Raw genomic sequence first — 114,522 nt, forward strand, 5'->3', positions numbered from 1 at the left:
CGGGTGAAGGTGGGGCTGGTGATCGTGGTCTGGCCGCCGGACATGCCGACCTCGCAGCCGATCTCCGGGTTGACCTCCGGGGCGGAGATGATCTGGTTGTCCAGCACGATCGCCACCCGGCGGCGCGGGTCGCCCTGCGGGTAGCAGGCGGCGTCGGCGGTCAGCTGCTGCCACTGGTCGCGGCCCTCGCCGCGGAAGCCGACGTTGACCGTCCACTGGGCGCGGTTGACGCTGTCGAGCGCGGCCTCGGCGCTGGACACCCGGTCGCCCTTGATGACCGTCTCGCCGAGCTGGAGGTTGGTGCCGTCGGAGTCCGGGAGCGTCATGACGACGTCCTCGGGGTTCTCGGCGCTGGGGCCGGCCTGGCCGGGCTGCTGGCCCTGGCCGCCGCCCATGCCGTTGAGCAGCTCCTGGAGCTCCTCGTCGCTCATCTCCCCGGCGCCGCCGGCGCCCTCGCCGCCCTCTTCCGCGGGGGCCTCCTCGGCGGGGGCCTCCTCGGTGTCCTGCGGGGCGCGGGCCTCGTCGGCCTCGCCCTCGGGGGCGTTGGCGAAGTCGCCGGGCGCCTGGACGCCCTGGCCGCCGGCCTGGCCCACACCCAGCACCGGGTGGAAGGACAGCTGCGCGGTCTGGCCGACGATCTGGGCCGCCTCGGCGGGGTCCTGAACGCCGGGGAGCTCCACGATGATGCGGTTCTCACCGGAGCGGGACATGGTCGCCTCGGCCACACCGAGGCGGTCGATGCGCTGGCGCAGCACCTCGACGACCTGGTCGGTGTTCTCGGCGCTGGCCGGGGTGCCGTCGGGGCCGTCCTGGGTCTCCAGGACGATCTGTGTGCCGCCGCTCAGGTCGAGGCCCAGGCGGGGCGGGATGAACCAAGCCGCGCCGAAGGCGACGGCGATCACGAGCAGGGACACGAGGGCGCGCAACCAGCGCCCCCCCGTTCCCGTCGATGTCGATGTGGACGTGGCCAAGGGGTCGTTACCTCTCACTGCGAAAAAGCCGATGGAGATCCGGACGCGCTGCGGGCGCGGAGGCCGGGGGATGCGGCGTCCGGGGATGGGATCAGGACGGGAGCGCGGTGAGAGGCGGGGCCCGGGTGGGCGGCAGGTCCCGCGGGACGCCCTGTTCGGGCACCGGTTCGGCGCCCGGCGGGTCGGCGGGCCACCAGGGCTGATCCCAGGAGGCCAGGCTCAGGACGGGCACGGGCAGGACGTCGGGCAGGTCGCGCACCCCGGACCTGGTGTCACAGGTCGAGGGCGGAGGGCCGACGGTGACCCGGTGGTCGTCGTGCCCGGCCTGTTCCACCCGGTCGTGCCCGGGGTCGGCGTCCGCGGGGCGGGGGGCGCTGGCCACCCCGTAGGAGGGCAGCGCCGGCGGCACGGGCTCGCCCGCGCCGATCCCCGGCACCGAGAACACGACGAGCAGGGCCACCCCCGCGACCAGCGGGGCGGCCAGGGCCCGGCGGGCCCGGGCACGGGCACGGGTCAGGGCACGGGGAGCCGTGATGACCACCGCCTCAGGTCCGGGAGCGCCGCTGGGCGCCGAGTCGCATGCGTCACATTGCGCGCGTGTTCGTCCAGCAGAGCATACGGGTACCCGGGGTCCCCGGGGAATCTCCCGTCCCGGAGCGCGTACCCTCGGGGCCCGCTAATGGAGTGCGTGTCAGGGCGCCGTCGGCTTTAGGCTTAGGTCATGTCGTCGAATCGCCACATCCTGACCGCGGTCGCTTGGCCCTACACCAACGGACCGCGCCACATCGGCCACGTGTCCGGCTTCGGAGTCCCCTCCGACGTCTTCTCCCGCTTCCAGCGAATGTCGGGCAACAACGTGCTGATGGTCAGCGGCACCGACGAGCACGGCACCCCGATCCAGGTGCTGGCCGACCAGGAGGGCGTCACCGCCCGCGAGCTGGCCGACCACTACAACCGGGTGATCGCCGAGGACCTGGTGGCCCTGGGCCTGTCCTACGACCTGTTCACCCGGACCACCACCGGCAACCACTACTCCGTGGTGCAGAAGCTCTTCACCACGCTGTACGACAACGGCTACGTCTTCGCGCGCACCACCAAGGGCGCCATCTCCCCGTCCACGGGGCGCACCCTGCCGGACCGCTACATCGAGGGCACCTGCCCGATCTGCGGCTACGACGGCGCGCGCGGCGACCAGTGCGACAACTGCGGCAACCAGCTGGACCCGATCGACCTCATCTCGCCGCGCTCCAAGATCAACGGCGAGACCCCGGAGTTCGTGGACAGCGAGCACTTCATGCTCGACCTGCCCGCCTTCGCCGGCGTGCTCTCGGAGTGGCTCAAGGGCAAGGAGGGCCAGTGGCGCCCCAACGTCCTGAAGTTCTCCATGAACCTGCTGGACGACCTCCAGCCGCGCGCGGTCACCCGCGACCTGGACTGGGGCGTGCCGATCCCGCTGGACGGGTGGAGCGACAACGCCAACAAGCGGCTGTACGTGTGGTTCGACGCGGTCATCGGCTACCTGTCCGCGTCCATCGAGTGGGCCGAGCGCACCGGTGACCCCGAGGCGTGGCGCCGCTGGTGGCAGGGGGAGGACCCGGAGTCCTTCTACTTCATGGGCAAGGACAACATCGTCTTCCACTCGGTGATCTGGCCCGCCATCCTGCTGGGGGCGAGCGGCCGGGGCGACCGGGGCGGCGAGCCCGGCCCGCTGGGCGCGCTGAACGTGCCCACCGAGGTGGTCTCCAGCGAGTTCCTCACCATGGAGGGGCGCAAGTTCTCCTCCTCGCGCCGCGTGGTCATCTACGTGCGCGACTTCCTGGAGCGCTACTCCGCCGACGCGCTGCGGTACTACATCATGGCCGCCGGGCCCGAGACCCAGGACACCGACTTCACCTGGGCCGAGTTCGTGCGCCGCAACAACGACGAGCTGGTGGCGGCCTGGGGCAACCTGGTCAACCGCTCCATCTCCATGGCGGCCAAGAACCTCGGCGAGATCCCCGCGGCGGGCGATCTCACCGACGAGGACCGCCGCGTACTGGAGGCGTCCGCGGCCGCGTTCGGCACCGTCGGCGCCCGCCTGGAGCGCTCGCAGTTCAAGGCGGCGCTCCAGGAGGCGATGCGGACCGTCGCCGAGGCCAACAAGTACATCTCCGACCAGGCCCCGTGGGCGCTGAAGAAGACCGACCCGGAGCGGATGGCCACCGTGCTGCACGTGGCGCTCCAGCTGGTCCAGGACGCCAACACCCTGCTCACGCCGTTCCTGCCGCAGTCCGCCAACAAGGTGTACGCGATGCTGGGCGGCGAGGGCACCTGGACGGGCATGCCCCGCCTGGAGACCGGCCACGACACCATCGGCGGCTCGGCGGAGAAGGTCGACTACCCGGTCATCACCGGCGACTACGCCGACAACGCCGCCCGCTGGGAGTCGATCCCGATCGTGCCGGGCACCCCGCTGAGCCGCCCCGAGCCGCTGTTCGCCAAGCTCGACCCGTCCGTCGTGGACGAGGAGCTGGCCCGCCTGGAGGGCGGCGCCGCGTAGGACGCGCGGCCCGGGCCGGGCCCGGGGCACGACGCACAAGAGAACGAACAGGACACACCGCCGCGCCGACGGGTCACCCGTCGGCGCGGCTCGTCGCGGAGGGAAGAACATGGGCAAGCGGTCGGGGAAGGCCGTCGAGGCGCGCAACGCGCAGACGCCGCCTCCGGCGCCGGATCCGCTGCGGGTCCCGGTGGCCGACAGCCACACCCACATGGACATGCAGACCCCGGAGGTCGCCGAGATCATCGCCGCCGCCGAGGCGGTCGGGGTGACCCCGCTGCTCCAGGTGGGCGTCGACCTGCCGTCGTCGCGCTGGGCGGTGGACGTCGCGGCCGCCAACCCCGGGAAGGTGTGGGCGGCGGTCGCCCTGCACCCCAACGAGGCGCCGCGCGTCGTGCACGGGGACGGCGCGGACGGTGTGGAGGTGGACGACACCGACTGGGCGGGCAAGACCCGCGAGCCCGGCGGTTTCGAGGCCCTCCGCAAGCAGCTGGCCGAGATCGACGCCCTGGCCGCCCGGCCGCAGGTGGTGGCGGTCGGCGAGACCGGCATGGACACCTTCCGCACCGGCCCCGAGGGGGCGCGCGCCCAGGAGGAGTCGTTCCGCGGGCACATCGCCGTCGCCAAGCGGCACGGCAAGGCCCTGATGATCCACGACCGGGAGGCGCACGAGGACGTGTTCCGCGTGCTGGAGGAGGAGGGCGCCCCGCACACGGTGGTGTTCCACTGCTTCTCCGGGGACGCGGCCATGGCCCGCCGCTGCGCGGACCTGGGCTACTTCATGAGCTTCGCGGGCAACGTGACGTTCGCCAGCGCGGAGCCTCTGCGCGAGGCCGCGCAGGCGGCCCCGGCGGAGCTGATGCTGGTGGAGACGGACGCGCCGTTCCTGACCCCCAAGCCGTACCGGGGCCGTCCCAACGCGCCCTACCTCATCCCGCACACGCTGCGGACGCTTGCACAGGTCAAGGACCTGGACGAGGACGAGCTCGCCGCGACCATCGCGGGCAACGCCAAGCGGGCGTTCGGGTTCTGAGCCCCCGGGCCCCGCGTGCGGGCGCCTCCCCCGAGGGGAGGCGCCCGCCGCCGTCAGCGCCCGCCCCGCTTGAGGCGGCCGCGCTCGCGGCCCTCCTTGGTGCGGGCCTTCCACACGCGGGTCTGCTCGGAGCGCAGCCGCGCGTCGCCCCGGGCCCGGTTGCGCTCCGACTCGCGGCGCAGCCGGTTCCACCGCTCCAGGCGGCTCAGGTCCAGTTCGCCCTCGTCGATGGCGGCGCGGACCGCGCACCCGGGCTCGGTCTCGTGGACGCAGTCCCGGAACCGGCACTGCTCGGCCAGCTCGGTGACGTCGGCGAAGGTCCGGTCCACGCCCTCGGCCTCGCCGGGGACGTCGATGCGGCGCACGCCGGGGATGTCCAGGACGACCGCCCCCCGGGGCAGGACCAGCAGCTGCCGGTGGGTGGTGGTGTGCCGCCCCCGCTTGTCGCCGCGGATCGCGCCGGTGTCCATGAGCTCCTGTCCGGCGACGGCGTTGACCAGGCTGGACTTGCCCGCGCCCGAGGTGCCCAGCAGCACCCAGGTGGAGCCGGGGGCCATCCGCTCGGCGAGGGCGTCCAGGCCCTGGCCGGTGTGCGCGCTGACCACGTGGACCTCGATCCCGGGGGAGACCGAGCGTACGAGCTCGACGACCTCGGGCAGCCGGTCCCCGGCCAGCTCGGCCTTGGTGACGGCGACGACCGGCTCGGCGCCGCCGGCCCAGACCAGGCTGAGGAACCGCTCCAGGCGGCCCACGTTGGGCCCCTGGTCGGCCGCCTCGCAGATGAGGACGCGGTCCACGTTGGCGGCGAGGACCTGGTCGTAGGAGTCCTTGGCGATGCCCTGGCGGACGAGTGTGCCGGAGCGCTCCAGCACGGCCTCCACCAGCCAGGCGTCACCCGAGCGGCGCAGGGCGACCCAGTCGCCGGTGCACGGGGCCAGGGTGGGGTCGGTCCGCGTGTCCTTGAGGACGGCGGGGGAGTGGTCGGCGGGGACCTCGTCCCCCGGGACGCGGACCACGGAGCCGCCGCGGCGGGCGGCGCTCACGCGCCCGGGCACCAAGAGGTGCTCCGAGCCGTGGGCAACGGAGTCGAAGGCGGCCGCGACGCGCGGGTTCCAGCCCAGCGCCGTCAGCGGATGCGGAGGTGTGTCGGTGACACGGGTGTTCACGGTACGGCTCTTTCTTTCGGGAAGAAGGCGAGCCGGGCACCCGGGAGTGGTCGGGTGCGCTCAGGGCTCGCGGAACGTCGGGAGGTGGGGCTCACAGGCAAGGACGGTCACAGGCATGGCGCGTCCTCCTCTCCGGGTCGTTCCGCGGCGGGCGCACGCGGACCCGACGAAACTACACTCGGCGGGCCCGCGGGGGCCAATGGTTTTCCGGCGGGGTCAGCGGCGGCGCGTCCACACGTCGTCGGCCGCGCGGCGCGGCTCGCCCGCCGCCGCCTGCGCGATGGGGCGGGCCGAGGCGTGGCGCGGGCTGTACCCGGCGTCGCCGGGGCGGACCACGTCGTCCGGGGGCGCGGCGGCGGCGTGCACGGGGCGCCGGCTGTAGTCGGTGCGCTCCTCCTCGACCCCCAGGAGGAGGAAGAGGCTGCAGACGAGCAGGAACACGAAGAGCACCACGATCATCGGCAGCAGCAGGTCGGGCACGGTGGAGCCCTCGGGGGCGCCGTAGCGGGTGAACTCGGGCGCCTCGTGGTGCACGCCCGCCATCCCGGTGTAGTGCATCGAGGTGACGGCCGCGCCCATCAGCACGGAGGCGCCGGCGTTGGCGCCCAGCCCCGTGACCCGGGTGGCGAACCACAGGGCGGCGGTGGCCGCGACGACGGCGATGGCACAGGACGCGGCCACGTACACGGGGTCCAGGTGCAGGTCGCCGTGGACGTTCATCGAGGCGACGCCGGTGTAGTGCATGGCGATCACGCCGATCCCCAGCAGCAGGCCGCTGAGCAGCAGCCAGGGGGTGCTCCGCCTGCGCAGGCTCAGCGCGAGCGCGCCGCCCATGACCACGATGGCGATGGCGCCGCTGAGGAGGGTGAGCAGCGTGTCGTAGCGGATGGCGGTGCCCGAGAGGCGGAAGCCCATCATCGCGATGAAGTGCATGGACCACACGGCCATGCCGCCCAGGGCCAGGGCGGCCAGGAACGTCCAGTGCCACCGGGCGAGCCCGGTGGCGCGGCGGGCCCGGTAGGCGAAGGAGAGCCCGAGGAAGGAGCCGATCACCGAGACGGTGAACGCGATGGCGGGGGTCAGCCAGTCCTGGCCGAAGACATCGTCGAACACGGAACTCCACTTTCCATGACCTAGGTCACATTGGGCGTGAGCTACGGATCATAAAGATGGAATTCATGAAAAGCCAGGGGATGTGCGGAATACACATCACCCGATGCGGAGTGTCACCGGCGTGGGTGTGTTTTCCCGCGCCCTGTTCCCGATGTCCGAATGCGGGTTATCGGGTGCGGTCCCGGTTCGGGTCGAAAACGTGACGGGGGGAGTACTCTCCGCTCGCGTCCTTCCGTTCCTGCGGGGCCGGGGCGGGCGCGGGGCGCCGGGGCGCGTCCTCCACGCCCAGCATGAGGAAGAGGCTGCACACCAGCAGGAGGACGAACAGGCCCACCACCAGCGGCAGCAGCAGGTCCGAGGAGGTGGCCCCGGCCGGGGTGGACAGGTGGTCCCCGGTGTGCACGGTGGCGCTCATCCCGAACATGCCGGTGTAGTGCATGCAAGAGACGGCGACGCCCATGAGCAGCGAGGCCACGGTGATGGCGGGCAGGCCCTCCACGCGCCGGGCGAACCACAGGGCGGCGGTCGCGGCGGCCAGGGCGATCACCGCGGCGGCGGCGACGAACACCGGGTCGTGGTGCAGGTCGCCGTTCATGTTCATCGAGGCCATGCCGATGTAGTGCATGGCGACGATCCCGGAACCGGCGATGGCGCCGCTGAGCAGCAGCCAGCCGGTGGTCCCGCGGCGGATGGTCAGGTACAGCGCCACGCCCATGACCAGGATGGCGATGGCGCCGCTGGCCAGGGTCAGGGCGGTGTCGTAGCGGATGGCGGTGCCCGTGACCCGGAAGCCCATCATCGCGATGAAGTGCATGGACCACACGGCGGTGCCGCCCAGGCAGACCGCGCTCATGGCCAGCCACTGCAGGCGGGCGAAGCGGCGGGTGGCGGCGCGCGACCGCGCGGCCGCCATCAGGCCGATGAAGGAGCCGACGACCGACACCGCGTAGGCGATCCCCGGAGTCCACGGTCCGTAGGTGAAGTGATCGACCACGCTGTTCCGTCCCGACTGTGCGATTTTCCCGGCTGGAAAAGCATAGAAAACGGATATGAAACAAGAAAGCCGGAAGTATTACGCTTCTCTGCTTTCGGGACCTTGGTCGCATGAGGGAACCGCGAGCCCGGCGGGGGTGTGACCAGCGGTGACCGTGACCTCCGTGACCGGTATCACCGGTTTCGGGTCAGGAGGCGTGCGGCGGACGGCGCAGCCCCTGGAAGGCGATGGTGGCGAGGGTGTCGGCCACCTCCTCCGCCGACAGCCCGCGGTCGGGCTTGTACCACTCCACGATCGAGTTGACCATGCCGAACAGCAGCCGTGCGGCCACCGCCGGGTCCACGTCGTCGCGGATGTCCCCGGCGACGATGCCCTCGCGCACCAGGTCGGCGACCAGGTGGTCGAACTCGCGCCGCCGCTCCAGGGCGTGCTTCTCCACCTCGGTGTTGCCGCGCACCCTCAGGAGGAGCGTGACGTGCGGGAGCAGCTCCACCAGCACGCGGACACTGCCGCGCAGGACGTGGTCGAGCCGGTCCACGGCCGGGCCGGTGACCGAGGCCTCCTCGCGGGTGACCGCGAACAGGGCGTCCATGGCCAGGTCCAGCGACCGGCGCAGCAGCTCGGTCTTGCTGGAGACGTGGTGGTAGATCGCGGACTTGGTGACGCCCAGGGCGCGCGCCAGGTCCTCCATGCTGGTCCCGTCGTAGCCGCGCTCGTTGAAGACGCGGGCCGCCACGTGCAGGACGGAGTCGGCGTCGTGTCCGGGGCGTCCGGAGCGGCGCCTCCCGGAGCGCGGGGGCGCGGACTCGCCAGGGCTGGTTCGGGGCACGGTTGTCGAATCTACCTCGTGTCGCCGGCCGGTCGCGTGCCGGTCGTCCGGTCATGGACCGCGTGTCGTGGCCGTCACACGAGGGGGTCGGTTACTGAACGATCGGTCGGTGGGAGTCTACGGCGGATCGGGGCGCATCGGTAGAGGTGAGGGGGTCGCGGCGGGCGGCGGCCGGTCCCCTTTCCCGGAAGGGGCGGGGCGGTGCGCGTGGGAACGGGGGCGGCGCGGGTGCGGGGTCGGCGTCAAGAATCCGTTAAGTGTCTTGTGTCCCTTTTGGGAGAAGCGTAGTTTTTGTTCGCTTTCTTTGACCGGAGGCGTGATCCGCCTCGAAGCGAAGAAGAACGAGACTCCCCATGGCCATTTCACGTCGTCACGCCCTGCGCGCCTCCCTGGTCGGCGGTGCGGGAGCCGCCCTGGCCGCCGCGGTTCCCTCGTCCGCGTTGGCCGACTCCGGAGCCCCCTTCGAGGGAGGGGCCGCCGACGCCCTGCGTCTGCTCAAGGAGGGCAACCGGCGCTGGCGCCGGTTCGCCTCCGTCCACCCCCACGAGGGGCGCCGCCGCCGGATCGAGGTCGCCCAGGGGCAGAGCCCCTTCGCCCTCGTCCTCGGCTGCGCCGACTCGCGGGTCGCACCGGAACTGGTCTTCGACCGGGGCCTGGGCGACCTGTTCACCGTCCGTTCCGCCGGCGAGGTCCTGGACTCCTCGGTGCTCGGCAGCATCGTCTACGCCGTCGAACACCTGGCGGTCCCGCTCATCGTCGTCCAGGGTCACTCCTCCTGCGGCGCGGTGGGCGCCGCGGTGGAGGCCCACCGCACCGGAGAGCTCCCGCACGGCCACGTCGGCTACCTCGTGGAGCAGATCCTGGAGGTCGTCGACTCCACCCCCGACGACGGGGGCGACTTCGTCGACGCCTGCGTGCGCGCCAACGCCCGGCACGTCGCCGGCCTGCTGCGCGCGGACCCGGAACTGGCGCCGTTCGTCGAGTCCGGGAGGCTGGACATCGTCGCGGCCCGCTACGACCTGGAGGGCTACGGCGTCGACTGGCTCTGACCCGGCCCGTCGATCCGGACGTCGGGTCCTAGGGCCCGAAGAACCCATAAGGCGGTAGAGGCGATCGCCCGTGATATCACGGGCGATCGCCGTTTTATTCATGCCGTTCATGTGTGAAATCGGGCATTCGTTCCCAGGGGTGGCACCGGGTTCCCGGCCTTCTTATCAGGCACGATTCCACGGATTTCTGAAAAGCCAGCGGAATCGACCGCATCACCCTATTGTCGTCCTTGTCCGTACAAGGGCGGCCCGCTGCCCCGTCCGCCGCGGACCGCCCGACCCGTCTCCACGGAGGACCGATGTGCGTGCGATCGACCGACAGATGAGGGACCTGCTCCGGACGCCCGGGGTGCGCAGTGTCCACCTCGTCGACTGGCGGAGCGGGCGGACCCTCGTCCACGTCGGAGACGAGGACCGCCCCGAGGACGTGGTGGCGATCCTGCGGGCCGTGCACGCGGGACCGCTGTGCGCGGGCCAGGACATGGAGGACGTCGTCGTCTCCGACGCCCGCCACCACGTCCTGGCCGCCGTCCTGGCGGCGTCCGCGGACCTGTGCCTGCGGGTGCGGGTGCGGGTGTCCCCGGACGGGGGGAGCCTCGGCTCCGCCCTGCGGGACCTGCGCCGCCTCGCCCGCACCGCCCGGCCGCCCGCGCCCCGCCGCGACCGGCCCCCGCTGCCGGACCCGGGCGGCCTCCCCCGGCCCCGGCAGGCCGTCCCCGTGGACCGCGGGGTCCTGGAGCGCGTCCTCGCCGCGCTGCGCACCCTGTCGGCGGACGGACCCGACCGGGCGGTGACCGCGTGACCGGTGGGGCCTCCCCGCGCCGCGCGGTCCACGGGCTGCGCCGCTGGATCGCCGAACGGGGACGGCAGCGCCGAACCGACCGAACCGACCACAGGAAAGAGAAGGACATGCCGAACATCGAATCCGGCCTCAAAGAGATGATGGAGATCGACGGGGCGGTGGGCGCCGCCGTCGTCGACTACGGCAGCGGGATGGCGCTGGGCACCCTCGCCTCCACCAACACGCTCGACCTCACCGTCGCCGCGGCGGGCAACACCGAGGTGGTCCGCGCCAAGATGCGCACCATGGACCAGCTCGGCCTCAACGACGCCATCGAGGACATCCTCATCACCCTGTCCGGGCAGTACCACGTCATCCGCCCGCTCGCCGGCCGCAAGGGGCAGGGGCTGTTCCTCTACCTGGCGCTGGACCGGACCCGGGGCAACCTCGCCCTGGCCCGGCACCGCCTCAGGAACATCGAGGAGACCCTGGAGGTCTGACGCCGGGCCGGGGCGGCCGTGCCCTCCGGTCCCGCGCGCCGCTCCGGCCCGGGCGATGGGGGACAATCGGGGAAGACCCCGCTCTCCCACAGCCGCCCCCTGCCCGAGGAGAACCGGCCATGTTCCGGATCGCCATCAGCCGCCTCGACGGCGCGCGCATCGTCCTGGAGCACCGGGAGACGGTGCTCTCCGTCGACGAGGCCGTCCGCGCCGTCCTGGCCCGCCTGCCCGCCGCCGACCCGGCGGCGTTCAGCGGCCGCGCGGTGCAGGACTCGGTCAACCGGGTCAACGACTTCCGGCGCGACGTCGTGGCCGACGGCCGCGGATACCGGGTGGTCATCGCCCCGATGATGTGATCCGCGGCCGCCGGCCCGGGGAGCAGGGCGTCAGTCGGAGCCGAACGCCGAGTCGAACGACGCCTGCGGCGGGTCGTAGGCGTGGGAGCGGACGAACTCCACCGCCTCGGCCGCGCCGACCAGCCGGTCCATCCCCGCGTCCTCCCATTCCACCGAGATCGGCCCGGTGTAGCCGATGGAGTTCAGGACGCGGAAGCAGTCCTCCCAGGGCACGTCGCCGTGGCCGGTGGACACGAAGTCCCAGCCGCGCCGCGGGTCGCCCCACGGCAGGTGCGAGCCCAGCCGCCCGTTGCGTCCGTTGCCGGTCCGCCTGCGGGTGTCCTTGCAGTCCACGTGGTAGATCCGGTCCCGGAAGTCCCACAGGAACCCCGCCGGGTCGATATCCTGCCACACCATGTGGCTGGGGTCCCAGTTCAGGCCGAACGCCTCCCGGTTCCCCACCGCCTCCAGCGCCGCCCGCGTCGACCAGTAGTCGTAGGCGATCTCGGAGGGGTGCACCTCGTGTGCGAACCGCACCCCCACCTCGTCGAACACGTCCAGGATCGGGTTCCACCGGTCGGCGAAGTCCCGGTACCCGGCCTCGATGACGTCCTCGCCCACCGGCGGGAACATCGCCACGTACTTCCAGATCGCCGACCCCGTGAAGCCCACCACCGTGGACACCCCGAGCCGGGCGGCGGCCCGCGCGGTCGTCTTCATCTCCTCGGCGGCGCGCCTCCGCACGCCCTCGGGGTCGCCGTCGCCCCACACCCGGGACGGCAGGATGTCCTTGTGCCGCCGGTCGATGGGGTCGTCGCAGACCGCCTGGCCGAGCAGGTGGTTGGAGATCGCCCACAGCCCCAGGCCGTGCCGCTCGAGGGTGTCGAGGCGGTCGCGCACGTAGTCGTCGTCGGCGGCGGCGCGGGTGACGTCGAGGTGGTCGCCCCAACAGGCCAGTTCCAGCCCGTCGTAGCCCCAGGAGGACGCCAGGGAGCAGATCTCCTCGAAGGGCAGGTCGGCCCACTGCCCGGTGAAGAGGGTGACCGGTCGTGTCATGGTCGGGCCTTTCGTCGGTGGGCCCCGGCTCGGGGCCGGGGCCGGTGTTCGTTCGTCAGTGGTGGTTCTCTTGCCCGACCCGGGTCCCGGCGGTGCCGTCGGGCTCCAGCGCCCCCAGGTCGGGGGAGGCGGGCAGGTGGACGTGGACGTGGCCCAGCCCGGCGGCGACCGCGGCCTCGTCCAGGTGCGAGGCCGCGGCCGACCAGCCGACGACGGCCTCGTTGCGCACGTCCATCGCCACGTGCAGCAGGTCCATGCGCAGGTCCTCGTCCTCCACCAGCGCGGCCTTGGAGTAGGTGTCGGCGGCCACGACCAGCAGCGACGCCGACGAGATCAGGCCGGTGCGGACCGGGTCCGCGCCTTCCCGCACGGCCAGGCCGGTGGCGGCCTCGTGGGCGGCGGTCCGCCAGCCGTGCACGGTCGCGGCGTCCACCACGTCGAGCGGCGGGTGGGAGCCGTCGGTGGGCAGCCACTCCTCCATCTCCTCGACGACCGGGGACAGGGTCTCCCCGGCGGCGGTCGCGTCCTCGGCGAGCGCGGCCACGGCGTCGGCGTCGGCGCCGCCGGGTTCCTCGCGTCCGCCGGACAGGACGAGCGCGGCGATCAGCGCCATCACGACGGCCATCGCGCCGATGGTGAGCCACCAGGTCAGCGGAGTGGTGCGGGAGGGTTCGGGCAGGTCCTCCGGGGGCTGCGGTCCGGAGTCCTCCAGGGTCGGGGGGTTGGGGTGGTCGGCGGGCATGGTGACGTCTCCTAGCGGGTGGGAGTCACCCTGCTCCCGGCGGCGCTCTCCGGCCAGCGCGGCACCGAGCGGGGTGGTGGTGTGCCGTGCCGGACGCGTCGCCCGCCCGCCCGCTGTGCGTGCACGGCCGGGTGCGGACCGCGCCCCGGGTCCCACCACTCCTCACCTTCCACTCGGGAGGGACCTCAGGAACGCCAGCCCGTCGACGGCGATCGCGTCCTGTGTCGCCGCCAGCGGCCGCCAGATGGAGGCCGCGGTGGCGATGGTGGCATTCTCCGCGGTGAAGGATTCGATGACCAGGGGGCCTGTGTACCGGATCGTGTCCAGTGAGGCGGCGATCCCGGGCCAGTCCAGGTGGTCGGCCCCGGGGGCGCCCCGGTCGTTCGCGCATACCTGCACGTGGGCGACCCGGTCGCCGGCCCGCAGGATCGCCGCCGGGACGTCCCGCTCCTCGATGTTCATGTGGTACACGTCCAGGGCCAGGCCGCAGTGCTCCGACGGCAGGTCCGCGAGCAGCTCCAGGCCCTGGTCGACGGTGTTGAGGACGCTCGTCTCGTAGCGGTTGAGGGGCTCCACCGCCAGCCGGACGCCCGCCTGCGCGGCGTGCTCCACGACCGGGGCCAGGGCCTCGGTCAGCTCGGCCGCGAGGGACGCCCGCTCCGCGGGGGACATCCGCCAGGTGCGGCCCACCGACGCGTAGGCGGGGCCGGCGGCGACGGGCGACCCGACCGCCGCCGCCGCGTCCACGACCCGGCGCAGGTAGTCCTGTGTCGTCCGCCGGGTGCCCGGGTCGGTCGCGACCAGCTCCCGACCCGGGCCCATGACCAGTACGACGCGGGGCTCCAGACCCAGCCCGCTCACCAGGTCCCGCGCGCGGCCGGGGTCCCAGTCGCCGACGTCCTCCACGGGCAGTTCGATCACGTCGAACCCCCAGTCCGCCACCCGTGGGGCGATCACTTCCAGATCGGCCCCGGTCAGCGGTGACGTCCACACCCAGGTGTTGACCCCCAGCGCGCGCATCCGCCCCTCCTCCTACCGGTCGGTCCAGGCCTCGGGGAACCCGGGCAGGTCCTCCCCGCCGAACTTGGCGTAGTGCAGCGACGGCATGTCGGCGTTGCGGTCCAGGTAGTCCTGGAGCTCGCCCTGGCGGATGGGCTCCTGCGGCAGGATCCACTCGGAGGGCACCTCCTCGCCGCCCAGGATCATGGCGGCGGCCAGCACCGGGGTGCGCCACTGGAAGTTGGAGTACACCGGCGCGATCGCGGTCAGCCCCTCCTCGTCCCACTTGCGCATGAAGCTCAGCTCGTCCTCACCGGAGATCACCGGGTAGGGCTGGCCGGCGTCCTCGAACGCCTCCAGGGCGGCCACGGCGCCGTCGCCGGCGTCCATCCAGATGCCGTCGACCTCGCCGCGCTGCAGGTGCTGGGAGACCAGGTCCTTGATCTTGGCGCCGTCGCCCTCGGTGAACTCGAAGCCGAGCACCTCCAGCTCGCTCTCGCCGAAGATCTGCTGGGCGGCCGCCCAGCGGTGCTCCAGCACGTCCACACCCGGCAGGATGCGCAGTGCCAGCACTCGGGAGCCCGGCTCCAGGTTCTCCACCAGGAACTCGGCGGCGTCGGCGCCGTAGGCGTAGCCGCCGATCGGGTGGATGAAGGTCACCATGCAGTCGGTGTTGACGCCGCGGTCGAACACGATGACCGGGACGCCGCTCTCGCACGCGGTCTCCACCGCCGGAGTCAGCGTGGCCGTGGTGGACGGCGAGATGATGATGGCGTCGCAGTCGCCCGAGTCCACGAAGGCCTGGATGTCGGAGATCTGCTGGTTGTCGTCGTCGGCGGCGTCCGACACCCGGAACTCGCCGATCCGGCCCTCCTCCTGGAGCGCCTCCACCTGCTGCTCCATGGTGATGAAGCCGGTGACGCGCCAGGGGTTGGAGACCGAGGCGTTGGAGAAGCAGACGGTGGCGTCCTCGGGGGAGTCGTGGACGAACTCCGAGGTGTCCGTCCACTCCGGCTCGATCGCCTGGAGCCAGGGCTCGTCGGGCGAGCCCTCCGGCGTGATCTCCCGCTGGGCGAGCTGGGCCTCGTACTCGGCCTCGTCGAACCACTCGGCGTCCGGCGTCATCCCGGCGCCGCCCTCACCTCCCGGCGCGGCCTCGTCGGGCGCGTCGGTGGTACACGCCGAGAGCATCAGTGTCAGGCCGGCGGTGCCGGCGAGCAGCATGCGTGAGATGCGCATGGTTACCTCCTGGGGGTCCCGGGCTCGCGCTCGGGTTCGTGGTCCGGTCGCCGGCGCGGGCGCCCCGGCGGTCGCAGATCGCCCCGGCGGGCGGCGTAGGCCACCGCGGCGATGATGATGAGCCCCTGCACCGAAGGCTGGATGGTCGAGGGCAGGTAGAGCTGGTTGAAGAGGGTGAACAGGGCTTCGACGGTGAGGGCGCCCAGGGCGGCGGCCACGACCGTCCCGCGGCCGCCGCCCAGGACCACTCCGCCCAGCACCACGGCGGTGATGGCGGTGAACTCCAGCCCCTGGCCGACCTGCGCGGTGACCCCGGCGAACCCGCCGATGAGGATCGCCGCGACGGTCGCCATGAGGGTGGAGCCGACGAAGGCCAGGGTGCGCACCCGCTGCACCCGCACCCCGGCGTAGGCGGCGGCGACGTCGTTGTCGCCGGTCGCCATCAGGGAGCGGCCGAACGGGGAGCGCATGAGGAGCACGGCGCAGACGGTCAGCGCCAGGGCGATGAGCACCGCCCAGGGCAGCTGCCCCAGGAACGGCACGCCCTCGATCCCGCCCCGGCCGGGGACGCGGAACGCCTCCGACAGGGAGCCGGTGGGCGCGCCCCCGGTCCAGAACCGGACCGCGCCGAACAGGACGAGCATCATGCCCAGGGTGGCGATGATCGACGGCACCTTGAGGAGCGTCGTGACCAGCCCGTTGACCAGGCCCACCAACAGGCCGAAGGCGAGCATGAGGCCGATGACGGGCAGGGTCATGCCCTCCTCGCCGTCGATGAGCCGGGCCGCGATGACCACCTGGGCGCCGACCAGGGAACCGACCGACAGGTCGAACTCCCCGGACACGATGACCAGGTACTGGCCCACGGCCAGGATGACGAGCGGCGCCGCCTTCTTGGCGAAGGCCATGAGCGGCGGGCCCTCGAAGAAGGACGGGTTCCGGGTGGCGATGACCACGAAGATCAGCACCAGGATCAGGAGCACCGTGGCGGTGCCGCCCCGTCCCAGCGAGGACAGCAGGGCGAGGGGGGCGGAGCGCCGGGCGGGCGTCTCGGTCATCGTCCGCCTCCTTCGGTGCCGGAGGTGACGGGGGCCGGGGCGCCGCCCGGATCGGGCGGGGGAGCGGGTGGCGGCGGACCGCCGGAGGGGAAGCGCACCCGCACCGCGGACCGGGACAGCCGGCCGCGGGCGTAGATGGCGACGGCGGTGATGACGATGACGCCGCGCAGCACGTCCTTGACGAACGGGTCCACCGCCAGCACGTTGAACACGGTGTCGAGGGTGGCCAGGATGAACACCCCGGCGATGGTCCCGGCCACGCCGCCGCGCCCGCCCAGCAGGTAGGTCCCGCCGAGCACCACCGCGGCGATGGCCTCCAGTTCGTAGCCGTTGTTGTAGACCAGGGCGCTGCCGGTGCCGAAGCGCGAGGCCAGCAGCAGCCCGGCCATCCCGGCGGTCACCGAGCACAGGACGTGCGCGGTGATGACGGGGATCCGGTCGCGGACACCGGACAGGCGCGCCACCTCGGCATCGCCGCCCACCGCGTACATGTGGTAGCCGGTGCGGGTGCGGTGCAGGAACACCACCGCCGCCGCGGCCAGGGCCAGCATGACCAGGGTGGACACCGGGAACACCCCGATGCGGGTGTAGCCGAAGGCCTGGAAGGTGGCGGGGATCGCCCCCGCCGGGCCCTGGAAGTTGGTGTCCAGGTACCCCTTGATGATGAGCCCGGTGCCCAGGGTGGCGATGAACGGGTTGACCCGCAGCCACGTCACGATGGTGCCGTTGGCCAGGCCGATCAGCGCCGCCAGGCCCAGGGTGGCGGCGATGCCCAGGGGGACGCGGGCCGGGTCGCCCGCCATGACGGTGGCCGCGACCACGGTGGACAGGGCCGCCACGTACCCGACCGACAGGTCCAGGGAGCGGCACAGGATGACCAGGGTCTGGCCGATGGCGAGGAACCCGAGCAGGCTGCTGCGGGTGAACAGGTCCACGGTGTTGGCCGTGGTGAAGAGGTTCTCGCCCCGGGACGCGACGTAGAGGGTGCTGAGCACCAGCAGCAGGACCAGGGCCAGGTAGACCAGGCCGGTGGTGCCGGTGCGGGCCCACAGGGCGCGGACCGCGGACTGCGGGGAGGCGGGGGGAGCGCTCACGGTGCGGCCTCCTCGTGGCTGTGGTCGTCGGGGTGTCCGGCCGCCGCTGCGGTGATCCGCGGGTCCTCGACCCCGGGGCCGGCGGGTTCGGCGGCGGAGCCGGTGGCCAGCGCCATGACCTCCTCCTCGCCGGAGCCGCCGGGCAGCCCGCCCGCCACCCGGCCGTCGGCCAGGACGACGAGGCGGTCCGACATCCCGATCAGCTCGGGCAGCTCCGAGGAGATGAGGACGATCGCCACGCCCTGCGCCGCCAGCTCCCGCATCAGCCGGTAGACGGCCTGCTTGGCGCCGACGTCGATGCCCCGCGTGGGCTCGTCCAGCACCATCACGCCGGGCTCGGTCGCCAGCCACTTGGCCAGCACGACCTTCTGCTGGTTGCCGCCGGAGAGGTAGCGGACCTCCTGGGTGTTGCCGCCGCGCGCCACCAGCTCCAGGGAGGAGAGCACCCCCGGCAGGCGGGCGGCTCGGGCGCCCGAGCCGAACGGCCACACCGCGTCCAGGACCAGCCGGGCGTTGGCCAGGACCGACTGGTTCAGGGCCAGGCCCTGGGTCTTGCGGTCCTCGCTCACCAGCACCAGGCCCGCCCGGATCGCGGTCCGCGGCGAGCGCGGGTCCACCCGGCGCCCGTCCACGCGGACCTCGCCCCGGGTGAAGCGCTCGATCCCGAACAGGGCGTGCGCGATCTCGGTGCGCCCGCTGCCCTGGAGCCCGGCCAGGCCCACGATCTCGCCGCCGCGCACCTGGAAGGAGATGCCGTCCAGCTGGGTGTTGCCGCCGCCGGACACCTCCAGGCGCACGTCGCCGTGGCGGTCCCCGGACGGTTCCAGGTGCTCGGGGAAGACCGCCGACACCGGACGGCCCACCATCATGCGGACCAGGTCGGCCGGGCGAGTCCCGGCGGCGTCCACGGTGTCGACGAGGCGACCGTCCTTCAGGACGGTGATCCGGGTCGCCAGGTCGAAGATCTCCCGCATGCGGTGGGAGACGTACAGCACCGCCACACCGCGTTCGAGCAGGCGGGCGATGATCCGGTAGAGCACCTCCACCTCGCTCTCGGCCAGCGCGGCGGTCGGCTCGTCCATGGAGATGACGCGGGCGTCGTGCGAGAGCGCCTTGACGATCTCCACCACCTGCTGCTGGGCCACCGACAGGGACCGGACCCGGGCCCAGGGCTCGATGCCCTCCAGGTCCAGGTCGGCGAGCAGGGCGGCGGTGGCGCGTTCCATGGCGCGGGCGTCCACGGCGCCGAACCGGCCCCGGATCTCCCGGCCCAGGAACACGTTCTCGGCGACGGTGCGCTCCGGGAGCAGGTTGAACTCCTGGAACACCGTGGCCACGCCGGCCCGCTGCGCCTGGACCGGGTGCTCGAAGGAGACGGGGCGGCCGTCCAGTTCGACGGTGCCCCCGTCGGCCGGGTGGACCCCGGCCAGGACCTTCATCAGGGTCGACTTCCCGGCGCCGTTCTCGCCCACCAGGGCGTGCACCTGCCCCGGGTACAGCTCCAGGTCGACGCCGTGCAGGACGCGGACGCCCAAGAACGACTTGGTGATGCCGCTCATGCGGACCACCGGCTCTGCGGGGGGTGCGGTGCTCATCCCCGGTCCACCTCGGTGACGTCGACCCAGCGGCGCTCGCGGGCCGAGAGCAGCACGGCCTCGGCGATGACCGCCGCGCGCAGCCCGTCGGCGAAGACCGGCAGGCCCTCGGGGGAGCCCCCGGCGACGGCGTCGGCGGTGTCGGCGACCAGGGCGTTGAAGCAGTCCTGGTAGCCCTGCGGGTGGCCGACGGGGACGGCGGTGAGCCGGGCGGCGTCGGCGCTCAGGTCCGGGTCGTCCCGGGAGATGATCCCGGTGCGCCCGCGCCCGCCCGCCCACAGGGTCTCGGGGCGCTCCTGGTCGAAGCGCAGCGAGCCCTCGGTGCCGGAGACCTCCAGCACCAGGCTGTTCTTGCGGCCGGGGGAGACCTGGCTGATGACCGCGCCGCCCACGGCCCCGCCGGCGGTCGCGAACTGGAGGGTGACCAGGTCCTCGGTGTCCACCGGCCGCCCGTCGCGGACGTCGTTGAGCCGGCCGGTCTGGGCGCTGACGGAGGCGATCCGGTCGCCGGTGACGAACTCGAGCATGTCGCACCAGTGCGAGCCGATGTCCCCGAACGCCCGGGTGGGGCCGCCGAGCCGCGGGTCCACCCGCCAGTTGTCCTCCTGCGGGTACAGCAGCCAGTCCTGGAGGTAGCCGCCGTGGGCCAGGCCGACCCTGCCGACGGCGCCCGCGGCGACCAGCGCCCGGGCCTCGCGGACCATGGGGTGGAAGCGGTAGGCGAAGGGGACGACGGCGACCAGCCCGGCGTCCGCGGCGGCCGCGGTCATCTCCGCGGCGGTCGCGGCGTCGGTGGCCAGGGGCTTCTCGCACACCACGTGTTTGCCGGCGGCCAGGGCCGCCAGGGTCAGGGGTGCGTGGAGGTGGTTGGGGACGCACACGTGCACCACGTCCACGTCGTCGCCGCGGATCAGGTCCAGGGCGTCGGCGTGGGCGCGGCCGACGCCGTTGGCGGAGCGGAAGGCCTCGGCCTTCGCGGGGGAGGAGCCCGCCACTCCGACGACCGCGCCCCCGTTGGCGCGGACGGCGTGGCTGTGGACCCGGCCCATGAACCCGGTGCCGATCACGGCGGCCCGGTAGGCGTTGGGCGGGGCCTCCCCGACACCGGACCCGCTGCCGATGCTTGTGACCTTACTCACTGACATGCTCGCACCGTACGCCGGACTTCTGTCGACGGTCAAGCATAAGTTGAGAAACGTGACCGCAATAGGTCCTTTCGAGGCGGTCAATAGATCCTGTGCTTGACTTGTCCCATGACGGAAGATGCGCTGACCGGCCCGCCGGCCCACGGACTCCGGGCCGCTCCCACCACGACCGCGCCCGGGGCGGGGACCCTGCTCCGGCTGCTGCGCGACGGCCGCCCCCGCACCCGGTCCGAGCTGGCCGGGGCCACCGGCCTGGCCCGGTCCACCGTCACCCAGCGGGTGGACGCGCTCCTCGCCAGCGGCCTCATCGGCCCGGCGGGCGAGGCCGTCTCCACCGGCGGCCGCCCGCCCACCACGTTCTCGTTCCGGCCCCGGGCGCGGGTCGTCCTCGCCGCGGACCTGGGCGCCACCCACGCGCGGCTGGCCCTCACCGACATGGCGGCCGAGGTCATCGCCGAGGCCCGCGCCGACCTGGACATCGCCCTGGGGCCCGAACACGTCCTGGACTGGGTGGTGGAGCACGGCCGCGGGCTGCTCGCCGGCGCCGGCCGCGACGTCTCCGAGCTGCTGGGCCTGGGCATCGGCCTGCCCGGCCCCGTCCAGCACTCCACCGGCCGGGCCGTGAACCCGCCGATCATGCCCGGCTGGGACGGCTTCGACGTGCCCGGCTACGTGGGGGAGCGGCTGGCCGTCCCGGTGCTGGTGGACAACGACGTGAACATCATGGCGATCGGCGAGCACCACACCGCCTGGCCCGACGCCAGCCACCTGATGTTCGTCAAGGTCGCCACCGGCATCGGCTGCGGCATCGTCAGCGAGGGCCGCGTCTACCGGGGCGCCCAGGGCGCGGCCGGGGACATGGGGCACATCCACGTCCCCAGCGGCGCGGACAAGCCCTGCCGCTGCGGCAACACCGGCTGCCTGGAGGCCGTCGCCAGCGGGGCCGCCCTGGCCGAGGCCCTCACCGCCGAGGGCGTGCCCGCCCACAGCGCGCGCGACGTGGTGGAGCTGGCCCGCAACGGGTCCGTTCCGGCGCTGCGCGCCCTGCGCCAGGCGGGCCGCGACATCGGCGAGGTGCTGGCCGCGTCCGTCAACATGTTCAACCCCTCGGTGATCGTCATCGGCGGGGCGCTGGCCCTGGCCGGGGACCACCTGCTGGCCGGGGTGCGCGAGGTCATCTACCAGCGGTCGCTGCCGCTGGCCACCGAGCACCTCAGCATCGTGTCGTCGGCGGCCGCCGAGAGCGCGGGCGAGATCGGCGCCGCCGTGCTGGTCATCGAGCACTGCCTGAGCCCGGAGCACGCCGACCGCATCATCGCCGGGACCGCCTGAGAGCCCGGCCCGGGCCGGGGAGGCGCGGGCGGATCCGCGCCCGCGCGGGGTTCCCGGACTCCGCCGGGCCCGGGCCGGGGAGGCGCGGACACGGGCGGGCACAGGGGAGGGGGCGGAGCCGTTCGGCTCCGCCCCCCGCCTCTTGCGTCATGACCCTGGGTCAGGGAGTCACAGACCTCGCGGTTCCCCCCGGGGCTCGGTCGGTTCCCGACGGGGCTCGCGGACCTCGGGCAGGATGCCCTCCTGGTGCAGGACCGGCTTCTCTCGGGCCGGCCGCCCGCCGCGGACCACGGCGGTCCGCGCCACGCTGTTCACCAGGACGGCGATGGCCACACCCGTGATCAGGTTGATCACGGCGGTGGCGGTGGGGCTGGCGCCCTCCACCCCCTGGGTGAAGGGGGTGACCACCGCTATGGCGGTGATCAGGCCGATGATCCACACGAAGAAGGCGCGGGCGCGCGGCGCCGCCACCAGCAACAGGTGCATCAGGGCCGTGGCCGCCAGGGCCGCGACCCCCGCCATGAAGGCGTAGGCCGCGGTCCCGGCGTCACCGAGGTAGCCGGCCTCCTCCGGGGCCAGCACCGGGATCCCCAGGGCACCCCTGAAGAACAGGGTGCCCACCAGGACGACCAGTGCGGCCACCACCGCCGTCGCCAGGCCGCCGGACCACAGGCGGACCGCGTTGACGGGTCGTTCAGCTGCGAACTCGCTCATGCCGTTACCCCCAGATACGGCCTCGAGTATCGTCGCACTCCGTATACATCCGGATACGTCCGAACTCGGTCACAGCCCACATACCCGAAGCCCCGCGCAGGTAACCCACACGTGGAACACTGGGGGTATGGCTCACTTCGCGCACGCCCGCGTCGACCTGGACGCGATCGCCTACAACGCACGGCTGCTCCGCGAGCGCGCCGGCGGGGCCGCGCTCATGGGCGTGGTCAAGGCCGACGGCTACGGGCACGGCATGCTGCCCGCCGCCCGCGCGCTGCTGGCGGGCGGGGCGACCTGGCTGGGCACCGCGTTCATCCGCGAGGCGCTCGGGCTGCGCGCGGCCGGGATCACCGCGCCCGTGCTTGCCTGGATCATCCCGCCCGGCGAACCCGTGGGCGAGGCCGTCGAGAACGGCGTCGACCTGGGCGTCAGCGACGCCGCGGTGCTGGAGGCCGTCCTCGGGGCGGCCCGCAGCCTGGGCCGCACCGCGCGGGTGCAGCTCAAGATCGACACCGGCCTGAACCGGGGCGGCATCGGCCACTCCGAATGGGGCTCCCTGGTGGAGGCCGCCGCGCGCGCCGAGGAGGCCGGCCACCTCAAGGTGAGCGGGATCTGGTCGCACTTCGCCTGCGCGGACGAGCCCGGGCACCCCTCGATCGCCGCCCAGCTCTCCGTGTTCCACGACGCCCTGGAGACCGCCGACAAGGTCGGCCTGACCCCCGAGGTGCGCCACATCGCCAACTCGGCGGCGCTGCTCACCCTGCCCGAGGCGCACTTCGATCTGGTGCGCGGCGGTATCGCGAGTTACGGGCTGTCCCCGATCCCGGATTTGGATGTGCCCGGATTGCGGCCCGCGATGACCCTGCGTGCCCGCGTCGCCCTCACCAAGCGGGTGCCGCCCGGCAGCGGCGTCTCCTACGGCCACCGCTACGTGACCGACCGCGAGACCACCCTCGCCCTGGTGCCCCTGGGCTACGCCGACGGCGTGCCCCGGGCCGCCACCAACAGGGGCCCGGTGCTCCTGGGCGGACGCGGGCGCGTCATCGCGGGAACGGTCTGCATGGACCAGTTCGTTGTCGACGTGGGCGACGACGAGGTGGCCGCCGGCGAGTACGCGGTGCTGTTCGGCGACCCGGACGCCCACCCGGGCGCGCCGAGCGCCCAGGACTGGGCCGGGGTCCTGGACACCATCCCGTACGAGATCGTCACCCGGGTCGGCGTCCGGGTCCCGCGCGAGTACGTCGGCGGGGCCTGAGCCGCGGCGACCGGGCCTGCGGGCCGCCCGCGGGCGCGCCCCCGGTGGCGGCCGCGGGTGTGGCGGCCGCGACCCCCGCCGATCGTCCACAACCGGCCGCGCGCGCCCGCCGCCCCGCCTAACCTGGGGTGAAGGGGACACACCCGACGGTCGTGCCACGACCCCGGTCGGCCACCGCCCGAACCTTACCGACACACAGCCTTGCGAGTCCGATGACAGACGTGACGACCACAGCGAACGCGTCCACCGCGGTCACCGCCGCCACCGACGGCGCCATGCGCGCCCTGGGCCGCGCCCTGGCCGGCCTCAGCCGGGCGGGGGACCTGCTGATCCTGTCCGGCCCGCTCGGCGCGGGCAAGACCACCCTCACCCAGGGCCTGGGCCGGGGGCTGGGCGTGCGCGGCTCGGTCACCTCCCCGACCTTCGTCATCTCCCGCGTCCACCCCTCGCTGGTGGGCGGCCCCTCCCTGGTCCACGTGGACGCCTACCGCCTGGGCGGCCCCGACGAGATCGACGACATCGACCTCGACATGACCCTCCCCGACTCCGTCACCGTCGTGGAGTGGGGCGAGGGCGTCGCCGAGGGGCTGTCCGACGACCGGCTGGAGATCCGGATCGAGCGCCACGCCGACGACAGCCGCACCGTCCACCTCACCCCGGTCGGCCGGCGCTGGGCGGGCGTCGCCCTGCCCGTCGCCGTCGACGACGAGAACACGGAAGACTAGACCGGTGCTGCTCCTGGCCTTCGACACCGCCACCCCCGCCGTCACCGCCGCCATCGGCGAGTCCGGCGCGGACGGCGCCTTCACCCTGCGCGCGAGCGCGTCCTCGGTGGACGCCCGCCGCCACGGCGAACTGCTCTCCCCGACCATCCGGCGGCTCACCGGGGAGGCCGGGATCGCCCTGGCCGACCTCGACGCCGTCGCCGTCGGCATCGGCCCCGGCCCCTACACCGGCCTGCGCGTGGGGCTGGCCACGGCCCACGCCCTGGCCGACGCGCTCGGCGTCCCCTGCCACGGGGTGGCCACCCTGGACGCGCTGGCCTTCGCCACCGGGCGCACCGGGCCGTTCGTCGCCATGACCGACGCCCGCCGCAAGGAGGTGTTCTGGGCCCGCTACGACGACCGCCTCACCCGGGTGGGCGAGATCGCCGTGGACCGCCCGGCCGACCTCGACACCGGCGGGCTGCCGCTGGTCGGCGACGGCGCCCGGATGTACGCCGACGTGTTCGGGGAGGCCGCGGCCGCACCGGACCCGGCGCACCCCGACGCCGCCGCCCTGGCCGAGCTGGCCCTGCGCCGGCTGCACGCCGGGGAGGCCCTGCCCGCCCCCGAACCCCTCTACCTGCGCCGCCCCGACGCGGTGGTGCCCGGCGCCCCGAAGAAGGTCCGCCAGTGGGTGAAGTGACACCGGTGCGCGACACCGCCCTGGACGCGGTGCGCGCCGCCCCGCCCGCGGGAGTGGCCCTGCGGCCCATGGCCGCCGGGGACGTCGACGCGGTCATGGCGCTGGAGCGCGCCCTGTTCCCGGCCGACGCCTGGAGCGAGGGGATGCTGCGCGAGGAGCTCGCGGAGACCGCCACCCGCCACTACGTTGTGGCCGTCGCCGGCGACGCCCTGGTCGGCTACGCCGGCCTGCGGTTCGTCCCGCCCGAGGGGGACGTGCAGACCATGGCCGTGGCCGAGTCCGCCTGGGGCACCGGGATCGGGGGAGCGCTGCTCACCGAGCTCCTGGACCAGGCGGCCCGGCGCGGGGTGCGCGACATGTTCCTGGAGGTGCGCTCGGACAACCCGCGCGCCCAGAAGCTCTACGCCCGCTTCGGATTCGAGCGGATCGGCATCCGGCGCGGCTACTACAACGGGGCCGACGCCCTGGTCATGCGGCGCGTCGCCGAGGAGGGTACCCATGAGTGACCACGACCTCCCGCTCATCCTGGGCATCGAGACGTCCTGCGACGAGACCGGTGTCGGCCTCGTGCGCGGCTGCGAGCTGCTCGGCGAGTCGGTGGCCTCCAGCGTGGAGCAGCACGTCCGCTTCGGCGGCGTGGTGCCCGAGGTGGCCAGCCGCGCCCACCTGGAGGCCATGACGCCCACCGTGCACCGGGCGCTGGACTCCGCGGGTGTGAAGCTCTCCGACGTCGACGCCATCGCCGTCACCGCGGGGCCCGGCCTGGCCGGGGCGCTGCTGGTGGGGGTCTCCGCCGCCAAGGCGTACGCGATGGCGCTGGACAAGCCGCTGTACGGGGTCAACCACCTGGTCGGGCACGTGGCCGTGGACCAGCTGGAGCACGGGCCGCTGCCCAAGCCCGCCATCGCCCTGCTCGTCTCGGGCGGGCACACCTCGCTGCTGCTGGTCAACGACCTGGCCACCGACGTGGTGTCGCTGGGCGACACCGTGGACGACGCCGCGGGCGAGGCCTACGACAAGGTGGCCCGGCTGCTGGACCTGCCCTATCCGGGCGGGCCGCCCATCGACCGGGCGGCGCAGCGGGGCGACGCCAAGTCGATCCGTTTCCCGCGCGGCAAGTGGGGGGACGGCACCTACGACTTCTCGTTCTCGGGCCTGAAGACCGCTGTCGCCCGCCACGTGGAGGACGCCGACCGCCGCGGCGAGCCGCTGGTGGTCGCCGACATCGCCGCCGCGTTCCAGGACGCGGTGGTGGACGTGCTCACCCGCAAGGCCGTCGACGCCTGCGTGGAGCACGGGGTGAGCACGCTGGTGATCAGCGGCGGCGTGGCCGCCAACTCCGCGCTGCGCGCCCTGGCCGAGCAGCGCTGCCGCGAGGCGGGGATCACCCTGCGGGTGCCCCGGCCCAAGCTGTGCACCGACAACGGCGCCATGATCGCCGCCCTGGGCGCGGAGGTCGTGGCGGCGGGGCTGCCGCCGTCGGAGCTGGACCTGGCCACGGACACCTCGCTGCCGGTGGAGTCCCCGCTGGCCCGCTAGGCGTACTGATCACGGAGGCCGGTGACACCGCCTCCACCCGACACGAACCGGGAGGGCCTCCGGTATCGGTGTGGATCGCGACGTCCCACCGGCCACCGGGAGGCCCTCGGTGCCCCGCACCATCAGGCCGACGCCCTCCTCACACCCGCGGGCCGCCTCGCGTCGGCCCGCTGCCTGGTCGACGGCGGCCGGCCGCTGCGCCGGTCGGTTCGCGGGAGACCACCCGGCGACCGCTCCCGGCACCCGGCGCAAGCGCCGGGCCACACGAAGGCATCCACCGAACACGCCCCGGCACCGTCCGGGCGAGGGCCCCGGAGCACCGCTCCGGGGCCCTTCGCGTGCGCGCGGCGCCGCCCTCGCGGCGCGGGGTTTGTGAAACGTTCGTATCGCCGGGGCTCGCCGCCTCTGGGTGAGACCGGGTGATCCGTGCAGATGGCCGCTGCTGTGGGGATCGAGTGGCCGGAGGTGCGTGTGGGGGTATTGCCTGGATCACACTGTGCTTGGTACTTTCTGTGAAACGTTTTAATAGGTGGCTCGCCACCACCGCGCGCGCATACCCCCTCTCCACCCCCGAACCGACGCCGCCACGGCGGCGCGGAAAGGAGCCCCCATGCGTGACCCGGCAGGACCGGACCGGGAGCCGGACGGCTTCGCCCACACCCGGCGGTCCTTCCTCGGCCTGGGCGCCGCCACGGGCGCGGCCGTCGCCCTCGGCCTCCCGGCGGCCCCGGCCGCGGCGTCCCCGGTGGCCCCCGCGGCCCCCGCCCGCAGGGCCTTCGCGGACGCCTTCGTCGACCCGGCCGCCGCCGCGCGCGCTCGGTTCCGCTGGTGGTGGCCGCACGGCCTGGTCGACCTCCGCGAGATCGAGCGGGAGGTCGACCAGATCGCCGACGCCGGGTTCGGCGGCATGGAGATCGCCGACGTCCACCACAGCTCCGACGAGGACCTGGACCCCGGAGGCCACGGCTGGGGCACCGACGCCTGGCGCGCGGCGCTGGAGACCGCGCTGGCCCGCGCGGAGGAGCGCGGCGTGACGATGGACGTCACCATCGGCCCGTCCTGGCCCGCCGCCGTCCCCACCGTCACCCCCCAGGACACGGCGGCCGCCCGCGAACTCGCCCATGGGGCGCACTTCCTCGCCTCGGGGGAGAGCGTCACCGGGCCGCTGCCGGAACCGGTGGTCGAGCCCGCCGACGGTGTGACGGAGCGGACCCTGGTCGCCGTCCAGGCCCTGCGCCTGGCGGACGGCGCCGCCCCCGGGGACAAGGTGTGCGCGCTCGTCCCCGACACGCTGGTCGACCTCACCGGCGCCGTGGAGGGCGAGGAGCTGGCCTGGACCGCCCCCGGCGGCGGCGACGGCTCCACCTGGGTTCTCCTGGCCCACTGGGAGCGCGGCTCCGGGCAGCGGCCCGAGGGCGGCCCGCACACCGACCCCGTCTCCTACGTGGTCGACCACTTCGGCGCGGCGGGCGCCCGGGCGGTCACCGACTTCTGGGAGGAGCACATCCTCACCGACCGGCTGCGCGCACTCCTGGCGGGGCCCGCGGGCGGCTCGGTCTTCGAGGACTCCATCGAGATGGAGACCGAGGCGACGCTGTGGACCCACGGCCTGCCCGAAGCCTTCCGGGACCACCACGGCTACGACGTGCTGCCCTACCTGCCGGTGCTCGTGCGCGTGGACGAGAAGAAGGTCTTCACCTTCGACCCCGACACCGACCGCCGGGCCCTGGACGACTTCAACGATCTGCTCGGCCGGGCCTACACCGACCACCACGTCGTCCCCCTGCGGGACTGGGCGCACGGCCTGGGCATGACCTACCGCATCCAGCCCTACGGCCTCCAGACCGACGCCCTCGTCAAGACGGCCCTGGTCGACATCGCCGAGGGCGAGTCGCTCGGGTTCAAGAACCTCGACGACTTCCGCTCCCTGGCCGGCGGCCGGGACCTGGCAGGCAAGCGGATCCTCTCCAGCGAGGCCGGCGCGGTCTACGGCGGCTCCTACAGCACCACCTGGGAACAGACGGTGCGGACCGTGTCCCGGGAGTACTCCGCCGGGGTCAACCTGGCCGTCCTGCACGGGTTCTCCTACGCCGACGCCCCCGGGGTGCGGTGGCCGGGCTTCGCCGCCTTCACCCCCTACGGCGGCAGCGGGGTGGGGTACAGCGAGTCCTGGGGGCCGCGCCACCCGACCTGGCAGCACGTCCCCGACACGGCCGGCTTCTTCGCCCGCGCCCAGTACGCGCTCCAGTGGGGCACGCCCAGGACGGACGTGGTCTTCCTGCGGCAGAAGGGCTACGCGGGCTCGGGCTTCGGCGCCGCCCACTTCAGCTCCACCGGGGTCCGCCAGGGGTGGACCCACCAGTTCGCCTCCCCCCGCCTGCTGGAGATCACCGACCCGAAGGTGTCGGGCGGGCGGCTGGCACCGGACGGCCCCGGCTACGGCCTGCTGGTGTTCGAGGGCGACGCCTTCAACGGCAGGGTGCCCACGCTGCCCCTGGAGACGGCGCGGCGCCTGCTCGGATACGCCCGCGACGGCCTGAAGATCCTGGTGGTCGGCGACTGGAGCGCGCCGCAGCAGCCCGGTGTCGACCAGGACGGGGCGGCGGAGCTGGCCGGGGTCCTGGCCGACCTGCTCGCCGAGCCCACCGTCCACCGGGTCGGGACCCGCGAGGAGATCCCCGCGGGCCTGTCCGCGCTGGACGCCCGGCCGGACGTGTCCTACGCCGAGCCGTCACCCCTGCTGCACACCCGCCGCCGGGGCGACGACATGGAGCTGTACTACTTCACCAACGGGTCCGACACGGAGGGCGTGGACCACGAGGTCACCCTCTCCACCACGGTCCGGGAGGCCTACCCGTTCTCCCTGGACCTGTGGACCGGCCGCATCGAGCCGCTGCCGCTGCACCGCGCCGAGGCGGACGCGGTCACCGTGCCGGTGCGGCTGGCCCCGGGGGCCTCGACGGTCATCGCCCTGGCCCGCCCGACCTGGGGTGCCCAGCTGGGGTCCGCCGGGGACCGGGTGTCCCCGGGACTGCTGAGGAGGCTGAGGCTGTCGGCCACGGACGCCGACGCGGTGCGCGTGGTCGACGGGGCCGCGGTGGTCCGGATGTCCGAGCCGGGCACCTGCACGACCACCTACGCCGACGGCTCGACGGTCCGGAGCACCGTCGATCGGGTCGGCCCGGAGGTGGAGCTCACCTCCTGGGAGCTGGAGGTGGAGGACTGGCGGCCGGGCGGCTCGGCCACCGAGACCGAGGTGCGGACCCACGAGATCTCCCTGTCCGGGCTCGCGCCGTGGACGGGGATCGAGGGCCTGGCCGACGTCTCCGGCATCGGCCGCTACACGGCCACGGTGGAGCTGGGCGAGGGGTGGACGGGCGGCCACGGAGCCCACCTCGACCTCGGCCGGGTGAGCGACACGTTCCGCGTCACGGTCAACGGCACCGCCCTGCCGCCCTGCGACCGGTCCACCGCCTCGGTCGATGTGGGCCCGTGGCTGCGGGCGGGGGAGAACACCATCGAGGTGGAGGTCGCCACGACCCTCATCAACCGGATGCGGGTCTTCCGGCCCGAGGTCTACGGCGGGGTGCGCCGCCAGGAGTACGGGCTGATCGGCCCGGTCCGGCTGGTGCCCTACGGGCAGACGGCCCTGTGACGCGCGTGCGGCCCGGGGCTCCCCGGGCCGCACACCCCACCGGCGCCGCCCGCGGCCCGCGGCCGGGCCGACGAACGGCCCCGGTGAGGGCCCCTCGCCGCGACGGGGGAGGCCCCTCGCGGGTGCGCGAGGGGCCGGGGCGGGGTGCGGGTCCGTGGCCCCGGGGCGGGGCGGGGTGCCCGGTCAGGCGGTCGCGGGCTCCTCCGCGCCGCCACCGGTGCGGACGCGGTCGAAGTCCCGCACCCGGAGCCGTCCGGTGAGGGCGAGGACCGCGGCCACCGCGCCCAGGACGCCCAGCCCCACGAGGCCGCCCAGGCCGCCCGGGTACAGCAGGCCGTCCACGGGCGACCCGGCGGCCGACAGGGTGACGAAGCCGATCGTGTTCAGCGCGTTGTTGGCCCCGTGCGCGAGCACCGCGGGCCACACCGACCCCGAGGCCAGCCGGAACCAGCCGATGACGACGCCCGCCACCACGCAGAAGACCAGGAACAGGGCGACCTGCGCGCCGTCGAACCCGCCGTGCAGGTACTGGATGAGCAGCTGCGGAGCGTGCCACAGCCCCCACACCGCCCCGCTCACCGCGAGCGCGGGCCACACCCCCAGCGGCAGGAGCCGGGGCAGCAGGTAGCCGCGCCAGCCCAGCTCCTCGCCGAAGGCGAGCACCAGGGCGGGCACGGACGACACCAGGACCACTCCCAGCGCCGCCAGGAACGCGGCCCACGGGAACCCGGAGTCGGGCATGGCCGCGGCCAGGTCGGGGACGAAGTCGGGCAGGACCTCCCGCAGGCCGGAGAAGTCCACCAGGTCGAGCCGCACGGCCCCGACCAGGCCCGCGGCCAGGGCGGCCGCGAAACCGAGCAGCGGCATCAGCGCGAAGGCGAGCAGCGAGTACCCGCCGGCCCGCCGCCACGACCCCCGGGCGGCCAGGCCCAGGGCGCGCGCGAAGCCGGACGGCCGCCACACGAAGAGGGTGACGGCGGCCGCGGCCACGGCGGGCGTGAACATGTAGACGGTGGCGGCGAGCCCGTACGCGGGGTCGTCCGGCCCGGTCCCGCCGAGGAGGAGGGGTGCGTGCACCGCCCACGCCAGTGCGTACGCGACGAGGACGAAGAAGGCGATCTCGCGGAGGGGCAGGGCCCGCCGGAGCGGGGCGCCGGGCTGTCGGCGGAGCCGGTTTCGAGGGGGTTCGGTCATGGCGCCAACGCTAGGAAGACGGCGCCGCCGGCGACATGGGGCGTTCGGTCGACTTCCCCTGGGGTCCGCCGCAGGTCCGCCGGTGGTGTCCTCCTCCGGAACGCGGGACGGTGGGAACACGTCCGCCCCCGGGCTGGAATCCGGTTCGGGTGGTGTGGTCGACTACCGGCATGTTCGCGATCACAGCAGCACGCTCTTCCTTCGACGACCCCCTCTCCGCCCTCGAAGCCGGCGAGCGCCCCGACCCCGGGCCCCGGGACGGCTGGACCACGGTCGACGTCCGGGCGGCCTCCCTCAACCACCATGACCTGTGGAGCCTGCGCGGCGTCGGCCTCCCGGCCGACCGCCTCCCGATGATCCTGGGCTGCGACGCCGCCGGGGTCGACGAGGACGGCAACGAGGTCATCGTCCACGGCGTCGTCGAGGACGGCGCGGGCCGACCGACGATCCTGTCCGAGAAGTACGACGGCACCTTCGCCGAGCGGGTGCTCGTGCCCCGGGCCAACCTGCTGCCCAAGCCGCCGGAGCTGTCCTTCGAGGAGGCGGCCTGCCTGCCCACGGCATGGCTGACCGCGTACAGCATGCTGTTCGGCAAGATCGACCTGCGCCCCGGCTCGACGATCCTCGTGCAGGGCGCGGGCGGCGGCGTGTCCGTGGCGCTGGTCAGGCTCGCGGTGCGGGCCGGGCACCGGGTGTACGTGACGAGCCGGGACGAGGCCAAGCGCAAGAAGGCCCTGGAACTGGGCGCCTACGCGGCGGTGCCGACGGGGGAGCGCCTGCCGGAGCGGGTGGACGCGGTGTTCGAGTCGGTGGGCCAGGCCACCTGGGCGCACTCGGTGCGCTCCCTCAAGCCCGGCGGCGCCATCGTCGTCTGCGGCGCCACCAGCGGCGACGCCCCGCCGGCCGAGCTGACCCGGGTGTTCTTCCTCCAGCTGCGGGTCATCGGCTCCACGATGGGCACCCGGGACGAGTTGGCGGGCCTGACGGAGATGTGCGCCCGCACGGGCGTGCGGCCGGTGATCGACCGGGTGCTGCCGCTGGAGCGCGCCGCCGAGGGCTTCCGGGCGATGGCCGACGGCGGGCTCTTCGGCAAGATCGTCTTCACGGTCTGAACCCGCCGACCGCCCCGGGGAGTGGAGGACCGAACCCGTCCTCCACTCCCCGTAGCGTCGTCCCATCGACCGGAACCCCGCAGGGGGAACGCGAAGGGACCGACCATGCTGCGAGGACTCACCACCGTCACCCTGTGGGCCGACGACGTCGCCGAGGCGGCCCGCTGGTACACCGGGGTCCTGGGCGCCGAGCCCTACTTCGAGCGCCCCGGCCACGGCCTGCCGCCCGGGTACGTCGAGTTCCGGACCGGCGACCACCAGCACGAGCTCGGCATCGCCGGCCGCGGCTACGCGCCCCCGGCCGCGCGCCCGGGCCCGGGCGGCGCGGTCGTGTACTGGCACGTCGACGACGTCGAGGCCGCCCTGGCCCGGCTCCTGGAGCTGGGCGCGAAGGAGTACGAGCCGCTCACCGTCCGGGGCGAGGGCTTCGTGACCGCGTCGGTGGTCGACCCCTTCGGCAACGTCCTGGGGGTCATGTACAACGCCCACTACCTGGAGATGCTCCGGCCCCGCCCCTGAGGCCCGGGGCCCGGACGCGGGAGGGGGCGGGACGCCGCCGGCGCCCCGCCCCCTCATCGCGATCCCCGCACCAGGCTCCGGTGCGGCGGCCTACTCGTCGTCGTCCTCCTCGTCCCGGCGGCGCTTGCGCTTGGGGCCGCCGGAGCCCCCCTCGCGGCCCGGGCGCAGCAGCGCCTCGGCCAGGGCCAGCACCGTCTCCTCCAGGGAGGCGAACCGCTTGGTGATGTCGTCGTGGGAGTTCTCGACCGCCTCGGTGACGGTCTCCTCCAGCTCGTGCCGGTCCGGGCGCTGCTTCAGCTCGCGCAGCACCGGGGCGACCGCCGAGGTGACGTGCTCGTCGATCTCGTTCAGCTTGTCGCCGTGGTCGATCTGCGGGCGCTCCACCAGTTCGGTCAGGCGGCGGTGCAGCTCGCTGACCTCCATGGTCTGCGGGAGCTGGTTGAGGCGCTGGTTGAGCGCCTCCAGCCGGTCGTCCACGGCCTCCAGGCGGCCGTCGACGCCGTCGAAGTGCCCGCTGACGCCCTCGAACTGGCCCTCGACGCCGTTGACCCGGCCGTCGATGCCGTCCAGGCGGCCGTTGATGCCGTCCATCCGGCCGTCGATCCGGTCGATCTTGCCTTCCATGCCCTCGAACTGGCCTTCGAAGTGCCCTTCGAAGGTGTCGAAGCGGTCGGTGAGGCGGCCCAGTTCGTGGTCGACCTTGCCGGTGATCTGGGTGAGGTGGCCGTCCACCTTGGAGGTGAGGGCCTCGCGCTGGCGCTCCAGCCGCTCGTCCAGGGCGGTGCGGTGCGTCTCGACCTGCTCGGTGAGCGCCTCGGTGAGGGTCTGCGACCGGTCCTCGGCCTCGGCGGCCAGGCGGGCGGAGCTCTCGGCCACGAACGCGCGCAGCTCCTCGAAGCCGGCGGCGACCCGCTCGGCGTCCTCGGAGATCCGGGAGGCGAGCGCGTCGGAGCGCTCGGTGAAGGACGCGCTCATCCGCTCGGCGGACGCCTCGGCGTGCTCGCGGGCCTCGGTCCGGCCCAGCTCCAGCTGCTCGTCCAGCTCGGACAGGCGCTGGCGCAGGTGGGTGCGCAGGTCCAGCAGCGAGGTTTCGTTGTCCTTGCGCAGGGCGGTGACGGCGCCGGCGACGTCGGCGACGGCGGCGGTGGCCTCGGCGTGGTTCTCCTCGGCCAGGGTCGTCAGCTGGGTGGCGTTCTCGGTCACCTTGGCGGCCAGGGCCTCGTGGCGCTCGACGAGCGCGTCGTGCCGCTCGCCCGCGGCGGCGGCCAGGGCGGACAGCTCGCCGTTCAGCTCGCCGGTGTTCTCCTGGAGGCGCGCGAGCAGGGCCTCGTGCTTGTCCGCCAGGGCGGTGGACAGCTCGGCGGCCTTGGCGTCGGCCTGCTCGGTGAGGGCGGTGCGCAGCCCGTCGGTGCGCTCGCCCAGGTCGGCGCGGGCCTCGCCCAGCGCCTCGGTGAGGGCGGTGCGGCCCTCGGCCACGGCGGTGGACAGCTCCTCGCGGGCGGCGGTCACGGCCTCGGCCAGCTCGGCGGCCTTGGCGTCGCCCTGCTCGGTCAGGGCGGTGCGGGCGCCGGCCACGGCCTCGGCCAGCTCCCCGGCCTTGGCGTCGGCCTGTTCCGCCAGCGCGGTGCGGGCCTCGCCCAGGGCGGTGGACAGCTCCTCGCGGGTGCCCGCGACGGCCTCGGTGAGGACGGTGCGGCTCTCGGCCAGCGCCTCGGCCAGCTCGGTGTGCCGGGTGCCGGAGACCTCGGCGAGCGCGGTGAGCGAGGACTCCACGGCCTCGGTCCTGGCGCTGAGCGCGGACAGGGCGCCGTCGAGGGCCTCCAGCCGCGACTCGAAGGCCTCCGACAGGGTGGTCAGCCGCTCGCCCAGCTCGCCGACCTGCTCGGCGGTGCGGTTCCCGGTCTCCGACATGCGCTGGAGACGGGTGAGCGCGGTGTCCAGGTGCCCGGCGATGCGGTGGGTGTCCGCGCGCAGGGACGGCATGTCCGACAGCGGCTTGACCTGGCGGCCCACGACCTCGATGTGCTCGGCCAGGGTCTCGGCCCATTCCGGCGGGCGGGCCAGGAAGTCGTCGATGCGGCCGTCGACCGCGGTGAGGGACTCGGCGAGCGCGGTGAGCTCGCGCTCGCGCAGCTCACGCAGGAGCCACTCCATGCCCTCCAGGCGCTGGCGCATCTCCTCGGTGACCGCACCCTGCGTCTTCTGCTCGGAGTCGTGCTCGTGGGCCGCCTGGGAGAGCAGGTCGCGCATGCGGTCGGAGATCCCGGCCTGACCTCCCCCGTTGAGGAAGTTGTGATTGCTCTGTTCCACCGAGGTGCTCCTTGTTCTCTCTGGCGCTCCCGACACCTGGCCCGGGGGAATGGACGGTGGGTGTTCCGGGCAGGTCGGGTTCTCGATGGTCCCCGGGCGGGCGGCGGTCCCGCAGGCGTTCGCGCCTCACTGTGATCAGAGTGTGACTGTGTGTATACGCGCGAGGCAAGGGGCCAGCGTCGACCGAACCGCGTTGCGGATCACTCACGCACGGCCTTCCGGGTGAACCCATGAGAAGGGAGGGAATCGCGGCCCCAGTCTAACGACCCGGAGAGCCCTCCCCCCAGGGGATCGGGAAAGATATCCGCCCTGTGAGATAACGATCCGATACCTCGGGTCCTACTCTGGGTGACCGCCCCCTCCCGGCCGGACCGGGCCGTCGTTCCAGGTCAGACCGCCGTCGCGGCCGCCTCGCGGCACAGCAGCGCGAAGGGCCGCTCCCCGATCCTGGTGAGCACCACCGTGGCCGTCCCGGGGCCGGAGGGCTTCAGGCCGCGGCGCAGCTTCTCGGTGTCCACCGCGGACCCCCGCTTCATCACCGTCACCGTGCCCACCCCGCGCTCGCGCAGCGCGGCCCTGACCCGCTTGAGGGAGAAGGGCAGGACCTCCTCCACCTCCAGCACCCGCCACAGCGGGGAGCGCACCGCCGCGTCCGCAGTGAAGTACGCGATCCGCTCGTCCAGCAGCGCCCCGTCCACCCGGGCCGCCGCCTCGGCCACCAGGTGCGAGCGCACCACCGCGGGGTCCGGGTCGTACAGGTACCGGCGCGCCGGGGCCACCGGCGCCGGCCCCAGGCCGGGGTCCTCGTCCAGGTGCGTGCGCGAGCCGTCGCGCTCGGACAGCACCGTGGCCCGGCGGCGCGGCCCGCCGGCCAGCGCCCCGAACCACAGGGCCGCCTCCTTCAGCTCGCCGTCCACCGAGATCCACTCGGTGTCCGCGCCCGGGGCCAGCGCCTCGTGCGGGATGCCCGGGGCGGCCTTCAGGCAGGCCGCCTCCGCCCCCTCGGCCAGGGCCACCGCCACGTCCCAGGGCGGGGAGTAGGCGGCGGGGTCGAACACCCGGCCGCGCCCGCCGCGCCGGGCCGGGTCGCACACCAGCAGCGGGTACTCGCCCGGGGAGACCTCCGTGACGTCGCCCTCGCGCACCCGGGCCGTGCCCTCCAGCCCCAGCGCCCCGATGTTGGCCCGGGCCACCGCCGCGGTCGCCGGGTCCAGCTCCACCCCCTCCACCGGGATCCCCCGGGCCGCCAGCGCCAGCAGGTCCGCGCCGATCCCGCAGCACAGGTCGCCCGCGGGGCCCGCGTGCGCCCGCGCCACCCGCTCGGCCCGGTACTCGGCGACCGACCGGCGGGTGGACTGCTCCAGGCCGTTCGGGGTGAAGTACATGCGGTCCGCCAGGCCGCCGAACTTGGCGCGTCCGCGAACGCGCAGCGAAATCTGGGTGAGGACCGCGTTCACCAGCTCGGAAACGGGTAGGCCGGGGTCGAGGGCGGCCACCCGCGGGTCCTCGCGCAGCCGGGAGGCCGCCGCCAGTGCGTCCCGGGCGGCCGACTCGGCGTCCACCGACGCCAGGACCTCCCGGCCCGCTTCGGTCAGCAGGGCCTCGAACGCGGGCGCGCGCATGGATCTCCTTCGCCGGGGTGGAGCGGCCCCGCACGGTGCCGGGTCCGGTAACGCCGCTGACCAGGGGTCACGGCCACATTTCCATTCTGGCACTCTCGGGGGTAGAGTGCTAATCGCGACGAGGCCGGTCTGGCACCCGCGACGACAGGCCGCCGCGGTCGCCCCTTTTTCTCAGCCGGTCCGCGCTCTCACGCGTGCGGACCGGAAGTACTGGACACCGAAATCCTGAAGGGGGAGGTCACACAGTGTCGACCGCCACCAAGACCGTGCTGAAGCCGCTCGAGGACCGCGTCGTGGTCAAGGCCCTGGAGGCCGAGCAGACCACCGCCTCCGGCCTGGTCATCCCGGACACCGCCAAGGAGAAGCCCCAGGAGGGCGAGGTCCTGGCCGTGGGCCCGGGCCGCTGGGACGACGAGGGCGAGAACCGCATCCCGCTGGACGTCCAGGTCGGCGACATCGTCCTCTACAGCAAGTACGGCGGCACCGAGGTCAAGTACGACGGCCAGGAGTACCTGGTCCTCTCCGCCCGCGACCTCCTCGCGGTCGTCGAGAAGTAGTCCTCGACGCGGCCCGCTCGCACGGGCCCGGAGCAGTATCCGCATCCCGCACCGGTCGGCGCCTCGCCGGGCGGGCGGGATGCCTGTTTTTGGCCAGGCCTACCAAGGAAGAACGGAATGCCGAAGATCCTGGAGTTCGAGGACGGCGCCCGCCGCGCCCTCGAGCGGGGCGTCGACCGCCTCGCCGACGCCGTCAAGGTGACGCTGGGCCCGCGCGGCCGCAACGTCGTCATCGACAAGAAGTTCGGTGCCCCGACCATCACCAACGACGGTGTGACCGTCGCGCGTGAGATCGAGCTGGACGACCCCTACGAGAACCTGGGCGCCCAGCTCGTCAAGGAGGTCGCCACCAAGACCAACGACGCCGCGGGCGACGGCACCACCACCGCCACGGTGCTGGCCCAGGCGCTGGTCCGCGAGGGCCTGCGCAGCGTCGCCGCCGGCGCCTCCCCGATGTCCCTGAAGAAGGGCATCGACGCCGCGGCCGCCAAGGTGTCCGAGATCCTGCTGGAGCGCGCCCGCCCCGTCGAGGAGCGCGCGGACATCGCCTACGTCGCCACCAACTCCGCCCAGGACGCCCAGATCGGCGACCTGATCGCCGAGGCGTTCGACAAGGTCGGCAAGGACGGCGTCATCACCGTCGAGGAGTCCCCGACCTTCGGGCTGGACCTGGAGTTCACCGAGGGCCTCCAGTTCGACAAGGGCTACATCTCGCCCTACTTCGTGACCGACGGCGACCGCCAGGAGGCGGTGCTGGAGGACGCGCAGATCCTCATCAGCCAGGGCAAGATCTCCAACCTGAACGAGCTCCTCCCGCTGCTGGAGAAGATCGTCCAGAACAAGAAGCCGCTGCTGATCATCGCCGAGGACATCGAGGGCGACGCCCTGGGCGCCCTGGTGCTCAACAAGATCCGCGGCACCCTGAACGTCGCCGCGGTCAAGGCCCCCGGCTTCGGCGAGCGCCGCAAGGCCATGCTCCAGGACATCGCGATCCTCACCGGCGGCCAGGTCATCGCCGAGGAGGTCGGCCTCACCCTGGAGAACGCCGACGTCGACGTGCTGGGCAACGCCCGCCGCATCACCGTCACCAAGGACACCACCACCGTCGTGGACGGTGCCGGCGAGCAGTCCGAGGTCGAGGACCGCATCTCCCAGATCCGCAAGGAGATCGAGGCCAGCGACTCCGACTGGGACCGCGAGAAGCTCCAGGAGCGCCTGGCCAAGCTGGCCGGCGGCGTCTCGGTGCTGCGCGTGGGCGCGGCCACCGAGGTCGAGCTCAAGGAGAAGAAGCACCGCCTCGAGGACGCCATCTCGGCGACCCGCGCGGCCATCGAGGAGGGCATCGTCGCCGGCGGCGGCGCCTCCCTGGTGCACGCCTCCACCGCCCTGGACGACCTGGGCCTGACCGGCGACGAGGCCACCGGTGTGGGCATCGTGCGCCGCGCCCTGACCCAGCCCGCCCGCTGGATCGCCGAGAACGCCGGCGCCGAGGGCTTCGTGGTGGTCCACCGCGTCTCCGAGATGGAGGTCGGCCACGGCTACAACGCCGCCAAGGGCACCTACGGCGACCTGACCGCGGAGGGCATCATCGACCCGGTCAAGGTCTCCCGCTCCGCCGTGCAGAACGCCGCCTCCATCGCGGGCATGCTGCTGACCACCGAGGTGCTGGTTGCGGACAAGCCCGAGGACGAGGGCGACGACGACGGCCACGGCCACGGCCACTGACGGACCGCGGCGGACTCCGTCCGCGGACGCCGGGGTGGGCCGGTCCGGGATGCTCCCGGACCGGCCCACCGGTCTGTGCGCGGGGGCCAAGCCGCCCGCGTCCCCGGGGGTGCCGGGCCCGGGGTCGAGAAGGTGTGCACTATCACGTACGCTTCGGGTTTGACCGCACGCGCCGATCCGTTTTGGGGTGAATTTCCCAAAACGTAACCATTCCGTAGTTGGCGATTGGAGCGGTCAGGTCGGCGGACGGGGGCATGATCACTAGCGTGACGGATGCAAACGCCCGGGGGGGCGTTACCGCGCAGCGGCCAGGAACACCGGGGGAACCCGATCCCGCGTCGCGCGACACCGGCCTGAACCACCTGGGGTCGCGGGCGGTCCGGGGTGAGGACGGCGCCATGGACTCGCTGCTCCGCGAGGTCCGCCCCATGGTGGTCCGCTACTGCCGTGCCCGGCTGGCCCGGGTCTCCGGTCTGGCGCACTACTCCGACGACGTGGCCCAGGAGGTCTGCATCGCCCTGCTCTCGGCGATCCCGCGCTACCAGGACCGGGGCCGCCCCTTCGCCTCCTTCGTCTTCGGCATCGCCGCGCACAAGGTGGCCGACACCCTGCGCGGTGCGGGCAGGGTGGAGCTGGTCTCCAGCGACACCGTTCCGGACCGCCCCGACGAGGCGCCCGGGCCGGAGGAGGCCGCGGTGCGGGTCATCGAGGCCCAGCGCGCGCGGGAGCTGCTCGACGAGCTCCCCGAACAGCAGCGCCGACTGCTGGTCATGAGGGTGATAGCAGGACTGACAGCGGATGAGACGGGACATGTACTTGGAATGTCGGCGGGCGCGGTACGGGTTGCCCAGCACCGGGCTATTGCTCGGCTTCGGCAGGTGGCCGTGGCGAACCGCCTCCTCCCCTGAGCGCCCCGGGCGCCCGGGCGACGGGCGCCGCCCCTGCCCCGACCGCCCCCGCGCGCACGCGGCCTGCCGGGCCCTGGGCCCCGTCCGCTACACCCCGCGCCGCCGCCACTGAGCCGCGCCCGCCCCGCGCCCGCCGCGGAAGGGCGGGGAAGAACACGCGCACCCACCGGTGTTGACCTGGGCAGGGTCCCTCCCGGCCCGCGGCCGATCCGCTCGGCCCCGCACCGTCCCATCTCAAACAGTGAGACTGCTCACTTTCACGCCCGAGCGGCGGGGAGAACGCCCCGTTCCCCCCGACCCCACCGGGGCGACGACCTAGGATGAGACGACACGCGGGGGCGAGCACCGCGCGGGCGCGCCGGAGGGCCGGCGTGCCGGAGCGAGCAGCGGAGGTTGTGTCATGGGTCAGGAGAACATCGGCGACTACGGGGACAAGCTGCTGCCGCCGGGGTTGACCTACGACGACGTGCTGCTCGTACCGGCCTACTCCGACATGCAGCCCGGCGAGGCCACCACCGCCACCCGGCTGTCCCGCAACATCCGCCTCAACATCCCGCTGCTGTCCGCCGCGATGGACACCGTGACCGAGGCCCGCATGGCCGTGGCCATGGCCCGCCAGGGCGGCGCCGGCGTACTGCACCGCAACCTCTCCGCCGAGGACCAGGCCGCCCAGGTGGACCTGGTCAAGCGCTCCGAGGCCGGCATGGTCACCGACCCGGTCACCTGCAAGCCCGAGGACACCCTCGCCGACGTCGAGCGCCTGTGTTCGCACTACCGGATCTCCGGCGTCCCCGTCACCGACGACTCCGGCCGCCTCGTGGGCATCGTCACCAACCGCGACATGCGGTTCGAGAGCGACCGCGGCCGCCTGGTCCGCGACGTCATGACCACACGGAACCTGGTCACCGCGCCGGTCGGCGTCAGCCGCGAGCGCGCCTTCGAGCTGCTGCGCGAGAACAAGGTCGAGAAGCTCCCGCTGGTGGACGCCGACGACCGCCTGCGCGGCCTCATCACCGTCAAGGACTTCATCAAGAGCGAGCAGTACCCCGACGCCACCAAGGACGCCGACGGCCGCCTCGTCGTGGGCGCCGCCGTGGGCGTGGGCCCGGAGGCCACCGAGCGCGCCAAGCTGCTGGTCGACGCCGGGGTGGACTTCATCGTCGTGGACACCGCCCACGGCCACTCCGCCGGCCTGGCCGACATGGTCGCCAAGCTCAAGGCCAACTCCAGGGCCGACATCGTCGCGGGCAACGTCGCCACCCGCGCCGGGGCCCAGCTGCTGATCGACGCGGGCGCCGACGCCGTCAAGGTCGGCGTGGGCCCCGGCTCCATCTGCACCACCCGCGTCGTCGCCGGTGTGGGCGCCCCGCAGCTCACCGCCATCCTGGAGGCGGCCAAGGCGTGCGGCCCGGCCGACGTCCCCCTCATCGCCGACGGCGGGCTCCAGTACTCCGGCGAGATCGCCAAGGCCATCGCCGCCGGCGCCAGCACCGTCATGCTCGGCAGCCTGCTGGCCGGTGTGGAGGAGAGCCCGGGCGAGCTCATCTTCATCAACGGCAAGCAGTTCAAGGCCTACCGCGGGATGGGCTCGCTGGGCGCCATGCGCGGCCGCTCCTTCTCCAAGGACCGCTACGCCCAGGCCGAGGTCTCCTCCGAGGACAAGCTCATCCCCGAGGGCATCGAGGGGCAGGTGCCGTTCCGCGGCCCGCTCCAGGCGGTCGCCCACCAGCTCGTCGGCGGCCTGCACCAGTCCATGTGGTACGCGGGCACCCGCACCCTGGACGAGCTGCGCGAGCGCGGCCAGCTCATGCGCATCACCAGCGCCGGACTGCGCGAGAGCCACCCGCACGACATCCAGATGACCGTCGAGGCGCCCAACTACAACGGCCGCTGACACACCGCCGCACACCGGGCCGTCCGGAGTCCCTCCGGGCGGCCCGACCCGTTCCCGGAGCGGGACGGATAGACTCTCGGCGGTAGTGAACGCACCGGTCGCACCGGCCGGGGCAGCACGTCAGAGGGGATCGAAGCGTTGGCTCAGGTGGAGATCGGGCTGGGCAAGAACGGGCGCCGGGCCTACGAGCTCGACGAGATCGGCATCGTGCCGGCTCGGCGCACGCGCGACCCGGAGGAGGTGTCGATCGCCTGGCAGATCGACGCCTACCGGTTCGAGACGCCGCTCGTGGCCAGCCCCATGGACAGTGTGGCCTCGCCGGACACGGTCGTGGCGATCGGCCGCCTGGGCGGCCTGGGCGTCCTCGACCTCGAAGGCCTGTGGACCCGGTACGAGGACCCGGCGCCGCTGCTGGCGGAGATCAGCGAGCTGGACGACGTGGCCGCCACCAGGCGGCTGCAGGAGATCTACGCCGCCCCCATCCAGGAGGAGCTGATCGGCCGCCGGATCGAGCAGATCCGCGACGCGGGCCTGGTCACCGCGGCCCGACTGTCCCCGCAGCGCACCGCGCAGTACCACAAGGCGGTCGTCGACGCGGGCGTGGACATCTTCGTGATCCGCGGCACCACGGTGTCCGCCGAGCACGTGTCCGGGCGCGCCGAGCCGCTCAACCTCAAGCAGTTCATCTACGACCTGGACGTCCCGGTCGTGGTCGGCGGCTGCGCCACCTACACCGCCGCCCTGCACCTGATGCGCACCGGCGCCGCGGGCGTCCTGGTCGGCTTCGGCGGCGGCTCGGGCCACACCACCCGCTCCGTGCTGGGCGTGGCGGTGCCGATGGCCAGCGCCATCGGCGACGTCGCCGCCGCCCGCCGCGACTACCTCGACGAGTCCGGCGGCCGCTACGTGCACGTCATCGCCGACGGCGGCATGACCACCAGCGGCGACATCGCCAAGGCCCTGGCCTGCGGCGCCGACGCCGTCATGGTGGGCTCTCCGCTGGCCCGCGCCACCGAGGCGCCCGGCGCCGGCCACCACTGGGGCAGCGAGGCGCACCACGGCGAGCTGCCGCGCGGCGAGCGGGTGCGGGTCGGCACCATCGGCGACCTGTCCGCCATCCTGCACGGCCCGGCGTCCACCAGCGACGGCTCCATGAACCTCATGGGCGCGCTGCGCCGCACCATGGCCACCTCGGGCTACACCGACCTCAAGGAGTTCCAGCGGGTCGAGGTCGTGGTGAACCCGCACCGCTGACGGGTGTCGCGGGGGCGTGCCGGGGAACCGGCGCGTCCCCGCTTTTCGTTGTGCTCCCGGAAAGGCCCCGGGAGCGGTGTGCAACCATGTTCCGGCCGTCGGCGTCACACGACCCGACGATTCCGAAGGGTTCTGCGAGGGAAGGGGTGGGGCTTTGGGCAGGGGTACCCGTGACGGGCGGGGCAGGGGTCCGCTCGTCGCCGTCTGCGTGACTCTGGCGCTGTGCCTGGCACTGACCGGCGGTGTGCTCTTCGCCGTCGACCGGGTCTCGCGGTCGCTCTCCGACTGGGAGCCCCCGTCGTCGGCGGCCGGCGGGCCGCCGGACGGCACCATCGAGACGCCCCCGCACGACCAGCTCACGGGCCCTCCGGCGTCGGCCGAGGTCAACCCGGCCGAGCCGGACCCGGTCTCCTCGGCGGGCGCCGACGAGCAGCAGACGCCCGGGACCGGGCCGCGCGCCGCCGACGACTGGCTGGAGCAGGTCTCCGGCGCCACGACCATCCCGGTGCGGGCCCTGGAGGGCTACGCCGGCGCGCAGCTGGCGCTGGCCGAGGAGCTGCCGTCCTGCAACCTGTCCTGGCCGACCCTGGCGGGCATCGGGTTCGTGGAGTCGCGGCACGGCACCTACGCGGGCGGCGAGATCGGTCCGGACGGCGTCACCACCGTGAACGTCATCGGTATCCCTCTGGACGGCACCAACAACACCCGGGCGATCCCCGACACCGACGGCGGCCTGCTGGACGGCGACACCACCTGGGACCGGGCGGTCGGCCCGATGCAGTTCATCCCCGGGACCTGGGCGCGGTGGGGCGCCTCCGCCTCGGGGGCCGGCGATCCCGACCCGCACCAGATCGACGACGCCGCCCTGTCCGCCGGCCGCTACCTGTGCGCGAACGGCCGCGACCTGAGCACCGCACAGGACTGGGAGGCGGCGATCCTGTCGTACAACCGCTCCCCGGAGTACGTGGCCGACGTCCTGGCCTACGCCCACGCCTACGCCGACGCCTCGGCCTGACCTGCGGTCACACGCGGGACCGGGGGGCGGATCGGGCGGTCCGGACCCCTGCGGGAGAATCCGGGTGTGGACACTCGACCGGCGCTGCTGCGCCGCATCCGCATCTGGATCTGCCTGTTCATCGTGGGCCTGGTGCTGAGCGGCGTCACCGCTTTCCCCCTGCCCGCCGAAGTGCGGCTGCTGGACTCCCTGCTGGCCGGTCCGCTCGCGCCGGTGTCCGAGGCCGCTCCCTGGCTGGCCGACTGGGTCTCCCGGGTGCGCGCCGGCCTGGACACGGTGGAGGCGGAGCAGCCGTTCGTCCTCTACGGCACCGACTGGCTGGCGTTCGCGCACCTGGTCATCGCGGTGGCGTTCATCGGCCCCTGGCGGGACCCGGTGCGCAACATCTGGGTGATCCAGTTCGGCATGATCGCCTGCGTGATGGTGGTGCCGCTGGCGCTGATCTGCGGCCCGATCCGGGGCATCCCGTGGCTGTGGCAGCTGATCGACATCTCGTTCGGCGTCTTCGGGATCATCCCGCTGCTCATCGTGCACCGGCTCATCCGCCGGCTGGAGGCGGCCGAGGGCGCCCGGACCGGCCCCGCCCCCGTACCCGGCCCCGCGGCCTAGAGGTCCTGGAGGACCCGGGTGGCGTGGTCCTCCGCGCCCGGGGCCAGCCGGGCCAGCAGGGTGCGGGAGATGTCCAGCAGCTGCGCCTGCTGCTCGGGGCTGAGCAGGTCGAACATGTTCTCGCGCATGCTGCGCACGTGCTCGACGCCCGCGGTGCGCAGGGTCTGCGCGCCCTTGTCGGTGAGCTTGGCGAACCAGCTGCGCCGGTCGCTCTCGCAGTGCACGCGCTCCACGAACCCGCCCTCGGCCAGCTTGGCCACGGCGTGGGAGATGCGGCTGGGGCGGGTGTGGGTGATCTCGGCCAGCTCGCTCATCCGCAGCGAGCGGCGGTGCGCCTTGGAGAGCAGGACCAGCAGCTCGTAGTAGGTGAGGGGGAGCCCGGAGGACGCCTGCACGTCCCGCTCCACCTGCTGGTCGAGCAGCCGGAACGCCAGTGTGGCCGCGTCCCAGGTCCGCTCCTCGTCCGTGTCCAGGCATCCTTCTGTGCTCATGCCGAGATGCTAGCACGCTGAACAGTTGCGCACTGGAATATCTCTGCGTTAGTGTCCTCCTGAAAGTTCCAGCGCTGAACTACCCATCAATGGTCCAGTGCTGGAATATCCAGCGCTCAAGCACTTTTCCCGGAAGGGACACCCCTCATGACCTCCGCCGAACCCCGGACCGCGGCCGGGACCCGCACCCGCACCGCGGGTACAGCGGCCCTGGCCCTCCTGGCCACCGCCCACTTCACGCTGTCGCTCGACTTCAACGTCGTCTACATCGCCCTCCCCGAGATCGGCCGGGCCCTGGGCCTGGGCGCGGCGGCCCTGCCCTGGGTGGTCAACGCCTTCGCCCTCGGCTACGGCGGACTCCTGCTCCTGGGCGGCCGCGCCGCCGACCGGCTCGGCGCCCGCCGCATGCTCGTGCTGGGCGCGCTCCTGCTCGGCCTGGCCTCCGTCGCGGGCGCCCTGGCCTCCCACGCCGGCGTCCTGATCGCCGCCCGCGCCGCCCAGGGGGTCGGCGCCGCCGCCCTCTTCCCCGCCACCCTCGCCCTGATCGGCACCGCCTTCCCCGCCGGCCCCGCCCGCAACCGGGCGATGGCCGTATGGGGCTCGGCCGGCGCCTTCGGCGCCCTGGCGGGAGGGGCCGTCGGCGGCATCCTCACCAGCGCCTTCGGCTGGACCGCCGTGTTCTGGGCGATCGTCCCGCCCGCCCTGGCGGTGGCCGCGCTCGCCCCCCGCCTGCTGCCCGCCGACCGGCACCGCCCGGACCCGCGCGGCTTCGACCTGCCCGGCACCGCGCTGGTCACCGCGGGCGCGCTCCTGCTCGTGTTCGGGGTCTTCCGCCTCCAGGAGTCCGGATGGATCTCGCCCGACGGCGGCGGCGCGCTGCTGCTGGGCCTGCTGGCCCTGGCCGCGCTCGGGCCCGTCGAACGCCGGTCCGCGAGCCCGCTGCTGCCCGCCTCCCTGCTGCGCGACCGCCACCTCCTGGTGGCCATGGGGCTGATCCTCGTCCTCATGGGCGTCGTCGCCACGCTGCACTACGTCTACACCACCCACGTCCAGGGCACCCTGGGCCTGGACCCCTTCCTCGCGGGCCTGGGCTTCCTGCCCCAGGGGGTGGCCGCCATGCTCGGCTCGGCCCTGCTGCTGCCCCGCCTGCTGGAGCGCTGGGGCGTGCGCACCGCGCTGTTCGCCGGAACGGTCGGCGTCGGCCTCACCTCCGCGGCCTTCGCCCTCGCCCTGGCCGCCGACTCCTACTGGGCGGTGCTGCCCGCCGTGGTCCTGCTCGGCGTCACCGCGGGCACCGTCTACCCGCTCGTGTTCACCGCCGCCGGGAGCGGGGTCGGCGAGCGCGAGCAGGGCGTGGCCTCCGCCGCCGTCTCCACCGTCCAGCAGGTCGGCGGCGCCCTGGGCCTGGCCGTCCTGGCCGCCGTCGCCGGGGCCTGGGGCGGCCTGGGCACCGCCTCCCTGGTCGGCGGGGCCGCCACCGTCGCGGTCGCCTTCCTCGCCCTGCTCCTGCCGCGTCCGGCGGCGGACCGGCCCGCCGCCGGGTGACCCGTCCCCACGCGTGGCGTCCCGTGCGGCGCCCCCGGGCCCGGTTAGCCTGGGGGCGCCGCTCCGGTGGGCGGACCGCCCCGGTGGGTATGCGCTGGGGAGAGGAACCATCGCGACGGAGGGACTGGGATGACGACCACCTGGCTGGGACCCGAGGGGCGTGAGGCCGACCTGGCCGCGATGCGCGACGAGGAACTGGACGTCCTCGTCGTCGGCGGCGGCATCGTCGGCGCGGGCATCGCCCTGGACGCCGCCTCACGCGGGCTGTCCACGGGGCTGATCGAGGCGCGCGACTTCGCGTCGGGCACCTCCAGCAGGTCCAGCAAGCTGATCCACGGCGGACTGCGCTACCTGGAGCAGTTCGACTTCGAACTCGTCCAGGAGGCCCTGCACGAACGCGGCCTGCTGCTCACCACGATCGCCCCGCACCTGGTCCGCCCGGTCCCGTTCCTCTTCCCGTTCGCCCACCACTGGGAACGCTTCTACATCGGTGCGGGCGTCACCCTGTACGACACCCTCGCCCTCACCTCCCGGAACAACCGGGGGCTGCCCTCCCACCGGCACCTGACCCGCAGCGGGGCGCTGCGGGTCTTCCCCGCGCTCAAGCGCGACGCGCTCGCCGGGGCCGTCCAGTACTGGGACTGCCAGGTGGACGACGCCCGGTTCGTCAGCACCGTGCTGCGCACCGCCGCCGGGCTCGGCGCGCGGATCGCCTCCCGGGTGCAGGCCGTCGGCTTCCTGCGCGAGGGCGAGCACGTGGTGGGCGCCCGCGCCGCCGACCTGGAGAAGGGCGAGGAGATCTCCATCCGCGCCCGCCAGGTCGTCAACGCCGCCGGCGTGTGGACCGACGAGATCCAGGAGATGGTCGGCGGCCGCGGGCAGATCCACGTCCGCGCCTCCAAGGGCGTCCACCTGGTGGTGCCCCGCGACCGCATCCAGGCCTCCTCGGGGATGATCCTGCGCACCGAGAAGAGCGTGCTGTTCGTCATCCCGTGGGGCCGCCACTGGATCATCGGCACCACCGACACCGCCTGGGACCTGGACAAGGAGAACCCGGCCGCCAGCCGCACCGACATCGACTACGTCCTGGACCACGTCAACCAGGTACTGCGCACCCCGCTGAGCAGGGACGACGTCGAAGGCGTCTACGCCGGCCTGCGCCCGCTGCTGTCGGGGGAGTCGGAGGAGACCTCCAAGCTCTCCCGCGAGCACGTGGTCGCCCACCCGGTGCCCGGCCTGGTCCTCATCGCGGGCGGCAAGTACACCACCTACCGGGTCATGGCCAAGGACGCCGTGGACGCCGTCGCCCACGGCCTGGGCGGGGGGATTCCCAAGTCCGTCACGGACCGGCTCCCGCTGGTGGGCGCCTCCGGGTACAGCGCCCTGGTCAACCAGCGCCACCGGCTCGCCCGGGAGACCGGGCTGCACGTCTCCCGCATCTCGCACCTGCTGCGCCGCTACGGGACCTGCGCCCGCGACCTGCTCGACCTGGTGCGGGAGGACCCCGACCTGGGCCGCTCGCTCGCCGGGGCCGACGACTACCTGCGCGCCGAGATCGTCTACGCGGTCCGCGCCGAGGGCGCCCGCCACCTGGAGGACGTCCTGTACCGGCGCACCCGGATCTCGTTCGAGACCTGGGACCGGGGCATCGCCGCCGCGGAGGAGGCCGCCGAGCTCATGGCCCCGCTGCTGGGCTGGGACAAGGGGCAGGCCGAACGCGAGGTCGAGTACTACCGCAAGGGCATCGAGGCCGAGCGCGCGGCCCAGGAGCAGGACACCGACCAGGAGGCGGACGCCATCCAGCACGGCGCCCCCGAGATCGTGCCGGAGGCGGGCATCCTCAGGCCGTGACGCCGATCCCGCCCCGGAGTGTCCCATGACACACACGGCGGGTTAGGGTGCGGGGGTACAGACCCCCGCACCCCGAGGAGCCCGACATGATCACGGTGCTGCTCGTCGAGGACGACGTGCGCCTCGCCGACGCCCTCGCCGGAGCTCTGGAGCCCCACGGGTACGCCGTCACCCAGGTGCGCACCGCCGAGCAGGCGCTGGCCGCCGACCCCGCCGACGTCGTCCTGCTGGACCTGGGCCTGCCCGACATGGACGGCGTCGAGCTGTGCCGGATGCTCCGCGAGCGCCACGGCGCCGGCGACACGGCGGTCATCATGGTGACCGCCCGCGGGCAGCAGCGCGAGCGCGTCCGCGGCCTACGGGCGGGCGCCGACGACTACGTGGTCAAACCCCTGGCCATCGAGGAGCTGTGCGCCCGCATGGAGGCGGTGCTGCGCCGCATCCGCCGCCCCGCCGACGGGCCGCTGACCGCCGGACCCCTGCGGATCGACCCGGCCGGGCGCACGGTGGAGCTGGACGGGTCCCGTGTGGAGGTCACCCGCAAGGAGTTCGACCTGCTGCTGGCCCTGGCCCGGGAGGCCGGGAGCGTGCTGTCCCGCGAACACCTGCTGCTGCGGGTGTGGGGGACGACCTGGCCCGGCACGCTGCGCACCCTGGAGGTGCACGTGGGCACCCTGCGCTCCAAGCTCGGCACGCCCGGCCTCATCGAGACGGTGCGCGGGGTCGGGTACCGGATGCCGGTCACCGGGCGGGCCGACGCGGCGCCGACCGGGCGGCACCGCTGAGCGGGGCCCGTGCCGATGCGCCGCCGGATCATCACCGTCTACGTGACCCTGCTGGTCGCGGCCTGCCTGGGGCTGGCCGTCCCGCTGTGCGTCAGCATCGCCGCCCGCGGCACCTCCGACATGTTCCTGGACCGCCTCAACGACACCGCCCGGTTCGCGAGCATCGCCGAACCCGCGGTCCTCGACGGGACCGGCGGCATGCTGGAGGCGGAGATGGTCGCCTACGACCGCCTCTACGGGATCACCGCCGTCGTCGTCGACCGGCACGGCCGGGTGGTGGCCGCCTCCCGGCCCGGCCTGGAGCTCTCGGACCTGGACCCCTCGGCCGACCCGGGCGAGCCGCCCGAGGAGGTCCGCAACGCCCTGGCCGGGAACCGGATGGGGGCGGGCGGCATCGTGTACCCCTGGCAGCGCGGCCCCCTCATCGTCGCCGAACCCGTGGGCCGCTCCGGTGAGGTCGTCGGCGCGGCCGTCACGGCCTCGCCCACCCGGACCCTGCGCCGCGCCACCCGGAACCAGTGGGTGCTGGCGGCGGGCGGGGTCGCCGTGCTCATGGCCGCGGGCATCGCCGCCGCCGGGCCGCTCACCCGGTGGATCCTGCGGCCGATCGACGATCTGGGCGAGGCCACCCGCGCGGTGGCCGGGGGCAGCCTGGGCATCCGGGTGCGCACCGCCGCCGGCCCGGTCGAACTGCGCCGGCTCGGGGAGTCCTTCAACCGGATGGCCGACACCATCACCGCCATGCTGGAGACCCAGCGGGTGTTCGTGGCCTACGCCGGGCACCAGGTGCGCAACCCCCTGGCCGCGCTGCGGCTGCGGGTGGACTCGCTGTCCCGGCACCTCGTCCCGCAGGGCCGGCAGGACCACCGGCTGGCCCTGGACGAGGTGGACCGGCTCACCCGCGTCTGCGACAGCCTGCTCACCCTGGCCCGGACCGAGGACGCCGAGCACACCGAGGTGTGGGAGGAGGTCGGCGAGGTCGTCGGGGACCGGCTGCGCTCGTGGGAGCCCATCGCCGAACGGGTGGGCGCCGTCCTGGTCCGGGAGGGCGGCGACGGGGTCCGGGTCAGGTGCGTGGAGGGCACCCTCGACCAGGCCCTGGACGCGCTCATCGACAACGCCCTGAAGTTCGGGGGCGAGGGCGTGCGGATCACCGTCCGGGTCGAGGAGGTCCCGCCCGGTCCCGGCCGGCCCGGCCACGTGGACGTCCACGTCCTCGACGACGGCCCGGGCCTGCCCGCCGAGCAGCTTGCACAGGCCACCCGCCCCTTCTGGAAGGACGGCGGCGTCGGCGGCTCCGGCCTGGGCCTGTCCATCGTCGTCACCCTGCTCGAACTCCAGGGGGCGTCGCTCACCCTGACCCCCGCGCGCCCCCGGGGCATCGACGCGCGCATCCGGCTGGTCACGGGGTCGGGGCGGGCTCCGGCCGGCGCTCCTGCGCGTACTTGACCTCCCGGTAGTAGCCGGCGGCCCCCGGGTGCAGGGGCACCGGCAGGGTGGAGATCGCCGACCGGGGGTGCAGCTGCAACGCCACCGGGTGGATCTCGGCCAGCCTCGCCCGGGAGGCGAAGAGCAGGCGGGTCAGCTCCTCCGCGTGGGCGTACGGCATATCCGCGTTGACGACCAGCAGGCTCGGCACCCCGATGGTGCGGACCGCCGGGACCCCCGGATAGGTGTCGGCCGGCACCGGCAGCTCGGAGAAGTAGGCGCCGTACTCCTCGCTCAGCGCCGCCACGTGCCCGGACAGGTCCAGGAGCCGTACCGGGCGGCGCTCGGCCAGGTCCGCCACGGCCCCGGTGGGCAGGCCGCCGGACCAGAAGAAGGCGTCGATCTCGCCCCGCTCCAGCGCCGCCGCCGACTCCTCGATGGACAGCCACATGCGGTGCACGCCCCGGCCCTCCCGGCGGCCCCGGATCCCGCCCAGGCCGACCAGGTCCAGCAGTCTCTCGGCCATCATCTCGGTGCCCGACCCCCGCGCCCCGATCGAGACCACGCCCCCGGCCAGGTCGTCCAGGTCCTGGTAGGGGGAGTCCGCGCGCACGACCACGTGGGTGTGGTTGTCGTAGAGGCGGGCGACCGCGGCGATCGGCAGCGGCTCCTCGAACGGCGGCTCCCCGGCCACCGCGAGGGCGGCCACGTCGGCCAGGGTGAAGGCGGCGTCCACGCCGCCTTCGGCCACCAGCCGGTTGTTCTCCACGCTGGCCGCGGTGGTCAACGCCGTGATCCGGACGTTCTCCACCCGGGAGGAGGCGATCCCGGCCAGCGCCGCGCCGTACGCGTGGTAGACGCCGCCGTCGTCGCCGGTCCCCAGGGTCAGGTGCAGGGGCGCCGGTTCCACCGCCGCGGACCGTGTGAGCAGCGGCGCGGACACGGCGAGCACGAGGACGGCGGCGGTGAGGGGCCACAGGAGGCCGAGGGTGGGCCGCGACATGCCGAAACGATAGCAAGATGCGCGAAACCTCAGAGAAACCTCAAATGCCGGTGGAGGACACCGGATTCCGCCGGGATCGCGGCTACGTTTTCGACAGCGGAGTGGTGTGGGCCACAGCGCTCCGGGGGCCGCGTTCCTCCCGCGCCCCGGTGCCCGGCCCACCCCTCCGCCGTAACCCCCCGCACCCGGTGCGGGAGGACCCCGCGCCCCGACGGCGGCGGCGCCCGCCGCACCCGCGCCCCGTCCGCGCGGGTGCGGCGGGCCCGCTACCCTCGGCGGCATGTGGCGATGGAACCCCCGCGACCCGAAGCCGGCCCACGGATCCCCGGTCGAGCACCTGCTGGCCTCGGCGGCCCTGGGCACCGATCCCATGCTCCGGGCCGCGGCCGAGGAGGTCGCCGAGGGCGGCCTCGCCGCCGCCCTGCCGCTGCTCGCCGAGAGCCGGGAGGACGCCGAGACCCGCACCGCCACCGCCGAGGTGCTGGGCCGGGCCGCCGCCGACCGGATCGACGACCTGGGCGACCTCCTGGACACCGCCGACCGGGCCGACCTGATGCTGTGGCTGGGCAACGCCCTGATCGCCCACGCCCTGCGGGCCTCCGGCGGGGCCGCCGAGCGCAAGGCCGCCGAGGCCGCGCTGGACGACGCCCGCCGGGCGCTGGAGGCCGCCGCCGACCTGCGGCCCGACGACGCCGCGCCCTGGGTCGCGCTCCAGACCGTCGCCATGGGCGCGGGGGCCGACCGCGAGGAGAAGGACCGGCTGTGGGACGAGCTGCGGAGCCGGGACCCGCACCTGTTCGCCGCCCACACGGGCCGGGTGCGCGTGCTGTCCCCGGCGCGCGGCGGCGCGGCCGAGGAGATGTTCGCGTTCGCCGGGTCCGCCGCCGACACCGCGCCCGGGGGCGACCCGCTGCCCGCCGTCCTGGCCCTGGCCCACGCCGAGTTCCTGCGCGCGGAGCACAAGCGGCTCAGGGCCGAGGGCGTGTTCGACTTCGTGGCGGGTCAGGCGATGGGGCGCCTGTACGGGGAGGCGGTGGAGGAGCTGTTCGGGCTGGCCCGCGCCTGGGCCGGGAGCGCCGTCCCGCACCCGCGCGACGTGCAGGCCCACCACCTGTTCGGGTGGGCGTTCCACCGGGCCGGGATGACCGAGGCCGCCCGCTGGCACCTGACCGCCGTCGGCAACCTGTACTGCGAGGTCCCCTGGGGGTTCTTCGGCGATGCCCGGACGCAGGTCGCCCGGGCCATGGAGGAGCTCGGCGTGCGCCCCGGCGGCCACCGGCCCCCGGCCGGAGCCGGGTGAGAGGACCCGGAACGCGCCCGAAAAGTCCTCGCCAACGGACTGACCAGCGGGACACAATGCACGGGTGCTACTGACGATCACCACCACCGCGACCCCGGCGGCCCCGGCCACGGACCTCGGATTCCTGCTCCACAAGAACCCGGAGCGGGCGCAGAGCTTCGAGCAGTCCTTCGGGACCGCCCATGTCTTCTACCCCGAGGCCACGGAGCAGCGCTGCACGGCCGCCCTGCTCCTGGAGGTCGACCCCCAGGCGCTGCTGCGGGCCCGCACCTCCGTCAGCACACCCGACTTCGCCCTGGCCCAGTACGTGAACGACCGCCCCTTCGCCACCTCCTCGCTGTTCACGGTGGCGCTGGGCCGGGTGTTCCGCTCCGCGCTCAAGGGCGCCTGCGAGGCCCGGCCGGAACTGGCCGCCGCCCCGCTGCCCCTCGAACTCCACCTGCCCGCGGTGCCCTGCCGGGCCGGCGCCGACAAGGCGCGCGCCCTGTTCGAGCCCCTGGGCTGGCGGGTGGCCGCCGAGCCCGTGCCGCTCGACCCCGGCCTGCCCGGCTGGGGCGACTCCCACTACCTGTCGCTGACCCTGTCCGGCGAGCAGGTGCTGTCCGAGGCGCTGAGCCACCTGTACGTCCTGCTGCCCGCCATGGACGGGAGCAAGCACTACTGGGTGGACCGCGGCGAGATCGACAAGCTGCTGCGTGCCGGGGGCCTGCGCGTCACCGACGCCGAGGAGCAGACCACCGAGGAGGACCCGCAGGCCCGGTCCCCCTGGCTGGCCCGCCACCCCGAGCGCGCCTGGATCACCCGCCGCTACCTCAACCGGCGCAACGCCTACGTGCGCACCGCCCTGGCCCGGCTGGCCGAGGCCGACGACCTCCCGGAGGAGGAGGCCGACCCGGCCCTGGAGGAGGCCCCCGCGGAGGCCGCGCCGGTTCGGGCGGGGGAGGAGCGCCCGCCCTCGCTGGCCGAGCAGCGCGCCGGGGCGGTCCTGGCCGTGCTGCGCGCCGAGAACGCCTCCAGCGTCCTGGACCTGGGCTGCGGCCCCGGCGCCCTGCTGGCGAAGCTGGTCGCCGACCCGACCCTGGAGCGGATCACCGGTGTGGACGTGGACGCCGTCACCCTCCAGATGGCCCACCGCAAGACCTGCCGGGGCTGCGCCCCGAACGGCCGCGGGCGCCACCGCGACCTGTTCGCCGACACCGTGGGCCTCCGGGAGCAGGGCGGGCGCCCGCCCCGGCCCGAGCTGCTCATCGGCTCGGCCGTCTACCGGGACGCCCGCTTCGCCGGGCACGACGCCGTCGTGCTCATGGAGGTCGTCGAGCACATCGACCCGGAGCGGCTGCCGGCGCTGGAGGAGAGCGTCTTCTCCGCCGCGCACCCCCGCGTCGTCGTGGTCACCACCCCCAACGCCGAGTACAACGTCCACTACGAGGGCCTGGCCGACGGCGCGTTCCGCCACCGGGACCACCGCTTCGAGTGGACCCGCGCCGAGTTCACCCTGTGGGCGGACGCCGTCGCCGAACGCAACGGCTACACCGTCCGCTACCTGCCCGTGGGTCCGCAGGACCCCGCCACCGGCTCCCCGACCCAGATGGGAGTGTTCACCCGATGAACACCGATGAGACCGCCCCGGACACCGCCCCCCGCGTCCTGGGCGTGCCCGCCATGGGACTCGTCGTGCTGGTCGGCGTGTCCGGCTCGGGCAAGTCCACCTTCGCCGCCCGCCACTTCAAGCCCACCGAGGTCATCTCCTCCGACTTCTGCCGCGGGCTGGTCAGCGACGACGAGAACGACCAGGGCGCCACCGCCGACGCCTTCTCCCTGCTGCACACCGTCCTGGACATCCGGCTGCGCCGCGGCCTGCTCACCGTGGTGGACGCCACCAACGTGCAGTCCAAGGCCCGCGCCGAACTCCTGGCCGTGGCCAAGGCCAACAACGTGCTGTCCACGGCGATCGTCCTCGACGTGCCCGAGGCTCTGGCCAAGGAGCGCAACCGGACCCGGCCCGACCGGGACTTCGGCGACCACGTCATCCCCCGCCAGCGCCGCGACCTGCGCCGCAGCCTCAAGTACCTGCGCAAGGAGGGGTTCCGCAAGGTCCACGTCCTCAAGGGCGTCGAGGAGATCGACGCCGCCGTCATCGAGCGCGAGCGCGCCTGGCCGGACAAGCGCGAGCTCACCGGCCCCTTCGACATCATCGGCGACGTCCACGGCTGCCGGGAGGAGCTGGAGGAGCTGCTCACGTCCCTGGGCTACGGGATCACCCGGGACGACCGGGGCAGGGCCGTCGGCGCCCGCCACCCGCAGGGCCGTACCGCGGTGTTCGTCGGCGACCTCGTGGACCGGGGCCCCGACACCCCGGGTGTGCTGCGCCTGGCCATGGGCATGGTCCGCGACGGCGACGCCCTCTGCGTACCGGGCAACCACGAGAACAAGCTCATCCGGGCGCTGCGCGGCGTCAGGGTCACCGCCACCCACGGGCTCGCCGAGTCCCTGGAGCAGCTGGGAAGGGAGAGCGAGGAGTTCCGCAGGGAGGTCCTCGACTTCTGCGACGGCCTGGTCAGCCACCTGGTCCTCGACGGGGGGAGGCTGGTGGTCGCCCACGCCGGGCTCAAGGAGGCCTACCACGGCCGCGCCTCCGGCCGGGTGCGCTCCTTCGCCCTGTACGGCGACACCACCGGCGAGACCGACGAGTACGGGCTGCCGGTGCGCCTGCCCTGGGCCCGCGACTACCGGGGCAGGGCGGCCGTCGTGTACGGCCACACCCCCGTGCTCAAGGCCGAGTGGGTCAACAACACCCTGTGCCTGGACACCGGCTGCGTGTTCGGCGGGAAGCTGACCGCGCTGCGCTACCCCGAACGCGAGATCGTCGACGTCGACGCGCGCCGGACCTGGTACGAGCCGGTCCGGCCGCTGGGCGGCGAGGCCCCGGCGGGCGCGGAGGGCGGGGACCGCTCCGACACGCTGGTGGACATCACCGACGTGGGCGTCGGCGACCACCACCCCGGCCTGATCGTCGAGACGGAGTTCGGGACCGTCCGCGCCAACGGCGCGTCCGCCCTGGGCGCGCTGGAGGTGATGAGCCGGTTCTCCGTCGACCCGCGGTGGCTGCTGTACCTGCCGCCGACCATGGCGCCGGCGCCCACCGCCGCGGCCCCCGGGTACCTGGAGCACCCCGACGAGGCGTTCGCCTGGTACCGCGCCGCCGGTGTCGGGCAGGTCGTGTGCGAGGAGAAGCACATGGGCTCGCGCGCCGTCGCCGTGCTGTGCCGCGACGAGGCGGCCGCCGAACGGCGGTTCGCCCCGGGCGCCCTGGGCACGGTGTACACCCGCACCGGGCGGCCGTTCTTCGCCGACCCCGTGCTGCGCGGCGAGGTGGTGGACCGGCTGCGCGCCGCCGTCACCGGGGCCGGCCTGTGGGACCGCCTGGGCACCGACTGGGTCGCCCTGGACGGGGAGCTGCTGCCCTGGTCGGCCAAGGCCCGCACGCTCATCCGCGACCAGTACGCCTCGGTGGGCGCGGCCGCCCGCGCCGCCCTGCCCGCAGCGGGCGCGGCGCTGGCCGCGGCCGCCGAGCGCGGCCTGGACGTGGGCCGCCTGGTGGACCGGGTCACGCGGAGCACGGAGCAGATGGAGGAGTTCAGCCGGGTGTACCGGCGCTACTCCTGGGACACCGACGGCGCCGCCGGGCTCCGGTTCGCGCCCTTCGCGGTGCTGGCCTCCGAAGGCCGCGAGTACTCCGACGCCGACCACCTGTGGCACATGGCCACCGCGGAGCGGCTGGCCGAGGCGGACCCGCTGGTGCGCTCCACCCGCTACCGGGTGGTGGACACCACCGACCCGGCCGCCTGCGCCTCGGCCGCCGCCTGGTGGCAGGAGATGGTGGACGCCGGGGGCGAGGGCATGGTCGTCAAGCCGCTCCAGGGCGCCCGCGCCACGGGCGCCAAGGGGCTGACCCAGCCCGGCCTGAAGGTGCGCGGCCCCGAGTACCTGCGGATCATCTACGGCCACGACTACACCGACCCCGACCGCCTGGAGGTCCTCAAGGACCGGAGGCTGGGCGGCAAGCTCGGGCTGGCCATGCGCGAGCACAAGCTGGGGCTGGAGGCCCTGGCCCGGCACGCCCGCCGCGAGCCGCTGTGGCGGGTCCACGAACCGGTGTTCGCGGCCCTGGCACTGGAGACCGAACCGGTCGACCCGCGCCTGTAGGACGCGGGGCGTTTGGTCGGATCGTACGAAGCGAGGGCGGGGCGGGACCGGGCGGATCACACCAACCCGGGACCGCTTCGCCTTCTTTTCATGTCGCCTCCTACCAACGGACACGGGAAAGGGACATGATGTCCCCGCCCCTGCTCCCCAGTACCCCCGGAGAGAACGTGTCCCCCACCCGACCACGGCGCCTGATCGCGCCGACGTCCGCCGCCGCCGCGGCGGTGCTGCTGGCCGCGGCCCTGGGCCCGGTTCCGGCCGCCGCCGACACCGGCACCCCGGTGATCGCGGAGGTCTACGGAGGCGGCGGCAACAGCGGAGCGACGCTGCGCCACGACTTCGTCGAGCTGGGCAACGCCGCGGACGCCCCGGTCACCGTCGACGGCTGGAGCGTCCAGTACCTCCCGGCCGCACCGAAGCCGACCACCAACGTGCAGGTCACCCCGCTGGCAGGGGAGATCCCCGCCGGGGGCCGCTACCTGGTCCGCCAGGCCGCGGGCACCGGGGGAGAGGTCGACCTCCCCGCCCCGGACGCCGCCGGGTCGACCAACATGTCGGCCACGGCGGGCACCGTCCTGCTCGTCTCCGGCACCGAGCCCGTCGAGTGCCGCACCGCCGCCGACTGCGCCGCGGACGGCTCCGTCGTCGACATCGTCGGCTACGGCGGAGCCGAGGTCCGCGAGGGGGAGTCCGCCCCCCGGCTCTCCAACACCACCGCGGCCGCCCGCGGCGACGGCCTCGCCGACACCGGCGACAACGCCGCCGACTTCACCGCGGGCGGGCCCACCCCCGTGAACGCGGCCGGCGAGGGCCCCGACGAGGGCCCGGGGGAGCCCGGCGGCCCCAGCGAACCCGGTGACCTGCGCATCCACGACATCCAGGGCGTCACCCGCGTCTCCCCGCACGCCGGGGACACCGTGTCCGGGGTGCCCGGCGTGGTCACCGCCGTCAACGCCTTCGGCAGCGCGCAGGGCTTCTGGTTCCAGGACCCCGAGGGCGACGGCGACCCGCGCACCAGCGAGGGCCTGTTCGTCTTCACCGGCTCCACCGCGCCCGGCGTCGCACCCGGCGACGAGGTCCTGGTCTCCGGCCGGGTCGACGAGTACCGGCCCGCCTCCGGCACGCAGACCATCACCCAGCTCGACCGGGCGCAGTGGACGGTCCTGTCCACCGGCAACGCCGTCCCGGAGTCGGTGGCCCTGGAGGCCGGGGTGATCCCCGCCGAGTACGCCCCCGACCACGGCGGCGACATCTCCGGCCTGGAGCTGGCGCCCGACACCTACGCCCTGGACTTCTGGGCCGCCCACGAGCACATGATGGTCCGGCTCGAGGACGCCCCCGTCATCGCCCCCACCGACCCCTACCACGCCTTCTGGGTCACCGTGGAGCCCGGGCACAACCGCACCGCCAACGGCGGAGTGGCCTACGGCTCCTACGACGACCCCAACGCGGGACGGGTCAAGGTCGAGTCCCTGCTCGACCGCGACGTCCACCCGTTCCCCCGGGTCGACGTGGGCGACACCCTCGCCGGGGTCACCGAGGGACCGGTGTACTACAGCCGGTTCGGCGGCTACCTCGTGCGCGCCACCACCCTGGGCGAGCACGTGCCCGGCGGCCTGGAGCGCACCCCCGTCCGCGGCACCGAACGGTACGAGGTCTCCATCGCCACCTACAACGTCGAGAACCTCGGCGGCCGGGACGACCAGGCGAAGTACGACGCGCTGGCCACCGGCATCGTCGAGTACCTCGACGCGCCCGACATCATCGGCCTGGAGGAGATCCAGGACGACAACGGCGAGGTGGACGACGGGACCGTCGACGCCGGCGCCACCCTGGACCGGCTCACCGCCGCGATCGAGGCGCAGGGCGGGCCGGCCTACGAGTGGCGGCAGATCAGCCCCGAGGACAAGCAGGACGGCGGCGCGCCCGGCGGCAACATCCGCAACGCCTTCCTCTTCGACCCGGCCCGCGTGCAGTTCGTGGACCGCCCCGGCGGCGACGCCACCACCGCCGTCGAGGTCGTCCGGGGCTCCCGCGGCGCCGAGCTGTCGGTCTCCCCGGGCCGCATCGAGCCCGCGGACCCGGCCTGGGACGACAGCCGCAAGCCGCTGGTCGGACACTTCCGCGCCCTCAACCGGGACATCTACGTGGTGACCAACCACTTCAACTCCAAGGGCGGCGACCAGGCGCTGCACGGTGTCGTGCAGCCGCCGGCCCGCACCAGCGAGCAGCAGCGCAACGCCCAGGCGGAGCTGGTGGCCGGCTTCGCCGACGAGCTGCTGGCCGTGGATCCGGACGCCAATCTGGTGGTCATGGGGGACCTCAACGACTTCCAGTTCTCCCGGACCCTGGAGATCCTCACCGGCGACGGGCCGCTGTACAACCCGATGACGGACCTGCCCGCCCCGGAGCGCTACAACTACGTGTTCGACGGCAACTCCCAGGCCCTGGACCACATCCTGGTCAATCGGGAGATCGCCGGCCGTGTGGACTACGGCATCGCGCGGATCAACTCCGAGTTCCACGACCAGGTCAGCGACCACGACCCGCAGGTGCTGTGGCTGGACACCCGCCGCTCCACCCCGCCGGGCCGCTCCTGACCCGGCCCCCTGCACGGTGCGCCCCGGCCGGGAACCGGCCGGGGCGCACCGCGTCCCTCCGCGGGGACCTCAGCGCACGTCCCTGCGGCCCAGCACCACCGCGGCCAGGGCCCACCGGAGCGGCGCGCCCACGGGGCCGCGCCCGCGGGACGCCTATGCTGGGGAGCGCCCGCCGTACAGCGGGTCCACTCCACCCAAGGAAGCACAAGCATGAACGTACTGCTCACCGGAGGCGCCGGGTACATCGGCTCGCACACCGCGGTCGAACTCCTGGAGGCCGGCCACCGGGTCGTCGTCCTGGACAACCTGGTGAACAGCCACGCCGAGTCCCTGCGCCGGGTCGAGCAGATCACCGGACACGCGCCCGTGCTGGTGACCGGCGACTGCGCCGACCGGGAGACCGTCGACCGCGTCCTGGCCGAGCACGCCATCGACGCCGTCGTCCACACGGCCGGCCTCAAGGCCGTCGGGGAGTCCGTCGCCCAGCCCCTGCGCTACTACCGCAACAACCTCGACGCCCTCCTCTCCCTGGTCGAGGCCATGGACGCCCGGGGCGTCCGCAACCTGGTCTTCAGCTCCTCGGCCACGGTCTACGGCGACCCCGAGACGGTGCCCATCCCCGAGGACGCCCCGCTCAGCGCCACCAACCCCTACGGCGCCACCAAGCTGTTCGGCGAGCGCATCCTGGGGGACCTGGCCGCCGCCGACCCGCGCTGGCACATCGTGTCCCTGCGCTACTTCAACCCCGTCGGGGCCCACCCCAGCGGCCTGATCGGCGAGGACCCCCAGGGCACCCCCAACAACCTGCTGCCCTACATCGCCCAGGTCGCCGCGGGCCGCCGCGAGTTCCTCCAGGTGTTCGGCGACGACTACGACACCGCCGACGGCACCGGAGTCCGCGACTACCTGCACGTCGTCGACCTGGCCCGCGGGCACCTGGTCGCCCTGCACCACCTGGCCGACGCCCCCGGCCACCGGGTCTACAACCTCGGCAGCGGCAAGGGGTACTCGGTCATGGAGTGCCTGCACGCGTTCGAGCGGGCCGTGGGCCGCTCCCTGCCCTACAAGGTGGTCCCGCGCCGCCCCGGCGACATCGCCGTCTGCTCCGCCGACCCCTCCGCCGCCGCCCGCGACCTGGGCTGGAAGGCCGACCGCGACCTGGACGAGGCCTGCGCCGACGCCTGGCGCTGGCAGTCGGCCAACCCGCGGGGGTTCGCGGGCTGAGCCCGACCGCACACCCGCCGGGACCCGCTGAGCACGGGGTACGCCCTAGACTGGGCGTATCCCTGAACTCCTGCGGAAGGTCCTCCGTCGTGTCCGTTGGTGCTGACAGCACGTTCGACACCGTCCTCGTCGTGGACTTCGGCGCGCAGTACGCGCAGCTGATCGCCCGGCGGGTGCGCGAAGCTCACGTGCACAGCGAGATCGTGCCCTCGACCATGCCCGTGGAGGAGATGCTCGCCAAGAAGCCGAAGGCGATCATCCTCTCCGGCGGCCCCTCCTCGGTGTACGCCGAGGGGGCGCCCCACGTCGGGGCCGAGCTCTTCGAGACCGGCGTCCCGACCTTCGGTATCTGCTACGGCTTCCAGGCCATGACACGCGCCCTGGGGGGGACGGTCGACAGGACCGACCTGAGCGAGTTCGGCCGCACCGAGCTCACCGTGACCGCCGGGGACTCCCTGCTGTTCACCGGGCTGCCCGCCGAGCAGCCGGTGTGGATGTCCCACGGCGACTCGGTGATCGAGGCCCCCGCCGGCTTCCGCGCCGTCGCCACCACCGCGGGCGCCCCGGTGGCCGCGTTCGAGGACACCGACCGCCGCCTCTTCGGCGTCCAGTTCCACCCCGAGGTCCTGCACAGCGAGCACGGCCAGGAGGTGCTGCGCCGCTTCCTGTACGAGGGCGCGGGCTGCCGCCCCACCTGGACGATGCTGAACATCGTCGACGAGCAGGTCGCCCGGATCCGCGAGCAGATCGGCGACAAGAGCGTCATCTGCGCCCTCAGCGGCGGCGTCGACTCCGCGGTGGCGGGCGCCCTGGTGCAGCGCGCCGTCGGCGACCAGCTGACCTGTGTGTTCGTCGACCACGGCCTGCTGCGCAAGGGCGAGGCCGAGCAGGTCGAGAAGGACTTCGTGGCGGTCACCGGCGCCCGGCTCAAGGTCGTGGACGCCCAGGAGCGCTTCCTGAGCGCGCTGGCCGGGGTCACCGACCCCGAGGAGAAGCGCAAGATCATCGGCCGCGAGTTCATCCGCGTCTTCGAGCAGGCGGCCCGCGAGGTCGTCGCCGACAGCGGCGAGTCCGGCGGCGAGGTCGAGTTCCTGGTGCAGGGCACCCTGTACCCGGACGTGGTGGAGTCCGGCGGCGGCACCGGCACCGCCAACATCAAGTCCCACCACAACGTGGGCGGCCTGCCCGACGACCTCCAGTTCACCCTGGTGGAGCCGCTGCGCGAGCTGTTCAAGGACGAGGTCCGCAAGGTCGGCGAGGAGCTGGGCCTGCCCCCGGAGATGGTCTGGCGCCAGCCGTTCCCCGGCCCCGGCCTGGGCATCCGCATCATCGGCGAGGTCACCCGCGAGCGCCTGGACGTCCTGCGCGAGGCCGACGCCATCGCCCGCGAGGAACTGTCGCACGCCGGGCTGGACCGCGAGATCTGGCAGTGCCCCGTGGTGCTGCTCGCCGACGTCCGCTCGGTCGGCGTCCAGGGCGACGGCCGCACCTACGGCCACCCCGTGGTGCTGCGCCCGGTCAGCAGCGAGGACGCGATGACCGCCGACTGGTCGCGCCTGCCCTACGACGTGCTGGCCAAGATCTCCAACCGGATCACCAACGAGGTCCGCGAGATCAACCGGGTGACGCTGGACGTCACCAGCAAGCCCCCGGGCACCATCGAGTGGGAGTAGGCGCCCCGGCGCCCACGCGGAGGGGGCCCGGCCTGACGGCCGGGCCCCCTTTCGCGTTCCGCGGGTACCGGGCCGCTCAGTCGGCGCTCTTGAGGAGGACCTCGACGGGCTCGGCGAAGCGGTCGTGCCTGAACACCAGGGCCTCGGGGTACTCGCCGACGTGGAGCGTGAACACCATGATCCCGGTGGCAGTCTCGCCCGGCTGGACGGCCTCCCACAGGGACTCCTGCTCCTCGATCCGGCTGGGCCGGTCCGCTACGACCTCCTGCTGCAGTTCGGTCCGCACCCCCTGGGCCTCGTGGTCCAGCAGCACGGGCGCGTCGCTCAGATTGGTGAAGTCCACGTCGAGCACGCAGTAGTGCCCGTTCGCCTGCACCTGGACCTCGCGGCTGGGGATGGTCGTCTGGTCGCACTCGACGTCGAGCACCTTCACACGGGCCAGGCCGTCGGCGCTGGTGGCCTCCATGGCCCCGGTGCCCGGGGACGCGGGCCCGTCCCCCTCGCCGGGTTCGCCCCCGCCGCCGTCCTCGGGGGCGGCGGAGGTGCCGGGCTGCTGCGTCTGCTGACCGGACGGGGCGTCGTCGTCGCCGAGGTTGGTCACCACGTACAGCACCGCCAGCAGCGCGAGGACCAGGAGGACGGCGGCCGCCGCGGCGATGACCACGATGCCGCGCCGGTTGGCCGGACCGGTCGGCCGGTGCGGGGGCGGCGGGACCGGCGGAACGTACGGCTGGGGGCCCGGGCGCGGCGCCTGCTGGTCGGCGGGCGGCACGATCGGGAGCGCGCCGGTGGAGGCCGGGTGCTGGGCGGGCGGCGGCCCGCCCGGGGCGCCGGCCTGCGGGTGCGGGGGCGGGGGCGGGCCCTGGGGCGGGTGCCCGCCGCCGGGGTGCCCCGGGGCCGGTCGCACGAACGTGCCGCTCTGGTGCGGGGCGGCCTGCGGGCCGGGCGGGGCGACCGGGGGCGCCTGGTAGGCGCCGGGCGCCGGGTGGCGCATGCCGGTCATGGTCTGGTGGGCGCCCTGCGGCGGACCGTGCGGCATCGGCGGGGGCAGGTTGGGACGCCACGACTGGTGCAGCGCGTGCGACACCATGTCGTTGGGGTTGGAGCTGTCCTCGCCGCCCGCCAGCTCCAGGAGCAGGTCCTGGGCGGTGGGCCGCCGGTTGGGGTCCTTGTCCAGGGCCCGCAGCACCAGCCGGTCCAGGGGGCTGTCGAGGTTGCCGATCTGGGGCTCGGCGAACAGCACCCGCTTGCCCAGCGTCATGGCGTCGCCGTTGCCGAAGGGGTGGGTGCCGTTGCCCGCGAACGCCACCAGGCACCCCCAGGCGAAGATGTCCGCCTTGGTGGTGACCTGCTCCTCCAGGAGCTGCTCGGGCGCCATCCAGCCCGGGCTGCCCATGACGATGCCCGTCTGGGTGTGGTTGGTGGCGGTGTTCATGGCCCGGGCGATGCCGAAGTCGATCACGCGCGGGCCCGACAGCGACAGCAGCACGTTGGCGGGCTTGAGGTCGCGGTGCACCAGGCCGGTGCGGTGGATCGCGGCGAGCGCGGCGGCCACGCCCAGGGCGAACCCGTGCAGGGTGGAGGAGTCCAGGGGGCCGTTCTGGGCGATGTGCTCGGCCAGCGCGGTGCCCGCGATGTACTCGGTCACCATGTACGGGCGGTTCTCGAACGTGCCGTGGTCGAGGACCTTCGCGGTGCAGAAGGAGGCGACCTTGCGGGCGTTCTCCATCTCGTCGCGGAACCGCGCCCGGGTCGCCTCGTCGAAGGCGAGCTCGGGGCGGATGACCTTGATCGCTACCTGGTTGTTCCGGTCCGGCAGCCCGCCGAGGTAGACGGTGCCCATGCCGCCGCTGCCCAGCTTCCCGGACAGCACATAGGGCCCGATGGTGGCCGGATCTCCGGCGCCCAGCGGTTCCAGGTTCTTCGGGAGCCCATCCGACGGCAAGTAGCCCTCCCCGACGGTGTCCAAACTCCGCCTTGCCCCAAGGTAGCGGTGTTTGTGCCCTGATTCCCACTCGCGGACCCCGTCGGTCCGGTTCGCGGAAGGGCGGTGACTGACATGACAATGGTGACGATCCCCGAATCGCGCCCTTGGTTCCCGTTTCCGCCCGAACATCGCGTTCGTCTCACGGAGCAGGGGTGAACACAGCGGCTCCCCTGTCGGGGTGTGTGCTCACGCAAGGGGGGGTTCCTTTACGATTGGGGACTCGTGACAGTTGATACCACCGTAACCGTGCGGGTTCCCGCGAAGGTCAACCTCCAGCTGGCGGTGGGGCCCGCACGTGAGGACGGGTTCCACGACCTCGTCAACGTTTTCCACGCGGTCTCGCTGTTCGATGAGGTTACCGTCCGGGAGGCGGGACCGCGCAGTGGGCGACCCGACGGTAGCACCTCACCGGGTGGCGGGACCCTCCTCGCGGAGCTGACCGCGAACGGCCGCTCGGTCTCCCACCTGTCACGTGTGCCACTGGACGCCTCCAACCTCGCCGCGGGCGCCGCCGACCTGCTGGGCCGGGAGACCGGCCGCGGCCGTCCGGTGCGGATCCACCTGGAGAAGCGCATCCCCGTGGCGGGCGGGATGGCCGGCGGCAGCGCCGACGCGGCGGCCGCCCTGGTCGCCTGCGACCGGCTGTGGGCGACCGGCCTGCCCCGCGAGGACCTGCTGCGGCTGGCCGCCGTGCTCGGCAGCGACGTGGCCTTCCCGCTGGTGGGGGGCACCGCGGTGGGCCGGGGGCGGGGCGAGATCCTGGAGCCGATGACCAGCCCCGGCCGGTACCGCTGGGTGTTCGCGCTGTCCCCGCACGGCCTGTCCACGGGCGCGGTGTTCGCCGAGTACGACCGGCTGCGGCCCGACGCGCCCGCCCCGGAGCTGAGCGCGGCCCTGCGGGACGCGCTGGCCGCCGCGGATCCCGCGGCCCTGGGCCGGGCGCTGACCAACGACCTCCAGGAGGCGGCGCTGTCGCTGCTGCCGGAGCTGGAGCGCACGCTCCGGACGGGCGCCTCGGCCGGAGCGCTGGGCGCGCTGGTGTCCGGGTCCGGTCCGACCTGCGCGTTCCTGGTGGGCGGCGGCTCGGAGGAGGCCTCGGTGGTCGCCGAGCGGGAGGCCGCGGTGGTGGCCTCGCTGGAGGCGAGCGGGCTGTGCGAGCAGATCGTGCGGGCCGACGGAGACGTCCCCGGCACGGTCTTCGTGTGACGTAAATCACTTGTGGTTTCCGGGTGAGGGTCCCGGGTCCCCGCATTGACCTCAACCATGGTTGAGATTGAAGACTGGGGGCATGCCGACGACAGCAGCCCTCACCCGCTACGCCGACCTGCCGGCCCTCATCGGCCTGATGGAGGGCGACGAAAAGCACAGTGCCGCCGCGCACTCCACGCTCGACGTCGTCTGGGTCCTCTACGACCGCGTCCTGGCCGTCACCCCCGAGACCGCCGACGACCCCGCCCGCGACCGGTTCCTGCTCTCCAAGGGCCACGGGCCCGCCGCCTTCTACGCCGTCCTGGCCGCCAAGGGCTTCCTCGACGTGTCCGCGCTGCGCGGCTGGACCGCCTTCGGCTCCGCCCTGGGACACCACCCCGACCGGGTCCTCGTCCCCGGCGCGGAGATCGGCAGCGGCTCGCTCGGCCACGGCCTGCCCATCGCCCTGGGGACCGCCCTGGGGCTGCGCGCCCGGAACGTGCGCCGCCCCGACGGGTCCGAGCCCCGCACGGTGGTGCTCGTCGGCGACGGCGAGCTCGACGAGGGCAGCAACCACGAGGCCATCGCCGCGGCCGGGCGGCTGGGCGTCGGCTCCCTCACCACCGTGGTCGTCGACAACGGGTCGGCCCTGCACGGCTGGCCCGGCGGGATCGCGCGCCGCTTCGAGCTGGAGGGCTGGGCCACCCGCGAGGTCCAGGGCCGCGACCACGACGCCCTGCACGCCGCGTTCACCCGCCCCTGGGGCGACCGGCCGCTCGCCGTCGTCGCCCGCGTCCGCCCCACGAGCTGACACCGCCACCGACCGGAGGAGACCGGCCATGACCCACAGCACGACGCGGACCGCGCCCCGGGCCGACGCCGCGACGCACGGACCGAACGAGATGCGCGAGGTGTTCGGCGCCGCCGTCTCGGAGGCGATGGACGACGACCCCCGCCTCGCGGTCGTCCTGGCGGTCATCTCCGCCGGGATGTTCCGCCGGGCCGCCGCCCGCCACCCCGGGCGGGTGATCGACCTGGGCATCCGCGAGCAGGCCATGATCGGGACCGCGGGCGGACTCGCCCTCACCGGGATGCGCCCGGTCGTCCACAGCTACGCCCCCTTCTTGGTGGAGCGCCCCTTCGAGCAGATCAAGCTCGACCTGGGGCACCAGGACGCCGGGGCGGTCCTGGTGAGCATCGGCGGCTCCTACGACGCCGCCGCGGAGGGCCGCACCCACCAGGCCCCCGGCGACGTCGCCCTGATCGACACCCTGCCCGGCTGGACCGTCCACGTGCCCGGCCACGCCGACGAGGTGCGCGCCGTCCTGCGCGACGCCCTGCCCGGCGACGACCGGGTGTACATCCGGCTGTCGGGCACCGCCAACCGCGCCCCCCTGCCGCTGTCCGGGGGCCTGGCCGTGGTCCGGCCGGGCTCGGCCCGCTCCGCCGGAGTGGTCGTGGCCGTCGGGCCCATGCTCGACCGCACCCTGGAGGCCACCGCGGACCTCGACGTCACCGTCGCCTACACCGCCACCGTGCGCCCCTTCGACCGCGCCGGGCTCAGCGCCCTGGTCGCCGCCTCCGGGAACGCGGACGTGATGCTGGTGGAGCCCTACCTCAGGGGCACCTCCGCGCACGAGGTCTCCGAGGCGCTGGCCGACCGCAGGCACCGCCAGCTCTCCCTCGGCGTGCCGAGGGACACGGAGCTGCGCGCCTACGGCACCCCGGCCGACCACGCCCGGGCGCACGGGCTGGACGTCCGGGGAATCGCGCGGGCCGCCCGGGACTTCTTCCTGGTGTAGGGAGAGCGCTCCGGCGAACCCCGGTTCCCGGCGGCATGTGAAATCCTGATATGTAGTGATACCGACCTGCCCGGGGCCTTGCGTGGTGCGGCCCCGGGCTCCTTTTTCCGGCGCTCCCGGGTTCGGCGGACCCCGCGAGGACCCGGTCGGAGCCCCGCCGGCGTCCGGGACCCGTCCAGGGCACCCGGCGACACCCGGGACAATGGAGACGATGACGAATCTGGTCAACCTTCAGGACGTGTCCCTGGCCTACGGGCCCCTCGTGCTCCTCGACTCGGTGTCACTGGGCGTGGACGAGGGCGAGCGCATCGGCGTGGTCGGCCGCAACGGCGGCGGCAAGTCCACGCTGATCTCCGTGCTGTCCGGGGCCCTGCCGCCCGACTCCGGCCGGGTGGTGCACAACCGCGGTCTGCGCGTGGGCTTCCTGCACCAGCGCGACGACTTCCCCGACACCACCGTCGGCGCCTTCGTGCTGGGCGAGCGGGCCGAACACGAGTGGGCGGGCGACGCCCGCGCCCGCGACATCCTGCGCGGGCTGCTCGGCGGCTGGAGCCTGGACACCCCCATGGCGGGGCTGTCCGGCGGTGAGCGCCGCCGCGCCGGCCTGGCCCGGCTGCTGGTGGGCGACCACGACCTCATCGTCCTGGACGAGCCCACCAACCACCTCGACATCGAGGGCATCCACTGGCTCGCCGGGCACCTGCGCGACCGCCGCGAGGCGCTCGTGGTGGTCACCCACGACCGCTGGTTCCTGGACGCCGTCACCACCCGCACCTGGGAGGTGGGACGCGGCGCCGTCGAGCGCTACGAGGGCGGGTACGCCGCCTACGTGCTGGCCAAGGCCGAGCGCGAGCGCCAGGCCGCGGCCACCGAGGAGCGCCGCCAGAACCTCATGCGCAAGGAGCTGGCCTGGCTGCGCCGGGGCGCCCCCGCGCGCACCTCCAAGCCCAAGTTCCGCATCGAGGCGGCCAACCGGCTGATCGCGGACGAGCCGCCGGTGCGCGACACCGTCGAGCTGGTCCGGTTCGCCAGCTCCCGCCTGGGCAAGACCGTCATCGACCTCAAGGACGTGACGGCGACCGTCCCGGGGCGGACCCTGCTGGACCACCTCACCTGGCAGCTCGGCCCCGGCGACCGGGTCGGCCTGGTCGGGGTCAACGGCGCGGGCAAGTCCACGCTGCTCAAGATCCTCGCCCGGGAGCGGGAGCCCGAGTCGGGCCACGTCCGCACCGGGCGCACCGTCCGGCTCGCCCACCTGTCGCAGAACGTCACCGAGCTGGACCCCGAGGCCCGGCCGCTCCAGGCGGTCATGGACGTGCGCGAGCACGTGACCATCGGCAAGCGGGACTACACCGCCAGCCAGATGCTGGAGCGCTTCGGGTTCCGCGGCGAGCGCCAGTGGACCCCGATCGGCGACCTGTCCGGCGGCGAGCGGCGCCGCCTGCAGCTGCTGCGCCTGCTCATGGACGAGCCCAACGTCCTGCTGCTGGACGAGCCCACCAACGACCTGGACATCGAGACCCTCACCGAGCTGGAGGACCTGCTCGACGGCTGGCCCGGCTCCCTGGTGCTGGTCTCCCACGACCGGTACTTCCTGGAGCGGATCACCGACCGGGTGCTGGCCCTCATGGGCGACGGCGGCCTGGCGTTCCTGCCCGGCGGCGTGGACGAGTACCTGGAGCGCCGGGCGGGCACCGCGGGGGAGGCCGCGGTGCCCACCGCGGGCGGGGGAGAGGCCCCCGCGGCCGAGCCCGAGCGCCCCGCCGTGTCGGCGGCCGACCGCCGCGCCGCCCAGAAGGAGATGCAGCGCGTCGAACGGCGGATGGACAGGATCGCCGCGCGCGAGGCCGAGCTGCACGAGCAAATGGCGGCCGCGGCCGAGGACTACACCCGGCTCGCCGAGCTCGACGCCGAGGCCAAGGCCCTGGCGGGCGAGAAGGAGGAGCTGGAGATGATCTGGCTGGAGCAGGCGGAGCTGGTCGGCGACTGACCCCGCCCGGCGCGGGTCAGCGTCCGTTGGCGCGCAGGGCGGCCACCGCCGCCACCGTGGCGTACCCCCGCCACTCCAGCGCGGAGGCGGGGGAGTGGCATTCGAAGCCGACGGCCCACCCGCCGTCGGGGAGCGGTTCCCGCTCCAGGCGGTCGAGGTCGGCGGCGACGGCCCCCGCGGCCAGGTGCTCCCGGACGGGGCGGCCGGGCACGGCGGCGTAGTCGAGCGGGCGGAGCGTCTCGCCCGGTGCGCCTCCGGCCACCGGGATCCGGCCGTCGGCGGGCACGAACCGGGCGAGGCGGCGCAGCAGCCCGGCGGCCTCGGGGCGGGTGTCCGCGACGGAGTCGAGGAACAGCAGCGAGAACGACAGGACGTACGCGAAGGGCGCCTCCTTGACGGCGGCGATCTCCCCGAGGCAGTACTCCGTCGCGGTCGCGAGCCACGGGTGGTCCGCGATCCGCGGGTCCGTCCGGGCCGCCCGGTGGGCCTGCGCGGCCACCGCGGCCGTGATCTGCAGGGACGACGTGCGCGGGTCGGCCGACACCCAGAAGGGCGCGCAGGCGGCCGGGTCCGTGACGGGCAGGGCGAACGGCAGCCCGCCGTCGGGCAGGGTCGTCGCGTCCAGCCAGTCCAGCAGCTCCGGGGCGCGATCGTACGTCGCGGGGGCGGCGTCGGCCACGGCCTCCAGGGCGTGCAGTGCGCCGCCGGGCTGGCTCTCGGGGGAGCGCAGGTCGGGTTCCAGGCCGTGGCCGTGGCCGCCGTCGGGGTTGCGGTACCCGTCCAGGGCCGCGAGGATCGCGGGCCCGGTGTGCTCGGTGGGGCGGATGAGGTGCTCGAAGCGCCGCCGGTCCAGCAGGCGGGCGTGCCCGGCCATGAAGGCGGCCGTCCTGTCGATGTCCATGGGGCCAGCCTGCCGGGCGCGGCGGGCCGGGGTCTTGAACGGAACGGTCACCGCCGGCCCAGCAGCGCGCCCGGGGGCAGGCCCGCGAGGCGTCCGCTCTCGCGGGTGAAGTGCGCCTGGTCGGCGTACCCGGCGGTGGCGGCGGCCTCGCCCAGCGGCGCCCCGGCCCGGGCCAGGCGCAGGGCGCGCTGGAGGCGGTGGATCGACATGAGGGTCTTGGGGCCGTAGCCGAAGACGCGGTCGCAGGTGCGCCGCAGTGTGCGCTCGGACATCCCGTGCTCCCGGGCGACCGCCTCCGCGGTCGCGAGGGCGCGGGCCGCCCGGTCCAGGGAGGCCGCCAGCCGCAGGGCCGCGGGGTCGGGGTCGGCGCGCCGCCACAGAGCGGCGAAGACCCGCTCCAGGGTCTCGGCCGGCCGGGCCACCGGGGCCGGGGGGAGGCGGACCAGGTCGGCCAGGTCGACGCGGCGGTCGGCCAGTTCGCGGGCGGGGACGCCCAGCAGCGCGTGCGCCGCGCCGGGGGCCAGCCGCAGGCCCCAGGTCGTCTCGCCCGGGGCGGACCCGTCGACCTGCGCGGCGGTGTCGGGTCCGGCCACCACGAGGCGCCCGCGGTGCCACATGAGGTCCATCGCGGCGTCGGGCAGCACCCGGTGGGGGCCGGAGCCGGTGAAGCGCCACAGGACCCCCGCGCGCCCCCGTCTCTCCCCGTACCCGGTCATCCTCCGAGCGTACCGATGCGACCGCCGCCGGGGTCCGGCGGCCGCCGGTCACCGAGCGTGCCCAGAATGTCCGGAAAAGGACGGTGGGCATGCTTTGCCGTGGATTCTGGTCGACACGGTGTGTCCGACCCGTCCGCCGGTTACGGTGGCGGCATGGTCATGTGGGCTTCGGACAACCGGGCGGGGAAGGTGCGGGAGGGGCTGACCCTGCTGTTGTCGCAGGGGCTGATCGACGATTTCGAGATCCGCCCCGACGACGAGCACCCCTACCGCGTCACCATGCCGGTGGGCGTCATCCCGCTGACCGAGCACCAGGCCGCGCACTTCCTCCTCGGCGCCGTCACCGCCCGCTTCGGCCCCCTCGCCCGCGACACCCGGTGACCCTCTACTTGCCGTAGTGGTAGCGGCAGGCGGCGATGCGGATCTCGTCGCCGGCGAGCTTGTACACCAGCCGGTGCTCGTCGGTGATCCTGCGGGACCAGTAGCCCTGGAAGCCGTGCCTCAGGGGTTCGGGCTTGCCCATGCCCTCGTTGCCGTTGCGCTCGATGTCCTTGACGAGAGCGTTGATGCGCTTGAGGATCCTGCGGTCCTGCCCCTGCCACCAGACGTAGTCCTCCCAGGCGCTCTGGGACCAGACGAGCCTCACTCGGCCAACTCGCGCTCTATGCCCTGATCGGACTCCAGTTCCTCGATGGCGGAGACCAGGCGGCGGGCGTTCTCCGGGCTGCGCAGGAGGTAGGCGGTCTCCTTCAGGGTCTCGTACTCGGACAGGGCCATCATGACGACGGGTTCGTGTCCGGCTCTCGTGATCACCACTTCTTCTCTGTCGTTCACGACGGCGTCGAGGGTGGCTGCGTAGTTGGCGCGGGATTCGGTGTAGCTCATGGTCTTCAAGGCTCGTCCCCTCCAAGCTCGGCCCGGTGATCCCAAATGTACAGGATCATGTACGTCGATGGCTGGAAAAAGATTCCGGAGACGGCGGAGGCGCCGGGACGAGGGTCCCGGCGCCTCCGTTGCGCGCGTCGGCGGGGCGGTCAGCGGACCAGGGAGGCGAACTCCTCGGCGATGACCGTGGCCCCGGCCTTGTTGGTGTGGATGTCGGGGCCCAGGTCCGTGTTGCACATCCACGTGTAGTCGCAGACGGCCTGGAGGTTGTTGGGCATGGAGCCCTCCTGGGGGACGTCGAAGTCGGAGGAGTCGAACGCCGCCTCCACGTCGGCGACCTCGATGTCCTCGGCGGCGTAGGCCGACCGCAGCGACTCGTTCATGGTCTCCAGGACCTCGGTGGCGTACCCGGCGAAGGTCGCGTCGAAGGGGATCTCGCCCTCGACCTCGCCCAGCCCCGGCCCGGCCTCGGGGTCCACCGGGGTGCCGTCCGAGGGCTCCTCCGAGGGCTCGTCCGAGGGGTCCTCGCCGGGTTCGAGCAGCATCGCCGCGAGGAACGGGTTGTAGTAGGTCATCCCGATGATCTGGGTGTCCGGGCCGGCCGCGGCGCGCAGCCGGGAGGCGATCACCGGCACCTCCGTCTCGATGCGCTCCAGGCCGTCGTCGATGCACTCCGTGTCCACCACGGGCCCGCCGCCACCGCCCACCTCGTCGATGCCCCGGACGCAGCGGGTGAAGTTGTTGCCGCCGATGGTCACGGTGACCAGGTCCACCCGGCCCGCGTGCTCGGAGAGGAACTCCTCGGCCGCCTCGATCTGCGGGCGGCCGCCGTACTGCTCCTCGCAGTGGGCGATCCCGCCCTCGATGAACGTCGTGGTGTCCTCGCCGCCGCAGCCGCTGCGCTCGTGGCGCAGCGTGGAGTCGGCGTCGTACAGGGTGCGGTAGAGGATGTCCGTGTACCCGTCGGGGGTCTCGGCGGGACCGCCCTCGCTCGGCTGCACGCCCACCGTCAGCGAGTCGCCCAGGGAGAGGTAGTACCGCTCCTCGGCTCCCGCCGGGGAGTCCTCCCCGTCACCGCCCGCGCAGCCGGTCATCGCCACGGCCGTCGCGGACGCCGCGACCAGGGCGGCGTACCGGACGTTCCACCGGATTCTCACTGTCGTTCTCCAACCAGATGAAGACCAAGGATGCGCGCCCTGGGCGGCCCCGGTGAGAGGACGGATACCGCCGGGTAACAACAGTTACCGACCGGAAGGTTCGGTGTCGAGGGGGACCAGGAGGCATCTCAGTAACGATGCGAGCTGCTCGCGCTCCGGGGCGGGCATCGGGGCGAGGAGCGTCTCCTCGTAGCTCAGCAGCGACTCCAGCGCCGCGTCGATGCGCCCGGCGCCCTTGTCGGTCAGCCGCACCAGCACCCCGCGCTTGTCGGCGGGGTCGGGGCGGCGCCGCACCAGCCCCGCGGCGGCCAGCCGGTCCACGCGGTTCGTCATGGTCCCGGAGGTCACCAGGGTGGCGCGCAGGAGGCGGCCCGGGCTCAGCTCGTAGGGCGGGCCGGAGCGGCGCAGCTCGGCCAGGACGTCGAACTCCCAGGGCTCCAGGGAGTGCTCGGTGAACACGGTCCGCCGGGCCCTGTCCAGGTGTCGGGCGAGCCGGGACACCCGGCTGAGCACCTCGAGCGGCGTCACGTCCACGTCCGGCCGTTCGGCGCGCCACGCCTCGATCAGCCCATCCACCTCATCGCGCATGGGTCCAGCATATCTCTTGACATCAAGATAGTGGGGCGGGTATGCGACGCACACCCGCCCCACCGGCGTTCCCGGAGCCTAGCGGCCCCGCCTGGTCCGCAGCCTCGGCTTGGCCTCCAGGCTCGACAGCCCGTTCCACGCCAGGTTGACCAGGTGCGCCGCCACCACCTCGCGCTTGGGCCTGCGCACCTCCAGCCACCACTGGCCGGTCAGGGCCCACATGCCCACCAGGGCCTGGGCGTACATGGGGGCGAGCGCGGGGTCGTAGCCCCGCTCGGCGAACTCGTCCACCATGATGTACTCGACCTGGCTGGCGATGTCGTTGATCAGGCCGGCGAAGCTCCCCGTCCCGGAGGCCACGTGCGAGTCGCGGGTGAGCACCCGGAACCCGACCGTGTTCTCCTCGACGTAGCGCAGCAGGGCCAGGGCCGCCTTCTCGATCTTGTTGCGGGCGCTGTCGGCGGTGAGGGCCTCCGAGACCATGCCCACCAGGGTGCGCATCTCCTGGTCGACGACGACCGCGTAGATGCCCTCCTTACCGCCGAAGTGCTCGTACACCACGGGTTTGGACACGCCCGCCCGTGCGGCGATCTCCTCCACGGAGGTCGCGTCGAACCCGCGTTCGGCGAACAGCTCCCGGCCGATCTCCAGCAGCTGTCGCCGACGCTCCTCGCCCGTCATGCGCTTGCGGCGCACACGGACCCTCTGCTCGCTGTCGGCTGCTCCCATGATGGTCAAGAATCCTAGACGCTGACCCGCTTGGCGGCGAGTCGCTCGTTGTCGGGCCAGCGGACCTTGGTCGCCCAGCCGAACTTCTCGAAGAACCAGATGACGCGCGCAGAGATGTCGATCTGGCCCTTGAGCACGCCGTGCCGGGCGCAGGTCGGGTCGGCGTGGTGCAGGTTGTGCCAGGACTCGCCGAACGACGGGATGGCCAGCCACCACACGTTGCGGGAGCGGTCGCGCACCTCGAAGTTCTCCTCGCCGATGGTGTGGCAGATGGAGTTGATCGACCAGGTCACGTGGTGCAGCAGCGCCACCCGGACCAGGCTCGCCCAGAAGAACGCGGTGGCCGCGCCCCACCAGGACATGGTGACCAGGCCGCCGATGAGCGCCGGGGCGCCCAGCGAGAACACCACGATCGGCACGAACAGCTTGTCGATCAGGACGGTGTCCTTGTCCTTGAGCAGGTCCGGGGCGAACCGGCGGGGCGAGGTCTTCTTCTCGTCCAGGTACATCCACGCCATGTGCGCGTAGTAGAGCCCCTTGGCGACCGACTTCCAGTCGTCGCCGAACCGCCACGGCGAGTGCGGGTCGCCCTCGGCGTCCGCGTACTTGTGGTGGCGGCGGTGGTCGGCCACCCACTTGATGACGCTGCCCTCGATGGCCATCGAGCCGGCGATCGCGAGCGCGATCTTGAGCGGGCGGTTGGCGCGGAACGAGCCGTGGGTGAAGTGGCGGTGGAAGCCGACCGTGATGCCCAGCCCGCTGATCAGGTAGAAGACCGAGGCGATGGCGATGTCGACCAGGCTCAGGCCCCAGCCCCAGAAGAACGGTACGGCGGCGAGCAGCGCGATGAGCGGGATGAACACGAAGGCGAACACCGTGTACCGCTCGGCGCGCCCGCGCGGCTCGGGCTCGTACTCGGGGATCGGTGTGCGCTTGGCGGGCGTCTCGGGTGCGGCTGTCATGGGTCCCTGCCTCGTGATCGGAAACGTCGTTCGTTCGTCGCTTGTGCGTCTGTGAGGTCAGGGCGTGCCGGGAGCGCGCGGGCGTCCGTCGCGACGGCCCAACCTATACCTACGTAACCGTAACCTACGAACCCGTAGGTTTGGCAAGGGTCATCGCGAAGGCGCTATCTTGGTGACCGTCATGTCGGCGCGGAGGCCCGCGCCCGGCGTGTTCCCGGATGATGTAATCGGCAGCATGTGGGGTTTTGGTCCCCATCGTCCAGGTTCGAGCCCTGGTCCGGGAGCAGACGCACCGCCGCGCCCGCCGCGCCCGCCGCGCCCGCCGGGCGCCGTCCGTACCGGAGCGGCGCACATCACACCCCTCCCCGCCCCTCCCGCGACAGAGCCCGTGAACGGGCGGCGGGTGCGACCGGGCCCACCCCGCCGGGGCCGTCTCCGCCGCCGGGGGCCTGTGACACGGATGTATCCTTCCCATGTCGGCCGCACGACGGGTCATCGCCGTGCGCGGCATGAGGGACGCCCCGCCGAACGCCGACCGCGAGATCGTCTTCTTCCTAGCCAGCTATCACGAGGGGTCTCCTCCAGTGAGCGTGAACCGCCCGGCTGCCGTCATCGTCCTCGCCGCGGGCGAGGGCACCCGGATGAAGTCCCAACTCCCCAAGGTGCTCCACGAGATCGGCGGCCGCAGCATGGTCGGCCACGTGCTGGCCGCGGCCCGCGAGCTCGATCCGCTGCACACGGCCGTCGTCCTCGGACACGCCCGCGAGCGCATCGCCGAGCACCTGGCGCAGGTCGCCCCCGAGGCCGTCACCGCCGTCCAGGAGGAGCAGAAGGGCACCGGGCACGCGGTGCGCATGGCCCTGGAGGACCTGGCCCGCCAGGGCATCGAGCCCACCGGCACCGTGGTCCTCGCCTGCGGGGACACCCCGCTGCTGCGCGGCGGCACGCTGGCCGGCCTGGTCTCCTTCCACGAGAAGGAGGGCAACGCCGTCACCGTCCTGTCGGCCCGCGTCCCCGACCCCCACGGCTACGGGCGCATCGTCCGCGACGCCGACGGGGAGTTCACCTCCATCGTCGAGCAGGCCGACGCCACCCCCGCGGAACTGGCCGTCGACGAGATCAACTCCGGCATGTACGCCTTCGACGGCGCCCTGCTGGCCCGGGTCGTGCAGCGCATCGGCAGCGACAACGCCAAGGGCGAGGAGTACCTCCCCGACGCCGTCGCGCTGCTGCGCGGCGACGGCCACCGGGTCGGCGCCTGGGTCATCGACGACGCCGACGAGGTCCAGGGCGTCAACAACCGCGTCCAGCTCGCCGAGGCCCGGCGCCTGCTCAACGACCGCCTGCTGCGCGAGCACATGCTCGCCGGGGTCACGGTCGTGGACCCCGCCACGACCTGGGTCGACGTCGACGTGCGCATCGGCCGCGACACCCTCGTCGAGCCCGGCACCCGCCTGCGCGGCGCCACCGCGGTCGGCGAGGACGCGGTCATCGGCCCCGACAGCGACCTGCTCGACACCGTCGTGGGCGACGGCGCCAAGGTCCGCCGGACCACCGCGGACCGCGCCGAGATCGGCCCCGGGGCCGACGTCGGCCCCTACACCTACCTCCGGCCGGGCACCCGCCTGGCCGACCGGGCCAAGGCCGGTGCGTTCGTGGAGGTCAAGAACGCGAACATCGGCAGCGGCTCCAAGGTCCCGCACCTGACCTACGTCGGCGACGCCGACATCGGCGTCGGCAGCAACATCGGCTGCTCGTCGGTGTTCGTCAACTACGACGGGGTCAACAAGTCCCGGAGCACCATCGGCGACCACGTGCGCATCGGCAGCGACAACACCATCGTCGCCCCGGTCACCGTGGGCGACGGCGCCTACTCCGGGGCCGGGACCGTGGTCCGGGACGACGTTCCGCCCGGTGCGCTGGCCGTGTCCGACGGGCACCGGCAGCGCAACGTGGAGGGGTGGACCGAGCGCAAGCGCCCGGGGACCGCCTCGGCCGACGCCGCCCTGCGGGCGCGGTCGGCCCAGGACGGGGAGGGCGTCGGGAGCGCAGGGCGCACCGAGGACGCAGAGCGGCACAGAGCCGACGATCAGTAGTGACTGTGGGGGAGAAACACGTGACCGGGATGAAGGCCACCGGCCAGAAGAATCTCATGCTGTTCTCGGGGCGCACGCACCCGAGCCTGGCCGAAGAGGTCGCCAAGGAACTGGGGATCGAGGTGGTCCCCACCCGGTTCGACACCTTCGCCAACGGTGAGATCTTCGTCCGCTACCTGGAGTCGGTCCGCGGCTCGGACGCCTTCGTGATCCAGGCGCACGCCGACCCGATCAACGAGTCGATCATGGAGCAGCTGATCATGGTGGACGCGCTCAAGCGCGCCTCCGCCAAGCGCATCACCGTGGTCACCCCGTTCTTCGGGTACGCGCGCCAGGACAAGAAGCACCGCGGTCGCGAGCCCATCTCGGCCCGCCTGATGACCGACCTGTTCCGCACCGCCGGCGCCGACCGCATGATGGCCGTCGACCTGCACACGGACCAGATCCAGGGCTTCTTCGACGGCCCGGTCGACCACCTGTTCGCGCTGCCGATCCTGGCCGACCACATCGCGAACCGGGTCGACGTCGCCGAGATCACCGTGGTCTCCCCCGACGCGGGCCGCGTGCGCACCGCCGACCGCTGGGCCGACCGGCTGGGCGCCCCGCTGGCCATCATCCACAAGCGCCGCGACCCGGACGTGGCCAACCAGGTTCGCGTCCACGAGGTCGTCGGCACGGTCAAGGACCGCGTGTGCGTCCTGGTGGACGACATGATCGACACCGGCGGCACCATCGTCAAGGCCGCCGACGCGCTGTTCGAGCAGGGCGCCAAGCAGGTCCTCGTGGCGGCCACGCACGGCGTGCTGTCCGGCCCGGCCGCGGAGCGCCTGCAGAACTCCCGCATCTCCGAGGTGGTCATCACCAACTCGCTGCCGGTGCCCGAGTCGCGCTCCTTCGAGAAGCTCACCCAGCTGTCGATCGCGCCGCTGGTGGCGCGCGCGATCAGCGAGGTCTTCACCGACGGGTCGGTCACGAGCCTGTTCGAGTAGGACCCGGCGCGGGCGGCGGATCCGGACGTATCCGCCGCCCGCGCGTCCGTTCCCCCGCCGACACGCCGTCCCCGGTGGTTGCACCGAGGGAGGCGGGGCGTCGGTGGGGCGTGTACGGAGTCGTCCCCGGAACCAGTAGACTTGGCCGAGTGTCCCCGTGCCCGAGCGGAGCCTCGTTCGGCTTCGTGCGGACGCGAGGGCAGGGGTGCGCGACGAGCGTTCCCGGGCCGGACGGGTCCGGTGGCGACTCGCCGGGCACGCCTGGAACCAGGGCGGTCGCGTCCCCTACCGGGGAGACCCCGCCGCTTCCCCGCCGAGAGCGGGAATCGTTCGTACTACTGGAGTCGTGTTCCCCGTACTGCGGGGTTGAACCCGAGGAGTTTTGTCGTGTCCGAGGTACGTATCGCTGCCGAGCCCCGCACGGAATTCGGCAAGGGCGCCTCCCGTCGCGCCCGCCGCGCGGGTAAGGTGCCGGCCGTCCTCTACGGCCACGGCACCGAGCCCCGCCACCTGAACCTGCCGGGCCACGAGCTCATGCTCGCCCTGAAGACCCCGAACGTCCTGCTGCGCCTCGAGGGCCTGGACAAGGACAACCTCGCCCTGCCCAAGAGCATCCAGCGCGACGCCATCAAGGGCTTCCTGGAGCACGTCGACCTGCTCGTCGTCTCCAAGGGCGAGAAGGTCGAGGTCGAGATCCCGGTGACCCTGGTCGGTGAGATCAAGGGCGCCGGCGTGCTCACCCAGGAGCTCGTCACCGTGACCGTCGAGGCCGAGGCCACCCACATCCCCGAGGGCGTCGAGTTCGACATCGACGGCCTGGACGTCGGCAGCACCGTGACCGCCGCGGAGCTGAAGCTGCCGGCCGGCACCACCCTGGTGACCGACCCCGAGTCGATCGTCCTCAACGTCTCCGCGCCGCGCGTGGAGGAGGAGGGCGAGACCCCGGCCGAGGGCGAGGCCGCCGAGGGCGAGGCCACCGAGGCCGCCGCCGAGTAGTCGCCGGCACCGTACACCGACCGAGCGCGCGGCTCCCACCGGAGCCGCGCGCTCGGTCTTTCGTCTGTAGGCTCGTTCCCGTGTGGGGACGCTGGAGGAACAAGGACATGGCGGAGACCGAGCGCTGGCTGGTCGTCGGGCTGGGCAACCCGGGGCCCAAGTACGCCGGGAACCGGCACAACGCGGGCTTCATGGTGGTGGACGCCCTGGCGGGGGGCGAGCGCTGGAAGGCGCACCGGGCGCACGCCGAGGCGGTGGAGACCCGACTGGAGGGCACCGCGGTGGTGCTGGCCAAGCCGCGCACCTACATGAACCTGTCGGGCGGCCCGGTGTCGGGGCTGGCCCGGTTCTACAAGGTGCCGATGGAGCGGATCGTCGTCGTGCACGACGAGATGGACATCGACTTCGGCGCCCTGAAGCTGAAGAAGGGCGGCGGCTCGGGCGGCCACAACGGGCTCAAGTCCCTCACCTCCTCCCTGGGCGGCCCGGACTACCTGCGGGTCCGGTTCGGGGTGGGCCGCCCGCCCGGGCGGATGGACCCGGCGGACTACGTGCTGCGCGACTTCTCCTCGACCGAGCGCGGGGAGCTCGACCTCAACATCGAGCGCGCCGCCGACGCGGTCCGCACGGTCCTCACCGACGGCCTCGAACGCGCCCAGAACATCTACCACACCGCCGTCTGACCGGCGGCGGGACCAACCGGAGGGCCGTGCGGGACACCGCACGGCCCTCCGCCGTTCCCGGGACCCCTCAGCGGTAGCGGACCGGGGCCAGCAGGCGCCAGGCGACGCCGGCGGCCTCCTCGGCGGAGGCCGCCGACGCGTCCGCCGCGACCCGGTCGGCGATCAGGGCGACCAGGCCGCCGGACAGGTGGGCGGCCAGTGCCCGGTCCGGCACCCCGCCGGTGCCCGGCGGCCGGGCTCCCGCCGCGAACCGCTCCCGCAGCTCCCCGGCCACACCCGCGCGCAGCCGGTGGGCGAAGTCCCCGGCCAGCAGCGCCCGGTAGAGCGCGGCGTGCTCGGCGACGTGGGCGAACAGGTCCACCAGGGGGGCCGGGGCCCCCTCCTCCGGGGCCTCCAGCGGGCACAGGGCGGCGCAGCGCGCCACGTGCGCGAGCGCGTCCTCCATGGCGTCGGCCACCAGCGCGTCGATGTCGGGGTAGTGCTGGTACACCGTGGCGCGGTTGATCCCCGCCTCACGGGCCACCGCGGACACGGTGACGCGCTCGGGCGCGGTGTCGGCGAGCAGGGTCAGCAGGGCGGCGCGCAGTCCGGCCCGGGTGCGGCGGGCGCGCGGGTCGTCGGGGTTCACGCCACCAGGGTACGACACACGTCGGTTAAGCAATATGTGTTGTTTAATCAACAGGTGTTGTTTAGTCTCTCCGTATGAGCATGCGACTGGAGATCTGGGCGGACGTGGTCTGCCCCTGGGCGTACATCGGCAAGCGGCGGGTGGAGCGGGCCCTGGCCGCGCGCGGCGGGGAGCCCGTGGAGGTGGTGTGGCGGCCCTACCGCATCGACCCCACCGCCCCCGAGCGGGCCCGGCCGCTGGACGGGCTGCTGCGCGACCCCTTCGTGGACACGGCCCTCCGGGCGTGCGCCCCGCACCTGAGCCCGGAGCAGAACCGGGTCCGGGTGGCCGAGGTGGCCGCCGCCGAGGGCTTCCCCCGCTGGGGCGCCGCCTGGCACGTGAGCCCCCACGGCGCCCACCGGCTGCTGTACCTGGCCGAGCGCGAGGGCGGCCCCGCCCTCCAGGGCGCGGTGGCCGAGGAGGTCATGCGGATCCACTTCGTGGAGGCCGGCGACATCGGTTCCGCCGAGGTCCTGGAGCGGGCCGCCGACCGGGCGGGCTTCGCGGACGGGGGCCGCCTGCTGCGGGCGGGGGAAGGCGACCGGGAGGTGCGCGAGCTGCTGCTGCGCGGCCGGGCCCGGGGCGTGCGCACCTCTCCCACCCTGCTGGTGGGCGACCTGGCCCTGGAGGGGGCCCGCCACCCGGAGGAGATCGGCGTGTTCCTGGACCGGGCCGGGGAGCGTCCGGCCCGGAGCCTGCCCGCGGAGGTGGAGCGGCTGCACCTGGCCGAGGCGCTGGTGGAGAAGGACCCGCTGGGCGCGCTCGCCCTGCTGGAGCCGCTGCTGGCGGAGTACGGGGACGACCGGGGCGTGCGGCTGGCCGCCGCCCGCGCGCGGCTGCGTTCCGCCCAGGTGGGAAGGGCCCGCAGGGACCTGGAGGCGCTGGTGGCCGAGAGGCCCGACGACTCCCACGCCCGGCTGATGCTGGCCAGTGCGCTGCGGCGGGGCGGGGAGCCGGAGGCGGCGGCCGTGCAGCAGCGGCTGGCGGAGGCCCTGGGCTGAGGGTTTCGGTCAGGCCGTCGGGCGGGCGGCCAGTGTCCGCATCGCGGAACCGCCTGGGGCCGGTCGGTATCGGGAGGGACACATTCCCGAGCCGACCGGCCTTTCTTCGCCGACAGGAGGGCACGCAGAGCGACTTTTCCACTACTTTTAGTTACTGTCAGGGTGGCGTTCCGCCGCTCGGCCGATGACGTGCAGTGATGACTTTCGGACCGGTGCCGGTCTTGGGGGATACATGGTCGCAAGTAGTGGGGTGAAGGACGTCCACCGGCGGACGGTGGCGGTACCGGCGTCCGTCATGCCGGAGGTCGGCTCCCTGCCCCTGCCGCCCCGGCCGTGGACGCGCGCCTACGTGTCCGGACTGCTCGTGCTCGACCTGGTCGCCGCCCTGGGCGCGGGCCTGATCGGGACGACCGCCCGCTTCCACGGGGCGCTCACCGCCGCCACCACCGTCCCCTACCTGTGGCTCTCCCTGGCCCTGCCGCCGCTGTGGTGCCTGTTCGTCTGCCTGGCCGGCGGCTACGCCCGCCGCTTCATCGGGGTGGGCACCGAGGAGTACCGGCGGGTCGCCGTGGCCGGGCTGGCCCTGGCCGCCGGGACCGCCATCGTCGCCTACGCGGTCAAGTTCGACCTCGCCCGCGGCTACGTCCTGGTCACCCTGCCGCTGGTGCTGCTGGCCACGCTCGCCCTGCGCTACGCCAGGCGCAAGGCGCTGCACCGCCGCCGCCGGTTCGGGGACTGCATGAACGGCGTCGTCGTGGTCGGCCACCGGTCGGCCGCGGGCGACCTCATCCGGCGCTTCCGCGGGGAGGTCTACCACGGCATGCGCGTGGTCGGCGTCTGCCTGCCCGAACACGAGGCGGCGGCGGGGGCCGCCGAGGTCGAGGGCTGTCCGGTCCTGGGCTCCTTCGCCGGGGCCGCCGACGCCGCCGCCCTGGTCGGCGCCGACACCGTCGCGGTCCTGGCCTGTCCCGAGATGGACGGCGTCGAACTGCGCCGCCTGGCCTGGCGCCTGGAGAAGTCCGGCACCGAACTCCTGGTCGCCTCCGCCCTCATGGAGGTCGCCGGTCCGCGCACCACCATCCGCCCCGTCGCCGGGCTCCCCCTCCTGCACGTGGAGCACCCCGAGCTCGCCGGGGTCCGCCGGATCCTCAAGAGCGCCTTCGACCGCGGCGCCGCGGCGCTGGCCCTGGCCCTGCTGTCCCCCCTGTTCCTGGTGCTCGCCGTGCTCATCCGGTGGGAGGACGGCGGCCCGGTCTTCTTCACCCAGACGCGCGTAGGCCGGGGTGGCTCCGAGTTCCCCGTGTACAAGTTCCGTACCATGGTGGTCGGGGCCGAATCGCTGAAGGCGGCGCTGCGGTCCCGCAACGAGCACGACGGTGTGCTGTTCAAGATGCGACGGGACCCCAGGGTGACCCCGGTCGGGGCCTGGCTGCGCCGGTACTCGCTCGACGAGCTTCCCCAGCTCGTCAACGTGGTCCGGGGCGAGATGTCCCTGGTCGGCCCCCGGCCGCCGCTTCCGGAGGAGGTCGCCCGCTACGGGCACGACGTCCGCCGCAGGCTGGTGGTCAAACCGGGGCTGACGGGGCTGTGGCAGGTCAGCGGCCGGTCCGACCTCTCATGGGAGGAATCGGTCCGCCTGGATCTGCGCTACGTGGAAAACTGGTCGCTGACGTTGGACATCCAGATCCTGTGGAAGACGTGGTCAGCGGTGATCCGTGGGGCGGGGGCGTACTGAGCGGTGAAGAACATCCGAAACGATCATGAGGTGGCCCGCGACCTGGCGAGCGAGGCGGGGCAGCTGCTGCTGCGCCTGCGCGCCCGGCACGGCTTCGACGAGCCCGACGTCCTGAGGACCCTGGGCGACCGGACCTCGCACGAGTTCCTGTTCTCCGCCCTGGGGCGGCTGCGCCCCAGCGACGCGGTGCTCTCCGAGGAGGGCGTGGACGATCCGGCCCGGCTGCGCGCCCGCCGGGTGTGGATCATCGACCCGCTGGACGGCACCCGCGAGTTCGCCGAGGCGGGCCGGGTCGACTGGGCGGTGCACGTGGCCCTGTGGGAGAACGGCGAGCTGGTCGCCGGGGCGGTCGCGCTGCCCGCCCAGGGCAGCACCCTGTCGACGGTGGACCCGCCCTGGCTGCCCGAGGAGCGCCCGTCGGGGCAGCGGCTGCGGATCACGGTCAGCCGCTCGCGCCCGCCCGCGTTCGCGCAGCGGATGGCCACCCAGCTGGGCGCTGAGCTGGTCCCGATGGGGTCGGCGGGCGCCAAGATCTGCTCGGTACTGCTGGGCATGGCCGACATCTACGTCCACGCCGGCGGCCAGTACGAGTGGGACACGGCCGCCCCGGTGGCGGTCGCCCAGGCGGCCGGCCTGCACGCCTCCCGGATCGACGGCTCGCCCCTGCGCTACAACGTAGCCGACCCGCTACTCCCCGATGTCCTTGTATGTCGATCGGAATTGTCGGGTATGTTGTTGGCTAGCATCCGCGACGGCGCGGACCTGGACAGCGCCGGTCCGCACGCGGGGGGCTAGCCGAGAGGCCCTCCGCCGTCGTCCGAACCGGTGCCCCCAGCGGTATCTCTAAGGCGGATTCATGGGTCAGGCGAGTCAGCAGGCGCCCGGGCGCTACCAGCTCTCCCAGCTGGACGTCCTCGAGGCCGAGGCGATCTTCATCATGCGCGAGGTGGCCGCGGAGTTCGAGCGGCCGGTGCTGCTCTTCTCCGGCGGCAAGGACTCGATCGTCATGCTCCGCCTCGCGGAGAAGGCCTTCTGGCCGGGCGCCGTCCCCTTCCCGGTCATGCACGTCGACACCGGCCACAACTTCCCCGAGGTCATCGAGTTCCGGGACCGCCGGGTCGAGCAGGCCGGGGTGCGCCTGGTCGTCGCCTCCGTCCAGGAGCAGATCGACGCGGGCAAGGTCGCCGAGCCCACCGGCCGCTGGGCCAGCCGCAACCGCCTCCAGACCGCCGCCCTGCTGGAGGCCATCGAGGAGCACGGGTTCGACGCGGCCTTCGGCGGCGCCCGCCGCGACGAGGAGAAGGCCCGCGCCAAGGAGCGCGTGTTCTCCTTCCGCGACGAGTTCGGCCAGTGGGACCCCAAGAACCAGCGCCCCGAGCTGTGGAGCGTGTTCAACACCCGCATCGACCGGGGCGAGCACATCCGGGTCTTCCCGATCTCCAACTGGACCGAGCTGGACGTGTGGGCCTACATCCGGCGGGAGCGGCTGGAGCTGCCCTCCATCTACTTCGCGCACGAGCGCAGCGTGTTCGAGCGCGACGGCATCCTGCTCGCCGACTCCCCGATCATCGAGCGCGACGACACCGAGGTCCCCTTCACCGAGACCGTGCGCTACCGCACGGTGGGCGACCTGACCTGCACCGGCGCGGTGAAGTCGACCGCCGTGGAGCTCGACGACATCATCGCCGAGATCGCCGCGACCCGGATCACCGAGCGCGGGCAGACCCGGGCCGACGACCGCGCCAGCGAGGCCGCGATGGAGGACCGCAAGCGCGAGGGCTACTTCTAGCCCTCCACCGGCCCCCACGGACGCCCGCGGAGCAGCACGCCCCGCCCGCCCTTCGGACGCATTTCTTCCCACAGAGGACCAGCGAGCATGAGCAACGACATCCTGCGGTTCGCCACGGCGGGCTCCGTGGACGACGGCAAGAGCACCCTGATCGGCCGCCTGCTGTTCGACTCCAAGTCGATCTTCGAGGACCAGCTCGACGCGGTGGAGCGGACCAGCGCCGCGCGCGGCGAGGAGCACACCAACCTGGCGCTGCTCACCGACGGCCTGCGGGCCGAGCGCGAACAGGGCATCACCATCGACGTGGCCTACCGGTACTTCGCCACGCCCAAGCGGACGTTCATCATCGCGGACACCCCCGGGCACATCCAGTACACCCGCAACATGGTCACCGGGGCCTCCACCGCCGACCTGGCGATCATCCTGGTGGACGCGCGCAAGGGCCTCCAGGAGCAGAGCCGCCGGCACGCCTTCCTCACCACGCTGCTCCAGGTCCCGCACCTGGTCCTGGCGGTCAACAAGATGGACCTGGTCGACTACGACCAGGCCCGGTTCGAGGAGATCAAGGCAGAGTTCACCGACTTCGCCGCCAAGCTGGACGCGCGCGACCTCACCTTCGTGCCCATCTCCGCCCTGCACGGCGACAACGTGGTGGAGCGCTCCGAGAACATGCCCTGGTACAGCGGCCCCTCGCTGCTGCACCACCTGGAGAACGTGCACATCGCCTCGGACCGCAACCTCATCGACGCGCGGTTCCCGGTGCAGTACGTGATCCGGCCGCACCGGTCCGACGACCCCGAACTGCACGACTACCGCGGCTACGCGGGCCAGCTCGCCGGGGGAGTGCTCAAGCCGGGGGACGAGGTGGTGCACCTGCCGTCCGGGCTGACCAGCCGGATCGCCAGGATCACCACGGCGGACGGGGACGTCGCCGAGGCGTTCGCGCCGATGTCGGTCACCCTCCTGCTGGAGGACGAGATCGACATCTCCCGGGGCGACATGATCTGCCGCCCCAACAACACGCCCACGGCGTCCCAGGACATCGAGGCGATGGTCTGCTGGATGACGGACGCGCGCAAGCTGACACCGCGCTCCAAGCTCATCGTCAAGCACACCACCCGCACGGCGAAGGTCATGGTGAAGGACCTGCGCTACCGGCTGGACGTCAACACGCTGCACCGCGACGAGCAGGCCGACCACCTGGCGCTCAACGAGATCGGCCGGGTGCGGCTGCGCTCCACCCAGCCGCTGTTCGTCGACGAGTACTCGCGCAATCGGCAGACGGGCGGGTTCATCCTCATCGACGAGGCCACCAACGCCACGGTCGGCGCCGGCATGGTCGTCCGGGCCGACTAGGGCCCGCTCTCCGAACGCACTCCTGTGCCGCCTCACGGTCCTCCGGTGGCCGGGAGGGGACACCCCGGCGAAGCCCGCGGTCGTGGCCCGTCCGGTGAGGGCGGCGGGGGCCGGAGGCCTCCGCCGCCGAGGGACGCCGGCCAGGCGACGGTGCCGCGTCCGCGGTGCCTTCGGAGTGCCTGCGCCGCCCCGTGGCCCTCTGGTGGCACTGGAGGCGCAGGGGCGCGGGTCGCGGGCGCCGATTCACGAACGGGGCCGCCCACGGAGGGTCTCCGGCCGGGGCCTTTCGTGAGGGCTTCGCCCGCGCGCCTTCGGGCCCCCGTGCCGCCTCACGGACCTCTGGCGGCACGGGAGGCGCAGGGGGCGCGGGTCGCGGGCATCGACGCGCGAACGGGGCCGCCCGATGGGCGGCCCCTTCGTCGTGCGCGGGATCGGTGACGGAGAGTGCACGGAGGGTGGGCGGGCTCCTCCGGCTCCGACCCGTTTCATGAATCAATGGCTTCATCATTCGCTTATTTCCTCCATATTTCTCAACGTAAAACCGTGTTCCGGCGCCATCGGTACGCCGTCCCCCTTTCCTCTCCGGGAAAGGACGAAGCCCCACTACACAAGCGTTAAGCGGCATCGCGCTCCGGAGTGGGCGCAGACGGGTGCGGTGCGACGCGCGGTGCCGGATCGGGCTTCCCGGCGAGACGAACGGCGAAAAAAATCCGCTGAACCCTGGCGTAAAGGACAGTCGGTGATTAGGGTTGCACATCGCAGCAAAGGAGCAATCGACTGATCACAGTCGGTTATCACGCGCTGTGGCTCTTACATCCCCATACCCCCACCTAGGAGAAAAAGAGTGCATAAGCACCACCCCCGCCGGGCCGTGATCGGCTTCGTCGCCGCCGGCGCCCTCTCCGTCCCCCTGGCCCTGTCCGGCGCCGTCGCCGCCGGCGCCGACGAGCTGGCCCCCCTCTACACGAGCACCGACGCCGTCTCGGGCGAGTGGTTCGTGGTCCTGGAGGAGACCATGGGCACCGCGTCGGTCACCCCGAGCGCGCTCGGGATCGCGGCGAACGACGTCAACCACACCTACGAGGAGGTCTTCCAGGGGTACTCCGCGACCCTGACCACCGCCGAGGTGCAGGAGCTGCGGGCCCAGGACGGCGTGGCCTACGTCGAGCAGGTCGGCGTCGCCCACACGACCGCCACCTGGGGCCTGGACCGCATCGACCAGGAGGACCTCCCCCTGGACGACTCCTACACCACCACGGCCGACGGCTCCGGCGTCTCCGCCTACATCATCGACACCGGCATCGACCCGGACCACCCCGACTTCGAGGGCCGGGCCTCCTCCGCCTTCGACGCCTACGGCGGCGACGGGTTCGACGGCAACGGCCACGGCACCCACGTCGCGGGCACCATCGGCTCCGCGACCTACGGTGTGGCCCCGGCCGCCGACCTGTTCGGCGTCAAGGTGCTGAGCGACAGCGGCTCGGGCAGCTACGACGACGTCATCGCCGGTATCGACTGGGTGGCCGCCAACGCCCCCGACAACTCCGTCGCCAACCTGTCCCTGGGCGGCCCCGCCTCCCAGGCCGTGGACGACGCCGTCAACGCCCTGGCCGACTCCGGCGTGTTCGTGGCGGTCGCCGCGGGCAACGAGGGCCAGGACGCGAACAACGTCTCCCCGGCCCGCGCCGAGGGCGTCACCACCGTCGGCGCCTCCGACCGCAACGACGCCGCGGCCTACTTCTCCAACCACGGCTCCCCGGTGGACCTGTACGCCCCGGGCGTCGCGATCGAGTCGACCGTTCCGGGCGGCGGCGTCGAGGCCCTCTCCGGCACCTCGATGGCCAGCCCGCACGTGGCCGGCGCGGCCGCGCTGTACAAGAGCGCCAACGGCGACGCCGACCAGGCCACCATCCAGGACTGGCTGGTCGCCAACGGCGGGCAGGACAAGCTGAGCGGCGTCCCCTCGGGCACCGTGAACATCCTGCTCAACGTCCAGGGCCTGTGACCCGGTCCGGGATGTGGAGACCCCGCCCGTCCACACCCCGACCCTGACGCAGGACGAATGATGACGGCCCCGGCCCGGGACGCGAACCCCCGGCCCGGGGCCGTCGCATGCCCGGACGGGGGAATATCCCGCAACGGGAGCGAGTGGTAACGGAAAGTAATAGCCTGGACGGGTGGAAGAGGCATACCGGTTGGTTTTCGTCGGCGGCATGGGCCGTTCCGGATCGACCCTGATCGAGCGGCTGCTGGGCGAGCTGCCCGGGTTCTGCTCGGTCGGCGAGACGGTGCACCTGTGGCGGCGCGGGGTGGTGGAGAACGAGCTCTGCGGGTGCGGGCTGCCGTTCGCCGACTGCGGGTTCTGGGAGGACGTGGGCAGGGAGGCGTTCGGTGGCTGGCAGCGGCTGGACGTGCGGCGCGTGCTGGGCCTCAAGGACCGCGTGGACCGGACCCGTTTCCTGCCCGTCCTGCTCAACGGCTCGGACGAGGGGCCGCTGGCTGAGCGCAGCGTCCGCTACACCGAGCTGTACCACCGGCTCTACACCGCGATCGCCCTGGTCGGCGGCTCGTCGGTGATCGTCGACGCCAGCAAGCACGCCTCCCTGGCCGCCTGTCTGCGCTGGCGGTACGGGGCCCGGATGCGGCTGCTGCACGTGGTGCGCGACCCCCGGGCGGTGGCGCACTCCTGGAGCAAGCGGGTGCCCCGGCCGGACGCCTCGCCCGACAGCAGCGAACCGGAGATGGCCCGCTACTCCGCGGGGCGCTCCGCGGTGCAGTGGATGGCGCAGAACGCCTGCTTCGACGCCCTGGCCCGGCGCGGCATCCCCACGCTGCGGGTGCGCTACGAGGACTTCACGGCCGCGCCGAACGAGGAGTTCGCGCGCATCGCCGAGTTCGCCGGGTACCGGGGGGAGTGCCCGGACCTGGAGGACGGAGTGTCGCTGTCGCGGGGGCACGCCCTGTCGGGCAACCCGATGCGCTTCGCCGCCGGGCCGGTGGGGGTGCGCTCCGACCAGGGGTGGCGTGAGGCCCTGCCGCCGTGGCGGCGGAGGCTGGTGACGGCGATGACGGTACCGGGGCGGCGGCGGTACGGGTACTGATCCCGGGCCGGGGCCGCTGATCTCCGTCCGTTTTGCCTGCTGGGGGTGTTGCGTCCGCCTGTAGTAACATATTGTGTTCATAAGAACACTTTCTGTGCAGACTTCGGGGGGCGGGCGTTGTGGACAGCGGACCGGTACGGGTGATGGCGTCGATGGGGGCCGTGCTGCTCACCCTCACTCTCACCGGAGCGGACGGGGGCGGGCCGACCGGGCAGACCGGGCAGGCGGAGGCGCCCCGGCGCTCGTTCACCGCGCCCATGCTGGGACTGCCCTCCGGGGCCGAGTACCGCTGCACCGTCTCGGAGATCCTCGAACCCAGCTGCGGGGTGTGGTGGGGCGGCAGCCCCCACGAGGGCGACGTCGCCCAGCTGGAGGAGGCCGCCGGGCGCCGGATGGACATCGTGTACACCTGGCGCGGCATCGACCAGGCCCAGGTCCCCGGCGAGCGGGAGCGGCGCCTGGTGGCCGAGGGGCGGTTCGTGCACACCAACATCGAGGCGCGCAGGTTCACGCGGCCCGGGCACCCCGACGTGTCCTACCGGTCCATCCTGGCCGGGGAGTTCGACGGGGTGCTGCGCGACCAGGCGCGCGCGGTGGCCGCGCTGGAGGCGCCCTACTTCCTCACCTTCGACCACGAGGCGGACGCCAACAAGCGCTACAACAAGCGCGGGACGCCGCAGGAGTTCACCCGGGCGTGGCGGCACATCGTCGACCTCTACGAGGAGGAGGGGGCCGACAACGCCATCTGGGTGTGGAACGTGACCGGCTGGCGGGACAACCTCGACCGGCTGCCGGGGCTGTGGCCGGGCAACGAGTACGTCGACTGGATCAGCTGGGAGGCGTACAACATGACCGGCTGCGACCTCATGCCGGGGTGGGACCACGTGGACTCGTTCGAGGACGCGCTGCGGCCGGCGTACGAGTGGATCCAGAACGAGGGCCCGAAGCACGGGATCGACCCGGCCAAGCCGGTGATGATCGGCGAGATGGGGACGACGTTCATCGGGGCGCGGGAGACCCTGGAGTGGTACGCGGACGTGCCGCGCGTGCTGCCCGAGTACGAGCGGATCCGGGCCGTGAAGGTCTGGGACAGCAAGGTGTCGGAGGGGTGCGACTTCCGGCTGGGGGTCAACCGGTACGCGCAGCAGGGGTTCGAGATGGCGGGCCGGGACCCGTACGTGAACATGCCGGACCGGGTGCGGCGGCTGGTGGAGTACGCGCACCGGGACTGACCCGAAAACCCGGTGACACGTTCCGTCCCGCCGTGGTCGAATCCGCTCCATGGGTACGGAACTGTGGAACATCGTGGACGTCGAGGCCACCTGCTGGAGGGGGTCGCCGCCGCCGGGCTCGGCCAACGAGATCATCGAGATCGGGCTGAGCGTCGTCGACGCCGCCACGGGGGAGCGGGTGTCCCGGCACGGGCTGCTGGTCCGGCCCGGGCGGTCCGAGGTGAGCCCGTTCTGCACCGAGCTGACGGGGATCACCCCGGAGATGGTGGAGGGCGCGGTGGACTTCGCCGAGGCCTGCCGTTGGCTGGTCGCCGAGCACCGGTCGGCCGAGCGCCCGTGGGCGAGCTGGGGCGACTACGACCGCAGGCAGTTCGAGCGCCAGTGCGCGATGACCGGGGTCGGCTACCCCTTCGGCGGCCGCCACGTCAACGCCAAGAGGGTCTTCGGCGAGGCCTACGGGATGCGCAAGAGGCCGCCGGGCATGGCGCGGGCACTGGACGCCGCCGGGCTGCCGCTGGAGGGGCGCCACCACCGGGGCGAGGACGACGCGTGGAACATCGCGGCCCTGGTCGCGCACCTGGTGGACCGCGGGGTCTGGCCGGGCGCCGAGGCCGCGGACGCCGGGGACCCGGTGCCCACGGCCTGACCGGCCCGCACCCCGGCCGAAGAAGCCCTCCGCGCGGTGCCCCGCCCGCCGCCGCGGCGCGGGCCGGCGGCGCCCGCGTCACCGGTCCGGCGGGGTTCCCCCGGCCCCGTCCCCGCCCGCCGCGGCCGTGACGACCGAGGCGAACGCGGAGCCGAGGGAGTCCGCGACGGCCTCCGGGTCGCCGAGGTAGCCGTTCACCATCGCCCCGTCCCGCAGGAGCATCAGCTGCCTCGCGGTGGCGTCGACGTCGGCCGCGCGCGCCTCGGCGGCGATGGCGGCGAACTCCCCGAGCATCCATCCGCGGTGCGCGTCGACGGCGGCCCGGACCGGGTCGTCCGGGTCGGAGAACTCCGCCGCCGCGTTGATGAACGCGCACCCGCGGAACCCGGGGCGGCAGCTCGCGTCCCCGATGCCGGCGGCCAGCGCGCGCAGCGATCCCAGCGGGTCGCCCCCGCGGCGCACCTCCCGGAGCCACGCGCGCTCCGCGGCCGCCTGTTCCTCCAGGTAGGCGACCACGAGGTCGCCCTTGGCGCGGAAGTGGCGGTAGAAGGTCACCTTCGTGATGCCCACCTGCTCGATGATGCGGTCGGCACTCGTGGCGCGGATGCCGTGCGCGTAGAACAGCTCGTTCGCGGCGGCGAGGATGCGCGCTCTCGTGGCGGACCCCGACCGGGCGCGCTTCACCGGTCCGGCGGCCTCGGCGTGCATGTCCTGCTCCTGTCTCGACGTGTCCCACTGGTTGCACCAGCACTGCGGACAGTTTAGGGTCGCCAATGTAGACGAACTAGTTACTCTACTTATGGCGCCCGGGGAGGCCCGATGCGCGGAGGCCGTCACCGGCGTCGCGCGCGCGGGCCCGCCGGCCGCACCCGACCCCCGCACCCTCTACGAAGGAGAGACACCATGACCGTGTCCGACACGGCCGCGCCGTCGCGGTTCGACGCCGCGCTGCGCCGCCTGTACCTCGTCCGCTTCGCCTTCGCCGTCGCCTGGGCGGCGGTCCTGTTCCCGGCCTCGGGGAGCGCGGGGCCGCTGCTGACCGCCCTCCTCGTCGTCTACCCGCTCTTCGACGCGGGCGCGGTCCTGTGGCAGCTGCGCACCGGGGACCGGGACCCCGGCGCGCCCCGGGCGGCGGAGTGGACCAACGTGGTGGTCAGCGCCGCCGTGGCCGTCGCCCTGGGCTGGGCGTCGACGGTCTCCACCGCCGCAGTCCTCGCCGTCTGGGGCGTGTGGGCCGTGGGCTCCGGCATCCCCCAGCTCGTCGCCGCCGTCCGCCGACGAGGTGCCGGTGGCCGGGTGCCGCAGATCCTCAGCGGCGGGATCTCGGTCCTGGCCGGGGCCGCCTTCCTGGCCCAGGGACTGCGGGGCTCCGGCGACATCGCCGGGGTCGGCGGCTACGCGGCCGTCGGCGGGGTCTTCTTCCTGGTCTCCGCCGTCCGGCTGGGAGTCCTGCTGCGGAGGAAGGCGTCATGACGGGCGCGGCGGGACCCGGCCGGGGCCGGGACCGCGCGGGGACGACCGCCGCCGTGCGGACCGGACGCGGAGCCGCCGAAGCGGGTACGGGAACAGCGCGGTCTCACCGGAGGCGCAGCGCCGCCGAGTAGTTCCGGCCCTGTTCCCGGACGGACTCCAGCCGCCACGGGGACCGGTGGACGAGCCGTTCGAGTCCGTCGGGGCCGACCAGCAGGTAGTCGAACCAGCCGGTGGCCAGGGTGCCGCTCCGGACCCGCATGCGGATCTGGCCGGGCAGCCGCCCCCGCGCCCGGTTGTGATCGTGGTAGGCGGTGTGCTCGGGGTCGGAGGTGGCCGGGTCCATGCCGGTGCCGATCAGCAGGGCTCCGGGCCGGGCCAGGGCCGCCAGCTGTTCCAGCACCCGCGGGGCGGCCTCTTCGCTCTGGAGGAGACCCAGGTTGTTCCCCAGCAGCAGGAGGGAGTCGAACGCGCCGATCCCGGCGGGCGTCCGAACGCGTCCCCGATCCGGGGTTCAGGGGTGTGCTCCATCGGCTCGGCTTCGCAGCCCTCCCGGCGCGGGCGGGAGGGGGCCGCCGCCCCGGGCCCGGCCGGACCCGGGGCGGCGGCGGGTCACAGACCCTTGCCGCGCAGGTGCAGGGCGCGCATGATCCAGCCCGGCGGGACGCCCAGCACCACCAGGAACGCCAGGAGGGCCCGGGCCTCCGCGGGGCGGGCGCGCAGGGTCGTGCCGATCCAGCGCAGGGCGGCGCGGCGGTGTCCGGCGGCGGCCTCGGCGAAGGCGATCTGCCCGGCGACGCGGGCGTGGCCGCGGGGGACCAGGCGGAACTCCGGGTAGCGCTCCAGCAGCCAGCGCAGCGCGGTGGCGATGGTCTGCCAGCGGCCGGAGAAGTGCGAGCGGCGGTGCCACAGGACGCGCACGCCGGTCTCGGGGATGTTGCGGATGGGCCCGCGGCGGGCCAGGCGCAGCAGCAGCTCGTAGTCCTCGGCGTAGCTGCCGGGGATTTCCTCGCTCACGGTCCCGCAGCCGTCGATCATCGCCCGGCGGCGGATGAGGAACGTCGACGGGTGCAGCTCGGTCAGCCGCGACCCCAGCAGGTCGCCGAAGGTGACACTGGTGCGGTCCAGCGTCCGCACCGCCTCGACCCTGTCGTAGACCACGGTGATGCCGCAGCACACCAGGTCCGTCCCCGGCTCTTGGAGCATGACCCGGACCTGGGCGCGCAGCTTGCCCGGCAGCCAGGTGTCGTCGTCGTCGCAGAACGCCACCAGGTCCGTGTGCGCCGCGAGGACGCCGGTGTTCCGCGCCCCCGCCAGGCCCGGGGTCAGGGTGTTGGTCACCACCCGGACCGGCCGGGTCCCCTCGGCGCGGGCCAGGGAGGGGTCGGGTTGGTCGTTGTCGTAGACCACGATCGTGGTGATGGTGCCGGGGTAGTCCTGCTCGGAGATCGCCCGCAGGGTGCGGCGCAGGAGCTCGGGCCGGTCGCGGGTGGGGACGACGACGGTGACCTCGGGCCAGTCCGTGACCTCCTCGGACTCCGGACGGGGCCGCGGGTCCGGAGTCCGGGCCCCGGGGGCGACCAGGTCGATGAGGGCCCCCGCGCGCAGTGCGGAGCGGACCGCGCCCTCGTCGTCCTGGGGGCCGACGCGGAAGTCGTCCGGGGAGGACAGCGCCTTGTCCAGCAGGGCGTAGAGCTGCTGGGGGCTGGAGCAGGCGCGCACGCGGCCGGCCTCCTCCAGCCGGGACACGAACAGCAGCTGGTGGTCGTCCACGTGCTCGCCCAGCTCCGGGTCGCGCGGCACCACCACCGGCAGGTGCCCCGCCCGGCGCGCCTGCACGATCGTCCCCGGCCCCCCGTGGGTGACCACCACCCGCGCGGCGCGCATCAGCTCCCCTAGGTCGTCCCCCGGCAGGAACGGCGTCCCCGACGCCGCCAGCGGCTGCGCGCTGTGCCCGTGCTGCACCAGGATCCGCAGGTCCCGGTGGGTCCGGGCGTAGTCGTCGATCCAGCGCACGAGCCGGTCGAACGCGTGGTGGTCGGTCCCGATGCTCACCACGATGTCCGGGTGGTCGCTGCCGTCGGGCCGGGGCGCGGGTCGGGTGGTCTGTTCGGTCACAGGAGCGGTCCTACCGTGATGGCGGTCGGCATGAAGGCGCGCTGCTCCTCCCACTGGGCGAGGGACAGCCGCGTGAAGGGACGGCACAGCCGGGCGGTGAGCGTCGGGGTGTCGATCCGGTCGTAGACCTCGATGTAGACGGTCGGGACGCGGCACAGCCGCCCCAGGGCGAAGAACGGCAGGGCCACCCCCGCCCCCGTCGACACCACCACGGCCGGCCGCTCGGTGCGCAGGACGCGGGACGCGAGCCCCGTGTTGCGCAGCAGGTTGCCCGCGTTGCGGGTGGTCGGGTGATACGCCCAGTGAACGCGTTCACCCGCCAGCGCGGACTCGGCGTCCGGGGTCCGGAAGGTCACCCAGGCCCGCTCGCGCCCCTCCCACCAGGGGCGGAGCGCGCACAGCTGGGCGAGGTGCCCTCCGTTGGAGGCCACCAGGAGAACCGGTCGCGAAGACATGGAGTCATCATCCCATAACCGAGAGTATTGGTCGGTCAGTTTCGCAGCCCGAGGAGCCCGCGGCACGCCCACACGGTCGCCAGGTGTCCGAGCACACCCGCGGCCACGGCCGCCGCCGGCGCGGCGACCCCGCCGAACAGGTGCTCCGCCGCCAGGGGCAGCCCCCCGAACCACAGCAGGCACCCTCCCGCCGCCACCAGTACGGGCCGCCCCAGCGGCCGCAGCACCACGTGCCCCCGCAGCTGCCACAGCGGCAGCCCCTTGCGCACCAGCACCGCCGCCACCAGCGCCAGCGCGCCCCCCGTCGCCCCCGCCGCCGGCACCAGCAGCAGGCAGCCCGCCACGCTCACCGCCAGCGCCAGCAGGTTGTTGAACAGGTTCACCCCCGTGCGGCCCGCCATCGTGAGGATGAGGTCGCCCATCCCCAGCAGCGACGCCGCCAGCTGCCCGACGCAGACCACGGCCAGGGCCGTCGCCCCCGCCGCGTACCCCTCGCCGAACACGCCCATCACCTCGGGGGCGAACACCAGCGCCGTCAGGTACAGCGGCCACGTCAGGCACATCAGCCACGAGCTCCCCGCCGCGTACAGCGCGCGCACCCCGTCGTGGTCCCCGGTGGCCAGCTGTTCGGCGAACCGCGGCTGCGCGGCGGACAGCACCGTCTGCGCACCGAACTGCCCGACCACCATCACCCGGGTGGCCGCGGTGAACACCGCGGCCCCCGTCAGGCCGCCCAGCAGCGCCGTCAGCACCACGCCCCCGCGCTGCACCCCCATCTGGGCCACGCCCGCCACCGCCCGCGGCAGCGAGAACGACCAGAACTCGGCCGGCGACACCGGGTCGGGCGCCCGCGCGCCCTCCGCGCCGGACCCGTCCGGCGCCCCCCGCCGCAGGATCCGGCCCAGCCAGAACCACGCCAGCACCGCCGCCGGCAGGTACGGACCCGCCCACGCCAGCGCCAGGACCCCCGCCGACCCCGACAGGGCGATGGCCGCCACCAGGCCCAGCTGCGCCAGCGGCCGGCCCACCTTGTCGAGCACCGCCGTCGCCGTCATCGTGTGGTGCGCCCGGGTCGCCGCCAGCGCCGTGTCCAGCAGCACCGCGAACGGCAGGAACACCGCCAGCAGCCGCAGGTACACCGCCGCGTCGTCGGTCCCCAGGGCGTCCGCCATCGGCCCGGCGAACGCCGCCATCAGCACCGCCGCCGCGCACGCCGCCAGCACGGCCGGGACCGTCGCCAGCCGCACCAGCCGCGGCACCGCCCCCGGGCGGCCCAGCACCCGGAGCCGGGCGATGAAGTACACCAGTCCGTCGGGCGCCCCGACGTTGGCCACCGCCGCCGCGATGAGGAACACCGACGTCGCGGAGAACAGCAGCCCCGCGGCCTCCTGGGTGAACGCCCGCGTGACCGCCACGATCAGGGCCAGGTTCAGCCCGGCCCCCACCACCGCGCCCGCCATGTTCACCAGGCCGCCGCGCAGGACGCGGCGCAGCCCCGGGTCGCTCCGCTCGGCCAGCTCGGTCATGCGCACCACGACGGGGTCCGCCCCCACCACCGGGCCAGCCGCCGGTCGCTCTCGGCGAACCGGGCCGCCAGCTCCGCGCGCAGCCCCGCGGGCATCCCCGTCCGCTCGCGCGCGTTGTGCCGGCCCGGCACCCGGTCCGGTCCCGGCGGCAGCCCCAGGAAGTCCTCGATCAGCCGCAGCTCGCGGGTGGTCCCGTCGAACAGGTCGGCGTAGTCCGCCACGTACATCCGGTCCCGGCCCAGGTGCTTCTCCATCCGCTCCAGCTGGTCCGCGTAGCGGCCGCGGGCGATGTACCCGTGGTGCTGGTGGGAGTGGGAGACGTACGCCGGGTCGGCGGCCAGCTTCTCCTCCTCGCCGGCCAGGCGGGACTCCTCCAGCTCCACCGCCCGCGCGAACGGCTCGGTCTCGTACCCGCGCGCCGTCTCGTGGGCGTGCGCCGAGTAGGCCCGCTCCACCGGGTCGCGCAGGATCACCACCACCCGGACCCACGGCAGGTCGCGGGCGATCCTCTCGGCCGCCAGCGGGTGGAACAGGTAGTAGGGGCTGGACTCGAACGCCCGCACCGGCGGCCGCCCCCGCAGGGACACCCGCAGCGGGAAGTGCGCCCGGTACCAGGACGCCCCGCGGTGGTAGCCGGTGTCGAAGTAGTGCACCCCCTTGCGCAGCACCGGGCCGGTGGCCGCCGGGTTCTGGCACAGGGACTTGTACAGCGACGTCGTCCCGCTGCGCTGCGCTCCGCAGACGAGGAAGTCGGGCAGGGCCCGGGCGGGCGCGGTGACCGCCCCCCAGGCGTCGGCGAGCGGTAGGACCGCCCGCCGGACCGGAGCGGCCAGTCGTCTGGTCAGGGGTGCGGTGCGCCGTGGCATCACGTACCTCGTCGTTTCCGGGATCGGTCGGGTTAGGGACAAGCGCGGGGCGGCGGGCGGCCGGAGCGGCGGCCGCCTCAGCCCCCCGCTCGGGCGGCCTCGTGCGCCGCCCGCTCCTGGAGCCCTTCCAGGGCGGGCAGCAGCCAGTCGTCCACCGCGGCCAGGTGGACGCCCGTCTCGTCCTGGCGGTCGTGCAGGTAGCGGGTGGCCAGGTCGATCAGGTACAGGGACATCACCGTGGAGACGGTGTGCGGGGCCAGTCCGAGCTCGGTCATCAGGGGGTCGCGCAGCAGCCGGGCCCCGCTCTCCAGCCACCGGTGCACGCCGGGGTACACCCCGGCCTGCACGCACTCGTTCAGGTCGTAGTGCAGGGCGTCGAACCCGGCGGGCGCGTCCAGCGACAGCCGTTCCCAGTCCCACACGAACGACCGCCGCGCGGTCCCGGCGATGTTCCACCGGGTCAGGTCGCCGTGCCAGGCCCCGAAGGGCAGCACCACGTCGGGCAGGCCGTACAGCGCCGACATCAGCGGCCCGGCCTCCGGGCGGGCGCCCAGGGCGGCGATCCGCTCCTCCAGGGAGCGCCGGTAGGCGCTCTCCGACAGGCGCCGCCGCCGCACCTCCACCAGCGAGGTGATCTGGGTGACGCAGCGCAGGAGCTGGCGGCGGGTGGGCCGGTCGGTCTGGTCGCCGACCGGCAGGGCCTCCTGCACCAGCAGCGGGCGGCCGTTCCACTCGCCCTGGTACATCAGGCGGGGCACGGTGACGTCGCGCAGCCGGGAGTCGGCGAGCAGGCGCAGCGCCCGCGCCTCGGCGACCACCAGCCGTCCGGTCAGGTCGTTGACGGCGACCTTCGCGTAGCCGATGGTCCGCCCTCCCGGGGTGAGCAGCAGCAGCACGGGCTTGCGGTTGGCCCGCGGCGGCCCCACGTGGATGGCGATGGTCAGCTCGCGGTCCAGCGCGGCGGCCAGCGCGTGCTCGATGCCCGGCCCGGCGCCCACGTACAGGCGGTCGCGCAGCAGCAGCGGGGCGACCCCGGTGGCGAACGCGCCGGTCAGCACCAGCCGGCGCAGCCGCTCCCGCAGGGAGTGCCCCTGCGAGAAGGACGCGATGCCCCGGGTGGCCGCCGACCGGTTGTGCGCGGGCAGGATCACCCGCGGGTCGTAGGCGTTGGGCACCGGCAGGTACTGGTTGCCGCGGCCCCGGCCGCGCGCGGTGCCGTCGCCGTGGCCGAGCAGCCCGCCGCACGGCCACAGCACGGCCGCGAGGTCGGTCAGATAGGTCGTCTCACCGTTCATCGGGACCCCCGCCCGTGCGCGCGGTCCCGCGGCGGAGCAGGGGCTCCTCGTCCCGCCACAGCAGGGCGACGGCCACCATGGTCACGGCCAGCGGAGACATGAGCGCGACGTAGAAGAACATGTACCAGAACAGCAGCAGCACGGTGAGCAGGGCGGCCTGGCCCGCGACCGTCACCGCGGACCGGTACCGCCAGGCCACCGCTGCGAAGAAGCCGAGGAACAGGGCCGTGCCCACCCAGCCGCTCGCGATCAGCGTCATCCACAGCTGGCCCGCGTTGCCGATCACGTGCTGCCCGCAGCCGGGGCAGTCGTGCGAGGGGCCGATCGCGATGGAGTCGGAGCTGCCCAGGGTCTCCCGGGTGGTGCCCCAGCCCAGCACGGGGGACAGGTCGGCCGCGGCCACCGAGGCCGCGTTCGTCGCGGCACGGCCGTCGTCGCTGTGCGGGGCGTCGGCCCGCGCCCGCACCACGTCGGCCAGGGGCGACAGCGCCAGCACCCCCAGGGCCAGCACCGCCACCAGCGCGCAGGCCGCCACCGGCAGCACCCGGCCCCGGCGCAGCGCGACGAACCCGGCGTAGAGCAGCGACAGCGCCAGCCCCGCCCACAGCGCCCGGTTGAGCGAGTACACGATCGGCACCACCGAGAGCACCACGGCCGCGGGCAGCGTCCAGCGCGCCCACAGCGGTGTGCTCCGGCGGTCGATCAGGAGCACCGCGGACCACACCAGCAGCAGGGAGATCATGTACCCCCACACGTTGGTGTACTCCCACGGCGCCTTGGGGCGCGCCGAGTCGTAGCCGAAGATGTCCATGACCTGGGCGGACGCCGGATGGATCAGGGTCCGCATGAAGGGGTCGGAGGCCAGCCCGCCGGGCAGCAGGAGCTCCAGCGGGGCGGTGAACTCGAACCGGGGCGCCAGCATCCCCAGGTACCCGCCCGCGATCGTGGTCAGGCCCAGGGCGCCGAGCGCCGCCACCACCGCGCGGGTGGGCAGCTCGCGCTCGGTGAGGTTGCCGACGTACAGCAGCAGCACCGTCAGCACCGCGTAGTTGGCCACCCGCAGCACGGCCCCGCCGTAGCCGCCGCTGCCCGGGACCGCGCCCGGCATGTCCAGCGGCACCAGGGCCAGGCCCAGCACCGACCACACCAGGAACAGCGCCCACAGCCAGAACGCCGGGGGGACGCGCAGGCCGACGGTCCGGTGGCGGCGCACCAGTTCCAGGGCCATCGGGACGGCGAACACCCAGTAGGCGAACTGGCCCAGGCCCAGCGCCCACCACAGCGGGTACCCGGCCAGCAGCCACAGCAGCGGGCGCCCGGTCACGGCCCGCGGCCCCCGGGCGAGGGTGGCGGGCACGACCGTGCGGGGTTCGGCCGCGGGGTGGACGCGGGCCATCAGCGCCGGGCCCCGGCGGAGTCGGCGGGCACGACCACGGTCTCCTCGTCCTCGGACTCCTCCTCCGGAGCCTCGGGGTCGGGGGCCGCGGGGGTCTCGCTCACCCGGACGATCCCGGACGCGGACCGTTCGGTGCCGTCCCGGCCGGCGGCCGGGGCCCCGGCCGCGGGGGCCGCCTCGGGCGGCGGGCCCGGCAGCGGCTGGCGGGGCAGCACGATCACGCCCGGGGCGTCCACGGAGAAGCGTTCGGCGGCGGCCGTCAGCTCGGCCAGCTCGGCGCGCGGGGTGCGGTCCAGCTCGACGACGGGCAGCAGGAGGTCGGCGGCCCCGGCCACGGCGTGGACGTCGGCGCGCTCGCTCGGCGGCGGGACCGCGACCACCACGTGCTCGGCCTGCTCCCGCAGCAGCCCCAGCAGGTCCGCCATCGCGGTGTCCTGCACCGGCGCGGCCGCCCCCGGCCGCCCGTGCCGCAGCACCCGCAGCCGCGGCGCGGCCTCGGGGCGCACCTCCAGCCCGGCCGGGTCCTCGCCGTCCACCAGCGCCTCGGCCAGACCGGGGCCCTCGGGCAGGCCGAGCAGCTCGCCCACGGTGTCCGACCGCGGGTCGGCGCACACCAGCAGCGTCTCCGAACCCGTCCGGGCCAGGGCCGCCGCGACGTTCACGGCCGCGGCGGTGCCGGCCCGGCCGGGCGTGGTGGCGGCGACCACGAGCACACGGCCCGCGCGCGGGCCCTCCCCGCCCGCGGCCGGGGTCCGGCCGGCGTCCCCGGCGGAGCGGGCGCGGATCAGGTGGACCAGCGACTGGACCCGCTGGCCCCCGGCGCGGTCCTCGCCCAGCAGCCCGGGGGTGCGCCCGCCCCGCTCGGGGCGGCACGCGGACAGGTCGAGCAGGACCGGCAGGCCGCCCAGGCGCTCGGTCTCCTCGACGTCGTGCAGGCGGCGGTCGGTGCGGTCGCGGAGCACGGCGGCGCCCAGCCCGGCCAGCAGGCCCAGGGCGGTGCCCGCGGCCAGCCACAGCGGCGGGTTGGGGGAGGAGGCGCGCTCGGGCAGGTCCGCCGGGATGATGGTCCGCCCGGGCTCGACGGTCTCGCGCAGCGCGGCCAGCGGGGCGACGCTGCCGCTCACGGAGGTGATGTCCTGGCGCACCGCCTCGGCGCGGGGGTCGGCGGCCCCCGACGCCCCGATCACCCGGCCCAGCTCCTCCTCCAGGCGTTCGCGCTCGCCGCCCAGCGCCTCCAGGTGGGCGCCGATGAGGCCGTCCACCCGCTCCGCCCGCCGGTCGAGGTAGGCCTCGGAGTAGGCGGCGGCACCGGCGCGGGCGGCCTCGGGGGAGCCCGCGGTGTAGTGGATCTCCAGCACGTTGCTGTTGGGGGGGACGGTGACGTCGACGTTCTCGCGCAGGCCGTCGGCGGTGGCGGGGGAGCCGGTGGCCTCGGCGACCAGCGCGGCGGCCGCGGCGGACACCTCCTCCGAGCGCAGGACCTGCGCCTCCGTGTCGAGGTTCACATCGCCCGCCAGGCGGCCGGACTTCTCCCCGGTGAACTCCGCCATCCCGGTCGGCAGCACCTGGACGGCGGCCGTGGAGGTGTAGGAGGCGGGGACCGCGAGCACGCCGGCCAGAGCCAGGGCCGCACCGCCCGCCACCCCGGCGGCCACCATCCGCCAGCGGCGGCGGAGCAGGGCGGTGTACTCCTTCAGTTCCGGTCCGGGGGATCCGGGGACGACGGTGTCCATCGAGACCTTTCCGTGTCTACCTGACAGCACTTTTAGTGAACGATTGGATACTAAGTGTAATCCCTTGGGTCGTGCGCGCAGGTTGGGGAAAGGTCCGTTTCCCCAGGGAAAAGCGACCGGAAAGAACGCCGGAGGGGGCGGCGGGCCCCTGCCCGCCGCCCCCTCCGGGACGTTCGGTACCGCCGTACCGCTATGCCGCGCTCAGGCGCCGGTCACCCACGAGGGCAGCTCGGTGCCGGAGATCCACTCCTCCTCGCACGCCTTCTGGGTGGACACCGTGTGCGCCCGCGCCGAGCAGTCCCGGTACTGGATCAGCTGCTCGTTGAAGACCACCGAGACCGCGATCATCGCGACGGACACCACGATCCCCGCCACGCCCACCGCCACGCTCGCCAGCGCCATCGGGGCCTCGGAGCTGTTGCGCCGGGCGGCCCGCCGCGCCTGGATGCCCTGGACCAGGCCGAACGCGGACAGCACCCCGCCGTAGGGCGGCAGGAACAACCCGGCCACCCCGAAGAACAGGCCCCACAGCCCGCCGCGCTCGACGCGGGGGCGGTCGTCCTCGGAACGCGGCTCCGGGCGATTGTCGGTCAAGGTTCCACTCCATTCGAGCGGCACCCCCGGCGGGGGCCCGCGTCACACTGCGCCTTGAAGCGGAGGCTACCGGCCGCCGACGACTTCCGGACCGGTCGGGGCCGGTCGGAGGTCCGCGTCACACGCCGCCCCCAAGGTCACCTCTCGTGGGTCCGACGCTACCCGGCCCGATAGGGTGGTCCTGCGGACGGGCCCTCGCACGGCCCAGGCCCGGGATCTGTACCGGGTGTACGCGTTTTCCGGATGCTGCGCCGTCCCCCGGTGCCCCCGGAGTACGGGAGAGGACTCCCGCACCGTTCTCTAGTACATGGGAGAAGCATTGTCCGCGCGAGTGGTGGTACTCATATCGGGCACGGGCAGCAACATGGCCGCCCTCCTGGACGCGGCGAAGGACCCGGCCTACGGGGCCGGGATCGTCGCCGTCGGGGCCGACCGCGAGGGGACCCGGGGCATCGCACTGGCCCGCGAGGCCGGCGTGCCCGTGTTCACCGTCCCCTTCCGCGACTACACCGACCGCGCCCGCTGGAACGCCGACCTCGCCGAACGCATCGGGGAGCACGCCCCCGACCTGGTCGTCTCCGCCGGATTCATGCGCATCCTCGGGCCCGAGGTCGTCGGCCGCTACACCGCCGTGAACATCCACCCGGCGCTCCTCCCCTCCTTCCCCGGCGCTCACGCGGTGCGTGACGCGCTCGCCCACGGTGTCCGAGTCACCGGCACCACCATCCACTTCCTCGACGAGGGCGTCGACTCCGGGCCGATCATCGACCAGGTGGCGGTCCCCGTCGAGGACGACGATGACGAGTCCAGCCTCCACGAGCGCATCAAGGCCGTGGAGCGGCGCATGCTGGTCGACACGGTCGGCCGCCTGTCCCGCGAGGGCTGGACCATCGACGGCAGGAAGGTGCGGTTCGGCCGGGCCGACCGCACCGAGCAGAGCGTCGCGGAGGCGACCGAACCGAAGGAGGACCGGTGACCCAGCAGGCCATCCGGCGTGCGTTGATCAGCGTGTACGACAAGACCGGCCTGGAGGGGCTGGGCGCGGGCCTGGCCGCGGCCGGGGTGGAGATCGTCTCCACCGGCTCCACCGCGGCGCGGCTGCGCGACGCGGGCGTCCCGGTCACCCGGGTCGAGGACGTCACCGGCTTCCCCGAGATCATGGGCGGCCGCGTCAAGACCCTCCATCCGTCCGTGCACGCCGGGCTCCTCGCCGACCAGAACAACCCCGACCACGTGTCCCAGATCCAGGAGCTGGGCATCGCCCCCTTCGACCTGGTCGTGGTCAACCTGTACCCGTTCCGCGAGACCGTCGCCTCGGGCGCCTCCGAGGCGGAGTGCGTCGAGCAGATCGACATCGGCGGCCCCGCGATGGTGCGCGCCTCCGCCAAGAACCACTCCAGCGTCGCGGTCGTCGTCGACCCCGCGTCCTACGGCTCCGTCCTGGAGGCGGCACGCGGCGGCGGGTTCACCCTGGAGCAGCGCAAGCGCCTGGCCGGGCTCGCGTTCCAGCACACCGCCGCCTACGACGCGGCCGTCGCCGGGTGGTTCTCCGACACCTACGCCCCCGACGCCGAGGCCGCCCAGACCTCCTGGCCGGACTTCCGGGCCGCCGTCCACACCCGCAAGGCCGTCCTGCGCTACGGCGAGAACCCGCACCAGGACGCCGCCCTGTACGTCCCGGCGGGCGTGCCCGCGCACGGCCTGGCCGGCGCCGAGCAGCTGCACGGCAAGGCCATGTCCTTCAACAACTACGTGGACACCGACGCCGCCGTGCGCGCCGCCCACGACTTCGACGACCCCTGCGTCGCCATCATCAAGCACGCCAACCCGTGCGGCATCGCCGTGGGCGCCGACAACGCCGAGGCCCACCGCAAGGCGCACGCCGCCGACCCGGTGTCGGCGTTCGGCGGCGTCATCGCCACCAACCGCCCGGTCGGCGAGGAGCTGGCCGCCCAGATCTCGGAGATCTTCACCGAGGTCGTGGCCGCCCCCGGGTTCGAGCCCGCCGCCCTGGACATCCTCACCCGCAAGAAGAACATCCGCCTGCTCAAGGTCGGGGCGGCCGCCGGCCCCGCGGTGGAGACCCGGCAGATCAGCGGCGGCCTGCTCGCCCAGTCGGTCGACCGCATCGACGCCCCGGGGGACGACCCGGCGAACTGGACCCTGGCCACCGGCGACCCCGCCGACGAGGCGACCCTGGCCGACCTGGTCTTCGCCTGGCGCGCGGTGCGCGCGGTCAAGTCCAACGCCATCCTGCTCGCCACCGACGGCGCCACCGTCGGCGTCGGCATGGGCCAGGTCAACCGGGTCGACTCCGCGCGCCTGGCGGTGTCCCGGGCCGGGGACCGGGTGGCGGGGTCGGTCGCGGCCAGCGACGCGTTCTTCCCCTTCCCCGACGGCCTGGAGATCCTCACCGGGGCCGGGGTGCGCGCGGTCGTGCAGCCCGGCGGCTCGGTCCGCGACGAGGAGGTCGTCGCGGCGGCCAAGGCGGCCGGGGTCACCATGTACCTGACCGGCACCCGGCACTTCTTCCACTAGGAGACCCAGGCATGAGCGCGATCGTTCTGGACGGCAAGGCCGTCGCCAAGTCCATCCGCGAGGACCTCACCGAGCGGGTGGCGCGCCTGCACGCCCGGGGCATCACCCCGGGCCTGGGCACCGTCCTGGTCGGCGACGACCCGGGCAGCCACTCCTACGTGCGCGGCAAGCACCGCGACTGCGCGCAGGTGGGCATCGCGAGCATCCGCCGCGACCTGCCCGAGAGCGCCACCCAGGAGGAGGTGGAGCAGGCCGTCCGCGAACTCAACGAGGACCCGGCCTGCACCGGCTACATCGTGCAGCTGCCGCTGCCGCGCGGCCTGGACGAGAACCGGGTGCTGGGCCTGATCGACCCGGCCAAGGACGCCGACGGGCTCCAGCCCTCCAACCTGGGCAGGCTGGTGCTGATGCAGGAGGCGCCGCTGCCCTGCACCCCGCGCGGCATCGTCGAGCTGCTCAACCGCTACGACGTCCCGCTCAAGGGCGCCGAGGTGGTCGTGGTCGGCCGCGGGGTCACCGTGGGCCGCCCGCTGGGGCTGCTGCTGACCCGCCGGTCGGAGAACGCGACCGTCACCTTGTGCCACACCGGCACCCGCGACCTCGCCGAGCACACCCGCCGCGCCGACATCATCGTCGCCGGCGCCGGGGTGCCCGGGCTCATCACCAAGGACATGGTGCGCCCCGGCGCGGCCGTGCTGGACGTCGGTGTCTCGCGCACCGAGAACGGCCTGGTCGGCGACGTGGTCCCGGACGTGGCCGAGGTGGCCGGGCACATCTCGCCCAACCCCGGCGGCGTGGGCCCGATGACCCGCGCGATGCTGCTGGTCAACGTGGTCGAGGCCGCCGAGCGCCAGGCCGCGGCGCTGTAGCCGCGCGAGCCGGACACATGGGGCGGCGACCCGGCCGGGTCGCCGCCCCATGCCGTGCCCCGGCCGTACCGATCTGAGAGGTCGGGAACGCGGGAAGCGGGAGGGCCTCCCGGTGGCCGGTGGGACGTCGCGATCCACACCGATACCGGAGGCCCTCCCGGTTCGTCTCAGACGGGGGAGGTGTCACCGACCTGCATGGTCGGTGCACCTAGCCGGCGGCGCGCTGGGGGCGGTGGCCGGTCGGGAGCGGGCGCACCAGGCCCAGGGCGACCACCTCGTTGGCCAGCCGGGTGCGCCGGTTCTGGCCCTCGGGGATGCGGAACTTCTGGTACAGCCGCAACAGGTGCTGCTTGACCGCCGCCTCCGTCACCACCAGCACCTCGGCGATGTCGCGGGCGGTCGCCGGGGCGACGAACGCCTCCTCCGAGAGCGCGGGCTGGCACAGCGCCGTCAGCACGTCCAGCTCCCGGCGGGTGAGCTCGGGGGAGGTGCTGCGGCGCAGCTCCACGTCCGGGCTGATCTGCTCCTGGGGCAGGCCGCCGACCCGGCAGCGGGCGGTGCCGAAACTCACCACGTCGCCCTCCTCCAGGACGCGGCGGGCGATGGGCCGGCCGTTCACCCGGGTGCCGTTGCGGGACAGGCCCATGTCCACCACGTACACGTAGGGGCCGCGGCGGACCAGCTCGGCGTGCAGGAGGGAGACGCTGGGGTCGTCGAGGCGGATGTCGGCGCCCTCGCCGCGGCCGACCGTGGTGACCTCGCCCGCGAGTTCACAGATCTCCCCGGACTCTTCGACCCGGAGATAGGGCCCGTCCACGGTGGCTCCTCCCGGGCTCTGATAACGCTGCCGGTGGGTGTGCGGACGACGGTGGGGCCGAGGGGCCGTGGTTCGTGGGGTGGGCTTCATGGGGGTGGGACCTCGCTCACCGGTGCACTCGTCTCCAGGTTGGTTACCCGGGTGCCGAGCGTTCTACGCGCTTACTCCGGAGTTAGGCGGATAAGGCGCGGAAATACGGCCATGTGGCCGAACCGGAAGCGGGAAACGGACTCTGCGGCTCCCCGACGGGTACCGGACCGTTTCCGTGAGCCCTGAGGCGGTGGCGACGCGGATCATTACAATGGCCCTGACTCTCCCGGTCCGAAAGCACGGTCGGTGACCGGAGCCACCTGGAACATGAGCCGTTCCGTCGGAGTGCTCCGTTTCGGACACCCGCGCGTCGTCGCGTGGCCGGTCTGTGCCAGTTCCGGGTGGGAGATCGTGGACCAGGCGATGCGGAGCGCGGTGAACAGGGTGGAGCTGGCGGAGTTGTCGGACACGGACGAGGGGACGCCCGCACCGGAGGAGCGCACGGCCCCGACCTGGCTCGTCCAGGTGCCCTACGTCCTCGTGCTGTCCGCGCTGGCCGCGGGCGTCGTGATCGTGGCGGCCGCCTACTTCAAACGGGGGCCGGCGGTCATCGCGGGCGCCCTGCTGCTGGCCGCCGCCTTCCGGGCCTTCCTGCCCGCCGAGTGGATCGGCATGCTCGCCGTACGCCGCCGCTGGGTCGATCTCGTCACGTTGGCCACCATGGCGGTGCTGCTCATCGTGCTCGCGTGGGTGGCGCCGCAACTGTCATCGTAGGCGTCTAATAAGCTTGATATCGAGATACCGCGACACCGACGAGCCACCCCCTCCCCGGAGAGCACGGACCGGGCGGGATCAGGGGATCGCCGCGCGCGGAAGCCGGTGTCCGGCCACGAGCCGGGCGCCGTCCACCGCCGCACGAGGTGGTGGCGAAGATTGAAGGGACAGCCACACAGCCATGGCCAAGATCAAGGTCGAGAACCCCGTAGTCGAGCTCGATGGCGACGAGATGACCCGGATCATCTGGTCCTTCATCAAGGACCGCCTGATCCTCCCGTACCTCGACATCGACCTGAAGTACTACGACCTGGGCATCGAGGAGCGCGACCGCACCGATGACCAGATCACCGTCGACGCCGCCAACGCCATCAAGGAGCACGGCGTCGGCGTCAAGTGCGCCACCATCACCCCGGACGAGGCCCGGGTGGAGGAGTTCGGCCTGAAGAAGATGTGGCGGTCGCCCAACGGCACCATCCGCAACATCCTCGGCGGCGTCGTTTTCCGCGAGCCGATCATCTGCGAGAACGTGCCGCGCCTGGTCCCGGGCTGGACCAAGCCGATCATCATCGGCCGCCACGCCCACGGCGACCAGTACAAGGCCACCGACTTCAAGGTCCCCGGCCCCGGCACCGTCACCATGACCTACACCCCGGCCGACGGCAGCGAGCCGGTCGAGTTCGAGGTCGCCAACTTCCCCGAGGCCGGCGGCGTGGCCATGGGCATGTACAACTTCCGCAAGTCCATCGAGGACTTCGCGCGGGCCAGCCTCAACTACGGCCTGGACCGGAACTACCCGGTCTACATGTCCACCAAGAACACGATCCTCAAGGCCTACGACGGCATGTTCAAGGACGTGTTCCAGGAGATCTACGAGACCGAGTTCAAGGAGCAGTTCGACAAGGCCGGCCTCACCTACGAGCACCGCCTCATCGACGACATGGTCGCCTCCGCGCTCAAGTGGGAGGGCGGCTACGTCTGGGCCTGCAAGAACTACGACGGCGACGTCCAGTCCGACACCGTCGCGCAGGGCTTCGGCTCCCTGGGCCTGATGACCTCCGTGCTGCGCACCGCCGACGGCCGGACCGTCGAGGCCGAGGCGGCGCACGGCACCGTCACCCGCCACTACCGGCAGCACCAGCAGGGCAAGCCCACCTCCACCAACCCGATCGCCTCCATCTTCGCGTGGACCCGCGGTCTGGAGCACCGGGCCAAGCTGGACAACACCCCCAAGCTGCTGGAGTTCGCCACCACCCTCGAGGACGTCGTCATCAAGACCGTCGAGGGCGGCCAGATGACCAAGGACCTCGCGATCCTGGTCGGAGCCGAGCAGGAGTGGCTGACCACCGAGCAGTTCCTCGCCGCCCTGGACGAGAACCTGTCCAAGCGCCTGGCCTGAGGAGTGCGGCGCCCGCTCCGGCCCCCTGCCCCGGGCCCGGGCGCCCGCACCGGGACGTCTTGAGCCGACGCCCCCGGTGATCTCCGCCACGTCCGGCCGTCCCCGCGAGGGGGCGGCCGGACGCTTTGTGTGACGACTTCGGCACTCTCGATGAAATTCCCCGGCGTGTTTCCCCGATTCTGCGGACATCGGCGCCGCCGGGGTGGGATGATGACTGCGTCGGGTCACGGAGCCAGTGCGACATAGGACACGTGAACTCGATTCGCACCTTGTGCGAACTTTGACTTACAGTGGAGTCACGCCGGTGAGAACCGGCAGGCCAGAGCGGGTTTCGCCGCTCAGGCCCCACGAGCCGACGTGCCGGCCGTGCGCCCGCTGGGGGGTAGGCGCGCACAGTACGGAACGTCACGAAGAAGGGCCCGGTGCTTCGGCACCGGGCCCTTCGCCTTTCCCGCCCCGACCGCCGCGGGGCCGGGTCTCCGGGGGAGCGGGGGAGGGGCAGGGGGGACGACGTCCGAGGGGGCTCGGGGGTCAGTCCTGGAAGGCGCTGTCGGGGATCGGCTCGCCCTCCTGCATCGCCGTGAACATCTCCTGGGACAGGGCCTCGTCCCACTGGACCACCGAGCCCACGTCGGGCAGCGTCGGGGTGGCGCCCACCGGGATCGCGGTCGTCTGCGTGCCGCCCCGCATGGCCAGCAGCATCGTCGCCAGGTGGCGCAGCCGGTCGCCCTCGTCGACCACGAACATGTCCGTGCCCTCCAGCACCAGCGGCACCGACTTGAAGGGGTTGAACAGCGTCCCCGGGGCGCTGGCCTCCTGCACCAGGGCGGAGAAGAACTCCCGCTGGCGGGCGATCCGGTCCAGGTCGGCCCGAGCGGTGGCGCGGGTGCGCACGTACCCGAGCGCGGTGCCGCCGTCCATCGTCTGGCAGCCCGCCTCGATGTCCAGGCCCGCCTTGGGGTCCTCCATCGGCTCCTCGGGGCACAGCTCCACGCCGCCGACGGCGTCGACCAGGCCGACGAACCCGCCCATGCCGATCTCCACGTAGTGGTCCACCCGCACGCCCGAGGCCTGCTCGAAGGTCCGCACCAGCGGCGCCGGGCCGCCGCAGACCTCCTCGCCCTCCTCGTCGGTGCCGCAGACGGCGTCGGCGAAGGCGGTGTTGATCTTGTTGGGGGCGTAGCCGGGGATGGCCAGCTGCACGTAGGAGTCGCGGGGGACGCTGATGATGGTGGGCTCGGCGTCGTCGGTGTCGGGGATGTACAGCAGCATGATCGTGTCCGTGCGGCGGCCCTCGGCCCGGCCGGTGGACAGCTCCCGGATCTGGTCGTCGTCCAGCCCGTCGCGGCTGTCGGAGCCGACGATCATGTACACGTCGCCGTCCTGGCGCTCGGGGCGGCCCTCGTAGTCCTGGAGGGCGTCGACCCGCTGCAGGCGCGCGTTGGACCACAGGTAGAACCAGGTGGGCAGCACCAGCACCGCGGCCAGCAGCACCACCAGGGTCACCACGGTCACGTTGCGGGCCTTGCGGGCCGTCCTCTGGCGGCGCCGCCGGGTGCGGCCGGTTCCGTCGTACTCGCGCCCGGCGTGGTGGGTGCGGCGCTGCGGGCGCTCGGGCCGCAGCGGGGGGACGTCCCCGGCCGCGGGCATCCGCCGGGTCTCGCCGACGACCCGCTGCTCCGATTCCCGGCCCCGGTACAGCTTCTCGAACGCGTCGGCCCCGTCCCCGCCCCCGGCGCCCTTGCGCCGGAAGACACCCGGTCTGTCGTGCTCACCGGTCGGGTCGGAGCCTTCCCGGTGCCGTCGGTCTGCCATCGAACCGCCTATCTCCTCCGCGACGCAGAAGGTCCGTGGTCACGGCCTCCACTGTGTGGGATCGCAGAAAGGGTAGCGGGGTTCGATGAACCGACCCTGATCCGGAACCGGGGGATATTCCGGAGGCGTCCCCGGGGTGCGGAGGCGGCCGCGGGCCGCCCCCGTGGGGAGCGCCCCCGGTCAGCGCAGCCGGTGCGCCCCGGCGGCCGGGAGCGCCGAGCGCACCCGCGGCGGCACCAGGCCCCGGCCGGCGAAGGCCTCCTCCAGGGCGGCGCCGATGCCCGCCACCCGGTCGTCGGCGGCCAGCGCCAGGGCGGTGCCCGCCCAGCCGCTCATCCTCACCCCGCGAGCGCCCGCCCGGCCGGCGGTCTCCACCGCCAGCTCCACCTCGGGCACCGGGAGCCCGGCCCGGCGCAGCGACAGGTGCGAGGCCGTGAGGATCACGCCGACCTCCCCGAACCGCTCGGCGCGCAGCAGGCCCACCACCGCGTTCAGGCGGTGCACCTCGGTCACCGCGTACTCCACCCGGCGGCGCTGGGCGGGGGAGGGCAGCCGGGACAGCGCGGCGGGCAGGTCGCGGACGGACCTCAGCGGCCCCAGGACCTTCCCGGCGCGCTCCAGGTCGGCGGCGTGGCCGGGCCGGGGGTCGCGGCGGGGCAGCGCCCCGGTGTCCACCACCAGCAGGCACAGGTCCTCGGCGGCCGGGTCGAAGGGCAGCACGGTGGTGCCGAGGGTGCGCAGGTTGACCCGGACGGCGCAGCCGGGCCGGGCGGCCAGGGACACCCGCTGGTCCACGGTGCCGCCCTCCGGGGGCGGGCCCCCGGCCAGGTCGGCCAGGGCCAGCGCCACCGCCGCCCCCACCGCCCCGGAGTACCCCAGGGAGGCGTCGCCGGGCAGGTCGGAGCCGAGCATCACGCGCAGTCCCGTCCCGGCCTCCAGCAGCCCCGTGCGGCGCGCCGCGGCCACGGCCCGGGCCACCGCCGCGCCCTCCGCGCCGCGGGCGCGCAGCGGCCCGCTGAGCGCCGCGGTCCGCACCCCGGGGTCGCCGGGCACGGCCCCCACGGCGGCCGTCACCCCCCACGGCAGCGCCGCGTACAGCCCCACCCCGCCCGAGGGGGCGGTGTGCTCGCCCAGCAGCGCGACCCGGCCGGGGGCGTGCCACACCCCCGCGGGCGGCTCCCCGAACAGGGCGTCGAAGCCCTTGGCCAGCCCGTCGGCGTCGGGCGCCTCCGTCGGCCATTCCCCCCGCGGCCCCGCCGACCGCATGCCCAGCGCGGCCCTCCACCGCGCCCCCGCGCCCCCCACGTCGTCACCCTTCCCCCGGTCGGCCTCTGTCCCTCCAAGTCTGCCCAAGTCCGGGAGTGTCCGGTGTGGGACCTTCGCGACAGAGCGGGTAGGCCGTTAGCGTTGCGGTTCGACGAGGTGGGGGAGGGCGCGGTGGCCTCGGTGCTGGACAGGGCCAGGGAGACGGTCCGGCACTACCGGAACACGTCCATGGACGCCTACTGGGCGCTGCGCCGGCGTCGGCCGGGGGTGGACCACCTGGTGCGGGCCTACGAGCGCTACGCCGACCGCAACGGCAACCAGCTGGCGGGCGCGGTCACCTACTTCGCGTTCCTGTCGTTCTTCCCGCTGCTCGCGCTGGCGTTCGCCGCGGTCGGGTTCGTGCTGGCCACGCTCCAGATCGAGCTGGGCGGCCAGCTGGACCGGGCGCTGGACGACGTGCTGCCCGGCCTCTCGGAGCAGCTGCCCATCGACCAGATCGCCGACGCCCGGGTGGGCGCCGGCCTGTTCGGCCTGGTGGGCCTGCTGTACGCGGGCCTGAACTCGGTGTCGGCGCTGCGCGAGGCCCTGCACTCGATCTGGCTGAAGAACCCTAAGGAGGGCCCCAACCCCTTCCTCGCCAAGGGCGCGGACCTGCTGGTGATGATCGGCCTGGGCCTGGCCCTGCTGCTGTCGGTCTCCGTCACCGGTGTCGCCCAGGCCGCCACCCGGTGGCTGCTGTCCCTGGTCGGCCTGGACGGGTCGATCGTGGCGAACATCGCGCTGCGGCTGCTGGCCCTGGCGATCGCCATCGGCGCGAACGCGCTCATCTTCATGCTGGTGTTCGCGCTGCTGTCCGGCAGCGGGCGGCCCGCCCGCACGATGTGGCGGGGCGCCCTGCTGGGCGCGGTGGGGTTCGAGGTCCTCAAGGCCGCGGCGGCGCTGCTGCTGACCGGGACGCTGAGCAACCCGCTGTACGCGTCGTTCGCGGTGCTGGTGGGCCTCCTGGTCTGGATCAACCTGGTGATGCGCCTGGTCATGTTCAGCGCCGCGTGGACGGCGACCCGGCTTTCGGTGCCGCCGCCCTACACGGGCTCGCTGCCGCTGCCGGAGGAGAACGGCATCGACTGGACCCGGCCCGCCCCCGTCGTACGGGTGGACCCGGTCGAGGCGGCCGAGCGCAGGCGGGTGCGGCGCGGCCTCGCGGCGGGGCTCTCGGCGGCGGGGGCGCTGGGCGCGGGAGGGCTCACGGCGTGGCTGTTGCGGCGGCGGAAACGTCCTGTTGCCTAGTGTGACACTCTGTTAGCGGAAAATGACGCCGAAGGTCCCCCGTGCCCGTATGTTCCAGGTTCCGAGGGGGTAGTCCTCCCGTGTCCCGGCCGAGAGCCCCGCCGGGGCGCGAC

The 114,522-nt window shown here is 73.7% G+C and carries 100 protein-coding genes (1 of these 100 only partly in view); 57 read left to right on the forward strand and 43 right to left on the reverse strand.

All coding sequences use genetic code 11. The features are described 5' to 3' along the window. Together secD and K1J57_RS13730 are read right to left on the reverse strand one after the other, a co-directional pair. A protein-coding gene (gene secD, locus K1J57_RS13725; protein ID WP_255647035.1) for a protein translocase subunit SecD crosses the window boundary here: on the reverse strand, positions 1-926 show its 5' end (the start). The gene continues 1,708 nt to the left of window position 1, outside the view; only the first 926 of its 2,634 coding nucleotides appear in the window; the start codon lies at positions 924-926; its stop codon lies off the left edge, out of view. A gap of 136 nt (positions 927-1,062) precedes the next feature. Beyond that, complete coding sequence (locus K1J57_RS13730) at positions 1,063-1,512, reverse strand: hypothetical protein (RefSeq protein WP_370634657.1); 450 nt, start codon at positions 1,510-1,512, stop codon at positions 1,063-1,065. A 180-nt stretch (positions 1,513-1,692) separates the two neighbouring features. On the opposite strand from K1J57_RS13730, the gene metG reads away from it, so the two are divergent. Beyond that, entirely contained in the window at positions 1,693-3,510 is a 1,818-nt protein-coding gene (gene metG, locus K1J57_RS13735; RefSeq protein ID WP_220564813.1) for a methionine--tRNA ligase, read from the forward strand. A gap of 109 nt (positions 3,511-3,619) precedes the next feature. After that, positions 3,620-4,543: a TatD family hydrolase gene (locus K1J57_RS13740; RefSeq protein WP_220564814.1), complete on the forward strand. Its 924-nt coding sequence runs from the start codon at positions 3,620-3,622 to the stop codon at positions 4,541-4,543. Positions 4,544-4,596: 53 nt separating this feature from the next. Here the strand turns inward: K1J57_RS13740 and rsgA are convergent, their stop codons facing one another. From rsgA to K1J57_RS13760, 4 genes are all read right to left on the reverse strand, one after another. Next, a complete protein-coding gene (rsgA, locus tag K1J57_RS13745; protein ID WP_220564815.1) occupies positions 4,597-5,709 on the reverse strand; it encodes a ribosome small subunit-dependent GTPase A in 1,113 nt (370 codons plus the stop codon). A gap of 216 nt (positions 5,710-5,925) precedes the next feature. Further along, positions 5,926-6,822 carry an MHYT domain-containing protein gene (locus K1J57_RS13750; RefSeq protein WP_255647036.1) on the reverse strand — a complete coding sequence of 299 codons (897 nt, stop codon included), beginning with the start codon at positions 6,820-6,822 and terminating at the stop codon, positions 5,926-5,928. Between the two features lie 166 nt (positions 6,823-6,988). Then, complete coding sequence (locus K1J57_RS13755) at positions 6,989-7,816, reverse strand: MHYT domain-containing protein (RefSeq protein WP_255647037.1); 828 nt, start codon at positions 7,814-7,816, stop codon at positions 6,989-6,991. Between the two features lie 187 nt (positions 7,817-8,003). Further along, the gene (locus K1J57_RS13760; protein WP_220565521.1) at positions 8,004-8,552 is read right to left on the reverse strand and encodes a TetR/AcrR family transcriptional regulator; all 549 of its coding nucleotides are present in this window, start codon (positions 8,550-8,552) and stop codon (positions 8,004-8,006) included. Between the two features lie 446 nt (positions 8,553-8,998). Between K1J57_RS13760 and K1J57_RS13765 the strand changes: the two genes are divergently transcribed. The 4 genes from K1J57_RS13765 to K1J57_RS13780 all read left to right on the forward strand — a co-directional run bounded on the left by K1J57_RS13765 (position 8,999) and on the right by K1J57_RS13780 (position 11,331). Beyond that, complete coding sequence (locus K1J57_RS13765; RefSeq protein ID WP_220564816.1) at positions 8,999-9,694, forward strand: carbonic anhydrase; 696 nt, start codon at positions 8,999-9,001, stop codon at positions 9,692-9,694. A 322-nt stretch (positions 9,695-10,016) separates the two neighbouring features. Next, positions 10,017-10,496, forward strand: a complete 480-nt coding sequence (locus K1J57_RS13770) for a hypothetical protein (protein WP_220564817.1) — start codon at positions 10,017-10,019, stop codon at positions 10,494-10,496. A 107-nt stretch (positions 10,497-10,603) separates the two neighbouring features. Beyond that, positions 10,604-10,975 carry a hypothetical protein gene (locus K1J57_RS13775; RefSeq protein WP_220564818.1) on the forward strand — a complete coding sequence of 124 codons (372 nt, stop codon included), beginning with the start codon at positions 10,604-10,606 and terminating at the stop codon, positions 10,973-10,975. 119 nt (positions 10,976-11,094) lie between these two features. Next, positions 11,095-11,331: a hypothetical protein gene (locus tag K1J57_RS13780; protein ID WP_220564819.1), complete on the forward strand. Its 237-nt coding sequence runs from the start codon at positions 11,095-11,097 to the stop codon at positions 11,329-11,331. 30 nt (positions 11,332-11,361) lie between these two features. Here K1J57_RS13780 and K1J57_RS13785 read toward each other — a convergent pair whose 3' ends face one another. From K1J57_RS13785 to K1J57_RS13820, 8 genes are all read right to left on the reverse strand, one after another. Then, positions 11,362-12,366, reverse strand: a complete 1,005-nt coding sequence (locus tag K1J57_RS13785) for a sugar phosphate isomerase/epimerase (protein ID WP_220564820.1) — start codon at positions 12,364-12,366, stop codon at positions 11,362-11,364. A 55-nt stretch (positions 12,367-12,421) separates the two neighbouring features. After that, positions 12,422-13,108 carry a hypothetical protein gene (locus K1J57_RS13790; RefSeq protein ID WP_255647038.1) on the reverse strand — a complete coding sequence of 229 codons (687 nt, stop codon included), beginning with the start codon at positions 13,106-13,108 and terminating at the stop codon, positions 12,422-12,424. 162 nt (positions 13,109-13,270) lie between these two features. Continuing rightward, positions 13,271-14,128: a sugar phosphate isomerase/epimerase gene (locus K1J57_RS13795; protein ID WP_220564821.1), complete on the reverse strand. Its 858-nt coding sequence runs from the start codon at positions 14,126-14,128 to the stop codon at positions 13,271-13,273. Positions 14,129-14,140: 12 nt separating this feature from the next. After that, entirely contained in the window at positions 14,141-15,346 is a 1,206-nt protein-coding gene (locus K1J57_RS13800) for a substrate-binding domain-containing protein (RefSeq protein ID WP_220564822.1), read from the reverse strand. A gap of 2 nt (positions 15,347-15,348) precedes the next feature. Further along, the gene (locus tag K1J57_RS13805; RefSeq protein WP_220564823.1) at positions 15,349-16,404 is read right to left on the reverse strand and encodes an ABC transporter permease; all 1,056 of its coding nucleotides are present in this window, start codon (positions 16,402-16,404) and stop codon (positions 15,349-15,351) included. Beyond that, entirely contained in the window at positions 16,401-17,498 is a 1,098-nt protein-coding gene (locus tag K1J57_RS13810) for an ABC transporter permease (RefSeq protein ID WP_220564824.1), read from the reverse strand. Before K1J57_RS13810 ends, K1J57_RS13805 begins: the two co-directional genes overlap by 4 nt. Next, positions 17,495-19,093 carry a sugar ABC transporter ATP-binding protein gene (locus tag K1J57_RS13815; RefSeq protein ID WP_220564825.1) on the reverse strand — a complete coding sequence of 533 codons (1,599 nt, stop codon included), beginning with the start codon at positions 19,091-19,093 and terminating at the stop codon, positions 17,495-17,497. The genes K1J57_RS13810 and K1J57_RS13815 overlap by 4 nt, the downstream gene beginning before the upstream one ends. Next, positions 19,090-20,232 (reverse strand): Gfo/Idh/MocA family protein, encoded by a 1,143-nt coding sequence (locus tag K1J57_RS13820; protein ID WP_255647172.1) that lies wholly within the window; start codon positions 20,230-20,232, stop codon positions 19,090-19,092. Before K1J57_RS13820 ends, K1J57_RS13815 begins: the two co-directional genes overlap by 4 nt. 114 nt (positions 20,233-20,346) lie before the next feature. On the opposite strand from K1J57_RS13820, the gene K1J57_RS13825 reads away from it, so the two are divergent. Further along, the gene (locus K1J57_RS13825; RefSeq protein WP_220564827.1) at positions 20,347-21,570 is read left to right on the forward strand and encodes an ROK family transcriptional regulator; all 1,224 of its coding nucleotides are present in this window, start codon (positions 20,347-20,349) and stop codon (positions 21,568-21,570) included. A gap of 168 nt (positions 21,571-21,738) precedes the next feature. Here K1J57_RS13825 and K1J57_RS13830 read toward each other — a convergent pair whose 3' ends face one another. Beyond that, on the reverse strand, positions 21,739-22,284 hold the full coding sequence (locus K1J57_RS13830) for a DUF6069 family protein (protein WP_220564828.1): 546 nt from the start codon (positions 22,282-22,284) through the stop codon (positions 21,739-21,741). 127 nt (positions 22,285-22,411) lie between these two features. On the opposite strand from K1J57_RS13830, the gene alr reads away from it, so the two are divergent. The 6 genes from alr (at position 22,412) to K1J57_RS13860 (ending at position 30,140) form a co-directional block, all read left to right on the forward strand. After that, positions 22,412-23,539, forward strand: a complete 1,128-nt coding sequence (gene alr / locus K1J57_RS13835; protein WP_220564829.1) for an alanine racemase — start codon at positions 22,412-22,414, stop codon at positions 23,537-23,539. A gap of 212 nt (positions 23,540-23,751) precedes the next feature. Next, positions 23,752-24,264 carry a tRNA (adenosine(37)-N6)-threonylcarbamoyltransferase complex ATPase subunit type 1 TsaE gene (tsaE, locus tag K1J57_RS13840; RefSeq protein WP_220564830.1) on the forward strand — a complete coding sequence of 171 codons (513 nt, stop codon included), beginning with the start codon at positions 23,752-23,754 and terminating at the stop codon, positions 24,262-24,264. Between the two features lie 4 nt (positions 24,265-24,268). After that, entirely contained in the window at positions 24,269-24,946 is a 678-nt protein-coding gene (gene tsaB, locus K1J57_RS13845; RefSeq protein WP_220564831.1) for a tRNA (adenosine(37)-N6)-threonylcarbamoyltransferase complex dimerization subunit type 1 TsaB, read from the forward strand. A 68-nt stretch (positions 24,947-25,014) separates the two neighbouring features. Continuing rightward, on the forward strand, positions 25,015-25,452 hold the full coding sequence (rimI, locus tag K1J57_RS13850) for a ribosomal protein S18-alanine N-acetyltransferase (protein WP_220565523.1): 438 nt from the start codon (positions 25,015-25,017) through the stop codon (positions 25,450-25,452). Beyond that, positions 25,445-26,485 (forward strand): tRNA (adenosine(37)-N6)-threonylcarbamoyltransferase complex transferase subunit TsaD, encoded by a 1,041-nt coding sequence (gene tsaD / locus K1J57_RS13855; protein WP_220564832.1) that lies wholly within the window; start codon positions 25,445-25,447, stop codon positions 26,483-26,485. The genes rimI and tsaD overlap by 8 nt, the downstream gene beginning before the upstream one ends. A gap of 610 nt (positions 26,486-27,095) precedes the next feature. Further along, a complete protein-coding gene (locus K1J57_RS13860) occupies positions 27,096-30,140 on the forward strand; it encodes a glycosyl hydrolase (RefSeq protein WP_220564833.1) in 3,045 nt (1,014 codons plus the stop codon). A gap of 183 nt (positions 30,141-30,323) precedes the next feature. Here K1J57_RS13860 and K1J57_RS13865 read toward each other — a convergent pair whose 3' ends face one another. Next, on the reverse strand, positions 30,324-31,334 hold the full coding sequence (locus K1J57_RS13865) for a CPBP family intramembrane glutamic endopeptidase (protein WP_220564834.1): 1,011 nt from the start codon (positions 31,332-31,334) through the stop codon (positions 30,324-30,326). Positions 31,335-31,504: 170 nt separating this feature from the next. Between K1J57_RS13865 and K1J57_RS13870 the strand changes: the two genes are divergently transcribed. Both K1J57_RS13870 and K1J57_RS13875 read left to right on the forward strand, forming a co-directional pair. Then, a complete protein-coding gene (locus tag K1J57_RS13870) occupies positions 31,505-32,446 on the forward strand; it encodes a zinc-binding dehydrogenase (RefSeq protein WP_220564835.1) in 942 nt (313 codons plus the stop codon). A gap of 105 nt (positions 32,447-32,551) precedes the next feature. Then, a complete protein-coding gene (locus K1J57_RS13875; RefSeq protein ID WP_220564836.1) occupies positions 32,552-32,965 on the forward strand; it encodes a VOC family protein in 414 nt (137 codons plus the stop codon). 90 nt (positions 32,966-33,055) lie between these two features. On the opposite strand, the gene K1J57_RS13880 is transcribed toward K1J57_RS13875, so the two are convergent. Beyond that, the gene (locus K1J57_RS13880; protein ID WP_220564837.1) at positions 33,056-35,275 is read right to left on the reverse strand and encodes a hypothetical protein; all 2,220 of its coding nucleotides are present in this window, start codon (positions 35,273-35,275) and stop codon (positions 33,056-33,058) included. A 389-nt stretch (positions 35,276-35,664) separates the two neighbouring features. After that, on the reverse strand, positions 35,665-36,897 hold the full coding sequence (locus K1J57_RS13885; protein ID WP_220564838.1) for a class I SAM-dependent methyltransferase: 1,233 nt from the start codon (positions 36,895-36,897) through the stop codon (positions 35,665-35,667). A 245-nt stretch (positions 36,898-37,142) separates the two neighbouring features. Between K1J57_RS13885 and groES the strand changes: the two genes are divergently transcribed. The 7 genes from groES (at position 37,143) to K1J57_RS13920 (ending at position 44,859) form a co-directional block, all read left to right on the forward strand. Next, positions 37,143-37,454, forward strand: a complete 312-nt coding sequence (groES, locus tag K1J57_RS13890) for a co-chaperone GroES (RefSeq protein ID WP_220564839.1) — start codon at positions 37,143-37,145, stop codon at positions 37,452-37,454. A 117-nt stretch (positions 37,455-37,571) separates the two neighbouring features. Then, positions 37,572-39,179 carry a chaperonin GroEL gene (groL, locus tag K1J57_RS13895; protein ID WP_220564840.1) on the forward strand — a complete coding sequence of 536 codons (1,608 nt, stop codon included), beginning with the start codon at positions 37,572-37,574 and terminating at the stop codon, positions 39,177-39,179. A 353-nt stretch (positions 39,180-39,532) separates the two neighbouring features. Next, the gene (locus tag K1J57_RS13900) at positions 39,533-40,087 is read left to right on the forward strand and encodes a sigma-70 family RNA polymerase sigma factor (RefSeq protein ID WP_220565524.1); all 555 of its coding nucleotides are present in this window, start codon (positions 39,533-39,535) and stop codon (positions 40,085-40,087) included. Positions 40,088-40,487: 400 nt separating this feature from the next. Beyond that, the gene (gene guaB / locus K1J57_RS13905) at positions 40,488-41,981 is read left to right on the forward strand and encodes an IMP dehydrogenase (RefSeq protein WP_220564841.1); all 1,494 of its coding nucleotides are present in this window, start codon (positions 40,488-40,490) and stop codon (positions 41,979-41,981) included. 147 nt (positions 41,982-42,128) lie between these two features. Beyond that, entirely contained in the window at positions 42,129-43,235 is a 1,107-nt protein-coding gene (locus tag K1J57_RS13910) for a GuaB3 family IMP dehydrogenase-related protein (protein ID WP_220565525.1), read from the forward strand. A 208-nt stretch (positions 43,236-43,443) separates the two neighbouring features. After that, positions 43,444-44,250 carry a lytic transglycosylase domain-containing protein gene (locus tag K1J57_RS13915; protein WP_255647041.1) on the forward strand — a complete coding sequence of 269 codons (807 nt, stop codon included), beginning with the start codon at positions 43,444-43,446 and terminating at the stop codon, positions 44,248-44,250. A gap of 66 nt (positions 44,251-44,316) precedes the next feature. Next, on the forward strand, positions 44,317-44,859 hold the full coding sequence (locus tag K1J57_RS13920; RefSeq protein ID WP_220564843.1) for a hypothetical protein: 543 nt from the start codon (positions 44,317-44,319) through the stop codon (positions 44,857-44,859). Here K1J57_RS13920 and K1J57_RS13925 read toward each other — a convergent pair. After that, positions 44,856-45,350, reverse strand: a complete 495-nt coding sequence (locus K1J57_RS13925) for a MarR family winged helix-turn-helix transcriptional regulator (RefSeq protein ID WP_220564844.1) — start codon at positions 45,348-45,350, stop codon at positions 44,856-44,858. The two genes, K1J57_RS13920 and K1J57_RS13925, sit on opposite strands and share 4 nt — an antisense overlap. Positions 45,351-45,497: 147 nt before the next feature. Here K1J57_RS13925 and K1J57_RS13930 point away from each other — a divergent pair, with 147 nt between their 5' ends. The 4 genes from K1J57_RS13930 (at position 45,498) to K1J57_RS13945 (ending at position 50,980) form a co-directional block, all read left to right on the forward strand. Continuing rightward, a complete protein-coding gene (locus K1J57_RS13930; RefSeq protein ID WP_220564845.1) occupies positions 45,498-46,895 on the forward strand; it encodes an MFS transporter in 1,398 nt (465 codons plus the stop codon). A gap of 129 nt (positions 46,896-47,024) precedes the next feature. Further along, complete coding sequence (gene glpD, locus K1J57_RS13935; RefSeq protein WP_220564846.1) at positions 47,025-48,746, forward strand: glycerol-3-phosphate dehydrogenase; 1,722 nt, start codon at positions 47,025-47,027, stop codon at positions 48,744-48,746. Between the two features lie 86 nt (positions 48,747-48,832). Next, positions 48,833-49,531, forward strand: coding sequence for a response regulator transcription factor (locus tag K1J57_RS13940; protein ID WP_220564847.1), 699 nt, complete (start codon positions 48,833-48,835; stop codon positions 49,529-49,531). Positions 49,532-49,546: 15 nt separating this feature from the next. Continuing rightward, positions 49,547-50,980 carry an ATP-binding protein gene (locus tag K1J57_RS13945; protein WP_220565526.1) on the forward strand — a complete coding sequence of 478 codons (1,434 nt, stop codon included), beginning with the start codon at positions 49,547-49,549 and terminating at the stop codon, positions 50,978-50,980. On the opposite strand, the gene K1J57_RS13950 is transcribed toward K1J57_RS13945, so the two are convergent. After that, the gene (locus tag K1J57_RS13950) at positions 50,934-51,962 is read right to left on the reverse strand and encodes a TAXI family TRAP transporter solute-binding subunit (RefSeq protein ID WP_220564848.1); all 1,029 of its coding nucleotides are present in this window, start codon (positions 51,960-51,962) and stop codon (positions 50,934-50,936) included. The genes K1J57_RS13945 and K1J57_RS13950 overlap by 47 nt on opposite strands. 280 nt (positions 51,963-52,242) lie before the next feature. On the opposite strand from K1J57_RS13950, the gene K1J57_RS13955 reads away from it, so the two are divergent. The 6 genes from K1J57_RS13955 to guaA all read left to right on the forward strand — a co-directional run bounded on the left by K1J57_RS13955 (position 52,243) and on the right by guaA (position 62,965). Then, the gene (locus K1J57_RS13955; RefSeq protein ID WP_220564849.1) at positions 52,243-53,262 is read left to right on the forward strand and encodes a hypothetical protein; all 1,020 of its coding nucleotides are present in this window, start codon (positions 52,243-52,245) and stop codon (positions 53,260-53,262) included. Positions 53,263-53,326: 64 nt separating this feature from the next. Beyond that, positions 53,327-54,871, forward strand: a complete 1,545-nt coding sequence (locus tag K1J57_RS13960) for a 3' terminal RNA ribose 2'-O-methyltransferase Hen1 (RefSeq protein WP_220564850.1) — start codon at positions 53,327-53,329, stop codon at positions 54,869-54,871. After that, the gene (locus K1J57_RS13965) at positions 54,868-57,468 is read left to right on the forward strand and encodes a polynucleotide kinase-phosphatase (RefSeq protein ID WP_220564851.1); all 2,601 of its coding nucleotides are present in this window, start codon (positions 54,868-54,870) and stop codon (positions 57,466-57,468) included. The genes K1J57_RS13960 and K1J57_RS13965 overlap by 4 nt, the downstream gene beginning before the upstream one ends. A gap of 167 nt (positions 57,469-57,635) precedes the next feature. Then, positions 57,636-60,068: an endonuclease/exonuclease/phosphatase family protein gene (locus tag K1J57_RS13970; RefSeq protein ID WP_255647042.1), complete on the forward strand. Its 2,433-nt coding sequence runs from the start codon at positions 57,636-57,638 to the stop codon at positions 60,066-60,068. Positions 60,069-60,278: 210 nt separating this feature from the next. Beyond that, a complete protein-coding gene (galE, locus tag K1J57_RS13975; RefSeq protein ID WP_220564852.1) occupies positions 60,279-61,292 on the forward strand; it encodes a UDP-glucose 4-epimerase GalE in 1,014 nt (337 codons plus the stop codon). 89 nt (positions 61,293-61,381) lie between these two features. Next, positions 61,382-62,965, forward strand: a complete 1,584-nt coding sequence (gene guaA, locus K1J57_RS13980; RefSeq protein ID WP_220564853.1) for a glutamine-hydrolyzing GMP synthase — start codon at positions 61,382-61,384, stop codon at positions 62,963-62,965. Between the two features lie 76 nt (positions 62,966-63,041). Here guaA and K1J57_RS13985 read toward each other — a convergent pair whose 3' ends face one another. After that, the gene (locus K1J57_RS13985; protein ID WP_220564854.1) at positions 63,042-64,910 is read right to left on the reverse strand and encodes a serine/threonine-protein kinase; all 1,869 of its coding nucleotides are present in this window, start codon (positions 64,908-64,910) and stop codon (positions 63,042-63,044) included. Positions 64,911-65,198: 288 nt separating this feature from the next. On the opposite strand from K1J57_RS13985, the gene K1J57_RS13990 reads away from it, so the two are divergent. The 4 genes from K1J57_RS13990 to K1J57_RS14005 all read left to right on the forward strand — a co-directional run bounded on the left by K1J57_RS13990 (position 65,199) and on the right by K1J57_RS14005 (position 69,932). Further along, positions 65,199-66,158 carry a 4-(cytidine 5'-diphospho)-2-C-methyl-D-erythritol kinase gene (locus tag K1J57_RS13990; protein ID WP_255647043.1) on the forward strand — a complete coding sequence of 320 codons (960 nt, stop codon included), beginning with the start codon at positions 65,199-65,201 and terminating at the stop codon, positions 66,156-66,158. An 82-nt stretch (positions 66,159-66,240) separates the two neighbouring features. Beyond that, positions 66,241-66,951, forward strand: coding sequence for a thiamine pyrophosphate-dependent enzyme (locus tag K1J57_RS13995; RefSeq protein ID WP_220564856.1), 711 nt, complete (start codon positions 66,241-66,243; stop codon positions 66,949-66,951). Between the two features lie 91 nt (positions 66,952-67,042). Next, complete coding sequence (locus K1J57_RS14000; protein WP_220565528.1) at positions 67,043-67,942, forward strand: transketolase family protein; 900 nt, start codon at positions 67,043-67,045, stop codon at positions 67,940-67,942. A gap of 211 nt (positions 67,943-68,153) precedes the next feature. After that, complete coding sequence (locus K1J57_RS14005) at positions 68,154-69,932, forward strand: ABC-F family ATP-binding cassette domain-containing protein (RefSeq protein ID WP_220564857.1); 1,779 nt, start codon at positions 68,154-68,156, stop codon at positions 69,930-69,932. Between the two features lie 16 nt (positions 69,933-69,948). Here K1J57_RS14005 and K1J57_RS14010 read toward each other — a convergent pair whose 3' ends face one another. Next, complete coding sequence (locus K1J57_RS14010; protein ID WP_220564858.1) at positions 69,949-70,833, reverse strand: hypothetical protein; 885 nt, start codon at positions 70,831-70,833, stop codon at positions 69,949-69,951. Positions 70,834-70,880: 47 nt separating this feature from the next. Further along, on the reverse strand, positions 70,881-71,549 hold the full coding sequence (locus K1J57_RS14015) for a helix-turn-helix domain-containing protein (RefSeq protein ID WP_220564859.1): 669 nt from the start codon (positions 71,547-71,549) through the stop codon (positions 70,881-70,883). A 153-nt stretch (positions 71,550-71,702) separates the two neighbouring features. Between K1J57_RS14015 and K1J57_RS14020 the strand changes: the two genes are divergently transcribed. Further along, complete coding sequence (locus tag K1J57_RS14020) at positions 71,703-71,930, forward strand: hypothetical protein (RefSeq protein WP_220564860.1); 228 nt, start codon at positions 71,703-71,705, stop codon at positions 71,928-71,930. Positions 71,931-71,934: 4 nt separating this feature from the next. On the opposite strand, the gene K1J57_RS14025 is transcribed toward K1J57_RS14020, so the two are convergent. The 6 genes from K1J57_RS14025 to K1J57_RS14050 all read right to left on the reverse strand — a co-directional run bounded on the left by K1J57_RS14025 (position 71,935) and on the right by K1J57_RS14050 (position 75,870). Then, entirely contained in the window at positions 71,935-72,195 is a 261-nt protein-coding gene (locus tag K1J57_RS14025; RefSeq protein WP_220564861.1) for a Txe/YoeB family addiction module toxin, read from the reverse strand. Then, positions 72,192-72,443: a type II toxin-antitoxin system Phd/YefM family antitoxin gene (locus K1J57_RS14030; RefSeq protein ID WP_220564862.1), complete on the reverse strand. Its 252-nt coding sequence runs from the start codon at positions 72,441-72,443 to the stop codon at positions 72,192-72,194. The genes K1J57_RS14025 and K1J57_RS14030 overlap by 4 nt, the downstream gene beginning before the upstream one ends. Positions 72,444-72,583: 140 nt before the next feature. Further along, positions 72,584-73,591, reverse strand: coding sequence for a GDSL-type esterase/lipase family protein (locus tag K1J57_RS14035; protein ID WP_370634658.1), 1,008 nt, complete (start codon positions 73,589-73,591; stop codon positions 72,584-72,586). 84 nt (positions 73,592-73,675) lie between these two features. Further along, positions 73,676-74,179, reverse strand: a complete 504-nt coding sequence (locus tag K1J57_RS14040) for a MarR family winged helix-turn-helix transcriptional regulator (RefSeq protein WP_220564863.1) — start codon at positions 74,177-74,179, stop codon at positions 73,676-73,678. Positions 74,180-74,257: 78 nt separating this feature from the next. Beyond that, positions 74,258-74,908, reverse strand: a complete 651-nt coding sequence (locus K1J57_RS14045; protein WP_255647046.1) for a TetR/AcrR family transcriptional regulator — start codon at positions 74,906-74,908, stop codon at positions 74,258-74,260. 14 nt (positions 74,909-74,922) lie between these two features. After that, on the reverse strand, positions 74,923-75,870 hold the full coding sequence (locus K1J57_RS14050) for an acyl-CoA desaturase (RefSeq protein WP_220564864.1): 948 nt from the start codon (positions 75,868-75,870) through the stop codon (positions 74,923-74,925). A 584-nt stretch (positions 75,871-76,454) separates the two neighbouring features. On the opposite strand from K1J57_RS14050, the gene glmU reads away from it, so the two are divergent. The 4 genes from glmU (at position 76,455) to pth (ending at position 80,634) form a co-directional block, all read left to right on the forward strand. Continuing rightward, positions 76,455-77,966: a bifunctional UDP-N-acetylglucosamine diphosphorylase/glucosamine-1-phosphate N-acetyltransferase GlmU gene (gene glmU / locus K1J57_RS14055; protein ID WP_220565531.1), complete on the forward strand. Its 1,512-nt coding sequence runs from the start codon at positions 76,455-76,457 to the stop codon at positions 77,964-77,966. Positions 77,967-77,986: 20 nt separating this feature from the next. After that, positions 77,987-78,955: a ribose-phosphate diphosphokinase gene (locus tag K1J57_RS14060; RefSeq protein ID WP_277615502.1), complete on the forward strand. Its 969-nt coding sequence runs from the start codon at positions 77,987-77,989 to the stop codon at positions 78,953-78,955. 387 nt (positions 78,956-79,342) lie between these two features. Next, positions 79,343-79,951: a 50S ribosomal protein L25/general stress protein Ctc gene (locus K1J57_RS14065; protein ID WP_220564865.1), complete on the forward strand. Its 609-nt coding sequence runs from the start codon at positions 79,343-79,345 to the stop codon at positions 79,949-79,951. A gap of 107 nt (positions 79,952-80,058) precedes the next feature. Continuing rightward, positions 80,059-80,634 carry an aminoacyl-tRNA hydrolase gene (pth, locus tag K1J57_RS14070; protein WP_220564866.1) on the forward strand — a complete coding sequence of 192 codons (576 nt, stop codon included), beginning with the start codon at positions 80,059-80,061 and terminating at the stop codon, positions 80,632-80,634. A gap of 67 nt (positions 80,635-80,701) precedes the next feature. Here the strand turns inward: pth and K1J57_RS14075 are convergent, their stop codons facing one another. Beyond that, entirely contained in the window at positions 80,702-81,262 is a 561-nt protein-coding gene (locus K1J57_RS14075; RefSeq protein ID WP_220564867.1) for a TetR/AcrR family transcriptional regulator, read from the reverse strand. An 80-nt stretch (positions 81,263-81,342) separates the two neighbouring features. Here K1J57_RS14075 and K1J57_RS14080 point away from each other — a divergent pair, with 80 nt between their 5' ends. The 9 genes from K1J57_RS14080 to K1J57_RS14120 all read left to right on the forward strand — a co-directional run bounded on the left by K1J57_RS14080 (position 81,343) and on the right by K1J57_RS14120 (position 92,161). Beyond that, positions 81,343-82,302, forward strand: coding sequence for a DsbA family protein (locus K1J57_RS14080; protein ID WP_220565533.1), 960 nt, complete (start codon positions 81,343-81,345; stop codon positions 82,300-82,302). Between the two features lie 295 nt (positions 82,303-82,597). Beyond that, a complete protein-coding gene (locus tag K1J57_RS14085) occupies positions 82,598-84,037 on the forward strand; it encodes a sugar transferase (protein ID WP_220565534.1) in 1,440 nt (479 codons plus the stop codon). A gap of 3 nt (positions 84,038-84,040) precedes the next feature. Next, positions 84,041-84,832, forward strand: coding sequence for a 3'(2'),5'-bisphosphate nucleotidase CysQ (locus K1J57_RS14090; RefSeq protein ID WP_220564868.1), 792 nt, complete (start codon positions 84,041-84,043; stop codon positions 84,830-84,832). 61 nt (positions 84,833-84,893) lie between these two features. Next, positions 84,894-85,826 (forward strand): sulfate adenylyltransferase subunit CysD, encoded by a 933-nt coding sequence (gene cysD / locus K1J57_RS14095; RefSeq protein WP_220564869.1) that lies wholly within the window; start codon positions 84,894-84,896, stop codon positions 85,824-85,826. 87 nt (positions 85,827-85,913) lie between these two features. Next, entirely contained in the window at positions 85,914-87,182 is a 1,269-nt protein-coding gene (cysN, locus tag K1J57_RS14100) for a sulfate adenylyltransferase subunit CysN (RefSeq protein WP_220564870.1), read from the forward strand. Between the two features lie 844 nt (positions 87,183-88,026). Then, on the forward strand, positions 88,027-89,187 hold the full coding sequence (locus K1J57_RS14105) for a S8 family peptidase (RefSeq protein ID WP_220564871.1): 1,161 nt from the start codon (positions 88,027-88,029) through the stop codon (positions 89,185-89,187). A 208-nt stretch (positions 89,188-89,395) separates the two neighbouring features. Then, the gene (locus tag K1J57_RS14110) at positions 89,396-90,283 is read left to right on the forward strand and encodes a sulfotransferase domain-containing protein (RefSeq protein WP_220565535.1); all 888 of its coding nucleotides are present in this window, start codon (positions 89,396-89,398) and stop codon (positions 90,281-90,283) included. A gap of 119 nt (positions 90,284-90,402) precedes the next feature. After that, positions 90,403-91,515, forward strand: a complete 1,113-nt coding sequence (locus tag K1J57_RS14115; RefSeq protein WP_255647047.1) for a glycoside hydrolase family 26 protein — start codon at positions 90,403-90,405, stop codon at positions 91,513-91,515. A 49-nt stretch (positions 91,516-91,564) separates the two neighbouring features. Next, complete coding sequence (locus K1J57_RS14120) at positions 91,565-92,161, forward strand: 3'-5' exonuclease (RefSeq protein WP_220564872.1); 597 nt, start codon at positions 91,565-91,567, stop codon at positions 92,159-92,161. A gap of 78 nt (positions 92,162-92,239) precedes the next feature. Here K1J57_RS14120 and K1J57_RS14125 read toward each other — a convergent pair whose 3' ends face one another. Then, positions 92,240-92,869, reverse strand: coding sequence for a TetR/AcrR family transcriptional regulator (locus K1J57_RS14125; protein ID WP_220564873.1), 630 nt, complete (start codon positions 92,867-92,869; stop codon positions 92,240-92,242). A 195-nt stretch (positions 92,870-93,064) separates the two neighbouring features. On the opposite strand from K1J57_RS14125, the gene K1J57_RS14130 reads away from it, so the two are divergent. Next, the gene (locus K1J57_RS14130) at positions 93,065-93,634 is read left to right on the forward strand and encodes a DUF308 domain-containing protein (protein ID WP_220564874.1); all 570 of its coding nucleotides are present in this window, start codon (positions 93,065-93,067) and stop codon (positions 93,632-93,634) included. Between the two features lie 103 nt (positions 93,635-93,737). Here K1J57_RS14130 and K1J57_RS14135 read toward each other — a convergent pair whose 3' ends face one another. The 9 genes from K1J57_RS14135 to K1J57_RS14175 all read right to left on the reverse strand — a co-directional run bounded on the left by K1J57_RS14135 (position 93,738) and on the right by K1J57_RS14175 (position 103,614). Further along, the gene (locus K1J57_RS14135) at positions 93,738-94,034 is read right to left on the reverse strand and encodes a hypothetical protein (RefSeq protein ID WP_220564875.1); all 297 of its coding nucleotides are present in this window, start codon (positions 94,032-94,034) and stop codon (positions 93,738-93,740) included. A gap of 209 nt (positions 94,035-94,243) precedes the next feature. Next, entirely contained in the window at positions 94,244-95,749 is a 1,506-nt protein-coding gene (locus K1J57_RS14140) for a glycosyltransferase (protein WP_220564876.1), read from the reverse strand. Beyond that, the gene (locus K1J57_RS14145; RefSeq protein ID WP_220564877.1) at positions 95,746-96,204 is read right to left on the reverse strand and encodes a UDP-N-acetylglucosamine--LPS N-acetylglucosamine transferase; all 459 of its coding nucleotides are present in this window, start codon (positions 96,202-96,204) and stop codon (positions 95,746-95,748) included. Before K1J57_RS14145 ends, K1J57_RS14140 begins: the two co-directional genes overlap by 4 nt. Before the next feature lie 35 nt (positions 96,205-96,239). Continuing rightward, entirely contained in the window at positions 96,240-97,730 is a 1,491-nt protein-coding gene (locus K1J57_RS14150) for a lipopolysaccharide biosynthesis protein (protein ID WP_255647174.1), read from the reverse strand. Further along, on the reverse strand, positions 97,727-98,596 hold the full coding sequence (locus K1J57_RS14155; protein ID WP_220564878.1) for a sulfotransferase domain-containing protein: 870 nt from the start codon (positions 98,594-98,596) through the stop codon (positions 97,727-97,729). The genes K1J57_RS14150 and K1J57_RS14155 overlap by 4 nt, the downstream gene beginning before the upstream one ends. Positions 98,597-98,673: 77 nt before the next feature. After that, on the reverse strand, positions 98,674-99,891 hold the full coding sequence (locus tag K1J57_RS14160; protein WP_220564879.1) for an aminoglycoside phosphotransferase: 1,218 nt from the start codon (positions 99,889-99,891) through the stop codon (positions 98,674-98,676). Then, on the reverse strand, positions 99,881-101,287 hold the full coding sequence (locus K1J57_RS14165; protein WP_255647048.1) for a ligase: 1,407 nt from the start codon (positions 101,285-101,287) through the stop codon (positions 99,881-99,883). The genes K1J57_RS14160 and K1J57_RS14165 overlap by 11 nt, the downstream gene beginning before the upstream one ends. Next, positions 101,287-103,020 carry a chain length determinant family protein gene (locus K1J57_RS14170; protein WP_220564880.1) on the reverse strand — a complete coding sequence of 578 codons (1,734 nt, stop codon included), beginning with the start codon at positions 103,018-103,020 and terminating at the stop codon, positions 101,287-101,289. Before K1J57_RS14170 ends, K1J57_RS14165 begins: the two co-directional genes overlap by 1 nt. Before the next feature lie 201 nt (positions 103,021-103,221). Continuing rightward, positions 103,222-103,614 carry a DUF4190 domain-containing protein gene (locus K1J57_RS14175; RefSeq protein ID WP_220564881.1) on the reverse strand — a complete coding sequence of 131 codons (393 nt, stop codon included), beginning with the start codon at positions 103,612-103,614 and terminating at the stop codon, positions 103,222-103,224. A gap of 331 nt (positions 103,615-103,945) precedes the next feature. Between K1J57_RS14175 and purN the strand changes: the two genes are divergently transcribed. The 3 genes from purN to K1J57_RS14190 are packed head-to-tail and all read left to right on the forward strand — an operon-like array spanning position 103,946 to position 107,021. Continuing rightward, positions 103,946-104,590: a phosphoribosylglycinamide formyltransferase gene (purN, locus tag K1J57_RS14180; protein ID WP_220564882.1), complete on the forward strand. Its 645-nt coding sequence runs from the start codon at positions 103,946-103,948 to the stop codon at positions 104,588-104,590. Beyond that, positions 104,587-106,152, forward strand: a complete 1,566-nt coding sequence (purH, locus tag K1J57_RS14185; protein WP_220564883.1) for a bifunctional phosphoribosylaminoimidazolecarboxamide formyltransferase/IMP cyclohydrolase — start codon at positions 104,587-104,589, stop codon at positions 106,150-106,152. Before purN ends, purH begins: the two co-directional genes overlap by 4 nt. Positions 106,153-106,163: 11 nt before the next feature. Then, positions 106,164-107,021 (forward strand): bifunctional methylenetetrahydrofolate dehydrogenase/methenyltetrahydrofolate cyclohydrolase, encoded by an 858-nt coding sequence (locus tag K1J57_RS14190; protein ID WP_220564884.1) that lies wholly within the window; start codon positions 106,164-106,166, stop codon positions 107,019-107,021. Between the two features lie 208 nt (positions 107,022-107,229). Here K1J57_RS14190 and K1J57_RS14195 read toward each other — a convergent pair whose 3' ends face one another. Continuing rightward, positions 107,230-107,838 carry an FHA domain-containing protein gene (locus K1J57_RS14195; protein WP_220564885.1) on the reverse strand — a complete coding sequence of 203 codons (609 nt, stop codon included), beginning with the start codon at positions 107,836-107,838 and terminating at the stop codon, positions 107,230-107,232. 357 nt (positions 107,839-108,195) lie between these two features. Here K1J57_RS14195 and K1J57_RS14200 point away from each other — a divergent pair, with 357 nt between their 5' ends. Both K1J57_RS14200 and K1J57_RS14205 read left to right on the forward strand, forming a co-directional pair. Further along, positions 108,196-108,642 carry a DUF3017 domain-containing protein gene (locus K1J57_RS14200; RefSeq protein ID WP_370634659.1) on the forward strand — a complete coding sequence of 149 codons (447 nt, stop codon included), beginning with the start codon at positions 108,196-108,198 and terminating at the stop codon, positions 108,640-108,642. 181 nt (positions 108,643-108,823) lie between these two features. After that, complete coding sequence (locus K1J57_RS14205) at positions 108,824-110,041, forward strand: NADP-dependent isocitrate dehydrogenase (RefSeq protein ID WP_220564886.1); 1,218 nt, start codon at positions 108,824-108,826, stop codon at positions 110,039-110,041. 531 nt (positions 110,042-110,572) lie between these two features. Here the strand turns inward: K1J57_RS14205 and K1J57_RS14210 are convergent. Further along, positions 110,573-111,856, reverse strand: a complete 1,284-nt coding sequence (locus tag K1J57_RS14210) for an LCP family protein (RefSeq protein ID WP_220564887.1) — start codon at positions 111,854-111,856, stop codon at positions 110,573-110,575. A gap of 180 nt (positions 111,857-112,036) precedes the next feature. After that, complete coding sequence (locus K1J57_RS14215) at positions 112,037-113,161, reverse strand: galactokinase family protein (protein ID WP_220565540.1); 1,125 nt, start codon at positions 113,159-113,161, stop codon at positions 112,037-112,039. 102 nt (positions 113,162-113,263) lie between these two features. Between K1J57_RS14215 and K1J57_RS14220 the strand changes: the two genes are divergently transcribed. Beyond that, positions 113,264-114,409, forward strand: coding sequence for a YihY/virulence factor BrkB family protein (locus K1J57_RS14220; RefSeq protein WP_255647049.1), 1,146 nt, complete (start codon positions 113,264-113,266; stop codon positions 114,407-114,409). Positions 114,410-114,522: the final 113 nt, after the last annotated feature.

This window comes from Nocardiopsis sp. MT53 (assembly GCF_019598965.1).
GTDB classification, from domain to species: Bacteria; Actinomycetota; Actinomycetes; order Streptosporangiales; family Streptosporangiaceae; genus Nocardiopsis; species Nocardiopsis changdeensis.

What these genes read in the sequence shown, in the direction of transcription:
- K1J57_RS13815 (WP_220564825.1), bottom strand. Translation starts at nt 19,093, where the DNA reads ATGAGCACCGCACCCCCCGCAGAGCCGGTGGTCCGCATGAGCGGCATC.
- metG (WP_220564813.1), top strand. Translation starts at nt 1,693, where the DNA reads ATGTCGTCGAATCGCCACATCCTGACCGCGGTCGCTTGGCCCTACACC.
- K1J57_RS13930 (WP_220564845.1), top strand. Translation starts at nt 45,498, where the DNA reads ATGACCTCCGCCGAACCCCGGACCGCGGCCGGGACCCGCACCCGCACC.
- K1J57_RS13940 (WP_220564847.1), top strand. Translation starts at nt 48,833, where the DNA reads ATGATCACGGTGCTGCTCGTCGAGGACGACGTGCGCCTCGCCGACGCC.
- K1J57_RS13770 (WP_220564817.1), top strand. Translation starts at nt 10,017, where the DNA reads ATGAGGGACCTGCTCCGGACGCCCGGGGTGCGCAGTGTCCACCTCGTC.
- K1J57_RS13865 (WP_220564834.1), bottom strand. Translation starts at nt 31,334, where the DNA reads ATGACCGAACCCCCTCGAAACCGGCTCCGCCGACAGCCCGGCGCCCCG.
- K1J57_RS13780 (WP_220564819.1), top strand. Translation starts at nt 11,095, where the DNA reads ATGTTCCGGATCGCCATCAGCCGCCTCGACGGCGCGCGCATCGTCCTG.
- K1J57_RS13950 (WP_220564848.1), bottom strand. Translation starts at nt 51,962, where the DNA reads ATGTCGCGGCCCACCCTCGGCCTCCTGTGGCCCCTCACCGCCGCCGTC.
- K1J57_RS14145 (WP_220564877.1), bottom strand. Translation starts at nt 96,204, where the DNA reads ATGTCTTCGCGACCGGTTCTCCTGGTGGCCTCCAACGGAGGGCACCTC.
- K1J57_RS13795 (WP_220564821.1), bottom strand. Translation starts at nt 14,128, where the DNA reads ATGCGCGCGCTGGGGGTCAACACCTGGGTGTGGACGTCACCGCTGACC.
- K1J57_RS14200 (WP_370634659.1), top strand. Translation starts at nt 108,196, where the DNA reads ATGAGCCGTTCCGTCGGAGTGCTCCGTTTCGGACACCCGCGCGTCGTC.
- K1J57_RS13925 (WP_220564844.1), bottom strand. Translation starts at nt 45,350, where the DNA reads ATGAGCACAGAAGGATGCCTGGACACGGACGAGGAGCGGACCTGGGAC.
- K1J57_RS13955 (WP_220564849.1), top strand. Translation starts at nt 52,243, where the DNA reads ATGTGGCGATGGAACCCCCGCGACCCGAAGCCGGCCCACGGATCCCCG.
- K1J57_RS13945 (WP_220565526.1), top strand. Translation starts at nt 49,547, where the DNA reads ATGCGCCGCCGGATCATCACCGTCTACGTGACCCTGCTGGTCGCGGCC.
- K1J57_RS13825 (WP_220564827.1), top strand. Translation starts at nt 20,347, where the DNA reads ATGACGGAAGATGCGCTGACCGGCCCGCCGGCCCACGGACTCCGGGCC.
- K1J57_RS13800 (WP_220564822.1), bottom strand. Translation starts at nt 15,346, where the DNA reads ATGCGCATCTCACGCATGCTGCTCGCCGGCACCGCCGGCCTGACACTG.
- K1J57_RS14120 (WP_220564872.1), top strand. Translation starts at nt 91,565, where the DNA reads ATGGGTACGGAACTGTGGAACATCGTGGACGTCGAGGCCACCTGCTGG.
- pth (WP_220564866.1), top strand. Translation starts at nt 80,059, where the DNA reads ATGGCGGAGACCGAGCGCTGGCTGGTCGTCGGGCTGGGCAACCCGGGG.
- K1J57_RS14050 (WP_220564864.1), bottom strand. Translation starts at nt 75,870, where the DNA reads ATGACAGCCGCACCCGAGACGCCCGCCAAGCGCACACCGATCCCCGAG.
- K1J57_RS13785 (WP_220564820.1), bottom strand. Translation starts at nt 12,366, where the DNA reads ATGACACGACCGGTCACCCTCTTCACCGGGCAGTGGGCCGACCTGCCC.
- K1J57_RS13885 (WP_220564838.1), bottom strand. Translation starts at nt 36,897, where the DNA reads ATGCGCGCGCCCGCGTTCGAGGCCCTGCTGACCGAAGCGGGCCGGGAG.
- K1J57_RS14085 (WP_220565534.1), top strand. Translation starts at nt 82,598, where the DNA reads ATGCCGGAGGTCGGCTCCCTGCCCCTGCCGCCCCGGCCGTGGACGCGC.
- K1J57_RS14005 (WP_220564857.1), top strand. Translation starts at nt 68,154, where the DNA reads ATGACGAATCTGGTCAACCTTCAGGACGTGTCCCTGGCCTACGGGCCC.
- K1J57_RS13860 (WP_220564833.1), top strand. Translation starts at nt 27,096, where the DNA reads ATGCGTGACCCGGCAGGACCGGACCGGGAGCCGGACGGCTTCGCCCAC.
- K1J57_RS14165 (WP_255647048.1), bottom strand. Translation starts at nt 101,287, where the DNA reads ATGGCCCGCGTCCACCCCGCGGCCGAACCCCGCACGGTCGTGCCCGCC.
- K1J57_RS13870 (WP_220564835.1), top strand. Translation starts at nt 31,505, where the DNA reads ATGTTCGCGATCACAGCAGCACGCTCTTCCTTCGACGACCCCCTCTCC.
- K1J57_RS13805 (WP_220564823.1), bottom strand. Translation starts at nt 16,404, where the DNA reads ATGACCGAGACGCCCGCCCGGCGCTCCGCCCCCCTCGCCCTGCTGTCC.
- alr (WP_220564829.1), top strand. Translation starts at nt 22,412, where the DNA reads ATGGCTCACTTCGCGCACGCCCGCGTCGACCTGGACGCGATCGCCTAC.
- K1J57_RS13775 (WP_220564818.1), top strand. Translation starts at nt 10,604, where the DNA reads ATGCCGAACATCGAATCCGGCCTCAAAGAGATGATGGAGATCGACGGG.
- K1J57_RS14125 (WP_220564873.1), bottom strand. Translation starts at nt 92,869, where the DNA reads ATGCACGCCGAGGCCGCCGGACCGGTGAAGCGCGCCCGGTCGGGGTCC.
- K1J57_RS14080 (WP_220565533.1), top strand. Translation starts at nt 81,343, where the DNA reads ATGCGACTGGAGATCTGGGCGGACGTGGTCTGCCCCTGGGCGTACATC.
- K1J57_RS13765 (WP_220564816.1), top strand. Translation starts at nt 8,999, where the DNA reads ATGGCCATTTCACGTCGTCACGCCCTGCGCGCCTCCCTGGTCGGCGGT.
- galE (WP_220564852.1), top strand. Translation starts at nt 60,279, where the DNA reads ATGAACGTACTGCTCACCGGAGGCGCCGGGTACATCGGCTCGCACACC.
- cysN (WP_220564870.1), top strand. Translation starts at nt 85,914, where the DNA reads ATGAGCAACGACATCCTGCGGTTCGCCACGGCGGGCTCCGTGGACGAC.
- K1J57_RS13830 (WP_220564828.1), bottom strand. Translation starts at nt 22,284, where the DNA reads ATGAGCGAGTTCGCAGCTGAACGACCCGTCAACGCGGTCCGCCTGTGG.
- groL (WP_220564840.1), top strand. Translation starts at nt 37,572, where the DNA reads ATGCCGAAGATCCTGGAGTTCGAGGACGGCGCCCGCCGCGCCCTCGAG.
- glpD (WP_220564846.1), top strand. Translation starts at nt 47,025, where the DNA reads ATGACGACCACCTGGCTGGGACCCGAGGGGCGTGAGGCCGACCTGGCC.
- K1J57_RS13965 (WP_220564851.1), top strand. Translation starts at nt 54,868, where the DNA reads ATGAACACCGATGAGACCGCCCCGGACACCGCCCCCCGCGTCCTGGGC.
- K1J57_RS14000 (WP_220565528.1), top strand. Translation starts at nt 67,043, where the DNA reads ATGCGCGAGGTGTTCGGCGCCGCCGTCTCGGAGGCGATGGACGACGAC.
- guaB (WP_220564841.1), top strand. Translation starts at nt 40,488, where the DNA reads ATGGGTCAGGAGAACATCGGCGACTACGGGGACAAGCTGCTGCCGCCG.
- K1J57_RS14150 (WP_255647174.1), bottom strand. Translation starts at nt 97,730, where the DNA reads ATGACCGAGCTGGCCGAGCGGAGCGACCCGGGGCTGCGCCGCGTCCTG.
- K1J57_RS14020 (WP_220564860.1), top strand. Translation starts at nt 71,703, where the DNA reads ATGGTCATGTGGGCTTCGGACAACCGGGCGGGGAAGGTGCGGGAGGGG.
- K1J57_RS13875 (WP_220564836.1), top strand. Translation starts at nt 32,552, where the DNA reads ATGCTGCGAGGACTCACCACCGTCACCCTGTGGGCCGACGACGTCGCC.
- K1J57_RS13995 (WP_220564856.1), top strand. Translation starts at nt 66,241, where the DNA reads ATGCCGACGACAGCAGCCCTCACCCGCTACGCCGACCTGCCGGCCCTC.
- K1J57_RS14210 (WP_220564887.1), bottom strand. Translation starts at nt 111,856, where the DNA reads ATGGCAGACCGACGGCACCGGGAAGGCTCCGACCCGACCGGTGAGCAC.
- K1J57_RS14040 (WP_220564863.1), bottom strand. Translation starts at nt 74,179, where the DNA reads ATGCGCGATGAGGTGGATGGGCTGATCGAGGCGTGGCGCGCCGAACGG.
- K1J57_RS14170 (WP_220564880.1), bottom strand. Translation starts at nt 103,020, where the DNA reads ATGGACACCGTCGTCCCCGGATCCCCCGGACCGGAACTGAAGGAGTAC.
- K1J57_RS14015 (WP_220564859.1), bottom strand. Translation starts at nt 71,549, where the DNA reads ATGACCGGGTACGGGGAGAGACGGGGGCGCGCGGGGGTCCTGTGGCGC.
- K1J57_RS14205 (WP_220564886.1), top strand. Translation starts at nt 108,824, where the DNA reads ATGGCCAAGATCAAGGTCGAGAACCCCGTAGTCGAGCTCGATGGCGAC.
- K1J57_RS13740 (WP_220564814.1), top strand. Translation starts at nt 3,620, where the DNA reads ATGGGCAAGCGGTCGGGGAAGGCCGTCGAGGCGCGCAACGCGCAGACG.
- K1J57_RS14010 (WP_220564858.1), bottom strand. Translation starts at nt 70,833, where the DNA reads ATGGACATCGACAGGACGGCCGCCTTCATGGCCGGGCACGCCCGCCTG.
- rimI (WP_220565523.1), top strand. Translation starts at nt 25,015, where the DNA reads ATGGCCGCCGGGGACGTCGACGCGGTCATGGCGCTGGAGCGCGCCCTG.
- K1J57_RS14130 (WP_220564874.1), top strand. Translation starts at nt 93,065, where the DNA reads ATGACCGTGTCCGACACGGCCGCGCCGTCGCGGTTCGACGCCGCGCTG.
- tsaE (WP_220564830.1), top strand. Translation starts at nt 23,752, where the DNA reads ATGACAGACGTGACGACCACAGCGAACGCGTCCACCGCGGTCACCGCC.
- K1J57_RS14155 (WP_220564878.1), bottom strand. Translation starts at nt 98,596, where the DNA reads ATGCCACGGCGCACCGCACCCCTGACCAGACGACTGGCCGCTCCGGTC.
- tsaD (WP_220564832.1), top strand. Translation starts at nt 25,445, where the DNA reads ATGAGTGACCACGACCTCCCGCTCATCCTGGGCATCGAGACGTCCTGC.
- K1J57_RS14045 (WP_255647046.1), bottom strand. Translation starts at nt 74,908, where the DNA reads ATGGGAGCAGCCGACAGCGAGCAGAGGGTCCGTGTGCGCCGCAAGCGC.
- K1J57_RS14190 (WP_220564884.1), top strand. Translation starts at nt 106,164, where the DNA reads ATGAGCGCGATCGTTCTGGACGGCAAGGCCGTCGCCAAGTCCATCCGC.
- K1J57_RS14110 (WP_220565535.1), top strand. Translation starts at nt 89,396, where the DNA reads ATGGGCCGTTCCGGATCGACCCTGATCGAGCGGCTGCTGGGCGAGCTG.
- K1J57_RS13790 (WP_255647038.1), bottom strand. Translation starts at nt 13,108, where the DNA reads ATGCCCGCCGACCACCCCAACCCCCCGACCCTGGAGGACTCCGGACCG.
- cysD (WP_220564869.1), top strand. Translation starts at nt 84,894, where the DNA reads ATGGGTCAGGCGAGTCAGCAGGCGCCCGGGCGCTACCAGCTCTCCCAG.
- K1J57_RS14160 (WP_220564879.1), bottom strand. Translation starts at nt 99,891, where the DNA reads ATGAACGGTGAGACGACCTATCTGACCGACCTCGCGGCCGTGCTGTGG.